We start from the raw sequence: 86,123 nt of genomic DNA, 5'->3' as shown, positions 1-86,123 counted from the left end.
GAAAAATAAACCGTTGTTGACAACAGACCGGTATTTTAAGATTCAAAATACTTTCCAATTCCTTCACCAACAAAATATGCCAACAAAAGACTATACTGCATACTTTTACAAAGCAGATGGGACGTTTATAACAAGCTTAAATACAAAAGAAGTAAACAAACCAGTTGGCTGGGGTTTGATGGATATTCCAAAAAATGCAGCTTATTTCAACGCCGTATTTAATACGCCTTATGTTCCGAATAATGTGTATATTGAATTTTGGATGCAAGGCGTCTCCAAAAATGTAACTGTTAAAAATTCTGAATTTGCGTTTAATCGCCGCCAAGGTATTACTGTTGGAGGAGCAAAAGATACAGCCATCCTTAATAACAAGATTCATGATATGAAAGGTACGGCCCCACAATCCGGAATTGATGTTGAAGCAGGTTACAATTTAAATAATCAAATAGAAATCAAAGGAAATAAATTTTATAACAATCAAGCTTATGACTTAATTTTATATGATGGTAGGAATGCAATAGTGGAAGACAATTCTTTCTATTCCAAATCTATCGGATTGGCTATATCCGAACCTTTCAAATATGCGAAGGTAAAAAACAATACATTTAAAGATGCAAGAATTTACATATACAATGATGCCATATTTAATTCCAATAAAATGGATGGCGGTATGGCTGCCTTCCTTGGAAACAATATTTTGATAAATGACATGGAATTTAAGGATACGTTAGTCAATTTAGCAAGTTCCACTCCATTCGGCATTGAGGCCTCCAATATTACAATTAAAAACACAAAGAACGAACACACTCAATTTGGTGTTAATCGAAATCCGATTCACTTGAAAAATGTAACTATTACTGGTCAAGCTGCTTTAGATAGTTTTGGAGGAAATGCAGCAGATGGGAGTACTTTTGATCACTTAAAAGTCATTGGATATACACGAATTCAATTGCCAAAGGGAACTTACAATAACTGTGAATTTGAGGCAGCAAAAGGCAAAAACGGTGTGGAAGTAAGCAATACCGGTCATTATGAATTCCATAACTGCAAATTCACATCATTTAGAGGCGGATTTGAAACGAATAAAGTCCACGGGTTACCTGATACAGTTGTTATAAAGAATTCGACGATAAAGGTATTAGGTGATAATAGTCCTGGAGTTTCCGTACAAGCAGGTAAAACTGTGATCCTTGAAAATAACATTATTGAAACAGGTTCATTCCCGTACAAAACAAATGCCATTATTCAAGTGGGAGATTATTGGAAAAGGGATAGCCTTTCTACCGTTTCAAACTTAACCATTAAAGGAAATACAATAAGGTCTAGCGAAAAAGGAGCTGTTGGTGTCTCCACGATTTATGCAGGTAAAAATGCTCTTTCCTATTTGATTGAAAATAATAAGATTTTTCATGGGAAATTGGAATTGAAAACAAATGATATTAAACGTAACAACAAGCTCCAGTAATAACTTAGGCCCTTCTCAGTTGAGAAAAGGGCCTAAGTTATTACTTTTAGAAATTTTTCCTTTATAAATGGTCCTTAAAATTGAAATAAATTGAAATTTAGTAAACTTGTCCAATCAGAAAAAAACTCTAAACAATATTATATTTAATGACCCGACAATATTAAGTAATTTTTTCAATAATTTCTATAAACTCTCCTTAACCATAACAAAACTCGGGTTAAAACGAAAGGAAGTGCGATAAGTTGTATCTTATAGATCTTGTTAAATGGAATATCACACAAGGGATACCTAATAAACCTTATACTAATGCGGATTATTTAATGGCAGATACGAATATTCAAGGAATAAACAATGCTATACAATACGCATTTAGCAATGGTTATGATGGTGTATTATTGCCTAAAGGCCAATATTCATTATGTTATCCTAGAGAAATAAAAATGCTTAGTAATATGACATTCAACTTAAATGGTTCTACTTTAAAAGTAATTTATGATTCTGATCGAAAATCACCATTTGACAATCGGACCACCAGAGATTTTTACAATTTTGTTGGTAACAGTATCTTGTTTGAAAATGTACTGAACGCTCACCTAATAAATGGAACTATCATTGGATGCAGAGACGATCGAAGCTTTTCGAATGTAACAGCGGAAAGAAAAGTTGAAAGCAGCTATGGAGTTGTTTTTCGTAAAAGTACAAGATACTGTACAATAAAAAATTGTATTGTAAGAGATTATATGGGGGATAATATAACCTTTTCCAGTTCTGCAATTAGAGAATTAGCGGAATTTAATATGAATCTTACATTAAATTCCTTAGATTATAACACTGGTCAATTAGTTTCTTCCACAAATTCATTAACAACTGGCTTTATAAATATACCTACTGATGCAGAATTTTCTTCGTTTCTTATAGCAGGAGCTGGGTATTCAAGATTAACTACTCTAATAAATAAAGACGTAGATGTTTTTTTCTATAAAGCAGATAACTCCTTTATCGGTGTTCTCAAAAAGAAAAAAATATATACAAATATATCAATACCACTTAATGCAGCGAAAATGAGAATGGTCTTTTCAGGTGAAACAAATCCGTCTAAAAATTTACAAATCACATTAAAGTTCGGATTAATTCCTCATCACAATGTAGTTGAATATAACGAGCTTTACAATGGGCATAGAGGCGGGATATCGCTTGGAGGAAGCTATAATGTCGTACAACACAATGTAATTAGAGACAATGGAAAAGGGAGCAATAGCTTCTTAGATGGAAAGCCTATCTTTAGCGACCCTACAAGATATGCAATTAATCAAGAAGATTCCTATGGCGATAACTGTGTTATTAGAAATAATCTTATTTACGGCTGTAATCACGGAATATTAGCTGGGTGCTATTCGATCCAAATTGAAAATAACCACATTTATAACGTGGATTCAATTGGTATTAATCTTTATAGCTTGTTATATGCAAATGTTAGAGGAAACATTATTTATAATTGTCCTACAAGTATAGGCATAATGAATTCAAACTTTGGAAATGCCTATGTAAATATTTCTGAGAATAGTATCCAAGGTGGAAATATGTCTTTTAATGTCAACGATTCATATCAATTAAACGTTACTGATAATAATTTTATAGACGTTTCCAATATTAATATGGGCACCAGCAATATAAACAATACCTTTAGAAACAATAGAATCAAATATGCTAATATTTCTGGAGCTCCAGCCCTTATAGCTAACAAAATAGAAAGTTGTATATTTGATTCAACAACAGTAAGAGATTTAACTTTAAAGGTTTATCAGCAAATTGGGTGTACTTTTAACAATTTAAAGATTACTATTCAAACCCTAAATGGTACCACTAAGAGCGAAAAGGTTACGATAGAGAATTGTGAATATACTAACAGTACGTTGATTAACCTAATCTTGGGTACTAAAGACAGGGGAGTATTTATATCTAAGTCAAGGTTTACAGACACTGTGATAAAAGTTGGAAATATAAACACTCCAGGTTTTCCTGCAACTATAGTATTAGAGGAATGTCAACTTACAGCTAGTGCAGTAAATTACCTTTTTGCAACAGATTTAAATCAACCAAGCGGCTTAATTAAATTAGAAAAATGTACAATTGAAATTTCTAATTCTACGTTTTCTCATTTAATTCATCATGACAAAACTACTTTAAAAGCTGTCTTTACTTTATTTTTAAAAGATTGTAAGTTTAAATTCACTGGAACTACTCCACTAAATCTGATTTATTATAATAGCATTAATCCTATGATTAAATTTATTTCTGCAGACAATTTATTTACTAACATCAACTTACCAAATGAAGATCCAAATATTTATGTTGGGTATGATACTGTTAACACATACAAAGCAAACGTAATATTGCAGACGGATGGTGATGGATATTCAACAACTATTAACCATAACTTGAATACATTGGAACCTTATGTTTTATCTGTCTCATCCGCATCTAAAATTGTACAATCAATTATATCTATAATAGATAAGAATACTATTTTTATAACAGATAAAGAAAATACCAATTTAAAGGTAACGGTAAAAAAATTGTAATATAATCTTCCAACTAATTCTCAGCTTAATATCAATAATATGCCTAAAGTAAATAGAAGGGATTTAATAACTAAAAAAAAAACGGCTAAATACTAAAACATTTAGCCGTTTTTATTATTTTAAATACCTTTGGACATTTTTGATTAATTCAAAATTAGCCCACATCTCTTATTTTTTTATTATATTTCACTTTCATCTGTAACAAACTTAAAATACTTCTTAAAATCATCAACAGATACTTAAATTCGTCGGTCTTATTAAAAATTACAATATAAATTATATTAGGGACAATTAAACAAACAAATCCCATTAAAACTAAATTAAATACATTGTTAGGCAGAATAAAATTGCAAATAATTCTTGTAATTAAAAAAGCACCTAATCCAACAATTACATAATAAGTGTAATTTAAGAAATATTTTATTAATGGCATACTAAAAACCTTTTTATAGACAAAATAAGGTGTGGTCCAGAAAGGAACAGCTAGTGCACTTATGAGTGTCCCAAAGAAAACACCAGAAATCCCTATATATTTAACTAAAACAATAGAGAAAACTAGATTAATTACAGCTTGAAACAATGGAGCATATCTATCTTCATGAAAAATTCCTGCTGTTGTTTTTACAGTAGTTATCGAATTTCTCATACCACGCTCAAAAAAACAAATCATTAATATTGCCAGAACGCCATGGCTCATTATAAATTTTGAACCTAACCATAGATTTATAAATGGCTCTAGCAATATTGCCAAAAAAATGGTTGCAAATGAATAAAGCCAAAAATTTAGGAATCTATATACTTTGTATAAACTATAGACCTTATCTCTAGTTTCCTCTGCGACTAAATTTCCAACACTATGATAAATATTATTAAAAACCTGATTGATAAATGTTCTGCAAATTTCTATTAACATATAATAATTTGAGTACAATCCTACAGCTGCCACACTTACAAAAGAAGAAATAATAATGTTATCCGTTCCAAATACAAGATAGCTTCCGATATTTTGTAAGACGATGGCTTTTATATTTTTTATTATATTTTTCTTTGTATTATCATCTATTCTTTCTGATGTTTTATTCTTTAAATAAGGATATTTTTTATTAGCAATTCTTGATATAATAACTGAATTTGAGATAGTAATAATACTGTCAATTACTAGATAGAGAATATAATTTCTCGTGACATATAATATGCTAATCTTTATACAAACAGAAATTATAGAAGAAATAGAATATACTCCAGTTACAATATAATTCTTTTGGCAAACATTTAGAAATGAATTTTTGTGAACATATAAGTATGGTGCAACAGTGTTTAATAAAAAAATAAGATATATCAAATTTATATTTTCAACATTAGAATCTTTTATAAAAAAAGATAAAAAGGGCATTACAGATAACCCTAGTAACAATATAACTAGAGCAATCATCATATATGCTTTTTTATACAATTTCATCAGTACGTTTATTTTATTTTGATCATTTTCAGCAACTGGTTTGTATAAACTATACATTATACTTGAGCCAATTCCAACCTCAGCTAGAGACAACATCGCTAGAATATTAGTAAATAGTCCATTTACACCAAGATATTCAATGCCTAAACTATTAATAAATACTGTCCTTGATACAAAACTTAGTAAGGTAATTATAACTTGATTTCCTAAACCAACAGATATATTTATTAAAGAACTTTTTACTCTCATTGATTCCCTCTCTAGAATGTTTTGCTTGTTAAACATCCAATTTATTAAATTATTAAGTTTTTAATAAGTCTTAATATTTTCGAAAAAAAGTCTATTGTTAAATGTAAATAAAAAAGTTTTATTTAGGCAATTACTTAAATGGCGATATAAACTTGAACAGTTCTAATCATATATATATTAATATAACAAAATTAATTAACGTATATCAATAGCGAACTAGCCATCCAAAATAACTAAGATACCTTCTAATAACTTATTCAATAAATCCTATATCTCTAGTTAATTCCTCAAACATTTTATTTTTTTTATCTTTCGTAATATTCCCATTAATTGTATACCTTTTATCATAAAATTTAGCACAATATTTATACTCTTTATTTTTTTCTGAAAAAAACCTGAATACTCGAAATAATTTTTGCAGGATTACCTGCTACAATACTTCCTTCTGGAACAGATTCTGTAACAATACTCCCCGCAGCAACAATTGAATTTTTTCCAACAGTTACTCCAGGCATAATCATTGCTCTTGCACCTATAAAAGCATTATCTTCTATATATAATACTTCCAATTTTTGTGTAATTATTTATTACCTTTGTACTAGCATCATGTGCTAACAAATAGACATAAGGTGATAGTGTAACATTATTTCCTATTTTTATCAACCAACAATGTGAATAGTCAAACACCACAACCGTTTGTATAGAACAATTTTTTCCTATTTCCATCCCAAGCTTTATATAATCCTCTAACCAAATTTCTTCTAGAATAAATTTTCTAATTCTTGACCTAATATAATTAACTACTTTTATTAACATAATTTTTTTTCAACCTTTGATTCTCATACAAATTTATCAATCTAATACAAAATCCTTGTGTAAAAGGTAAAATATTGAATAGTGTAGAGTACACCCCAATATCTTTAGTATCCCCCTGGGAAAAATCTACTTCACCATTTCTTCTAGTTACTTTCATTAAATAATTTAGAGCCTTGTTTGTACCTTCTTGACAATCTTTTGAAATGCTGTTTATTACTGATGCATTTATCATAAACCACCCTAATGTTGCTGTCGTAGAAGAGTCTGCTCTGCATTCACTTCTACCAACTTGCCAGTTCCAACTTCCATTATCCTGTTGAAAGTGCATTATAGATTTCGCAAATTTCACTACACTTTCTTCTAATGATGCTTTATATTTATGAGAGTGTGGTAATTCATTCCATGCATCAATAAGTCCTATTGCAAACCATCCTAGTCCTCTTCCCCAGCCATATAATCCCTGTGGTAAAGTATTTTCGATTTTATATGCATGACTTGGAATCCAATGAATATCTAACATCCCGTATTTTTCATACTCCTTTATTTGCTTCACTGCCAAATCAATACATTCTTTTTTATCAAATTTAAACCCGTATGCAATTAAGAAAGGACAAATAAATCCAATTGTGTCTACGTATCTGTAACTTTCCATAGATTTTCTATATTTTACTGTACCGTCATCTCCAATATGATCTCTAATTATTTCCCAAATAAAGTCGAGCGCCTTTTGATACTTAACATTATCAATAATTTCTATCTTCATAATTGCATACGCCAATATTGCTGCATCAATATTTTTGGGCTTATGTAACCAATTTCCGGTATTATCAAATTTTGAATTTAAGAAATTTAATAGTCCCATTTTAACCGCATTATCCTCTTTGTACTTTAAATATTCTGTAATCCCTAATATAAGTGATGCTTCTTGCCAATGTTGTATGGCGCTTTTGCTGTAATTTCCTTTTAATATATCCAATAGAATTAATCTTGTATTATCGGTTACCTTAATTTTAGGAGTCTTTATTAACCATTTTACTCCCTTTTCTGTTATGAATTTATTCCATAATTGCTTATCTTCAAATCTTCCTAATTTAATCCTTTTTAACCAGTCTTTAAAAACGGGTGTTATATCAAAAAATAATATTAATGCTGCAAAACTAAGCAATCCAATACAAACAATTTTAGTTATCACATTGTTCACCTTTCATAATTACTTATTTATTATTTCATATAATTTTGTAATCTCAGATTCAGTACCTAAACTCTCATTTTCTAAATTACTTTTTAGTCTTTCCTTTAATTCATCATCGTTTATTATTGTTTTAATCCCCTCATAAATTGATTGGGAATCTATATCAACAATTATTCCATTTACCATATTTGTTATTTGATCTTTTGCTGTGTTAAAATTTGTAACCACTATGGGCTTTTGCAGAATTTTTGCTTCATCTATAGCAATAGATTTTCCTTCAAAGCGAGATGATTGAACAAAGATGTCAGCTTCCCTCACGTAAGGGTAGGGATTCTCTTGCATCCCAATTAAGATAAAATTTTTCTTTAACCCTTTATTTTTTATTAATTGTTCTAATTTTTCTCTCTCTTCTCCTTCACCGATAATAAACCATTTAATGTCATAGCCATTTTTAATCAACAATTCACAAGCCCCAATTGCTAAATCGTACCCTTTTGCATAATGAAGCCTTCCTACAGAAATTATTGTAATGGTATTTGACTGTATTTTATTTACACTTTCTAAAGCTAATTTTTTTATAACTCTAGGAGCCACGATATTATGCATAACCTGTATTTTAGAGGATAGATTTAGAAATTTTCGTTTTAGAATATTAGCACTTTCTTCTGATACTGTTACTATTTTACTTAGCTTTTCAAAATAGTATTTATCTATTTTGGGATCCATTCCTAACATGTCGTAATCGGAATGAATGAACCCAATTTTCTTTTCTGCATCCACCTTATCAACACAGAAATAAATCGGATTCTTTTCCAGAAATCCGATAGCAATATCATACCTTTTATCCATTGTGTTTAATGATTTTGATATATATTTCCAAACTCTTTGTTCACATCTCGCCTTGTTTTTTTCATTTTTAAAAATATATCCTGCTAATATCCTTGAAATAGCGATATCGAGTCTTCCCTTTGTAACATTATCAATAATTGCAGTCTTTATCGGCATATCAAAATACTTATAACCAAATGGTTCCTCAAGTAGATTTACTTGTTTAGGTACCTTATTTAAAAATAAACCCTCTTGTTTAAATAACAGCAAATCCACTTCATATTGTGAATAATCAATTGTTTCTAACAATGAAATAAGTGATTTTTCGGCTCCACCACAAATTAGTTTATTCATGACAAATAAGATTGTTTTTTTCATATATCTCACCCACTAAAGATCCCATATAACTTGTTAATTTCTCCCTCAGTACCTAATTTCAGTTGGGACAGATTATTGATTAATTTCTTCCTTAAGACTTCGTCTTGTATTAAATTCTCAATATGCTCTGCGACAGAATTTGAATTCATTTCAGCAACTAATCCATCCATTCCATTTGTAATCTGGTCTTTGGCAGTACTATAGTTTGTAACAATAATCGGTTTATTCAATATCTTTGCCTCATCAATCGCAATGGATTTCCCTTCAAACTTGGATGTTTGTGCGTAAATATCAGCTTGTTTTATATAGGGATATGGATTAGCCTTTAAACCCAATAATTTAAAATGGTCTTCTAATTTATTTAGTTTAATAAGTGATTCGAGTTTTTTCCGTTCTTCTCCTTCTCCTACAATATTCCACTTAATATTGTATCCTTTATCTACCAATTTCTTACAAGCTTCAATCGCTAATTCAAACCCTTTTTGAAAATGCAGCCTGCCAATTGATAGAATAATAATTTCATTATTTTTTCTTTTATATACATCCTGACTCTCTTGAGCTGCCATTTTATAAATCATTGTAGGAGATACTATATTATAGACAATCTCCACTTTATTTTTTTCACTTGGAAATCTGTTTTTAAAAATGTTTTCACATTCCTCAGACACTGTAACTATTTTGTTTAGCTTCTGGAAATATCCAATATCAAACTTAGGGTCCATGCCCAATTTATCGTAATCAATATGAACCCATCCTATTTTCTTTGCAGCATTCACTTTATCAACACAAAAATACGTTGAGGTTTTTTCTAGAAAACCAATCGCCACGTCATAATTTTTCTCCAGCCTTGCAAAGGATTTGGCCAGATGTCTCCATGTATACTGCTCTCTAGTGGAGACATTTTTTGTATATTTATTTTTTAATGTAAAAATAACTCTGTTATAAGCAAGTGATAATTTTCCTTTCATTAATAGTTCCTTTACAGCTTTTGTTATATTCTTTGAAAATAATTGATAGGTTTCAGGTAGGGGCAAAACTCTAACCTCTGTTGGAATGAAATCCATAAATAGGCCATCATGATTAAACATAAATAGATCTACATCATATTGACTAAAATCAATCTGTGATAGTAAATTGACTAAGCTCTTTTCTCCACCGCCAGCTGATAAGCTTGGAATCACAAATAGCAAATTTTTTTTCTTCATAATATACCTCATTTACTTTACAAGATCTTTTAAATAATCTACTGCCTTATAAGACATTTTCTTTATTTTTGGTATAGATTTTTGCAGCTGTTGTTTAATTAATTCCTCATCCCGTACCATTTGGTCAAAGCTATTTTTCAGCTTGTTGCTATTAGAAATTTCTTCAATTCCCAACACCAATTTTTCCTCACCAAATAGGTCTTTTGATATTCCTTTTGATTTTATGCTATAACCTAAAACAATTGTTGGGACACAATTTGAGTAAGCAGCAATTGTTGCATGAGTCCTTGCACCAATAAAAAATCTCATCCTACCAATATAGCCTTTGTATTGAATGGCATTTAAATTATCCGGTAAGATGAGGACTCTTCCTGTGTGTTTATATTCTTCATAATATTTATTTAGGATTTCAAAATCGTTATTTCCGTGGTCTATAACATGAGGGGTAAGGGCAATGGTCATATCTGTACTTGCTAATATATGATTAATAAGTTCTCTTACAGCCTCTTGGGATTTCTTGTTTCTTTTCCATACAAGTGGACTAAAATTTAATCCAACAGTATTTCCTTCTTGCCATCCTATAGGTAATTCTAACTCTTCCTTCTCCATCGTAAAGGCTGGATCGGCAACTAATCTGATATTATTTAGACCTCTACTTTTCAGTAAGTTATAAGTAAGTGTTTCCCGAGCTAAAATTAAATCAAATAATTTTAGGTCTTCGATTTTTCTTTCTGACAAGTCTTCCTCTCCAATCGAACAACCCCACAAAACAAGCTTTTTCCCCTGTGCTTTAACTTTTTTATCAATCTCATACAACCATGGCTGCTCTCCATAACAATAATTATCACCACCAATGGACAGACAAATCTCTGCATCCTTGATACGTTTAATAATGTTTTTGTGAATTTTACTAAATGCATACGATTCATCATTTAAACATTTCACATTTAAAGAAGAAATTAACCAATCATAAGAATACTTTTTTATTTGTGAATCAGAGCCGTCAAAAATCTTATCTAGTTTAGGGATCATTTTATCTGTTTCAGGCCTGCTAGAAACTAAGTATACTTGAGCTTTGTTCACTTTTTCTTTTATGATATTAGTAGATGAGCGAACAATCGCTTCACATCCTCTATTTAAACTGCCCCCATGAGCAAACATCATAACTTTCATCCTAATTCTCCTCCAATTCATCTATTCCGCAATCGACTGTATGCTGTTGCACAGTATAGTCCCAGCATTGACCTTCTGTCGATTAAACTAATCACTAATTTTTCATACCTTCCAAATTTAGGTGACATTTCCATTTTATATTCAGGCAGTGCTTCTCTAACAAACTGATTGTTAATCATATTTTTTATGTATTGATATCTTTTAACAAAGCTCAATTCTTTGGTTGGTTTAAAATAAATATAAAGATAGGCCATAACGCAATCCATTAATTTTATAGATTGCAGTTTCTTAATTGTTTGTAAATCCATATTTGTAACAAATTCTTCTGGCAACATTCTATTGTAAACATCTAAAGCTTGGCTGAAGTAATCTTTTTTAGCTATATTTCTTGTTGCGCTTCCCACAACTTCTCTATAATGATACCCGGCATAATCTATAAATCTTACTGCCTTCGCAAAACTGAAACACTGCATATTAAATAGTCCATCTTCGCCTAACGCTACATTCTGTGGAAAGAAGGCATTCGCATGTGTTATTAGATTTCTTTTATAAATCTTTGTGCAAACTGTATTCAAATCATCTTTTTTAAAAAAATAAGGTATCAGAGTTTGTTGAACATATTCAGCATTCAAATTAATATTTTTTGGAAAATGATAATTGCTAGTGACATGATGTCCTTCCATCTTACTTTGAAAATTAGATATAACTATGTCGCAATTCCCTTGTATCGCCAAATCATACAATACTTTATACATTTCCTTTTCAACAAAATCGTCAGCATCTACAAAACCAATATAATCTCCGACAGCTGCATTAAGCCCCGCATTTCTCGCAGCACTTACCCCTTGATTTTCTTGATTAAATAACTTAATCCGATGATCTGTTTTTTTATATTCGTTGATAATAGCTACACTGTTATCAGAAGAACCATCGTTTATAAATATAAACTCACATACCTCTAGTGTCTGGTTTATGAGTGATTCGATACAATGAGCAATATATTTCTCTGCATTATAAACTGGTACGATAATACTTACATTAATACCCATTACCAAATCACTCCTTTCTTAACCTACAATTTTGTAAAGCTTTTCTAATTCATAATTATTGCTATAATCTATTTCTATAATATTACGAATGAATGAGTTTCTTAGCTCTTCGCTTTGGTGAAACCCTTCAATTCCATTTACTATTCCATCTACACTCAAATCACAAATAATTCCCTCTACACCATTTTCTATTTGGCTGCTTGCCGTTGGATAGCTGGTAATAAGAATGGGTTTTCCTAGTATCTTAGCTTCTGAAACGGTAACCGCCTTTCCTTCATACCTGGATGGCTGCACATATAAATCACAATCTTTTATATATGGATATGGATTTGTCTGTTTTCCTAAAAGTATAAAGCTATCTTCTAAGTTGTTTTTTGTAATTAATTCTTTCAAATCTGTTTCGAAGCCTCCATACCCAATCACATACCATTTAATATTAGTTAGACCTTTATCATGTAACACTCTCAGGGCACTAATTGCTAAATCAAAACCCTTTACATAGGATAATCTGCCGACAGAAACAATGTTAAAGGTTTGATTGCAATTATTAAAAATTTTTATCTCCTCTGCCATTTTCTTGATAAAGGTTGGTGAAGTTAAATTTTCAATAACTTTCACTTTTTCTTTTAAAGAAGGATAGGTTGCTAGGAAAGATGTGGCACATGCATCAGAAACAGATGCAATAGCGTCGAATTTATTCCATACATTTAGGTCCAATCTATTATCAATTTCTAATTTACTGTAGTCCGTATGAATCCATGCAATCTTTTTTTGGGCGTTAACTTTGTTGGCTATAATGTCATGCGGCCATGCATAACTTATCGCCACATCGTATTCTTTTTCTATTCTTGGTATAAAATAAGTAGAATATTTAAGTGAAAGTTGCATTTGAATATAGCCTGCGCCTTCTGTTAATTTCCAAGTCTTCGATTTTATTTCCGCAATATATTTAGCTATTATTCTCATAAGGGCTAAAGAGTAATGTCCCTCTTTCAAACATTGGATAACAGGTTTTCGGAAAACGGTAAATTTTTCAACTTCAGGTAAAATGTTCACACTTTTCGGTATTAATTTCATAAAGTCACCAACATGATGGAAGATTAATAAATCTACATTGTATTTCTCATAATCGAAACTTTCTAACATGTTAATTAGGCTTCTTTCAATTCCACCGATTTCCATATTATAAACTGAAATTAAAATATTTTTTTTCATATCTTCCTCACATTAAGCTTTCATATTTTCTAAGTTATTAATTTTAACTACTTTATTTGTTCGATTTAATGAAAAAGAACCGTTCTCTCTTTTGTTAAAAAATAATGTGTTTGCCGATACAGTTCCTTTTACAACACTCCCAGCTCCAATTACTACATTATCGCCTATATGTGTGTCTCTTAAGATAACTACATTGGAACCGATCCATACATTGTCACCAATGGAAACCTCTCCTCTTAACAGATGGTCACCACCACTTTTTTTATAATTATGGTCATGGTCATTAATACATACATTCGGGGCAATTTTTGTATTTTTTCCAATCGATATTCGTTTGACACAGTTTATATTACAATTATCATTAATGAATACATTCTCACCAATATTTAGCTCTCCATTAAAATCAATTCGGATGCTTGCGTTTTTTCTAATAAACGCAAATTTTCCGATATTTATGATAGAACTTTTATTAAAAATTTCTATTCTACTGTTTGCTTGTAATGAGAAAATGGATGATTTTATATTTCTGAAATAAATTAACTTATAAAAAAATCCCCTTAATACTCCTATTAAATGGGATAAATACATAATAAATGTTAAATAAATTCCTCGTTTTCTACATTCAGAAACAAGAACAGTAAAGATCTTCTTAAGTACCATGGGGAATTCTCCTTAAGGAATAAATTTCAGCGATTAATTCTCCTTAACCTTGCAATATTATTTCCGCCTATTATTTTAGACAGATATAATTTTATTTGACCTTTTATTTTTGCCCTCAGTGGCAGCCAGCTTTTATAAAAGTGGTGCATCGCATAAGTATTATCCGAGATAAAATTCCGGCAATTAATATAATCATATGGAGAAAAATAGGTTTGAGGATAAAAGACACCAAGTCCTTTAATCTCTTGATATTGACCATTTGGTTCCAAACCAACACTTTTTAAAATTTTTGTAATAACTGCTACATTGGTTAAATCATTATGGGTACCATTTTCTAGTATATATTTTTTATTTTTATATGATTCCAAAAATAACCTTATCAAGTTATTTCCTTTTGCAGCCCCAATTGTGCTAGTAGCAATAAAATTCTCTTGTTCAAACCCCCAAAATGAATCATGATGCAATAGATTGTCAAATGGTTTAAAAACCTCGACATCAGTATCTAAGTAAATTCCCCCAAAGTTATATAAAACAAATACTCTTACATAATCACTGACGAAAGCAAACTTTCCAGCTTCATATGCCTCTTTCACATAGGTATTTAAATTTATATCAAAGTTGGTTTCATTCCATTCTAAAATTTGATAATCTATTAAATTATTTTTCCAGCTTTCAATACATTTTCTGACTAATTCCGGTTTTTCTTTTCCTCCAAACCAACAGTAATGAATGATTTTAGGTATTTTATACATATAGTTACCTCAATTTTTGTTTTAGAAACTTTATTTTTTTGTTTCCAAATTTTGATTCTGCCACTTGATAAACTCTATCAAGGTTTTATATTCTTGTTTTTCAATTCCTGATTTTTTTAATTCATTTATAATTTCAATCCATTCTTTATCTTGTTGCTGGTGATATTCGTCAGTTGCTTCTGTTTTAAGTAGTACCTGCAGATCAATATTTAAAACATGCGCAATTTTTTTAATAACCTGGATTGAGGGATTTTGGTTTAGATTTCGCTCAATATTACTAAGGTAGGACTTTGAGATGCTGGCACGTTCTGCTAACTCTGATAATGTAAGACCTTTTTTCATTCGGATTTCATATATATTTCTTCCTATCATTGGCAACTACCCCGTTTTATCTTCTAAGATTTTCTTCTGTATTTATACGTATATTCATTCTAATTTACTTTAGCCAACATATTCTTAATAGAATTAATAATTCTAATTTGGTCTTCTTCAGTCATATTTGATCCAGACGGTAGACATAGTCCATTATAAAAAAGACATTCAGAGATATTCTCATTCTCACTGTGTTGAAAATATTTAACACCTTTGAAAACCGGTTGGAGATGAAGTGGCTTCCATACTGGGCGCGCTTCAATATTCTCTTCTGCAAGGTTTCTTATCAAGTCTCCAACTGAAACTCCTGCTTCTTCCTCGTTTACTGTAATAGCTGTCAGCCAACGATTAGAGAAAGTATTCTCTAATTCAGGCATGAATTGAATACCAGGAAGATGGGCTAATTCATGATAATATTGATTATAAACATTTCTTCTTGCTTCCACTCGTTCAGGTAATACCTCTAATTGAGCTCTTCCTACACCTGCTAAAATGTTACTCATTCGATAATTAAATCCGATATAACTATGCTGGTAATGTGGTGCAGGGTCTCGAGCTTGAGTTGCCAGAAAACGAGCTTTTTTTAATGCTGCTATGTCGTTTGAAACTAACATGCCACCACCTGAAGTAGTAATAATTTTGTTGCCATTAAAAGAATAGATTCCAAATTTCCCAAATGTTCCACTTGCCTTACCTTTATATGTCGAACCAAGGGACTCTGCTGCATCTTCAATGATAGGAACATCGTAATGATTACATATAGAAACAATTTCATCCATTTTTGCACTTTGCCCATATAAGTTCACAACAATGACTGCTTTTGGGAGTTTTCCTTCATATGAAGCATCTATAAATGCCTTTTCTAAAGCAAAAGGAGACATATTCCATGTTTCTGGTTCCGAGTCAATAAAAACTGCTTCTGCACCTTGATAAATAATTGGGTTAGCACTAGCAACAAACGTTAAGCTTGAACAAAATACTTTGTCACCTTTTTGTACGTCCAATAAAGAAAGAGCCAAATGAATGGCTGCAGTTCCTGAACTAACGGCAACAGCTTCATTGGCTCCTACATATTCTGCTATTTCTTTTTCAAAGGCATCAACATTTGGTCCAAGTGGCGCAATCCAGTTAGTATCAAATGCTTCCTTTATATACTTAAACTCATTCCCACTCATATGGGGTGATGAAAGGTAAATTCTCTTTTTAAGTGTTGTATTTAACAATTAGTTCACCTCCGAACTCATTTGATTAACTTTTTTAACCCTTGCAGGTATACCAACAGCTGTAGAATAAGATGGAATATCCGTAATAACTGTTGCACCTGCACCGATAATACTCCAATTTCCAATCTTAATATTTGGGATAATCGTTGATCCGGCACCAACATGTACCCCTTCAGCTATATGGACATTTCCAGTTAAGATGACACCTGGAGAAATGTGTGCAAAATCTCCAACAATACTATCGTGCTCGATAATGGAACTTGTATTTATAATAGTATGATTGCCAATTATAGTATCGGAGTTAAGTACTGAGTTAGGCATGATAACGGTCCCATGACCTATCTTTGCACTAGGACTGATTACAGCAGAACGGTGAATCAAGGTAGGAAAATATTCATCGGAAATATTTAGTCTCTGAGCAATGGATTGGCGAATCTTATTATCTCCGATCGCTATAACGAACTTAACATCAATAAAGTAATCAACTAATCTTTTAGCTGATGAAATAGGACCACAATAAGTATTGTCTATAAGACTTACATTGTCGTATTTGTCATCTAAGAATCCCACTATTTCATTTCCTTGATTAGATAAAATTGTATCGGATACCACATTACTGTGACCTCCACGGCCAACCACTACAATTTTCATCCATGTCCCCTTCCTATTGTCGAATTTGATCCTTTAAAACTTTCCATCGTGACTTGGCCTGGTTGGTTTATTCCTTCGGAAACCGCTACCTTATAGACTGTTAAAAATAAGATTTTCATATCAAGTAGGAAGGATCGATTATTTACATACCAGACATCTAATTCAAATTTTTCTTCCCAAGTTATTGCATTGCGTCCATTTATTTGTGCCCATCCGGTAATACCAGGTTTTACTTGATGACGCTTAGATTGTTCCTTTGTATATAGAGGAAGATACTCCATTAATAAAGGTCTGGGACCTACTAAACTTATGTCACCTTTTATTACATTCAATAGTTGTGGATATTCATCCAAACTATATTTTCTAAGGAATTTCCCAAATGAAGTAATCCTTAGATAATCTGGAAGTACTTTGCCATTACTATCTCTTTGATCTGTCATTGTACGAAGTTTGTAAAGGTAAAAGGGCTTTGCATTCAATCCGGGACGCAGCTGTTTAAATATGATTGGAGATCCTAGCTTTAATTTAACCAAGAATGCAAATATCAAGAATACTGGGAAAAGACAAATAAATATAACCAATGAAACTATTAAATCAAATGATCGCTTCATAACTAGCCATCCCCTGCTATTTTTCTCTAATTAATCATTTATCTTTTTTCTGACACTACTTGCTGTTTTATTTCTTCGATTAATTCTATAAGATTAATATTTTCGGATGTTTGACCCTTTAAGTAGATATTTAATAGTAATTCCTGAAATTTCTGCTGTGTTAACGTTACCGATATTTTCACTGTTCAAACCTCACTTAAAGAGATAAAAATCCTTTTAAATAATAAAGGCCCCTATAAATTTATATAATTACTTTTATAAATGATATTAAGTGATAATACATTCTCATAATAAAAGTAAATTAAGTAACAACCTAAAAGCCCATAATAAATTAATTTCCTATCCCTTTTAGAAAATAATTTAATAATCCATGAGATTAATATAAGGTTATAAAGGCCAAAGTATATATTAAATCTTGCAAATATCCAGTTTTGTGAAGAAATGACCATAAATACTATTCCTAGCGTAGTTAAATTAACAATATAATCACTTTTAGGCCATAATTCTCTTAGTCTCTCTTTTCCAAAATAGGCAATAATCAATGGGGCACCAGTTACAGCTACTCGTATTGAACTTGCTCCACCTTCGGAAAAATTACTATAGTGACCGTACTGGGTATCTGCAAGTGCACTAAATAACAGTGTTGAGAACTGATTAAACCCCGCTGCAAGTAAGACAGCTAAACCTAAAAGGGTAAAAGTTACCTTTGTCCATGCCTCCCTTCTTACAATGAAATAAATTGGAATAAAAATTAATGCTGTTTGGTGTATTGTTGATCCTAATAAAACTACAATCATAAACATCTTCCAATTACCATTTACGATAAATCTTGTAGCCGCAAAAACAATGGCTGCAGCTAAGAATTGTCTAATTCCATTCATTGAAACTGTATACATCCCAGCTGCTATATAAGCAAATAAACTTAATTCAATCATTCTAGAGTATTTAAATAATACTTGTACTATCAATACATTTGTAAATAATGCTACAGTAAAAATTAATAATTGAGGATCATGAGAAATTTTTTGTAAAAGTGCTTGCAAAATATTAAATCCAAAATCACCTTTGTAATTTATATTTTGTAGAGTGTAATCATTAATTTTGTAACTATACATATAAAAAAATGTGTCACCAATATTATTTCTAAGACCTGAAACGAGGACCAAAGAAATAATTGAGATAAAGATAAGTAGTTTATTTGGCTTAATATATGGAACATTAATGGCTAAAGGGCTGGAAAAATATCTTGCAAAAAAAGAAGAAAAATATACGACAATAAGATTAATCCATAAGATCTCCATAGGCTTAATCCTTTCGTTAATAATAATTCATAACTCACTACTTTTTAGAACCGTGGTTTTTCCAGTTTTTAATATATAAAAATATAAAGCAACTCCAAATGGTGACGCGAGAAGTGTGGTAAATTTATTCGGTGACTCAAACAAATATTTTGCATTTCTTAACATCAAATTACTTGATACGTAATGGATGGATTCTCTAAATCTTTCCCTGAATGAAGGAGCATACCTCATTGCTACCATTCTAAAAAAGGAAAAACTTTTTGGATTTTTTTTATACTGATTGATAATATTCATACTTGATCCATCTGGTAAATACTCTACAAAACAAAGGATTTCATTCAAAATAAGCAATGGATATTCTTGATCAATAAGAATGTATTTATAGCTTAACGGACAATATTTCTCACCTGGAAAGATAGGGTATGGCGGTGACTTTCGAGTTAATTCAGACCGGTAGACTAGCTTTTTATCACCCTTTACTTGCTGCTTAGCATATAAATTTGATAAAGTTGATTTGTTTAAATTCTCCGGCATTTTTGTGCCAATTACTCTTCCATCAGGACTGGCATCTAGGCCAACTATTCCTGCAAATCTACCACTTCCAAAATTCTTCCAAAATTCAGTAATTTTTTCAACTGCATCATCAGGCATATAATCATCGGAGTCAATACATACATTAAGTTCTGTATCAATGAGTTCATATGCTGTATTATGTGCACCATGCATACCAAGATTTTCTTGATAGTGGTAACGGATTGGAACTGTATTCTCTGTAATCCATCTTTTAACTAATTCTTTCGTATTGTCTGTAGAACCGTCATCAATAATCAACCATATAAAATCTTTACTTGTTTGCCTTTGTAGACTTTCATAACATAAATGAAGAGTATATGCTCGATTATAGGTAGGAGTAAAGACTGTAAGTATCGGTGTCATTTGATTCACCTCCAAATATCTCAAATTATCTTGCTTCAAATGAATAATAATCCGTATAATAATTTGATAGCCATTTAGCCATCGTTATAGAATCATAACCACTTTCCTTCAACTTTTCTGAAGTATCAGCATGTTCGTATGTAGAGTTTAGAATTTGTTTTGTCCAATATTCCGGGGACTTATCTAGACTGATGTATTCTACTCTTCCTGTAACATCACTTTCAAAAGTAATTGCATCTGATACAACACATTTTAGGCCTGCAGCCTGTGCTTCAACTAAGACTACTGGTAAACCTTCAAATAGAGAAGGAAAAAGAAATAAATCCATTGCTTGCATTAATTTTGAAATATCGCTTCTAACTCCTAACAATTTAACACGGGAGGATAAACCTAGGTTCACAATCTTCTTTTCAATTGATGGTCGTAAATGCCCATCCCCAACCAAAAGCAATATAACATCCTGGCGTTGTTGAAGAATAGCTTTAAAAATTTCTATAAGAAATTCGTGGTTTTTTTGTTTATTGAATCTTCCAATATGACCAATTACCAATTCATTTCCAATACCAAGTTCTTTTCTAATATTGTTTCTGGTCGTTTCGTTAAATTTAAACTCACTGACATTTACTGCATTGTTAAGAACCTTCATTTTTTTTGAAGTCGCAATATTATTGCCAAAGAGCCATTGCCCTGCCTTTTTCGAACAAGCAAAGTAATTGGTTGGGTTATTCTTCATAGTGAACCTAGCATATAAACGGAATGGGAGTTTTACATCAATTCCCAAATCACTTAAATGCGAATGGGCGATTCGACAAGGAATTCCTACCTTCTTAGCTGCTCTTAAAACAAAGCAGCTATTTTCGTTAATATGAGAATGAACCACTTTATATTCCATATGTTCTTTGAAGAAGTCATCAAGAAGCCTAAAATACAATCGATAATTACCTGGTTTAATTTGTGGCATTCGGTAGATCCTACCGCCTAGCTCCAATATCTCTTTATCATAGTGACCTTCTTCAGCGCGATGTACCATAAAATCAAATTGGACTTTTTTTCTATCCATTTGTCGATAGTAATTCATTAACATTGTTTCAAGACCACCACGATTCATAATCGTGACCACCTGAAGAATTCTAATAGGTTTCAAGCATCTTACCCCTATCTAATGATTTTTCTAAGAAATTCAATACAAACCAACATAAAATAAAACCCTGCAGCAAAGCGAACTTTTGCAAAAAAATAAAACACTCTCCAAACAAACGGAAATTTAGATAAATCTAATTGTTTAAATGATTGTCTTATTCGTTTTTCTTTCAAGAACATATTTATCCTTCTAATCTTCATAATGGAGGATGATAAATTGTCCTTACTAATTGTATTTAATCCAAGACCGAGTGTATTGAGACAAATGCGATTATTTAGAGCTAAATAGTAATCCTTGTTCATCTTTTTATCCCTTAAAAAATTTTCAATATACATAAAAAGGTACATCCACTGGTCCATTAATTTTGGTTTGTACCCCGATGTAACTGATGTACTATTCGCACGCCAATAATGATAATAAGGGCAATTTAAAAATAAAAAAGATTTTGCATAGTAAGCTGCTTCAATATTAAATAATGTATCTTCATTGGTACCAATTTTATTAAGGTCCATAAATTCAATGTTATTTTCCATTATTATTTCTGCACGATACAACTTTGACCAAACAGTACCCCATGCATCCAGAAATTCTGGATTTGCTATTTCTTCATTTATTGGACCAATTAATCTCCTCATAAAATTTTTTTTTACTTCTTCATCTTGATAACGAAACCTATTGGGAAGATTAAAATCTTTTATTTTTGAATGATTTTCAAACTCACGAATGTATGAACACATGACAATATCGATATTTTCACTTGTTGCATTTTTGTACATTTCCTCATACATTTCTGGATTCACCCAATCATCAGGGTCAACAAAGCCAATATATTCACCGGTTGCAAACCAAATCCCCTCATTTCTAGCAGAGGAAACACCACCATTTAGCTTTTCAATCACTTTAATTCGCGAATCCCTTATTTCATATTTTCTTAGGATTTTTAAGCTTGAATCATTTGATCCATCATTAACAGCAATAATCTCTATTTCTTGTAAAGTTTGGACTAATAAACTATCTAAACATCTACTCAAATACTTTTCAACATTATATATAGGAACGATTATGCTTACTTTTGGTCTCATTTGTGCCCTCCACCATATAAATTGAGTAGATATCTTTTAACTCCGTAAAAACTTTGGATAGTGAATATGTTTTCATTTTATTCGTTCCTGCTAAACCAAATTTTTTGCATAGTTCTTTAGATTTATAAACATCTAAGATTTTCAAGGAAAAATTTTTAGAATCATCAGTAAATAAAACATATCCATTTTTATCATTTTCAACTAATTCCGAGTGCCCTCTATTAATAGTCGCTATGACTGGCAAGCCACAAGACATTGCCTCCATAATATTTACTGGAAGTCCCTCTCTCAGACTAGATGCAACGGCTATATCACTCATCTTTAGCAGGTTTTCAATATCATTTCTAAATCCAAGAAAATGAATCATGTCATCAACCTTTAATGATTGTGCAATTTCTTTGCAATTATTTAAAAGATGCCCCTCACCTGCTAATAAAAGCCTTGCATTTGGCACTTCGTCTCTTATAAGTGCTAACGATTCAATTAACAATTTCTGGTTTTTGTTTTTATTAAATTCCGCTGCATAAAACATTAAAAAATCATTAGGCTTATAGCCTAATGATTCTCTTAACTCATTTTTATGTGACTCTTCTACTGGTTTAAAAATTTCAGTATTCACACCGACACCATGCACCTGTTTGATTGATTTTGCCTTAAATCGATGATTTTTAGCCAAAAGATAATCTTCTTGATTGATCGTAATGAGGCAATCTGTGAAAGATGACAAAAATTTTTCTAACGGATAATAAAGAAGCCAGTTTAGCAATGGTGCTCCTTTACAGAAATGAAAGCCATGTGCTGTATATATGACCTTTGTACCATGCTTTCTTGTATTCCTTGCAGCTAACCTGGTAAGGACTCCGCCCATAGGGGTATGGCAGTGAATAATACTATATTGGTGATCCTCGATAATTTTTTTCAGCTCATGATAAGCTTCTACATTCATTTTATGAAAAGGTGATCTTTGAACGGGAATAGTAAATTTCTTATCTACATAAGGAAGTTTCAATTCACCAGATGCTGCAACATGTACTTCCCATCCCTGTTCTTTAAACCATTTTAAATATGGTAAATGAAAAGCTTTAAAGTGATAATCCACTGTTGCACAGAACAGAACCCTCTTTTGCATTTTATCTTCCATCCTTTTTTATCGAACTACCTAATAAGCTCTTTTTCAAGAACAGATGAAAGGTAGTCTAATAACTGTGTCCTTAAATCTTCACGCTGTAAAGCTAATTCAATACTTGTTTGAATGAAGCCCATTTTTCCACCTACATCGTAGCGTACTCCCTCAAAATCATAGGCATATACAGCTTCATGTTGATTTAAAGCAGCGATAGCATCTGTTAGTTGTATTTCCCCACCAGCGCCAGGTTGTTGTTCACTTAATATGTCAAAAATTCTAGGACTAAGAATATATCGGCCAAGGATAGCGAGGTTCGATGGAGCCTCATCCTGTTTAGGTTTTTCAACTAAGCTATTTACACTGTAGAATCGATTATTAATATTCTTCCCATCCACAATTCCATACCTAGATACTTCATTGTCAGGAACTGTTTGAACCCCAAGAATGGATGCATTATATCTTTCATACTGGTCAATTAACTGCTTTAAACAAGGTGTTTGAGCTTGAACAATATCATCGCCAAGCAGTACAGCAAATGGTTCATCACCGATAAACTTGCGAGCACACCAAATCGCATGACCTAATCCTTTCGGTTCTTTTTGACGGATATAATGAATATCTACCATTTTCGAAGACTTTTGCACTTCATTTAAGAGCTCTAGCTTTCCTTTTTCCAACAAGTTTTGTTCTAATTCGAAAGAATTATCAAAATGGTCTTCTATCGCTCTTTTCCCTTTACCAGTTACGATAATAATGTCTTCGATCCCTGATTCAACGGCTTCTTCTACGATATATTGAATCGTTGGCTTATCCACAATTGGCAGCATCTCTTTTGGCATTGCTTTTGTTGCTGGAAGAAATCTCGTTCCAAGCCCCGCTGCTGGAATAATGGCTTTTCTAACTTTCATTTTATTAACTCCTTTAAACTGAGACTGATAATTTTGATTTTGGCTTTACTTTATAATTCGCAAGATCAATTAGCCTTTCCCTAATTTCGTCTTTATTTAGGCCTGAGTATGTTAGAATAATTTCCTCTATTTCTTGAATTAATAGGTCAGACGTTTTTCCAATATAAATCTTTGGATAAATTTGTTGCTCATGAACCTCATCTTCTTTTAATAATTCTTCAAATAGCTTTTCTCCAGGTCTAATTCCTGAAAATTCAATGCCAATTTCCTCAATAGTATTGCCTGAGAGTTTGATGAGGTTTTTAGCTAAATCAACAATTTTTACAGGGTCGCCCATGTCTAATACGAAAATTTCTCCTCCACTTGCTAGTGCCCCTGCTTGAAGTACTAACCTTGATGCTTCTGGGATCGTCATAAAGTATCGAACCATTTCAGGGTGGGTAACTGTCACAGGACCGCCTTTTTCAATTTGCTTTTTAAATAGCGGAATCACACTGCCTCTGCTTCCTAATACATTACCAAAACGAACGGCAACAAATTTGGTATTACATTCATTGTCCATATGTTGGATAATCATTTCGGCAAGCTTTTTTGCTGCTCCCATTACACTGGTTGGATTCACAGCTTTATCTGTTGAGATCATCACGAAGGTCTTCACTCCAGTCCAGCTGGCAGCATTTGCAACATTCATTGTCCCAATGATGTTATTCTTGACCGCCTCTTCTGGGTTAGCCTCCATTAAAGGTACATGCTTATGAGCCGCCGCATGATAGACAATATCAGGTTGGTATGTACTCATAACCGACATCAATTTCTTCTCATCTTGTATATCCGCAATCACTGGAATGAATTCAATTTCAGTATGTTTATTCGCTTCCTTTAATTCCATTTCTATCGAATATATACTATTTTCACCATGTCCTAATAAAATAAGTTTCTTTGGATTAAAAATCGATATTTGCCGGCAAATTTCCGATCCAATCGACCCTCCTGCACCAGTAACTAAAACGACCTTATTCGTGATATTATCTGAAATACTATTCATATCTAGTTCAACTGGTTCTCTTCCAAGTAAATCCTCTACTTGTACATCACGAAATTGACTTACTGACACTTTCCCTGTCATTAAGTCTTCCAGCAAAGGTAAAATTTGTGTTTTAGCATTTGTTTTGGCACATTCCAGAAAAATAGTATTCAACTTTTTTTTACAAAGTGATGGAATGGCAATCACTATATTTTCAATATCATTTTTCGAAACTACCGTCTCGATTTTGTTGATGCCTCCAACCACGGGGATTCCTAAAATATCAAGCTTATGCTTTTTTACATCATCATCGATAAATGCCACTGGCAATAAATCCGCCTCATTATTTTTTAATAATTGCCTTGCAACCATGGTTCCTGCAGATCCGGCACCTACGATGAGCGTTCGTTTTTTATTATCGATTTTATTAAGCTGTGAATCCCTTAGCATTCGCCAACAAAAACGTGAACCTCCAATGAAAGACATATTCAGTAACCACGTTACTGCCAAAAGACGGACAAATATTTCCTGAACAATTATTTGTTGGACAACTGCTGCAACAAAGATTGAAATTGACACTATTTTTAAAATACTTAGCAATTCTCCCACACTGGCATATTCCCAAGCTTTTTTATACAAATGAAATTTAAATGACAGCGAATAATGACTTAATAAAATGACAATTGAACTTAACACAATATGAAAGTTAATAACCTGGATAGTTCCATCCACTAAAAAACAACTACCAAAAATAGCCGTTAAAACGATACATGAATCAACAAAGATAAAGAAAGACATTCGTTGTCGATAAGTCATAATTTTTCTCCTTTCCAAATTCAATTGACTCTACGATGTCTTTGCTTGATCGCATTATCTATTAGTCTCTTAATATCTTCTAGTTGATCTTTTGTTGCCTCTTGCTTGATATACCTAACTGCTTTTTTAATTGATTTGGGGAAGCGATCAATATTCATGTCATAACTCCTTCAATTTAAAATGGTTAAGTAAATGTACTTTGTTCAAAAGAACACATACTTAACCATTTTATTTAATGTGGGGCATCTAACCCCTCCTCACATCATACTATCGACGACTAGCGTCTAAGGTTCCCTGACCCACAGTATGACCGAGTGCCTCCATTGATATTGGAAAGGAGACATCTCCAAATTTCACTCAACGATAAAAAATACATTTTTGTTTCTAATAACGAACAAAAATATTAAAAAAATTTCTAATTTAATAGGACTATTGATTTAAAACTGCTCCTACAACCTTTGCTTTGGCATACTTAAGTACTTTTTTTGCTTCGGCCGCTTTTTCTAATTTCGTTTTACCACTTTGAATTACTAGTATGACTCCATCACATTGGTTTGCAAGTAGCTTAGTATCTGTAACCTCTAGCACTGAATTAGAATCTATTATAATAACATCGTAATTTTGTTCTGCCTTTTTAAGGAGATCCTGCATCATCTGTGAACCGATTAATTCAACTGGATTAAATGGAACCACACCGCTTGATAAGAGATCTAGCCTCCAAACTTCAGTATGATAAACAGCCTCAGAAAAGGATAATCTACCTGTCAGAACATCCGTTAACCCCTCCGCATTGGCTGTTTTGAAGAAGGAATGTAAAGCCGGCCGTCTTAAATTAGCATCTATTAAGAGAACTTTTTTCTTCTGCTGAGCCATTGAGACAGCAAGGTTTGTTGCAACCATAGATTTCCCTTCTCCATCACTGGATGAAGTAATTAAAAAAGTGCGACTTTGCAGCTCGGACATCATGAACTTAATATTAGTATGAATCATTCTGAACTGTTCAGATATTATTGATTCGGGATGAGAGTATGTAATGATCGTTTTTTTCTTTATTGATGACTTTCTTCTAAATTTATTAAAGATCAATATTCTCACTCCTAGTTTCAAGTTCAAACTTCATACTTTTTGTTTTCTTCTTTACCATTCTTTTGTTTACTTTTGGGATTCTCCCTAATACAGGAAGACCAAGTAAGGATTCGATATCGTTTTCTTTTCTTATTTTGTCATCTAAAGACTCCAATAAAAATGCTATCCCGATGCCAATTGCTAAACCACCAATAATTAAAAATAGGATTTTATTATTATTTTTAGGATTAATAGATATTGTATTAACTTTAGCTTTTGATAATAAGCGAACATAATCTTTACCAACTATATTCGGTACCTCATCCCTGAAAATTTGAGCAGTCGTATCAGCTATTTTTGCTGCCTGACTTGGATCAGGATCTACCACACTAATACTCACTACCTGAGACGATTCAACGCTCGCAACAGTAATTTGTCCTGCTAGGGCTTCCGCAGATCTCGTTAGCCTTAGTTTTTTTACAACTTTTTCTAAAATAACCGAGTCTTTCACAATAACCTGTAGGGTTTTCCTTGATTCTTCATCTGCCCCGATGATAATTCTTGAAGAGGACATATACATTGGAGTTACGGAGGTATTATTTAATAGCACTCCCACTATTCCAGCTAAAACTGAAACCAATGCAATGATCCAAAAACGCCTTTTTATTACTGCAAATAACTCTTTTAAATTAATTTCCTTTGCTTTTTTTCTGTCACCATTACTTTCATTTAAGCTATTCATTAAACCACCTTTTTTGTAGGACATGTAAACACTACGTATAACTACATCAGCTCTTTTTGTTCTAAATAATGAACAACCAACCAAAAAAAATTACATTTCTATATATTACTCAAATTTGCTGATAAACATAACCTATACTCATTATATTAGTTCTTTATTAAGAACCTGTCAATTGTAAATTAAATTCAATTATAACTTTTTAATATACGAACCTTACAAAATTCTAAGTATTAAACACTAACTCCCATTTGTTTTTCCAGTAAGCTGCTAAACATTCCCTTCTTTTCACTTGCAAGTTGACTAAATTGTCCTTGTTGGATGATTTCTCCTTGTTCCAAAACAATTACTTGATCTGCATTTCGAATTGTAGAAAGTCGGTGGGCGATTACAACGACCGTCATGGTTCCTTTAAGTTTTTCAATTGCTCCTTGAATCTTAGCTTCATTCTCTGAATCTAATGCACTGGTTGCTTCATCTAAAACTAGAATGGATGGCTTACGGATTATGGCTCTTGCAAGAACAAGTCTTTGCCGCTCTCCCCCTGACAGCCTAATACCCCTATCTCCAACAATTGTATCCAGACCATTTGGTAATTTCTTCACAAATTCGGCTGCTGCTGAAAACTTTAATGCCTCCCAGATTTGTTCTTCACTCGTATCGGCCTTTATCATAAGTAAATTATCTCGGATACTAGTATTAAATAAAAATGGATCTTGTGGAACATAACTAATTGAGCGCCTTAAGGATAATAGTTTTTGCTCAGTAAGCAAATTACCATCTATCAGGACATTGCCTTGTTCAGGTTTATTTAATCCCATTAGGATATCTATTAATGTGCTTTTTCCAGCACCAGATGGACCTACTATAGCTGTCATACTATTAATCGGAATGTTTAAATTAATATTTTGAAGAGCATATTTTCCATTACGATTATATCGAAAAAATACTCCACGACATTCTAATCCTTTTTCAATAATCAAAGGTTGAATATTCTTGTAAATGCTTTCATCATTAATCTCGGCTGCTTGCTTACATTTTTTTTGTAACTCTCTTAATGCCTTAAATGCAGGAATGGTCGTTGCTATTTGTTCCGTACTGGATTGAATTTCTGTTATCCTTGGCCATAATCTTGAGAAAATAATTAGTATCAATAAAAATTGCTCAGGTTTTATATCAATGATCATCACATAAATAAAAATAAAAACTGCAATCAAGCTTGCTGATGAAATTTTATAAAATGTCTGGGAAGAGGTTTTTAACTTTATATATTCAATTTGCTCTTCTATCATTCCTTTTGTTAAAGAATTTAACCAATGGAGACGTGATTCTTCTAAAGTGTTACTCTTAATATCCTTAATGCCATTTAACTGGTCAGTTATTCCAGCAAGATATTCCTGTGCTAAGATAGAGGTTTTTGACCCTAATAATTTTGATTGTTTTATGAATTTTCTCGAAAATAGAGCAAGAATGAATCCTGAAAGCAGGACCAACATGGTTAGTTTTATGGATAACCAAAGAGCTATAACAATCTGTATACTAGTGAAAACAAGTGATGTTAATAACAATAAAAATTGGATAATACCGCCTGAGACACGTGCAAGTTCCATTGTCATTACGTTTATGAGATCTGCTTTCCTTTCCTTTGTATAGAATTCCCAATTTGTTTTTAATAGGAGGCTATATGTCTCCAATCTTAATTGACGGATAAACCCTTGAGTGATTTTGACATTTCTAATAGCTAAATTTCGCTGAATTAGATTTTGACATATTACCAATGAAATAAAAAATCCCAAAATAAAAACTAGTGCTTGAAGTTTAGGGAAGTCTTGTAAGAAATTTAGGAATTCTAAAAATTTAAATCCTCCAAAATCAACATTTATAATTCCGCTATAACTTATCATTGGAACCAATAACAAAATCCCGATTCCTTCAAGAAAACTTGCTAATCCCATTCCAAACAGATTTAAATAAAGGATCTTGCCAGAATATGAATATATTCTTTTTATAAAGTAAAAAACGTGATTCACTTGTTATGCCCTCCTAGTTTCTGAACGAATCTTTATTTTTCTTAGTAGGAGAATAATCGGGCGCAATGGAAAATATAAAAAATGAAGAACTTTGGGTAAGGGTAAAAATTCTGCATCTTCTGGATATGGGTATAAAAAACTTAATATAAAGAAAAATTTCTGTTTAGTAGACATTAAAGAAAATAAATGCCGTTTATGATATGCAGATACCTCTTCCGGTACCGGGTCTGTATGAAGATTAACCATCTGCTTTATATAAAAAAAAGCGTCTAGTCCAAGCTGCTTTGTTCGTTTTCTATTTATAATGTTATTCATTTCCTTAGGTACCTTGGCATTAAGCAGATGAAAAGCCAAAAAAAGTGCCTGGCCGCCTACATCGTCATAATGATACCTTTTAAGTAAATTAATAGTTTTAGTCCAATTAATTTTTGATTCCGTAATTTGTTTAATATCATCTAACCAACGAAGTCTGGACCACCCATGACGTGCTCCGTGTGAAACAAGGAATACAAATAAGTCTTCTAGTCCCAAAGTATACATAGGCTGGCTTGTCAATGAACTTACTCTTTTCCTTTTCCATAAATCATCAAATTTCGGTTCTTTAGCGGGTCCTGGATTAAGTCTCCAATGGATTTCCACCTTAATCTTTTTCTGAGTGTGAAAAAATGTTATATGGTGATGCCTCCACTTCCAGTCATTTAATACGGTTAAGATATACTCATCTTTTTTGTAACCTTCATTTATGAGAATTTCTTCAGCCTGGTCCAGGTTTTCGATTGGGATTAAAACATCCAAATCAGCAGATGTACGTAAAGAAATATCACCATATAGATCAGCAGCAAGAACGGGTCCTTTTAAAAAAAGGGTACGGATTTGATTACTAGAAAATAATTTTGATATTTTTTCTGTTTCTCCGCTTAGGTGAAGCATTTGAAAAATGTTTTTTTGATAGATGAGGAATAACTCTTGGAGAACGGAAGTCGGAATAAAATTCCCCTCTAAATCTTTCATTCTTTTATAAATGAGAGGAAAAACTCGATGATGTTTAGATAGTTGGATGAACTTATCCCATTCGATACCCTCAAAATCCTTATTATTAAAATCGATGACATCATCTCCTTTTTTCATAATGGAGAGTAGTAGTTTTAATTCTCTAGGAAATTTCTTTAGTTTTTCATTCATTATTTTTTCCACGGTATTCCCCTCTTATCGATTGTCGCTTAACCGTTTTGCGAATTTTCCAACAATGGTAAATCTCCTCATTTCTTCAGCACCAGTAATATACAATGCCCCACTCCTAAGCCACGCATGCGCAATCATGATTCCTTTTTCATCTTTTGCTGTACCTAAATAGAGTGTACTCTCAATTTTCCTTCTTTGGAGCATCTTCATTCCCGCAATCGCCTTGACTAAACATTTACTTTCCCAAAATGTATAATTGCTCGTTATATAAATTGCATCCGATACATTCCTTAATATCATTTGATCTGAAGCTTTATGTTCAAATGATGTTTCATCCATATGTTTACCTAATAAAGGTGCTATCTTGGAAAACTGCATAGATTTAAGGATACGAGCCCAGGCTAAGAAAACAAATGCCTCTACGAACAAAATTTTTTTTATATTATCTAAAAAAATGAATGTCTTAATCTTTCGGAAAAGTGACATTACTATCCTCCTCCTAGTAATATTCTATTCTCCAAGATTGATAACCTGAATGAGGCCCTCACGACTTAATTGTTCAATATAGGATAAAACATGCTGTTCACATATTTCCTTTTCTACTTCGTACGTTAATAATAAGGTATCAACCAATTTGTTAATTTCTATTGGTGTCCTAATTAAATCCCATATTTCCCCACCTAATTCACCTAAATTATAATAATTACCACTTTCTATGCTTAACATTACTTTTTCTCCATCCATATCACTAACTACATTTCCTTCGGTTTGTACAACCTTAGAATTCAATGAAATTTTTTGAGTACTAATCATACTTTTTCCTCCTCTTTAATGGTTGATAAAACAAGTGAAACTAAGCTATGTGCTGTAAAACCTGAATGAGGCCGCATTAATTGATACATTTCTATTCGATTTAAGATTTTAGCAGATTCTTTAAAGTGCCATTCTTGCATTTCCAGGCGAGGAATTAAAAAATTCCGATATGTATGCTGATAAATTGTTTGAAAGCGCCCTAATCCCTCTATTCTCCTAATTTCAACATGATTACTTTCCGTTTTAACTAATTCATAAACTCCTGCAAGAGGTAGACTTTCACTTGAATAATCAGAATGTACCGGAATAGCATATTTTGTTTCTCTATCAAACAATGGACGGTAACCCGATGAACTTATTCCAAATTCATTTAAACTTTCTTGCCACAATTTTTGATGCGGATAGGATGGTTCAACATATGGAATATTGTCTTTTGATAGATAAACTGGAATTACATCATCACTTAAAAGTTGATACCCTTCCTTTATTAACGCTGCTGCAAGTGTAGATTTACCAGCACCTGAATCGCCTACAAAAGCATACGCCTTCCCATTAATCGCTACTGCACTCCCATGTAATGGTAGTAATTTTCTCTGAATCAATATTGCCCCCATACAAGTGCCAAGGATGTAAAGACGGATTTTATCCTCTTCAACGCCTACCATTGGTGATACAGAAATCTTTTTACCTTCTTGTATAGAAAATATAGCTGTATTTGGTACTTCAAACATTACTTTATTTTCTTTTACTACAAATCTTTTCTGTGCTATCGTATCTATTTCGGACCACTGTTTACTTAAATCATCAATTTCTATAACTATTTCTACCTTATGAATACTTTCACTTATTCTAGGTAATTCAGGTAGGTAAATTTCACTTAAAATGTTTAGCCCAAAACCCTTATACATTAAGGTATTTAGTGTTGTAATCATATTTTTCACTCCAAATGTTGACAAATTAGATTTTTAAAAGCCCTTATACAGTTTTTATTGTATAAGGGCAGTAAAAATCCAAACCTCTTTTAAATTCAGAAATTAGCTATACTTTACCGGATCATCTGGATCTGGTTGTATTGCATCAGGAAGTCTGTGTCCTGGGCCAGCCATTGTCATGTTAACATTAAGTACTTCTAACACTGGAGCGTTCCATTCTTTCTTCATATCTTGTCACCTCCTTTCAAGTAAATCTTTTTATAAATCTGTAAAAAATTAAGCTGCGCATTAAGACTTTAAATTGTGGATCATAAATATTTTCTAGTGATGGTACCTCTCTGAATTTTGCTATTATATCCTTTAATAATGGTATATTTAGATATTTAGAAACTATTGAATCATTTAGCATCTTGTCAAGCTCTGCAATAAAAGTATCCCACTGCGAAGCCATACGGAGGATTCCATCAGCCCCCTGTGCACCGCGGGTTCGTAAATTAAGCCTAACACTATCTGGTAATAAGTTTTTGGTTGACCTTCTAATAAGAGCTCTATCTAAGCCATTTTGGACATATTGTTCCTCTGGAACAGAGAGACAAAAACGAACAACACGAAGATCATTTGTCGGGTCACGATCCCAAACTGAGTAAGGCAAAGAAAATTTAGCCCCATAGGTTCCTGTAATATTCCAATAATAGAGCTTTTCAAATTGTTGTTCCCTGACTTTATACCAATTTGGATTTGCAGTACCGGTAACATCAATTTCATGCTCCTGCAATTTATCAAATACACTCATTTTCTTACCAAAATCAGGGTTTATTAACATTGGAAAAGCGTATGGATTTTCTGAAGAGATTCGTTGATATATATAAGGAAAAGTCTTTTTGGCGACCACCGACATCACTCTTGACTTCTTTACTCCAAGATTTTTACTATAAAGGTTTATTTCTTGGAAACACCGAATTAAATGTAACCTTTTTAAAAGCATAGCCTGGTATTCTAAGGCTGGTCCCCAAGAAACAGTCCAATTTCCTCTTTGTCCGTTTAATAATACCCCAATCCCTTTTTCATGGGCTCTTTCATAAATCCCTTTTAGCCAGAAGCTATTTTCAAAGAATTTATACGGGGTCTCAAGGGTATCAAGCCATTTATCTATTACTGAAAAAGGACTCTCTCCATCAAAATCTAAATACTCCGCCTCTATATTACCTACATAATTAACAGTTGATTCAATAAAAGGCCTTTCATTTGCAACCCTGCTTTTTGGTGTCCAATCCTCAAAACCTTGTAAAGGAACATAACTATAGGTGTATAATTTTTTATTCTTTTTGCCTAGAGAATTAGCTGCAAAGCTTGCAACTGATCCTGAATCTAAACCACCGCTTAGATGGGCTCCTACTTTATGAAAGGTACGAATACGATCATTTACAGCCCTCTGAAAAATGTCTTTAAAAGCCTCTTCATATTCAAAGTTTGACTTTAATTGCAATTTTTCTCCTTCAGGCAACTTACAATATCTTGAAATATTTAATTTTCCCTTTACCATTTTTATAGAATGAGACGGAGGGATTTGCTGGATATCCTGAAAAACTGTTGAAGAAGGATCTACAGATTCGAACATACCTGGATTGGCCAAAAACTCTGCTATCCAATTCTCATTTAGTTTTTTCTCTATATAGGACAATTTCAACAATGGGTGAATAACTGTGCTAAATGCAAACCTTTGATGATTATGATGAAAATAGAGTGTCCTATTTCCTGAAAAATCCCTAGCCCCAAAAAGCTGCTGCTTTCTTTCATCCCAAATCATAAAGGCAAAATCACCAACCAAATACTTAGGTGATTCTTCTCCCCATTTATAATAAGAAAGTAAAATTAATTCGCTATCAGTGATATTTTTTCTCTTTCTATTATCAATTTGTAATTTTTCAAATAATTCGACCCTATTATCTATAATCGCATCGGCGGTTATCGCTAACTTTCGTTCATAATCATAATAAGGAAGTTTTTCACCTACTGACTCAGGTGTAATCCACTGTGCATGGCAACCAAGGAAGACTTTGTCACTATGCCAAGTTTGAATATCATCAGCCGGATATTTTTCTAGTTCTTTCATTATTCGATTTCCGTGCTCTAGATTGATAGGTTCATCGTTTAAATGATAAATTCCGGCTATCGCGCTCATCATTTCCTCCTGCCAGGCTAACAAATTTCATATTATCTATTACTTTAAAGTTTTTTATTAGTTCATTAAAAAGAACACTTAGACCATACTTAAGTTCAGGGAAATTCATTCGAATCAAAAGTCCCTAATTTTTGAATTATTTTTTAAGTTAAATAGTCTAAAATCTAATTAATCTTATAACTTATTACCTATATAATATTCCATATAAGTTCTTTATTACGAACATCCGATAAACTTATAATATAGCCTCATACTATCAGTGTCAACTATTTTTCATAAAGGAAGATTATATTTTAATGATCCGATATTTAACTCTAATTTCAACATTATTATATGGATTTATAAAAAGTAATTGACACTCCCATGGAATTGTAGTAAATTTTATAAATAATCTAAATATTACTTTCTTATCAAGAGAGGTTGAGGGAATGGCCCTGCGACACCTCAGCAACCATCAATGGCTCGCTATTGAAAAGGTGCTAAGTCCTGCAAATTATTCGCTAATTTGCGAGATAAGAAGAATGACAAATGTGTAATCTGACAAAAGTCTTCTTCTTATAGAAGACTTTTTTTATTTATATAAAACGAGGAGTGTGCATAATGTACAAAATTGAAACGAAACTTGCCCAAATTGGAAATCGCAGTGAAACAACAACTGGAACCGTAAATCCTCCTGTATACTTCTCAACAGCCTTCCGGCATGAGGGAATTGGACAATCAACTGGATTTGACTATACACGCACAGGAAATCCAACACGCCAGCTCCTTGAGAAAACAATCGCTGATTTAGAGAGTGCTGATCAGGGATTTGCATGCAGTTCTGGTATGGCTGCTATTCAACTTATCCTTGCTCTATTTGAATCTGGTGACGAATGGATCGTTAGTGAAGATTTGTATGGAGGTACCTACCGTCTATTAGAAAAGGGCTATAAAAAATGGGGCTTAACTACTCAATATGTGAATACCTGTTGTCCGGAAGAGATTGAAAAGAAAATTACCCCGCAAACAAAAGCTATTTTCTTAGAAACACCAACCAATCCGCTTATGCAGGAATCTGATATTGCGGCAGTTTCAAAAATTGCCAAACAGCACGGATTATTATTAATCGTGGATAACACTTTCTATACTCCACTGTTACAGCAGCCGATAACCCTTGGCGCCGATATTGTTATCCACAGTGCAACGAAATACTTAGGAGGTCATAATGATGTCCTTGCTGGTCTAGTAGTCGCAAAAGGAAAAGAACTTTGTGAAGCATTGGCCTTTCATCATAACGGTGCCGGAGCGGTTTTAAGTCCATTCGATTCTTGGCTATTAATGCGCGGAATGAAAACATTGTCCCTTCGAATGGAGAGACATGAAAAAAATGCAAAGAATATCGTTGAATTTCTTTCCAAGCATGGTGCAGTTACAGATGTGCTCTACCCAGGACGTGGTGGAATGGTTTCATTTAGAATAAAGGAAGAAAAATGGGTTAATCCATTTTTACAAGGGTTAGGGCTGATCAGTTTTGCGGAAAGTTTAGGTGGTACAGAAAGTTTTATTACCTATCCGGCAACACAAACTCATGCCGATATTCCAGAAGAAATTCGAATTCAAGCAGGTGTCTGCAATCGTTTATTACGTTTTTCCGTTGGAATTGAGGATTCACAAGATATAATTGAAGATTTGCAAAAAGCTTTTGCCCATGTTCAAGAAGGAGTGATTGCATAATGGCACACGAAGAGTATACCTTTGAAACCAGGCTCCTTCATAATAAGCATAAAATTGATCCCACAACTGGAGCAGTTAGTGTACCCATTCAACATGCATCCACTTTCCATCAATCTGATTTCGATCAGTTTGGCAAATACGATTATGGCCGTAGTTTAAATCCGACAAGGGAAGCACTTGAAGATGTGATTGCGGAACTCGAGGGCGGGATAAAAGGATTTGCCTTTGCATCCGGCATGGCCGCCATTTCGACGGCATTTCTCCTGCTTTCTGCCGGGGATCATATTGTCATTACGGAAGATGTCTATGGTGGTACGTTTCGAATGGTCACAGAGGTTCTTACGCGGCTCGGAATTGAACATACCTTCGTCGATATGACGAATTTAAATGAAGTAAAACAAGCCATTCAGGCAAATACAAAAGCGTTTTATGTGGAAACACCATCGAATCCATTAATGAAAGTGACTGACATTAAGGCAATTAGCAATTTAGCTAAGGAAACGGGCGCGTTAACATTTGTCGATAACACATTCCTTACCCCTTCCCACCAAAGGCCATTGGAGTTAGGTGCCGATGTCGTGCTCCATAGCGCGACGAAATTTTTATCGGGCCATAGTGATGTTGTTGCCGGACTTGCTGTCGTCAAAGACGAAAACTTGGCGAAAAGATTAGGTTTCTTGCAAAATGGGTTTGGGGCGATTTTGGGTGTTCAAGATGCATGGCTCGTTTTAAGAGGGATCAAAACGCTGCACGTCCGACTGGAACAATCACAAAAATCGGCTATTAAACTAGCGGAATTTTTAGATGCTCATCCGCTTGTTGAAAAGGTTCATTACCCAGGGTTGGAAAGTCACCCACAATATCAAATTCAGAAAGCGCAAGCAGCTGGTCCAGGAGCGGTCTTATCGTTTGAATTGGCTAATGAAGATGCACTTCGCACCTTTCTTGCCAATGTAAAAATCCCTGTATTTGCTGTCAGTCTCGGAGCGGTAGAATCGATTCTATCCTATCCAGCAAAAATGTCCCATGCAGCCATGCCTCAAGAAGAGCGAGAGAAGCGCGGGATTACAAATAGTCTGGTTCGATTATCGGTCGGACTTGAAAATCCTGATGATTTAATGAAGGATTTTTCACAGGCACTAGAGCACGTTCGCAAAACACAATTGGTATTACATCAAGGAGAATCATCATGAGTTTTTTAGATAAATTAAAAAATCAAATCTTAATTGCTGATGGAGCAATGGGCACTCTATTGTATTCCTTTGGTAAGGACAGTTGTTTGGAGGAATTGAATCTTTCCCAGCCCGGACACATCCAAACTATCCATAAAGCCTATATTGATGCAGGTGCTGACGTGATTCAGACCAATACTTATGCGGCAAACTATTTAAAGCTGCAGAGGTATGGTTTGGAGGATTCTGTAAAGGAAATTAACAGTGCAGCCGTCTCTATTGCCAAAAAGGCAGCTGCCCAAAACGATACGTACGTCCTTGGAACTATTGGTGGAAATCGAGGAATTAAGCCGGATTCCATTTCTATAGAAGAATTAAAGCGAAGCTTCCGGGAACAATTATATTGCCTCCTTCTTGAAGGAGTGGATGGCTTATTGCTTGAAACCTTTTACGATTTTGAAGAGCTTGAAACCGTTCTAACGATTGCTAGAAAGGAAACAAAGCTGCCGATTATTGCGCAGGTCTCCCATCAAGAGCCCGGGCTTATGCAGGATCGAACTCCTGTCAATGACGCCTTAAAAAGACTTGAAGGCCTGGGAGCCGATGTGGTCGGGCTAAATTGCCGTCTTGGCCCCCATCATATGCTATTAGCGTTAGAACAGATTGAATTACCAGCACATGCTTTTCTATCTGCCTACCCAAATGCCAGTCTCCCTGCCTATACGGACGGAAAGTTTCATTATGAAGGAGATGCCAATTATTTCCAAAATTCAGCAAAAGCTTTCCGTAATCAAGGTGTACGGTTACTTGGCGGATGCTGCGGAACCACTCCTGACCATATTAGAGCATATGCTTCTGAACTAAAAAACAGTGTTCCAGTCACTGAAAAAATAGTAAAATTAAAACCAAAGAAGATAATCGTTGAATCTCTTGCGCCAAAAAGGGAGTTTACTCCCCTGCAGGAACTCGTGAAAGAGAGACCATCAGTTATCGTTGAATTAGATCCACCTAGAAAACTAGATACAACAAAGTTTTTCCAAGGAGCTAAAGCCTTAAAAGAAGCGGGAATCGATTCGATTACCCTTGCTGATAATTCACTAGCAACGGTCCGAATTTCCAACGAATCGCTTGGCTATTTAGTGAAACAGGACTTAGGAATGCGGCCACTCATTCATATTGCGTGCCGTGACCGCAATATTATCGGCTTGCAATCGCATTTAATGGGTCTGCATACACTTGGGATGAATGATGTTCTTGCCATTACCGGTGATCCTGCAAGAGTTGGCGATTTTCCAGGTGCATCATCTGTTTACGATGTGTCCTCCTTTGAACTTATTCAAATGATTAAGCAGTTGAATGAAGGATTGTCTTTTTCAGGGAAAGATCTGGGGCAAAAGACAGACTTTAGCATTGCGGCAGCCTTTAATCCCAATGTCCGCTCACTGGAGAAAGCCGTGAAGAGACTTGAGAAAAAAGTTCATTATGGGGCAGATTACTTTATCTCCCAACCGGTTTTTTCAGAGGAAAAATTACTCGAAGTTTATGAACATACAAAGCATCTTGATGCACCAATCTATATTGGCTTAATGCCACTAATTAGCAGCAAGAACGCTGAGTTCCTCCATAATGAGGTACCTGGTATTAAGATTGCCGATTCAATCCGCCAGCGGATGGCCCAACTGAATGATCAACCGCTTCAAGCTGCCCGAGAAGGAATTGCCATTACAAAGTCACTAATCGATGCAGCCTTAGATCTATTTAACGGTATTTATTTAATTACACCATTTTTACGTTATGAATTAACTGCTGAATTAGCGTTATATACTCGTCAGCGGGCTAGTGAATTGAGGGGGAGCAACTATGCCGAAAACACCATTTTCTGAACAACTCAAAAAACGAATCCTCGTCATGGACGGGGCTATGGGGACAATGATCCAGCAAGCAAATCTTACCGCTGAAGATTTTGGCGGTGAGCAGTATGAAGGCTGTAACGAGCACTTGAATTTAACCGCTCCATCCGTCATTGCTAATATTCATCGTGAATACTTAGAGGCTGGAGCAGATATCATTGAAACCAATACATTTGGGGCGGCAAGCCTGGTTCTCGATGAATATGAACTTGGTTTTAAGGCCTATGAAATTAATAAAATAGCTGCCTTTCTTGCTGTGAAAGAAGCTTACAAAGTTTCAACTGATGAGTGGCCGCGTTATGTGGCAGGCTCAATGGGCCCAACAACAAAAACCTTAAGTGTAACAGGTGGAACTACTTTTGATGCACTTGCAGCCGCATACGAGGAACAAGCCATCGGCCTAATTGATGGCGGTGTCGATTTACTGCTTCTTGAAACGAGTCAGGATATGTTGAATGTGAAAGCGGGCTATGTTGGCATCGAAAGGGCGTTTGAAAAAACCGGCAAAACACTGCCGTTGTTTATTTCGGGGACAATCGAGCCAATGGGGACGACACTCGCTGGACAGTCAATCGAATCGTTTTTTATCTCTGTTGAACATATGAATCCCGTGGCCGTTGGACTTAACTGCGCAACAGGGCCTGAATTCATGCAAGATCATGTCCGCTCATTAGCAAATCTAGCATCAACAGCAGTCAGCTGTTATCCAAACGCAGGTTTGCCTGATGAAGAAGGTCATTATCATGAAACACCTGAGACTTTAGCTAAAAAACTGGCTGATTTTGCCGCCCATGGCTGGCTAAATATTGTTGGTGGCTGTTGTGGAACAACTCCTGACCATATTAGGGCGATTGCCGATGCGATGAAAGCCTACCAACCAAGAGAATTTAAGCCTTCATCAGTTCATATGGTTTCCGGGATTGAACCATTCATCTATGACGATCCAACGTTAAGACCGATTATGGTCGGCGAACGGACGAATGTGATTGGCTCACGTAAATTCAAGCGGTTAATCACCGAAGGAAAATTTGAGGAAGCGTCAGAGATTGCACGAGCCCAAGTCAAAGGCGGCGCGCATGTAATTGATCTTTGCCTCGCCGACCCTGACCGTGAAGAAATGGTTGATATGGAAAACTTCATTAAAGAAGTCGTCAAGAAAGTAAAGGCTCCCCTTGTGATCGATTCAACCGACGAAAAGGTCATCGAGAGAGCCCTTAAATATTCACAAGGAAAAGCAATTATCAATTCGATTAACCTTGAAGATGGTGAAGAACGATTTGAAGCAGTGGTCCCATTAATCCATCGCTATGGTGCTGCTGTCGTTGTAGGCACCATTGATGAGGAAGGCATGGGAGTAACTGCGCAGCAAAAGCTAAAAATTGCCAAACGGTCACATGATTTATTAGTGAACAAATATCATCTGAAGCCGCAGGATCTCATTTTTGATCCGCTCGTGTTTCCAGTTGGTACGGGTGATGAACAATATATTGGTTCCGCCAAGGCTACAGTAGAAGGCATCCGGTTAATCAAGGAGCAACTCCCAGAAGTACAAACGATTCTTGGAATTAGTAATGTTTCCTTCGGCCTCCCTCCAGTCGGTAGAGAAGTTCTAAACTCTGTCTTCCTTTACCACTGCACCCAGGCTGGACTTGATTATGCTATTGTTAATACAGAAAAACTAGAACGGTTTGCATCTATTTCAAAAGAAGAAGTTCAATTAGCGGAGGCTCTCTTGTTTGATACAACAGATGAGTCGCTCGCTACATTCACTGAATTTTACCGTGGCAAAAAGAAAGAACCGAAAACAACCGTTCCAAATATGACCTTAGAAGAGAGACTCGCCTATTATGTAGTTGAAGGTACGAAAGAAGGCTTGCTTCCAGATTTAGACCTAGCCCTTGAAACTTATCCTGCTCCGCTTGATATTATTAATGGACCATTAATGGACGGGATGAAAGAGGTTGGTCGTCTTTTTAACGACAACCAGCTTATCGTTGCTGAGGTGCTCCAGAGTGCTGAAGTAATGAAAGCAGCCGTATCGCATTTAGAACCACATATGGAAAAAGGCGATGTTTCTTCTACCAAGGGGAAAATCATTTTAGCTACCGTAAAAGGTGATGTGCATGATATTGGTAAAAACCTCGTCGATATTATTCTTAGTAATAATGGCTATGAAGTAATCGACCTTGGGATTAAGGTGAATCCAACTGACTTGGTTCAAGCCATTCTTAGAGAAAAACCAGACATGGTTGGTTTATCAGGTTTGCTGGTGAAATCTGCGCAGCAAATGGTGTTAACAGCACAGGATATGAAGGAATCCGGTATTGCAGTACCTATCCTCGTTGGCGGTGCGGCGCTGTCTCGGAAATTCACAGATACGAAGATTGCCAAGGAATATGACGGCCTGGTCCTTTATGCAAAGGATGCAATGAATGGTTTAGCCATTGCGAATCAATTGAATTCGGAAGAGGAAGTTCAGAAATTAATGCTTGAGAAAAATGAAAAGCTAGCCTCTTTAAATGTGCCGAGGGAGTATGAACGTCCATCCACTGTTTCCGTTGCCGTAAAACCGAAGCCAGCGGTATCGACAAAGGCTCCTGTATTTACGCCAATGGATACAAAGCGACATATCCTTAAATCGTATTCACTTTCTCATATCGAACCATATATCAATATGCAAATGTTGATTGGCCACCATCTCGGTGTAAAAGGGAAAATTGCGAAGTTATTAGCCGAGAAGAATGAAAAGGCAGTTAAGGTAAAAGAAGTGGTGGATCAATTACTAGCAAATGCTAGTGCAAACAATTGGATTAAGCCTGCCGCTGTTTATCAATTTTTCCCAGCACAATCCGATGGGAATAAGGTCATTATTTATCATCCGGAAAATCCTGATCAAATTTTGGAAACCTTCGACTTCCCACGTCAGGAATCAGCACCAGGTCTTTGCTTAGCTGATTTTCTAAAGTCAGTTGATAGCGGAGAAAAGGACTATGTCGGCTTCTTCACCGTCACGGCTGGTAGAGGAATTCGTGAAAAGGCAGATCAATTTAAAGCAGAAGGACGCTTTTTGGAGTGCCATGCACTTCAATCATTGGCACTTGAAACGGCGGAAGGCTTTGCGGAATTAATTCACCGGCAAATGCGCGATCGCTGGGGATTCCCGGATCCGCTCGATTTTACCATGCAGGACCGTTTTGCCGCACATTATCAGGGACAGCGTTTTTCGTTTGGATATCCAGCATGTCCAGAGTTAGAAGATCAGAGAAAGCTGTTTAAGTTGATTCAACCGGAAGAAATCGGAATTCAACTAACAGAAGGCTGTATGATGGAACCGGAAGCGTCTGTTTCGGCGATGGTATTTGCCCATCCAGAAGCTAGGTATTTTAATGTGTTAAGATAAGGATTTTATATGAGATTCCGCGGAATAAGTTCGTCATTCCGCGGAATTTTTCTTTTTCCGTGAGCACCTCTTGTCGTTATTCCGACAAAAGTGGATTGAATTCCGCCAAACTAGTTTGGGATTCCGCCAATGTTGTGTGGAATTCCGCCAAACCAAAACATGATTCCGCGAACCGGATTTACAGCCTTAAATCTGTGAGCCTTTCTTGACATATTCCAACAAATCCACTATAGTTACCTAGGTAACTAATTAGCAATTTTTGAGGTGACCTACATAAATGAATAGCCACGAATTATTCCATACGCTGCATCAGCTATCACGCCATCTTACCAATACACTCAATGAAGCATTAAAACCATTAGGGTTATACGGGTCACAATGGTCTGTCATTTTTGTTTTAAAAACCAAAGGCTCTTTAAGCCAAAAAGAACTTTGTGATTACTTATTTGTTGAAGCACCTCCAATGACCCGTACCATTCAACGGCTTGTTAAGCAAGGATACGTACGTCAGGTCCCCGGTAAAGACAAACGTGAGAAACTGATTCAATTAACAGATGTGGCGTTAAAGATGTTCCCCGAATGGGAAAGAAGAGTCTTTGAAACGAATCAGTCAATATTGAAGCATTTCCCAGAAACATCACAGGAAGAGCTTTTAAATTTGCAAAAAAGCTGGTTGCAACAGCTGTTATAAAAGGAGCGGATCATATGAATAAACCTAAATTATGGACGAAAAGTTTTATAAGTATTTCTTTAAGTAACTTCTTTCTATTTTTAACCTTTTATGTTTTACTTGTCACACTTCCTATATATGCGATACAGGAGTTCCATAGCAATGCATCAGAAGCGGGATTGATGACAACGGTCTTTTTATTTTCAGCGATTATCTCCCGTCCTCTGGCTGGTCAATGGCTTGAAAAAGCTGGTCACAAAAAGGTGCTGCTTACCGCACTGATAATTTTCTCAGGCGCCTCCCTGTTATACTTTTTTCCAAAAACAATCATTGGTTTTCTTTTCATTCGGTTATTACATGGAATTGGTTTTGGCATGGCAACAACCGCTGCAGGGGCAATCGTGGCGGATCTCATTCCGACTTCACGCCGTGGTGAAGGCATGGGCTATTTTATTATGTCGACGAATATGGCGATGGTGCTTGGGCCATTTATCGGCTTAACGGCCATTCAGCAATGGGGAGCAAAAACCCTGTTTATCGTCAGTGTCATTGTCGCGATTGGGGCCCTGATTACAGGTTTAAGCGTAAAGGTTAAAGAAATGGGGCAAGCAGACCACATGGTCGTCCATTCTGCGTTTTCATTTCGAAACTTTTTCGAAGTTTCCGCCATTCCTATCGCAATTGTCGGCTGCTTTCTTGCCATCGTTTATTCAGCGCTTCTTTCTTTCGTATCTATATTTGCCACTGAAATACACCTTACCGAGATTTCTAGTCTTTTCTTTGTCGTCTATGCGATTGTTTTATTGATTTCAAGACCTTTTACTGGAAAATGGTTAGACCAGCATGGTCCCAATGTGATTGTCTATCCATCCATCGTATTGTTTGCCATTGGGATGTTTATTTTAAGTCAAAGCGGCAGCGCACTCAGCTTTCTCCTTTCAGCAGGAATGATTGGTTTAGGCTGGGGAACACTTTTTCCAACCTTTCAAACCATTGCTATTCAAGATGCTGCGCCTAGAAAACGAGGGTTAGCTACAGCTACTTTCCTATCAATCTATGATATTGGGATTGCATTAGGCTCGTTTCTTTTAGGCTTAGCGGCCGCAAAAATGGATTATAGCTCGCTCTACTTCTTATGTTCATTCTATATTCTTTTGGGTATTGTTCTTTATTACTTTCTTCATACGCGGAAACAAGCAGCGTTTAAGGAACATAAAACAGAGTTAAATAACATTAACTCTTAATACTTGCTATACCCTTTTAAAAATGGATAATTTAACTACAAGAACCATCAATCCGAAGCAGGAAATGATGGTTCTTTTTATTTTGCTGCCAGCACTAATCGTTCTTTAATGGGCTGCCATTAAGAAAAAGTTTCTCGGATGGGCAGTTCATTTTACATAAGTTTCTAATTACGCTAAGCTTATTTTGAAATTAAATTTTCAATATAATGGAGGTAATTCACATGTTTGACGTATTAATTGTTGGTGCTGGGCCTACAGGAGCAAGTGCAGCCCTATTTACAGCCAAAGCTGGTAAGAAAACATTGGTTATTGATAATGATAAAAGTGTGACCAAGCGTGCTTGGATTGAGAACCATTATGGTGTTGCAGAAATTACTGGACCTGACCTAGTTGAAACTGGTAAGAAACAAGCCAGCAAATTCGGTGCAGAAATTGTCCAAGCTACGGTTTCAAATATCAGTAAAACTGAAAGCGGTTTTAAAGTTGAAACCGATCAAGGGGAATATGAGGCTAAACATGTTATCCTTGCCACTGGTATGTCTGTTGATCTAGCTGAAACAGCGGGATTACAAACAAAGCCAGGTACAGAGCCAAGAATCAAGACTATTTTTGACGTGGATTCTACTGGAAAAACAAATATTGACGGCATTTGGGCAGCAGGAACAGTTGCCGGTGTGAGTATGCATACCATTATTACTGCTGGCGACGGTGCCAAGGTGGCGATTAATGTTATTAGTGAAATAAACGGTGAACGTTATGTTGACCATGATGTTTTAAAAGCTTAAAAAAGGGTATATAAAGGGGGAAGCCAGATGACAGTAAAGAAAATGGACCATGTCGGCGTAATGGTAAATGACCTTAATGCCTCACTTCTTTTTTATCAAAAAGTAGTTGGGATGGAGTTAAAAGACCAATTTACGATTGCAAACGGTACGATAAATTTAGCCTTCCTTGGGTTCAATGGGTCAGACGAAACAGAATTAGAATTAGTGTATGGTGGAAATCCCGACCTTCCAACTGAAGGGAAAGTTAATCACATCGCCTTTTTAGTGGACAATATAGAAGAGGAATTCAACCGTTTAAAGGGCGTCAACGTTGTTTTCATTAGTGATGAGATCGTGACACTTCCGAATGGATATCGTAATTTCTTTGTGCAAGGACCCGATGGTGAAAAAGTCGAGTTTTTCCAACGTTAAGTTTAAATAAAAGAGAGGGACTCAGCAGCTGAGTCCCTTTTCTTCATTGTGAGTACAAGATGGTTTTTACATAAAAATTGACAGTCTAAACCCTTCCTTTTAAAATTGGTTTAACTTGATTATCATTAGCTTTGGTAATCTTACTAAATATTTTAAAATACTTACAAGGAGCGGTTTCATTACTTATCATTTTCTAGAGTAAGGGGAAATTTTATGATTAAAAAAGATACGAATCTAAAACCAGTCGTTGCTGGTTTACTGTTAGCAATTTTAATGGCAGCTATGGACAATACGATCGTAGCTACGGCGATGGCTACCATTGTAGCAGACCTCGGCGGCTTTGATAAATTTATTTGGGTCACCTCTGCCTATATGGTAGCGGTAATGGCAGGAATGCCTATTTTCGGTAAGCTTTCCGATATGTACGGACGGAAACGCTTTTTTATTTTTGGACTCATCGTCTTTCTGATTGGCTCGGCATTATGCGGTATTGCCCAGAGCATCGTTCAATTAAGTATTTTCCGTGCCATTCAGGGGATCGGCGGCGGAGCCCTGATGCCGATTGCTTTTACGATTGTTTTTGATATTTTCCCACCTGAAAACCGCGGAAAAATGACCGGTTTGTTGGGGGCAATTTTTGGCGCATCCAGCGTCTTAGGGCCGTTACTTGGAGCCTACATAACTGATTATATTAGTTGGCACTGGGTTTTCTATGTGAATGTGCCAATTGGAATTGTATCGATTTACTTAATCGTTCGTTATTATCATGAATCATTACAGCATTCCAAGCAAAGGGTTGATTGGCTTGGGGCGATAACACTGGTCATTTCGGTGGTGAGCTTAATGTTTGCCCTTGAGCTAGGCGGGAAAGAATATGCTTGGGATTCTACTCCAATCATCGCATTGTTTGCAAGCTTCTTCGTCTTTTTTGTGGCCTTTTTCATTGCTGAAATAAAGGCTGCTGAACCGATTCTACCACTCTGGCTCTTCAAAAGGCGCTTGTTTGCCACCTCGCAAATCTTGTCCTTTTTATACGGCGGTACGTTTATTATTTTAACCGTGTTTATACCAATCTTCGTTCAGGCGGTATATGGTGGGTCGGCTAAGAATGCTGGATTGATTTTAACACCAATGATGCTCGGGTCTGTTGCAGGGAGTTCAGTGGGCGGGATTTTCTTGACGAAAACCTCCTACCGCAATTTGATGATTGTTTCGATTATTTCATACGTTCTTGGCATGTACTTCCTCGGTACCTTAACTGTCGATACAGCACGTTCCTTGCTGACGATTTATATGATTTTGGTTGGCTTCGGGGTTGGTTTTTCCTTTTCTTTATTACCAACTGCTTCCATGCACAATTTGGAGCCGCAATACCGCGGAACAGCCAACTCAACAAACTCATTTTTACGGTCATTTGGAATGACACTTGGGGTAACAATCTTTGGAAGCCTGCAAAACAATTTGTTTACGGATAAATTGAAAGATGCGTTTAAAGGCATGCAGGGTGCAGGAGATTTTAAAATGGGCGATCCACGCCAAATTTTCCAAGCGAGTGAACGCTCAAAAATTCCAGATTTAATTTTAGATAAAATTGTTCATGCGATGTCGGATTCAATCACACATACCTTTTTACTAACATTGATTCCTATTGCGATTGCGGCGTTTACAATCTTTTTTATGGGCAATGCCCGGGTAGAAGTCAGTAAAAAACAGATAAAAGGATAATAGATAAGCACTTGGGCGTTTTTATCCCAAGTGCTTATTTTTGTTATCTTATTCTGCAAACTTCCCGTCCATATAATCGCGATAGGCTTGGCGGATTTCTTCTTCGGTGTTCATGACAAAAGGTCCCCTCGCAACGATTGGCTCATTAAGTGGTTTTCCTGCATATAACAACACGCGTAGAGATTCCCTGGCGGTAATAGTAACTTCACTGATTTGTCCCGGCTCGCCTTTTCCTAGCAGAAGCACATTGCCTTTTTCGGCCTCTGTCTTACTTTTTCCAAACTGACCTTTCCCTTCTAAAACGTACATGAAGCCATTGTAGTCTCCCGGAAGATCCTGGGTAACGGTTGCTCCTGGTTGTAAGTTGATTTCAACCATTGTCACCGGAACATAATTTTTCGTTGTCGATTGAATGCCGCCTGATGAACCGGAAAAAATTCTGATTAATACCCCATCCTCTTCGCGCACTGGCATGTCTTTGGCACGGAGATTTTGATAACGCGGTTCTGCCATTTTGTGCTCACGCGGCAGGTTCACCCATAGCTGCAAGGAATGAACGGTCTCTCCTTCAGCCGGGTCTTCGATATGGATCACGCCTTTTCCGGCTGTCATCCACTGGACATCACCAGGCTCAAGCTCCCCCCGTCCCGCTTTATTATCCTGATGCTCAAGTTTTCCCTCAATCACATAAGTCACTGTTTCAATCCCACGATGCGGGTGGAAATCAAAGGTACCTTTTTTAAAAAAATCTTCTGCTAGAAATAGAAATGGATCTGACTCTTTCATTTGATTTGGATCCAAAACCATTCCCGCTATATGTATCGGACTATTCTGGTGATGCTGTACCGTCCAAACACGGTCAATACCCCTTTGGAAAATTTCACTCATGTTTGTATCCTCCCTTTGTAAATCATGATAATGGTATCGTTATCGAGATGTTTTATCAAATTTAAGGATTGTTATGTGCAAAAAAGGGATTCGCTCATTGAAACTATAAATTCGCCCATTAAACGCCGAAATTCGCTCATTAAATCTGTAGATTCGCCCATTAAATACGTGGATTCGCTCATTGAATTCCGAAAAGCGCTCATTGAAATATATTCGGAAAAATATTTTACAAAAATCGATAAAATTCGGCAGGAATTTCTATACTACTACTAGAATTCATTCATAAATTGAGAGGAGTGTTTATTTTGCTAATAAAAGAACGGACAAAACCATTAATTATGCTTATATTAGAAGCTTTACTGCGGCGACTCCCCAACAGTCACCAAAAGTACCAACAAATTTTAGAAGAGCTTGGAAGGAGGCAGGCCGGCTACCTTGGTGAGAAATCGCTCGAGTACTATTATCGTGACCTTCCACAGCAGAAATATATGATCCTCCACGATTTAAACCTACCTGATGGTGACTACAACTGCCAAATTGATACCCTACTTCTAACACCTGAATTTGCCCTAGCAATCGATGTAAAAAACATGGCCGGAAAGTTAATATTTGATACTGAAAATGAACAGTTTATTCAAATCAACAATGGTATTGAAAAAGGATACGGTTATCCGATTGCTCAGGGAGAAAGACATCAAAAATACTTACAGAAACTTCTTGCTGCAAATCATATCCCTCCAGTTTCAGTTGAATATTTAGTTGTGATTAGTAATAGCTATAACATATGCTGTTCCAGGAAAAAATGCCTACAAAGTTAAACCTCGAGTATGTAAGGCCGACGTCTTCTTAAACAAAATTACCCTTTTAGAGAAACAATATCCGAAACCGCTATTGACCGCTAAAGACCTCCGTAAGCTTTGCCGCCTCTTAATGAAAATGAATACCCTTCCGACAAGCTATGTATTGAATAAATACGGTATTCAGAAATGTGACCTGTTAACGGGTGTCCACTGTCCTACCCACTCTAATCATTCCCTTGTCAGTAAGAACCAAAAATGGTACTGTCCTGCCTGCGATACTTTTCCAAAAGATGCACATATTAACGCACTGAACGATTATTTTCTGCTGTTTGGTCAGACGATAACAAATAAGCAGTTTCGGGAATTTGCTCATATAAAATCACGGGATGTAGCAAAAAGAATACTGCTATCTTGTAATCTGCAATGCCTTGGAAAGTACAGATCCTGGTCCTATGCTCCAAAGAGCTTCCCATGGTGAGTTTTAATTTCAAATTTATTAACAGGATAAAAATGATTCGCTCATAAAGCTGCGAAATTCGCCCATTAAACTCCTAAATTCGCTCATTAATTCTGTAGATTCGCCCATTGAACGCAGAAATTCGCCCATAAATCAAAAATGCACCACTTGAATTACCCCATTTAAGAAAAATATCGATCAAAACCAATAGAGGACACCTAAATTAGGTGTCCTCTATCATAATATTAAGGAAAGCTAGCATCTTTTTCAAAAAATGCCCCCTCGTTATACCTCGAGATCCTTTCCTTCTTCGACTACATGGAACAGAAGATGGGCTAGATGATGAATCGGGCCATATTCTTCCTCGTCCTCATCGTCTGGTTCCTCATTAAACTCCATGTCATTTAAGAATAGCGCCATAAATTCGTAAAAGTCCTTCAATTGGAAGGAATAGCAGCCAACTGGGTCTTCATTGTCTTCCTCATAATGCAATACCATATAAGAGAGGTCTCCGTCCTCATCTTCTGCATCAAAAAACACAAATAGACCAATGTTTGTGTCGAGCTCAAATAAATGCCTTGTTCCACCTTCCGAGGCTTTCGTAAAATCTTCTTGACTAAGCTTTTGAATCTGCATGCTATCTACATTATCTTCTTGATGGAATCCGACAACAAATGATTTCATGTTTTCCTCCTTCATTCTTTCCGTAATAAAAAACACATGTCAATAGCATGCCCTAATTCAAGCACGTTTCATTCCTAATCAGCTAAAAATAGATAAAAAGGTGACATCATTAATCACACTGTTTCTCTTCCCCTTCAAAATGTTCATTTAAGAGTGTATTTTCACTTGGAGCGAAATTAACTGACTGTAAACTCATTTTCGGTTCCAGTCCGTAAAGTTCGTCGACTGATTTCCCCTCATTTTTCTCACTTGGAGATTTTTCTTTTTTCATTTTTATCACCTCTTTCATAATAATATTTTCCTAGTATTGTCTGCCTTAATTTTAATTAACATTCCAATCCTCAAAAAAAACCCCTGATCAGTTCAGGGATTTTTAATAACGATCAGCCAATTGGCGGTTGAATGGGATGATATGCAGGTCCACCAGTTGAATAGGCCATGTCACTGCTTGACGTTGACACTTTCACATCCTTAGTTGAAGTAAAAAGTGCAATCAGTGAGATTGAAAACATTATGACAACAAACTTTTTCATATAAATTGCCTCCTTTGATTTAAGTTATTTTATTTAAATAAGTAACGGCATCAATAACCAGACCCTTTTGATTGTAATAATCTGCAAGCATTTTATAAAAACAGGTTAGGTCATCACTATGTTCATTTTCCTCTTCAAAGTAGGGAATTACCTTAGATTCCAAATATTTAAACGCTTTTGCTGGCGAGGTCATGTGGAGGAGATAAAATTCCGCCAAGAGTCTATATTTTTTAACCCCCAGCTCTTTTGACAATAAGTTAACTTCTTGGAAGCAATCTTTTGCTTTTTCGATGGAGTTAAGTGAATGGTACAGCTCCCCAATCGCATGTAATGTGACTAGATAGTGCTGATTTTTGTTTGGCTGCAAGGCCAAACTTTTTTGATAATAGTACAGAGCTTCCTTTGCATTCTTCATTTTAAATTGCAAATGGCCCATATTATGATAGATCTGGGGAAGTAATTTATCTTTCTTTAATAATTCTGCGTTGCGGATTAAGTGCTGAAAATACTCCTGTGCTTCCTCATATATATTGGAGTGGGTATAATTAATCCCGAGCAGCATAAGTGTATGGAGAATTCGGATGAAGTTATGCTGATTCATGAATATTTGCAGGGCCATCTTACCAAAATGGATAGCATGTCCTGATTGCTCAAGTGAGCTTTTTACAAGTGATCGATGATAGAGAAATTCCCCACTTGATACTTCATTATTATTTTCTGTATGTAAAACATCGAGGATATCATCCGCATTTTGATATTGACCCTTCCACATTAAGAATATCGCATGATAGTATCGAAATAAATAATCTTCATGTTGGGAAAAATTTTTCTTTTGCTTATATAAAAGAGCTCTTTGATGCTCTGCATCTTCAACAAGTCCCTTAAATATAAGATATCTAAATTTATATAGCTCGTAAATATACATATATTTGGAGAATGGGATGAGGTGTTCTATTTTCACTAGTTTCTGATAATTTTCTTCTATTTCATCCCTTAGATAAAAATTAATCTTACCGTCTAGACTCCTAAGTAAGATTTTGATTTTTTCTTCTTTTTCCTCCATCTCTTCTAGGCTTATATTTAGCCGCTTGAGTAACAGGGAAATTGTTTCTTCGTTTGCTTCTTTAGAATTGTTTTCAATTTTACTTAAATGCGGGACTGAGCAAATCCCTTTGGAAAGCTCTGCTTGGGTAATTCCTCTTTGCGTTCGATAGAATTTTATTAAGGCTCCAAATTCCATATTGCCACCAGATGCACCTTTCTTTTATACCTATTTTACAACAAATGGCTCCCTACTGATAGTTATTTCTAATTATTTGGAAATTTTAGAGTTAAATCTCAAAGGGTCATCAGGCTCCCTAACCTGATAACCCTTATATGATTTATTTTATCCTTGGAAAACCGAATCCTGATGTGTAATCATCACCCGCCGCTGATCCAGTACCTCCTTTAATATCATAAACTTTCGCACGGTTTTGAAGTTCTATTCGTAGTTGGACATTCGACATGGATGGACTGGCTGCCCAAATCTTGGCTGCAAGCCCTGATACATGTGGTGTCGCCATCGACGTTCCACTAATGGTGTTATAGCTGCCATCATTCCAAGTCGACTCAATTGCTCTTCCTGGTGCAGATACCTCTACATCACGTTCTTGAATCACATAGTCTCCATCCGAATTTGGGTTCCCTCGCGATGAAAAGTCTGCGACACGATAGGTGCCATTTTCCTGGACATTTTCTAATGCCGCAACCGCTACAACATTCACCAATGCCCCAGGATATCCAATACTATTGCTGGTAGGACCATCATTTCCGGCAGCTGCAACAACTAGTACACCCTTTCCATAGGCATAATCCACTGCACTGGATATAAGTGAATCCTTAGTACTAGACCCAAGCGACATAGAAATGATCACGTGCGCTCCTGTGCTTTTGGCTTCGTCAGCTACCCTGCGAATCGCTGCTGCAATATCATCAGAATAACCGCTGCCACGGTTGTTTAATACTTTATAGGACCAAAGCTTTGCATCTGGTGCGACTCCGTAAATTCCTTGACCATTACTCCCGCCGTTCGCAAGCACGGTTCCGGAGACGTGTGTTCCATGGCCATTGCCATCGGCGCAGCTTCCCTCAACCAATGAAGTCTTGTTTTGCGAAAAATCCTTACATTGTTCTATATTTCTAGTTAAATCAGCATGATTTACATTAACACCGGTATCAAGGACCGCTACCTTTATTCCGCTTCCACCTGATGTTTTAGCGACAGTTGCATCGTTATACATCGCTTGAATCCCCCATGGTGTTTGATCACTAGGAATTGATCCTGCAGTACCACCAGGCTTCGCTGCTAATTCTGTGTTAGATATAAATTGTAATTCTGGTAATCTTTCAATTGTTAAATTCTTATTGTTTAATAGTGCTTGATATTGCTTTGCATTAACAGTTGTTGAAAATCCTTGGCTTGCAAAATCCCAGCGGACACCGAAATTCGCTTTGACTCTTGCCTTTTCAGAGGCTGGGCCTTGAATTAGCACCCGATAAGATTCCTGTCCGTTTGTTCGCTCCCCGAATGCTGCGGTTGCAGACATTGAAATAACCATCATAAAACTAAGTAGTGCAGATCCTATAATTTTTCTTTTCTTCAACCAGAAACTCCTCCTTTTACTATTGATATTTAAGCCTATTCAAAAAATCAATAGTAAATATCAAATAATCAGCACTATATAATTGGGAAAACTTTTAATTTTCTATTACGATAAAATAGAGGAAAATGTAAAAAACCAGCCCTATGCAGGACTGGTTATCTAAAAATATTTCTTTTTCCAAAAAACGAAGGCTGTTAAACTTGTTAAAAAAGCAGAGATTACTAGTGGTATAGCATAGGAATGAGTAGCATGCTGGAATGGTATATCAACGTTCATCCCATAAAAGCTCGCTACCATCGTTGGGAAGGATAAAATAATTGTAATGGAAGTTAAGAATTTCATTACAATGTTTAAGTTATTAGAAATAATCGATGCAAAGGCATTCATCATACCTGTTAAGATCGAGCGATAGGTTTCGGCCATTTCAATCGCCTGTGTTTTTTCAATAATAACATCTTCTAATAAGTCCTTGTCTTCTTCATACATTTTTAAATAGTTAAAGCGTAAAATTTTATCGAGGACAACCTTATTTGACTTTAACGAGGTCGTAAAATAAACCAAACTTTTCTCTAAAGCCAGAAAGGCGAATAGCTCTTTATTTTTCAACGATTGATGAACAACGCGTTCAATTTCATTTGTTTTCTTGTTAATTTGCTTTAAGTACCGAAGATAATAAGAAGAGATGACAAACAGAATTTGCAACGCAAAGCGTGTCTTTTTAAACGTAAAAAACTCTTTCACTCTGTTTTTCCGAAATTCTTCTAAAATCGGTGTATCTTTTAAGGAAACGGTAATGATACATTCGTCCGTAAGAATTATACCGATTGGAATGGTTTCATAACCAGCAAAACCATCTTCATCATGAACAATGTAGGGAAAATCGACAATGATATAGACCCGGCCATCATCACGTTCAATCCTCGGGCGTTCTTCATCATCCAGGGCATCTTTGATGATATCAACATCCACTTGAGCATCCATTGATACCTTATTAATTTCTTCTTGTGTTGGGGCATACATATTGACCCAGCAGCCTTTTGAGATTACATCTACTTGTTCTAAAACTTTTGTCTCCGTGCTTTTAAATATTTCCAGCATGACTTAACCTCCTCACTCAATTTGTTTGAGGAAGCCAACAACCTTTTCTAGAGTTGATATTCTTGATATTCAATTCAATCCATTCAAAGATAACATTGACTTCCCCTCGCCTACTTGGGTCCGGGTCTACGGAATAACTCAAAAATATCAACTCCCTCTAACCTTTTATATATCCTTTCCTATCATAAACCCAAATCATCGAAAGTACAAAGGAGTTTTTTTGGAATTATTCATCTTCCTCAAAATAGGGATTTAAATGAATTAAAACTTCTTGAATGTTATCAAATTTATCCATAAGATTTTGTTTAATTAATTTTGCGAGGTCATGCCCTTGCTTGATCGTTTTAAAGTGATCGATTGCTATACGTAAATCCACCAATACATAATGACCCAGTTCTCTTGCTCTAATCCGGTCAATTCGTTTTACCTCTTGGAACTCGTTTACAACCGCGATGTATTCTTGAAGTGTCTCTGTATTAATATTACGTTCAAGTAAAATATCAAATGCCTCTGTTAACATTTCCCTCGCTATTTTAAAAATTAAATAGGCGACAAAAATACTTGCTGCCTTATCCCCGTATAGTAAAAAATGGATATCGAATCGATTACCGGCTATTGAAAGGAGAACCCCGATTGCAGCAGCAATTGATGCGACAATATCTGCTTTATGGTCTAGGGCAATCGCTTCAATGGCTTTACTCTTATTCTGTTTCGCAACCTTTAATGAACTGCGGTATAAAATAACTTTGGTTACATACGAAAATAGAGCGACCCACATCGCCAGCATGCTTGGTGATTCCACTTCATGAAAGAAACCGCTAATGCCTTCGTAAACCACATAAATGGCGACGAGAAAAAGCAATATACCAATAATGCCTGAAACAATGACTTCGGCCTTCCCATGTCCATAAGGATGTTCATCATCGGCAGGCTTATTAGCAATTTTAATCACTAACAGCACAATGACTGAAGCAAAGACATCTGCTGCTGAATGGATCCCATCCGCAAAGACCGCGTCACTATGTCCATACCAACCAATGACTATTTTTCCTAATGTAAGAATAATGTTACTGATTACACTGATCCAGGCTACTTTTTTAGCCAGAGTTTCTCTCATCTCCATAAGTAAACCACCTTTAAAATTACCTCTAGAAATCATAGCAAACGTAACCTAGATGGGTCTAGAGAAAAAGTCTTGCCTGCTTCAAGATATGTTGGGCATATACAAAATCATAATCCTTCTTCACCTTGACTTTCCTCTTTTACCATTTCGATCTCTTCAACAACAGAAATTTTATTGATTTGGTCATGCAGAAAATGAAAAGCTTCGTCTAATTCTTCCCGAGATGGGAATTCATTTTTTTCATTCATAATGTAACCTCCATTTGAGATTTATTTTTTATGGGGAGTAATCCTGTTAAAAAAAGAAAAAAATACCCTTGTATCAAACATAAAAGGGAGGAATTAAGATGGACAATAAGAATCAGAAAGCTAATCCAAAAAAAGAATTGGCAGGTAGTTTCTATCATCCAAGTTATTATCAAGAATCGGATGACCTTTCTGCCGGGCTTGCCACTACACATGAGCAAGCTAGTGACACGTATACTGAAGGTGAAATTGGTGCCGTTATTGATGATGTAAATGGTAAGGATATCCCCATTCCACAAAAAGGCTACGATAAACAATAAAATTGGAGAAAACAGCTCTCACTTGAAAGCTGTTTTCTTTTTTTAATCCATCATTTTTCATCATGATCAACGTAAGGGTCGTGTTCAAATGCAGGTAAATCCCCAAAGCTTGTCATGATTCCTTCCTCATCAAGGGCATCTTCGTATTTTTCATGCTGAGGGTTTGGATAAACCTTGATTTCCTTTCCATACATGTCATTTCCAACAAAATTTTCATAGTCCTCAACATAGCCAATATTTTCGTCTGCTTCAGAATAGATATCACTATAACTATCCTGTGGGAAGGCTAAATCGGATGGAGTTTCGGATGTTCCCCATGCTGCAACCGTCTGCCAAGAATCTTCGGCATCATATGCTACATTCTCATCTTTTTCATCCATATCAAACTTACCAAATGGCGGCATCCAAACGCCTTCTTCAACTGGTCGTTTGTGAGAAGTAACCTGATCGGGGCTGTGCTCAATACAATAGGTTGTATTTGGCAAGGCCTCTAAACGTTCTAACGGTATTTCCTTTCCGCATACCTCACAGTTTCCATAGGTTCCATTTTCCATCGCTTCTAATGCATGATTTATATTTCTTAGTTCAAATTGATAATGTTCATTTAAAGCAATATCTTTCTCCCGTTCATATAATTCTGTTCCTTCATCAGCTGGATGGTTATCAATGCTGGATAACTCCCCCATTGACTCATGAAAATGACCTCTTTCTAATCCAAAATGATCATTTTGTTCTAAATGCCCTTCCACTTCACTCTTTTCCTGTAACAACTGTAACCGTAACTCAGCTAGCTGCTGTGTCGATAACATGTGATAAACCCCTTTCAATGAAAAGCGCAATTATTTATTACTCGATCTATTTCAGCATTTATTGTTTTTATTTTTTTCGTTCTCTTATATTTTCATTTTTTTCGTGGTTGATTATGTAATGAAAATTTAATTCCATCAAAAACCTAACTAATGCATCAATTTTTAACTGAATAAGAATTGAACAGACGAGTATCTTAATAAATATCATTTAGGAGAAAAGAGGAGATAATGTGGTTAATGAAAACTTTGATAAATTCAGACAAGAGCAAAAGGAACATCAAGCAGTATATTTAGGTGGTAACAAAACGCAAAAGCCAGGCCTTAATGATCCAGAATATAATAATCAAGATAATACCGACAAATCACCAGGAGCAACCGGACGGGATATTTAGTTAAAGGAGAATTTCAATGAGTAAATCTAAAGCCGGTGCGGGCGAAAAAAACGACATGAAATGGTGGCAGCTTTCCTTATTTGGAGTCGGTTGCACAATTGGGACAGGTTTTTTCCTTGGCTCTGGTTTAGCAATTAAGATGACTGGCCCATCTATTTTAGTTGCGTTTATGATCGCTGCCCTTGGTACCTATTTTGTCTATGATGCTCTGTCAAAGATGACTTCCCAAGAGCCTCTTAAGGGCGGTTTTAGGTCGTATGCCAAGAAAGCCTATGGAAGATGGGCAGGATTTAGCAGCGGCTGGGTTTACTGGTCCTCAGAGGTGCTAATCATGGGAAGCCAAATGACGGCCCTCTCCATTTTTTCTCGTTTCTGGCTTCCAAAAGTACCTTTATGGATTTTCGCCACAATATACGCTGTTTTAGGATTAGCCGTTATTTTAATTGGAGTAAAAGTTTTAAACAAGCTCGAAAATATTCTTGCCATCTTAAAAATCTCAGCGATACTAATGTTTATCGTTATTGCTTTGCTAGCCATTTTTGGGGTCATTAATGGGGATCACCCGATTCATTACCCGAATAGTAGAAGCGAAATCCTTCCACATGGCTTTAAAGGTTTGTGGTCGGCTGTAATATTTGCTTTCTATGCCTTCGGGGGAATAGAAATCTTAGGTTTAATGGCAACAAATTTAAAAGATCCAAAGGAGGCTCCAAAAGCAGGAAAAGTGATGTTGTTTACGCTGATGGTTATTTATGTTATTTCCATCGGCCTAGCGGTCATCATCGTTTCATGGAATCAATTTAATACAAAGGAAAGTACATTTGTGGTTGCCTTAGATGCTTACCATCTAACTTTTGTTCCGCATTTATTTAATGCAGCATTAATTATAGCAGGATTTTCGACAATGACAGCATCTCTTTATGGCGTTACAAGCGTTCTTGTTACCCTTGGAGAAGAAGGCGATGCACCTGAAAGTTTTTCAAAACAGGGAAAATTAAAGGTTCCACTCCCTGCACTGCTAGTTACAATGCTTGGAATTACTGCGTCGATTGTATCCGCACTGGTACTGCCAGATCAAATTTATGAGTGGGTGACAACAGGAGCAGCATTAATGCTACTTTATAATTGGCTCTTTATCCTTGCATCCTCAAGAAAAATCTTAGAGTTAAAGCTAAAGGAAAAAATAATGTATTCAATTGGTGCCCTCTTTATTTTAATTGCTGTCAGTGGAACACTTTTTCACAAAACAAGCAGACCCGGCTTTTTTATAAGCTTAGCCTTTCTTGTGATTATTGGAGCAATTACCTTAATCATGTCGTTCAAATGGAAAAAGACTAAGAAAAAAGTACTGAACCCTTGGCCAACGGCATAAAAAATCCAGCGAGTTTTTTCGCTGGATTTATTTTGTTATCCAAGTAAAATATTAAAGGCTTGCATGCCAAAATAAATCCCAAAGCCAATCAATGAAAGACCAGATAGGCAGGAAATGACTACAAGTAAATGGGCTGTTAAAAATTGTCTGAAGCTGCTAGCGACACTTGCCATCGCAATATCCCAGATTAAAAGTCCAATAAAAATTGCACTGCTATAAATCACTAATTGACCAGTATTATAGGTTGTAGCTGTTTTGGCAAGTACAGACCCATAAATACCTAACCAAAAAAGAATGGTTAACGGATTGGATATCGACATTAGGAACCCAGAAAAAAAGGATTTGATCAGCGGTTCCTTCCCTCTGGAATGCTCTAAATTAATCTTCCCTGCATTCATAAAGGTTTCTATGCCTGTATACATCAGTACAAAACAACCAAAAAACCAGAGAAAGGTTTGCATAAATGCAGTCTCAAGAAATTGGACAACTCCTATGTAAACAACAAACATATATATGCCATCTGCGACAACTGCACCTACTCCAATAAGCCACGAGTTCATAAAACCGTTTCTTATGCCTCTGTCTATTTGCGCGGCATTAATCGGTCCAATAGGAGCCGCTAGTGACAATCCTAAAAGTATGTAGCTCAAAAATACATTCATCCATATCTCTCCCCTAATAAATGAGTAGAAGCTTGTCTATCCATTTTTATTCAGAGAAATAGGTTTGTACGACAAAAAAATAAAATGAGCTTACTACTACTTCAGGAAAACTAACACGCTGTTTTTAGATTTTTGAAGACAAAATACTTTTGTCCAAGATAATTGGCTATTGTATACAAAGTACTCCCTAATAGAACGGAAGCATTTTCCTTAATAGACGTGCTAAGAAGAACAAATTGACTTGCCAGCCCGACCAATTTCTCACTACAGAAATAGGCGGAAAAATAACAAATAAAAAGAAGCGCGAAAAACCTGGGCAGACCTCTATGGAAGGAAACATTACTTTTAAACGTAAACGTCCGATTTAATAAAAAGCTTACACATGCCCCGATCGCATTTCCTGCAAACGTGGATGTCCAGTAGGATAAGCCCACAACGTTAAGAAGAAAGAACATAAAAGTCAAACCAATAATTGTATTTACAATGCCTACAAGGAGAAATCGAACAAGTGAGTTAGTTGTTGGTTTCAGATATTTGTCTAAGGTCAAGATTATAAAACTCATCCTCTACTGTTTGATTAAGCAAATGGTGTCTTGGTTTTGGCAGATTAAAGGAATCGATATCAACAATATACTTTGGACGCTGTTTTGATTCTTTATAAATTTTCCCAACATACTCGCCAATCAATCCGATTGCAATTAACTGCAGGCCGCCAATAAGCCAAATCGAAGTAATCAGTGACGTCCAGCCCGTCTCGGTATTCCCAAAAAACTTTAGCGTTAAAAAATAGATTCCAAAGAATAGACTCAAGAAAAAAGAAACCAATCCGATGATTAACACAAAGCGAATCGGCGAAACAGAGAAGGAGGTAATTCCGTCAAAAGCAAAGGCGAGCATCTTTTTTAACGGATATTTCGTTTCACCCGCTTGCCTCTCAAGCCTGTCATAATAAACTACATCCGAGCGAAAGCCGAGGAGAGGAACAATCCCTCGTAAAAATAAATTGACTTCGCTAAATCGTTCTAACTCTTGCACTGCTCTTTTACTCATTAATCGGAAATCGGCATGATTATAAACGAGGTCAACTCCCATCTTTTCCATGACCTTATAAAAGCCTTGGGCAGTACTTCGTTTGAAGAGAGTATCCGTGTTACGCCCCTTCCTTACACCGTAAACAATTTCACACCCTTCATGAAACTTCAGGACAAACTCACGGATTACATTGATATCATCCTGTAAATCTGCATCAATGGATACAACGCAATCAGAAAGATCCTTTGCTGTAAATAAACCAGCAAGTAATGCATTTTGGTGACCTACATTTCTGGATAATTTTAAGCCTCGTACAAATTCATTTCTTAATCCCTCTTTATAAATCAATTCCCATGTTCGATCCTGACTTCCATCATCGACGAACAATATTTTGCTTTGTTTAGAAACAAGCCTATCGTTAATCAGCTCTTTCACCAATTGCTGAAGCTCAGCAATGGTCAAAGGTAAAACCTCCTCCTCGTTATAGCAAGGCACAACAATTGTAAGAACTGGTTCCATCATCTGTTTAAAACCCCCGCTGTCTACAAAGTCTTGTATAAATAAATTTTCCATGCTGATGTTTTCGATTCGAATACTTTCATTAGCAATAATTGATTTTCTTTCGCGTTATCGATAGGCAGCGCCGAAAAAATAAAGCGGCCTCCCATTTTTTTAAAGACACCCGTATTCAGTTCTAAATGTTTCAAATGACGTTTAGAATCTTTTTTGATCATATAATGTTTTCCAAGCTGTGCGGTAAAAATATAACAACGGCCGCCCCATTTATCAAAATATCTGCGAACCTTTTTATTTTTAGCCAATTCCCTTTCAATTATTTTCCTAAACTGATGTTTATAGGTTAATGGATAAAAATTATTATAGGTATCCAGTGTGTAAAACCCGTTATATTGTGAGATAGCTGGGTGTATTCCTATACTGGCAACACGATATTCTTCCTTTGGAAGTGCGATATATTCCTCTATTTCATGGAACATTTCCTCAGCAAAAAATGCTTTGACAGTAGGCTTTTCCCGATAAATGATTTCATCATTAAATAGTCCCAAAAAGAGAAGTTGCAAGACGGCATACCACTTAGCTGTTCTAGCCCAGCTCTCTCCTTGAAGCGAAAGGACTTTTAATGCAAGGGCAAAGCCTGCATAAATCACCATCGGCCGTAAAAAATGATAACGGGCGAAATTAAAGGTAGCCAAAAAATGGAATCGCTTGACTATAGGTGCCCATCCCTCATAAAACCAAAAAGCATACCAGATCGATAGCACAATATTTAGTGAGAATAAAAAGACAAATAGACTTTCCTGCTTCCAAAGCTTTTTTCTGAAGACAATCCATATGGCGGTAATGGTTGCAGGTAAAATAAATAGCGTATGAACCGTCATCACATGGGTGTGTCCGAGCAGATAATTTTTTATGGTAAGCCTGATCGCTCTCCAAAAAGGCAAGGTGGCATGAAGATACTCGTCCCGACTATTCGGTTCATCAATTAATAGAAATGAAAAAATGAGCCGATATTCAACGAACATAAAAATGACGGTCATATAAATAATCGCTGCCAAAAAACGAAGGTTCCATCCCTTCCCTCTTAAACCATCAGTTAACCATAAGAACCCGATCGCAGTTATAAAAAAGAAAAATCCTAAAACAATGCTTGCATAAAAAGGTATGAGGGTGAGAACCAAAAAATCCGACCAAGCTCCCTCACCTTTGCGAATGTTAAGAAGTGCCCAAAGCGCAAGCGGCATCCCCAACGTACTCAACATCCCAGACGGCCAAAAAGGCGTTAAGGCAAAGGCAAGAGCCGTTCCAATTTGTAAAAACAGCCACTTCTCCCCAGGTAAAAAGTGTTTTTTTAAGAGCCAATACATGCCAAAAAAAGCTACGATTCTTGTCAGGGCTTGGCTTAAACCATAGGCGATCATTGTTGGGAAAAGTGCGTAAAGCCAGACAATGATACTGTATTCAGTCCCAAAGGCATTTCTCGATAATTGTCCATTGATGATTTGGGGTATCGTCGCATTAACAGGACCGAACATTTCTCCACTTCTCGCTAAAACCTTATACCAAGCCAGGTTCGAATCAAGATTATCATGAACACGTATATGCGCATTTTCCTGGAGAATAAATAGTGGAGAAAGATAGACCGCTATAACAAGCAGAGCAATGATGATAAATCTTTGCTCTTTTTTGGTTTCAATAAGCACTCTTCTTCACCTCATAGGTCAAAACTTAAAAAGGACAATTCCGTTTTAACGTTTGCCTATTGGGAAAATAATATTCCCATTTGACAAAAATAAACCTTCCGGGTTTGCCGGAAGGTTTTATGTTTTGGACATGAATTATTGTTTTCGAAAATTATAATAGACATTTAATAGAGAATCGAGTTTCTGGCTGCATTGTACTACATTTGGATTAGAATAACCGTAAAGATGCGCTAATTCAACCATTTCTAACCTTGTTTTTTCAATTTTTGATAGTAGCGTATTTAAACCAATCCCCATGAAACCAACCCTCTTTCTATGTTGTAACTATATTAATGTAATAACCATAATTTATAAGTTTTAAGCATTAAATACAAGTAGGTTAGAGAAAAATATTCGTATCTTTTGTGAACATTGACCTATTTTTAAAATTATCAAGTAGTCCTATTAGATCGATTCTTTTTCGTCAATAATAGGAATAACTGTTTCAGCAACAAATCTAAGTGATGGAGCTAGATCACGAGAAAAGAGGTGACATTCGTGCCGAACAGAGTATATATCAGTTTCTTGCGTTTACCGCTCCTCGTTCGAATTCTATTAATTGCGTTGCTAGTGTTTCTCTCATTTGGAATATCCATTCATTTATTAGAACCTGATACGTTTCCCACCATTTTTGATGGCATTTGGTGGGCCATTATTACTGCATCAACAGTCGGATATGGCGATTATGTACCACATTCCTTCTTAGGCAGACTAACAGCGTTAATTTTAATACTGTTAGGTGTTGGTTTTGTTTCCTCCTATTTTGGAACATTGGCAGCCGCTGCCGTTACAAAACAAGATGCCTTATCTGAAGGAAGAATTCCTTTTAAAGGCGAGGGCCATATCATCATTATCGGTTGGAATGAACGATCAAAAGAGTTAATAAGTAAACTTACCAACACGAAATACTCTCAGATGATTGTTTTAATAGATGAAACACTTGAAGCAAACCCAGTAAAATCAAGGTTTGTCCACTTTATCCAAGGGAAAGGCCATGTCGATGAAACGATCATTAAAAGTGATATCAATCGAGCCGAGAAGGTGCTGATTACTGCTGACAGAGGAAACGAGGAGCTCCAAGCAGATATGAATAGTATTCTAACCTTACTCACGATAAAGGGAATTTGTGCGCAAGTAAAATGCATCGTTGAAATACTAACGGCTGAGCAAGTAATCAATGCCTTAAGGGCTGGTGCCGACGAGGTCATTCAATCGAATAAACTGACATGTGTTTTTATGGTTAACAGCCTACACTCAAATGGGAATGGACTCTTATCAAACATTGTTCATGAGTTACAGGAAAGCAGATTGTCCTCCTATCGAGCCGAGGAACAGGAGATTGGAAAGCCCTTCAGCGATGTTTGCCATATCCTTTTAAAAAAGGGCTTCCTTCTGATTGGGATTCAAAGAGGGGATGAAACCTTGCTGAATCCATCCCACTCCTTGCCTATCGAAGAAAATGATCAACTGTTAATTTTTAAATAGCCTAATCAGCTAGGAGCAGCATTTCCAATTCCTGTACCAATGCTTTCCCTTCATCGATATATGCTTGTGGAAAGCTAGCATCCTTATCGACAGGCTCCTGAAACTGATTGATGGTTCCAGAAAAGGTGCCTGTTCCTGCTTCGTCATCTAGTTCTGCCTCAAATAGGTGCGACAAAAGAAACGGTCGTCCTAGCTTAACGGTACAATTATTAGCATCAAGCTGCCCGTCGACTGCTTGAAAGGGCAAGCGCAAGAACTGATAGCCTTCTTCTTCACCACCATTAATTTTGTAATCAAATGCACCATGATCATAATCCCAGTTCCCGCCAATCGTATAGCCGATTGGTTTTAGTTTTTTTTCAAGCTTATACAAATCAAACTGCTTACCTTCCACCTTTGATGGTACCTCAATCATAAAAATTTACCCCCTAATTATCGATACAATTAGTTTCTCCAAATCAGGTAAATTTCAATAAAAAAAAGAGAACTGATTTATTCACTATCAGTTCTCTTTCTGGTTTATTATAATCGTTTTTCTAATTCTGCCTTTTTCTCTTCATATCCCGGTTTTCCTAAGAGAGCAAACATATTTACTTTATAGGCTTCTACCCCTGGCTGATCGAAAGGATTTACACCCAGTAAGTAGCCGCTCATCGCGCAGGCCTTTTCAAAGAAATAAACAAGATAGCCTAATGTATATTCATCCATTGCTGGAATATTAACAATTAAGTTCGGCACGCCGCCATCTGTGTGGGCAAGCATTGTTCCTTGAAATGCCTTATTATTAACAAAGTCAACCGTTTGACCAGCGAGGTAATTCAGCCCATCTAAATCATTCTCGACAGCTTCAATTTTCAACTCGTGGCGCGGCTTGTCGACCTTAATAATGGTTTCAAATAAATCACGACGACCTTCTTGAACATATTGTCCAAGCGAGTGAAGATCCGTTGAAAAATTTGCTGAAGATGGATAAATACCTTTTTGGTCTTTCCCTTCACTTTCTCCAAATAACTGCTTCCACCACTCTGAAAAATACTGTAATCCTGGCTCATAATTAATCAGCATTTCAATCGTCTTGCCTTTATTATAAAGCACATTTCTAACGACAGCGTATTGGTAAGCGGCATTATCTTCGAGTTCAGAATGACCAAAGTCGGTTTGCGCTTGCGCGGCGCCCTCCATTATTTTTTCAAGGTTTGCTCCACTTACTGCTATCGGAAGCAGCCCTACTGCTGTTAGGACAGAATAACGGCCGCCAATATCATCGGCGATCACAAATGTCTCGTAGCCCTCTTCTGTTGCTAAAGTTTTAAGAGCACCTCTTGCTTTGTCCGTTGTTGCATAGATTCGTTTGCGCGCCTCATCCTGACCATATTTTTCTTCAAGAAGCTTACGGAAAATGCGGAAAGCAATTGCTGGTTCGGTTGTCGTTCCCGATTTGGAAATAACATTAATAGAGAAGTCCTTTCCGTCAAGGACGTCGATTAGATCTCTCATGTAAGTAGAACTGATATTATTACCAACAAATATTACTTGAGGTGTCTTTCGTTTTTCTTTTGACAATGCATTGTAAAAACTATGCTGGAGCATTTCGATCGCAGCTCTTGCTCCAAGGTAAGAACCACCGATTCCAATGACAAGAAGTACATCAGAATCAGCTTTGATTTTTTCAGCTGATTTTTGTATGCGTGAAAACTCTTCCTTGTCATAGTTGGTTGGGAGTTCAATCCACCCTAAAAAGTCACTGCCTGCACCTGTTTGCTCATGTAGAGAATGATGAGCAACTTTTACAGCATCTCGTAAATATGTAAGTTCATGTTCTCCGAAAAAGCTTAATGCTTTTGAGTAATCAAAACGAACGTGTGTCATGCATGATCCTCCAAAAATTTATTTTTCACTAACCACTTTATCGAATGATGAGATGATTATCAAGGAAGGTCACTTCGTGTAAGCGCATCCAATTTCGACAAATTTCTTCACAATCGATATATTATAGTGATGCACGATAAATGGCCAATACATCCTCACGGTTTAACTTAGAAAAGTTTCCAAATTCTCCGTTTTCCATCGCTCTGTCCGCCATTAACTCAAGCTTCGAATCGTCAATGTCATAATCGGCTAACCGTGAAGGTGCTTCGATGCTATTCCAGAATTCACGTAACTTTTGAATGCCTTCAAGCCCTGCCTCTTCGGCACTCCTGCCTTCAGGATTAACCCCAAACACCCGAACAGCAAGCTGCTTAAAACGTTCCGGCTTCACCGCTAAATTATGACGCATCCAGTGCGGGAATAGGATGGCAAGACCGCCGCCATGTGGTATATCATAGACTGCTGATACAGCGTGTTCAAGATTGTGAGTAGCCCAATCGCCGCGATATCCCATATTCAAGATGCCATTGAGAGCCATTGTACCGCAATAAAGGATTGTTGCCCGGTGTTGATAATTTTCTAGGTCTGAGAGCAATTTTGGCGCGGTTTCCATTACAGTAATAAGCAGTGATTCACACATGCGATCTTGAAAGTCTGTATTTTCTTCTAAGTGAAAATAGTGTTCAAGGACATGTGACATCATATCGACCATTCCATATATCGTTTGATTTCTAGGAACCGTAAACGTATTAACTGGGTCTAATATCGAGAATTTAGGGTATGTTACTGGACTTCCCCAGCCATATTTTTCATTTGTTTCCCAATTAGTAATGACGGAACCTGGATTCATTTCTGAGCCTGTTGCCGCAAGTGTCAAGACGGTTCCAAAAGGAAGTGCATCTTCTGCAAACTCCTTTTTAATGACTAAATCCCAGGCATCCCCATCATACTTCGCTCCCGCTGCAATTAGCTTTGTACAATCAATGACACTGCCGCCGCCAACTGCCAACAAGAATTCAATCCCCTCTTGTTTACAAATTTCTACCCCTTTTCGTGCGGTAGTTATCCGTGGATTCGGTTCCACTCCCGGGAGTTCAAAAACCTTAGCACCGATTTCAGATAATAGGCTCATAACATTTTCATACAAGCCACTTCGTTTGATACTGCCGCCGCCATAGACCAGCAAAACCTTTTTACCATAACGAGGTATTTCTGTTTTTAATTGCTCCAACTCACCTTTTCCAAAAATTAATTTGGTTGGATTCGAAAATGTAAAATTTTCCAAAATAAAACACCATCCTTTACCTTTTTCATTATTAGTTATTATGGTTAAATTTGCAAAAACTAGCTAAGTTCTATACAAAAAAATTCCTGCATCTTGAATGATAAAGGGTTCCGTTTTCGGGTGCATTCTTAATAAATGGCATAGGAAATGACGTGTGAATTGGCACACGTCATTTTCTTTATTTATCAAGGTTTATTTAACATTTAAGAAAAACTGCCAAATTAACTGTCAATGTTACTGCCGATTAAGCTGTCAATTTTAATGTTTTTTAATTGCTAAGCGGTTCGGGTTGATGGAACAAATGGCATTTGCTATAAAGACTATTTCCACTATTTTTTCGAAGAGATTTGGCCTTCTTCGCTTTATGAAGACCACTTTCTCTGTTTTTCCAAAGGGATTTAGTCTTCATCGCCTTTATGAAGACCACTTTCTCTGTTTTTCCAAAGGGATTTAGTCTTCATCGCCTTTATGAAGACCACTTTCTCTGTTTTTCCAAAGGGATTTAGTCCTCATCGCCTTTATGAAGACCGCTTTCTTTGATTTTCCGAAGGGATTTGGTCTTCATCGCCTTTATGAAGACCTATTTCTCTGTTTTTCCCAAGGGATTTGGTCTTCATCGGCCTTATAAAGAAAACTCACCAATATGCGGAGAGTTTTTACGTTTTAATATACCAATTGCTATGTCTAAACTTTTGTCATTTCGGCTTTATATTTCAGAAAAGCACCTCAAAACGGAACCCTGCATCTTGAATAATGCAAGGATTTTTTTTATACCCATCCTCTAAACAGGGAGGCCTCCGCCATTTTTCTTACACCAACCATATATGCGGCTAATCGCATATTGACGTTGCTAGTTTGCGAAAGATGATAAATGTCATGAAACGATTTGATAAGCTTGGTACGTAATTTAACTTCCACCTCATCTTCACTCCAATATAACCCCTGCTTATTTTGAACCCATTCAAAATAGGAGACTGTAACTCCTCCAGCACCGGCCAAAACATCTGGAACGAGCAGAATCCCCCGGTCTGTAAGAATATTCGTTGCCTCCAGCGTCGTCGGTCCATTTGCCGCTTCTACGACAATTCCTGCTTTGATGTTAGAGGCATTTTCAGCTGTAATCTGATTTGAAATCGCTGCAGGGACCAACACATCACATTCCTGCTCTAGTAATTCTTTGTTAGTGATTGTCCCCTCAAAAAGCGAAGTCACCGTACCAAAGCTGTCTCGGCGGTCCAAGAGATAATTAATATTTAGACCATCAGGGTTATAGAGGGCACCATAAACATCGGATATTCCCACCACGATTGCTCCCGCATCATGCATAAATTTAGCGATATAGCTGCCAGCATTCCCAAATCCTTGGACAATCACACGGGCTCCTTTTACCTTCATTCCGCGTTTTTTGGCCGCTTCTTCAATACAAATGGTTACTCCCTTTGCCCCAGCCTTTTCCCGCCCTTCAGAACCTCCAAGTACAAGTGGCTTGCCTGTAATAAAACCGGAAGAGCCAAATTGGCGAAGACGGCTGTATTCATCCATCATCCAGGCCATAATCTGAGAATTTGTATACATATCGGGTGCCGGAATATCCTTTGTAGGTCCGACAATTTGACTGATCGCACGCACATAACCTCTGCTTAATCGCTCAAGCTCACCGAATGACATCGTTCGGGGGTTACAAAGAATCGCTCCTTTTCCCCCGCCAAAAGGCAAGTCAGCAATTCCGCATTTTAAACTCATCCACATCGATAATGCCTTTACTTCATTAGCAGTCACTTGAGGATGAAAGCGGACACCACCCATGGTCGGTCCAACCGCATCATTATGCTGTGCCCTAAACCCGCTAAAAATTTTTGTAGAACCATCATCCATCCGAACAGGAATTCTAACATCGGACATTCTTAACGGTTCTTTTAATAATTCGTACATTTCTTGGTTATAGCCTATTTTTTTTAATGCATCATGTATAACAATCTGTGTTGATGTGAGTAGGTTCAATTTCTCTATATCCTTTTCATCTTCACTACTCGTTACATCATAAATCCCCATTTTGGCACCCCTAGTTAGTAGTCCATTATCCTAGAACGTTTTTTATCCTTTCTATCGCCCAATCCAATTCTTCTTTACTGATCACCAGCGGCGGCGCAAAACGAATCACCGTGTCATGTGTCTCCTTACACAGTAGACCTTTGTCCTTTAATTGTTCACAATATTTGCGGGCCGGTGCCGTTAGTTCAACACCAATAAATAAGCCGCGGCCGCGAACATCTTTGATTAACGGATTATTAATTTCTTTTAATATACTGAGAAAATAATCACCAAGTTCAAGGGATTTTTCAGCAAGTTTTTCATCCATTAGCACTTCAAGTGCAGCAATCGAAACCGCACATGCTATCGGATTTCCACCAAAGGTAGAACCGTGCGATCCTGGATTAAAAACACCCAAAATATCTTTATTTGCAACAACACACGAAATGGGGAACACACCGCCGCCAAGTGCTTTACCGAGGATATACATGTCAGGTTCGATCCCTTCCCACTCGCAGGCGAACATTTTACCTGTTCGGGCCAAACCTGCTTGAATTTCGTCAGCAATAAACAGAATATTATTTTCCTTACATAAATCAAAGGCCGCCTTCATAAAGCCTTCAGGCGGAATGACAATCCCAGCTTCACCTTGAATGGGTTCAATTAAAAACGCTGCAGTATTAGGCGTAATCGCAGCTTTTAATGCCTCCAAATCACCATAAGGAATAAGTTTGATTCCTGGCAGCATTGGTCCAAATCCGCGTTTATATTCATCATCAGATGATAAGGAGACTGCCGTCATGGTCCTGCCGTGAAAGTTTCCAATACATGCAATAATTTCTGCTTGGTTCTCTGCCACACCTTTAACATCATAGCTCCAACGTCGCGCCGTTTTCACAGCCGTTTCCACTGCTTCCGCCCCTGTGTTCATTGGCAGCACCATTTCTTTATTCGTTAATTGACAAACTTTTTCATACCATGGGCCCAGCTGGTCATTATGAAAAGCACGCGAAGTTAACGTAACCTTATCTGCTTGATCCTTTAAGGCTTGAATAATTTTTGGGTGACGATGCCCTTGGTTTACCGCAGAATAAGCACTAAGCATGTCCATATATTTATTGCCTTCAGGATCTTCTACCCAAACACCCTCTGCACGAGTGATGACAATTGGCAATGGATGATAGTTATTCGCACCGTATTTCTCCGTTTTTGCGATTAATTCATTCGAATTAACGTTTCTTGTCATAATGAAATTTCCTCCATTTCAAAGCTGGGATATGTATATATAGTTCTATTGTAGCCGAGCTTGAAAAAAGAATGAACACTTCATCAAAACTTTTATTTATGAAAAACTTTATGTATAATTTGTGGCTTAAAAAAAAGCCTGGTCCGCTGCTAAATCATAGCATTTGGACTAGGCTTTTTTTAATATCTATTTTTTAATTAAATCTTCACGTTGTGACTGGTCAATCCATTCTTGGAGCTTATCTTTTAATGTGTTAAAGCCTTGTTGACCTTCCACATCTGGAATAATCGCAGCTGCTTGGCGTTTACGAGGCTTCTTTGCTTTTGGAGCAGCCTGTTGTTGAACAGGTGCTTCTTCAGTAGCACGGATGGACAGACCAATCTTGCCTGCACCTTCATCTACAGATAATACTTTAACCTTAACTTCATCGCCTACTTTAAGGTGGTCATTAATATCTTTCACGTAACCATGTGTAATTTCAGAAATATGCACAAGGCCTTGGGTATTATCGTCAAGCGCAACAAACGCTCCATATGGTTGAATTCCTGTAACTTTACCTGTTAATATACTTCCAGTTTCGATCTTTTCTGACATGAAAACACTCCTAAGTGATTAATTATTTTATCCATTATATATGCATTATAATATTATATCACAAAGAATGCCTTTAATCAAAAAATATTAAATATAAAAGGGCTCATTCGAAAATCTTAACATAATGTTCAAGTTGTGCAGGAGAAAGATATACCAAACGTGATACACTAATAGTGAGGAAATCTATTTTTAAAGGAGAGGTGAACCAAATGAATACAATCGGCCAAACCATTAAAAATGCCCGCGAAATGCTCAACATGTCTCAAGAGGAGCTGGCACAAAAAATCAGAGTTGGATCACAGACAATTGAGAAATACGAATCTGGCGAACAAATTCCAAGTACGCAGACACTGTTAAAGTTATCTACTGTTTTAGATCTCCCAGCTGCAGAGTTATTAAAACAATAACATATTCAACTTATTTTTTTGATGCAACGATCCTTATGGTAAAATAATCTGTTTTTTCTTTTCACGACTGTATAAAAAAAGGGAATACTGGAAAACCTCTATATCATAAGGCTTTCTAGTATTCCCCCCTTTTTTGAAGTGGACATCCAATAATGGTATGTCCCTTTTTTTTTCCTAAATTGCTAAATGGAACAAGAATCATTTGCTTTAATAGCTAGTAATACTTTTGCTACTTTCAGACATTTTTCCATTGGTATTACCTTTTCAAATGAAAATTCATAAATGCTTTGTATTTTTTTGGCCAACTCATCCGAGGCATCAAGTTCATGAATCGCTTGGATCGTATCAGCGATTTCTGTTTCATATCCTCCGTTGTTCAATTGGAATGGGTCCCACTCATTTAATACGTCAACATATTGCAAATTTATTTGAAGCTCTTTTCTCATATGCTTTTACTCCTAATTTTTGCTTTTAAATAGTATACCATAATACACCGTTTCACTTACTTAAGAACATACTCAGCTAGAACACTTTGAAGCTCGTAGATGTTCAAGTTCTTGTTAAATTGTTTTTGTAATGGCAGGGCATTTCCAGAAATCCATATTTTCAGTTCCGCATCTAAATCAAAGTTACCCGCAGTTTCAATGCTGAAATGTGTAATGCTTTTATAGGGAATGGAATGGTATTCAACCTTTTTACCCGTTAGACCCTGTTTATCCACTAAAATCAAACGTTTATTGGTAAAAATAAACATGTCACGAATTAACTTGTACGCTTTATCAATACGCTCATTCGGTGAAAGCACTTTTCCAAATTCCCGCTGTACATCAGCGGCATTTACCTCGGATGCGTTACCCATCAATCCATCTAAAAACCCCACTAACTTCACCCTTTCAAACTAATAATTTACTTCAAGTCCATCCTTACCTTTGGTTAAATAGGCACTTTTATATTGCCCTGGGGTCAAGCCTGTATACTTTTTAAATAGGGAGGTGTAATAGCTTTGATTGCATTGGGCCTCCTTGGAATGGAGGCCTATGTTTTGTTGTGGGACTATTGTGCTGTTTCCAATATATGCTGCAGCATTTGCTCCCCTGACATCAGGGCTTCACCGCCACCCTGGGTAAAGGAATCATTTCCACCGCCCTTTCCGTTTATAAGGGGAAGCGCCTTGGCGATTACTTTCTTCATACTTTCCGTTCCGGATGCCCCCCGCGCACAAACTAGCTGCAGCCGATTTTCAGTTTGTGAAACAAAGTAAACGATTGCTGTTTCATCTTCCGCAGTGATGATTCGGGCAAGCTTTTGCAGATCTTGAAGCGATCTGTTTTGAAATACTTCACTGACGAGTTTCTGCTCATGCGGATTACTTTTTCCAAGTAAGTCTTGCGCCTCATAATGGAGAAGGTTTTCCTGAGTTTGTTCCAGGGCTTTTTCTAACGTTTTATTATTTTCAAGGAGACGAAGGGCAGCTTGTTCCATTTCTTTTTCTGGTGCATTAAGAATCTTTGTTAATTCTAGCAGCACCTTTTGTTTTTGACCAAGCTGCTTAAGCACTCGGTTTCCACAAACAAATTGGACTCGCACTTTTTTCTTTTGCCTTTCCCAATCCAATACTTTTATTGCGCTAACCTCACCAGTTGCCTTTGGATGCGTGCCACCGCAGCCGTTATAATCAAAATCTGGAATAATAACAAGGCGAATATCCTCTTTGACCTTGGTTTCTTTTCGTAGTGTAAATTGAGACAACTCTTCTTCAGACACCCATTTAATCTCGATCGGCCTGTTTTCAAGGATGATCTGATTCGCAAGTTCTTCTGCTTTTTGAACTTGGTGCTGGGTTAGATTTTCTGTCTCTAAATCAATCGTGAGCAATTCCGCACCCAAATGGAAGCCGACGGTCTTGAACTCGAATAACTGGTCAAAGGCCGCAGATAAAATATGCTGTCCAGCGTGCTGCTGCATATGATCATAGCGTCTTTCCCAAGAAATGATACCAGATACTTCCTGCCCTATCCCTTGTAATGGCCCCACAAGATAATGACGAATTTCCCCATCGATTTCTTCAACATTTATTACGTTTTGATCAGCAAGGGTTCCTAAGTCGTATGGCTGTCCGCCACCAGTTGGATAAAAAGCGGTCTGATTCAAAACCACGTACCAATTTCCAGTTGAGTCTTGCTCTTGTTTTAACACCAACGCTGTAAAGGCTTTTATATATGCGTCCTGATAATACAATTTATTCTCCATTTTTGTTGTGCACTCCTATGTATTAAACATTTATTTATAAACACATTGTCATGAAAAAAGGAAAATAAATCAAGTTATAAGAAAACTGTTCCCTCGGTTATGAAGGAACAGTTTTCTCTAACCATATTATTTCTTATTTGTTATTTCTTTTCTTTACGCTGCGTGGGTTTAGTTGGTGGTTTTTGTCCACTTTGCTGGGAGCCGCCCATGCCTTGAGAGAAACCAGTATGCTGTTGTCCGCCCATCAGTTGCGGTAATCCGCCCATGCCTTGAGGGGATCCTGTTTGTTGTCCTCCCATCATTTGCGGAAACCCTCCCATGCCTTGAGGGGATCCTGTTTGTTGTCCTCCCATCATTTGCGGGAACCCTCCCATGCCTTGAGGGGATCCTGTTTGTTGTCCTCCCATCAGTTGCGGGAAACCGCCCATGCCTTGAGGGAATCCTGTTTGTTGTCCTCCCTTCATTTGCGGGAACCCTTGATGTGGGAATCCGTGATGGTATCCACCCATCATATGTGGATAGCCCGGTTGTTGGTATCCTCCCATTTGTGGATAGCCTGATTGTTGATATCCTCCCATTTGTGGATAGCCTGATTGTTGATATCCTCCCATTTGTGGATAGCCTGATTGTTGATATCCTCCCATTTGTTGGTAACCAGGTTGTCCCGGAAATCCTCCAGAGAATTGCCTTTTTTCCATTACTTTCGCCTCCTAAACTGTCTCCATGCTAGTGTATGTCCACTTTTAGGATAAGTTTAGATTACTACCTATATAGAAGAAAATTTCTCAAAATAAAAACCATGATGTTGAAAAAAAAAGACTATCACATTTCGGTGATAGCCATTAAAATTTTATTATTTCTCATCCTGAGCATTCTTTTGACCTGCTTTTTTATTTTTAGTAATTTCACCGCAAGCAATCCGTTTACCAGAATCTCCTGCAGGTGGTGTCATGCCATCATCTTTTCCTTCATCAACCACAATCGTGGTTCCTTCTTTTGTAAACAATGAAGTTTTTCCATCTTTTAAGGTGACATTGGGTGCCATTAAGTCTGCCTTAACTGACCCATCATCCTCGACGATTAAATTAGGCAGATCCCCTGCATGGGCACCTTTAGGATGGAGTAGCCCATGTTCCTTATTCTCAGGGTTAAAATGGTTCCCTGCAGATTTAAAATCTGGAGCCTCACATTTCCCACTGTCATGAATATGAATTGCATGTTCCCCAGCTGGAAGGCCCTTTAAATCCACTGATAATTTCACACCACTAGCTTGCTCAGCTAACTTAACTTTACCTAGCGAATCTCCCACCGCATTATACATTTCTACATCAATCTTTCTAATTTCCTTTTCAGTACAACCTGTAAGAATGAGCAGCGGAATGATCAACCAGCTTTTTTTCATATGTATACCCCCACACTAGCCAATTTGCCCTTAGTATGGACAATCTTACCCTCCTTTATCCAATGAAGGGATAAAGGAAAAAGGAACAGCTATTTGTTAACTGTTCCTTTGTGGAGGATGCTGATTTTTTAATTGTTCTTCTAATTCTTTTGCTTTTTGGGCCTCCCGTTTCGAGACTGAAATAATTATTTTCATCGTAAGAAAGGCTCCAATTAAAAAAATCACAAATGTAATGGCAGCAGGAATATATTCTGATTTATCTTCTGGAAAGTATAAAAATAAGGAAAGTACCAATGGTTGAAACATTTTCTTCTTCCTTTCTATCAAGGAACTGCTCTAAAAATTAATTATAGCAACAAAAAACGTTTCAATCCACTTTTCAATCCGATGACCTTTCTTTATTGTAAAACCTTAATCTCTTTAATAATAACATCTTTTTTGGGTTTATCTTGGGCACCAACTGAGATGTTGGCAATTTTATCAACGATATCCATGCCATCAATCACCTGGCCAAAAACCGTATGACGATGATCCAGCCATGGTGTACCGCCGTTTTTATTATAAGCTTCAATAATTTCTTTTGGATAACCAGCCTTTTCCATTTGTTCTTTCATTGCTGGATCAAGTGAAGAGCTTTGTACAATAAAAAACTGACTCCCATTTGTGTTGCTGCCCGAATTAGCCATGGATAAGGCACCGCGGAGATTATATAGATTCTTTGAAAACTCATCTTCAAAAGGCTTCCCATAAATGCTCGCTCCGCCTGTTCCGTTCCCGTTCGGATCCCCGCCCTGAATCATGAAATCCTTTATGACCCTGTGAAAAATTAGTCCATCATAATAACCTTCTTCACTATGTTTTACAAAGTTTTCAACCGCTTTTGGTGCATGCTCAGGGAATAATTTGATTTTAATGGTTCCCATCGACGTTTCCATTTCAACGAGCTTTTCATCATCGGAAACCTCGGTTGAAAGTTGAGGAAAGCCTTCATTTGTCACTTGTTGGTCCCCTTCCTTCTGTTCCGTTTTTGGTGTCGTCGTTTTCGGTGTGGATTCTTCTTTCTTTGTGCTTGTCCCACATGCGGCCAATACTAAAACAATCGTCAATAATGTAAACAAGATTTGCAAATTCTTTCTCATATATCATTCCTCCATTTTTTTCACTTTAACCGAAATAATTTCCTCACAATGTTTTTAATTTACTATGTTTCATATTAAAATGAAAGAGGAAAAGCGAAAGGGGTGTTTGTTGTGTCAGAATTCCAAATCGGTGAAATCGTAACAGCCATTTATAAAACAGGAAAATATATCGGAGAAATAACAGAAGTACGCCCACAGCATTATTTAGTAAGAATCCTCGCAGTACTTAAACATCCGATGCAAGGAGATTTACATAATCCGAAAGAAGCTGATGTACTTATTTTTCATGAGAGAAAAGCGCTCAGCTATCGTGAGCAAGCGAATATTCCATACAAAATGGTTAAGGCCTTCGAAAATGAAGTTCCAGACTATTTGGAGTCCTTAAAAGAGGCAGTAGCCATTATGAAAAAGGAACTAGCAGAGACATCTTCAGAATGGGCTGCGATGAGCTTAAAGGCATTAGAATCGCTAGAAAAAGATTATAAATTATAAAAATGCTAAAGGCCAAATCAGTTTGAATGATTTGGCCTTTTATGCGAATTCGCTTAATAACTTTGAGAAATCAATCCGATCACCAATTGTCGTTGGTTCTGGTTTCTCTAAATAACGTTTATCCTTTTCAACGAGCTTGAATATATTAAAGGTAGTCAACGCATCATCAAGTGCTCGGTGATGCCTGCCTGTCCCTTCTTTCCCATATTCCTGTACAGCTTTCCAGAGGCCAGTTTGATTTTGGTCACCAAAAAAGCGTTTATATTCCATGGAAAGATCTAATTCAGCAGCCTTGAGCGGAAAAGCAACCCCTGCCTTTAAGCAATTATGCCGAAGGACCTTCATATCCATATTTCCCCATGTAACAATGGTTGTTTCATAATTATGCTTATTGAACTCCTCCAATTTTTTTACAAGTTCAAAAATAGATAAACCCTTGTCTACCTGCTGCTGGGAAATATGTAAAAAGGATTTACATCGTTCCGTAAGTTTTGGGAATTTAAGTGGAGTCACAAAGGAAGAAAACTGTTCCGTCACTTGGTCATCAACGACTGCAACTATTCCAACCTCGATAATTTCTGCATAAAAGTCCTTCATTCGTACATTTCGTTCAGGCATTGTAAACTCAAAATCGATAAACAAATATTGCCGCCTTGCTCTCATCAATTTCACCACCTTTACGTTTCTTCTTAATACATTATATAAAGAAACCTGTACAAAAAATTGTGCTTTTTTTCTATTTTTTTATTTCTTACATTATAACATGAAATTAAAGTTAATTTTTTAAATTTTTCATCAATATAAAAAAGAATGGGAATGACTCCATCCTTATTTAGAAACCTGGCATACATGTTTTTATCTTTTTAACTTAATGACTGCCATTGTACATCTAGACACGCAAACAAGGCGATCTTTCTCATCGGTAATTTTAATATCCCATACCTGAGTTGATTTCCCTTGATGAAGTACAGTACCTACTGCAGTTACAACCCCTTCCGTTTTGGGACGGACATGATTGGCATTAATCTCTTGCCCCGCAACAGCCTCTACTTCTTTATCAACCAGCTCATATGCCCCTACACTGGCAACCGTTTCTGCTAAAGCAACAGATGCTCCTCCGTGCAGTAATCCAAATGGCTGGCGGGTCCGTTCATCCACGGGCATTGTCGCAATGACCTTCCCTTTTTCGATTTTGGTAATCTCAATCCCAAGAGATTTTAATAATGTGTTTTCAATCATTTCTATTCCTCCAATATGTAAAATGTTGTCTATTTAATCTATTCGCTTTATTTTCTTATTTTCCTTTTAATTATAGTTCTCTACATAAAAAAACAGCCCAAGAGCTGTTTTTTCTCATTTAATAATAATACGGGGCACCATAGCCTGGATAAAAAGCTCCTGGGTAGCCTACTGGCGGTGGGGGTGGTGGATAAAAGCCAGGATATCCATAACCTCCATAAAATGGCCGGCTAATTAACGCGCCTCCTAATAGTCCACCTAGAAAGCCCCCAATCAATGGCAAACCAAAACCAAAGCCAATAAATCTATGATCCTGTCCCTGCTGTGGGTTCCGATAATAAGGGTACATGCAGCAAACCTCCTTTCCTCTATACTTGCCTACACTATTTCATATGCGAAGTGAAGGGGTTTGGAGTGGGCAAAAGAGCCCCCGAGATTCATATTGGATTTCCTTAGTAAGGCGTTCATGAGGACAAATATCTGTATCCGAAAGCAGTCCTCATGAGGTGTTCATGAGGACAAATATCTCCATCTGAAAGCTAAAACTGGCCTCATGAGGTGTTCATGAGGACAAATATCTCCATCCGAAAGCTAAAACTGTCCTCATGAGGTGGTCACGCGGACAAATATCTGCATCCGAAAGCTAAAACTGTCCTCATGAGGTGGTCATGAGGACAGTACCAGTAATTATTTCTCAATTGGTTTAAACCGTTCTACAAATAAGGCAAGTGTCCGGGTCATGACTCCTGTTGCCCCGGCTGGACCTAAATCATATGCCTTGGAAGAGGTTGCCGTCCCTGCGATATCTAAGTGTACCCACGGTGTTCCTTCGGCAAATTCACCGATAAACGCCCCAGCAACAAGCGCATGGCCTTCACTGCCTGGGGAATTATTTAAATCGGCGACTTTACTGTTTCTTACCCGCTCGATCTCCGTTTCAAATAATGGCAGCTGCCACATCTGCTCACCAGCTTCCACCGAAGCTTCTAACACCTGTTGATATAATTGGTCATGGTTAGTCATTGCTCCAGTAGTATGGAGGCCAAGAGCTGTTATCACTCCACCGGTTAAAGTTGCCACATCTACCAGGTAATCTGCGCCGTGATGCTTGGCATAGGTAACTGCATCAGCTAACACAAGGCGGCCTTCTGCATCTGTATTTAAAACCTCAATGGTTTTACCGCTCATCGAGGTAATGACGTCATCAGGTTTAAAGGCATGACCGTTAATCATATTATCTGTGGATGGAATGACAGCGACCACGTTTTGCTCTGGCTGGGTCTCGCCGATGATTTCCATTGCCCCTAGCACTGCTGCTGCTCCGCCCATGTCCGTTTTCATCCCAACAATTCCAGCTTTTGTTTTAATAGAGTAACCGCCTGTATCAAAGGTAATCCCTTTTCCGACGAGGCCGATGACATCTTTCCATTCGTCTTTTCCTTGATATTTCAGGACAATCATTTTTGGCGGCTCTGTGGACCCTTGGTTAACTGCAAGGAAGGCTCCCATACCGAGCTTTTCGATCTCTGCTTTATCTAAGATTTCCACTTCGAAATCATACCTTACAGCAAGGTCTTTGGCATAATTAGCCATAACTGTTGCTGTCAACATATTGCCTGGGAGGTTAACAAGTGTTCTCGCCGAATTCGTTGCTTTTCCAAACGCAAACCCTACAGTTAGTGATGCTTCCACTTCATCTTCCTCATATTTATCACAATAAATCGTCACATGCCCGAGTTTTTTCTCAGGCTCGTTCGATTTTTGTTTGTAGCCTTCAAATTGGTAAGTGGAAAGAGAAAGTGCTTCACTCAACGCATGTGAGGCATCTAAACCATTTACTTCCACTGCTGTAAAGGAATCTAAATAAACAGCGGTTTCCTCAAGTTTACTCTTTTGTATTTCCTTAAAAAGCCTACCAAACGCTTCTTTTAGTTTATCGAAGGTTAAATCCTTTTCTTTCCCTAAACCAACAAACCAAATTCTTTTTGCGCCGATTTTACCAAAGCTATGTACTTTACTGATACTTTTTAACTTGGCCGATAAATCACCCGATTTTACTAGGTTTGTAAGCTGGCCTTCGAACCGATGATCAAGACTTGTCAATAATCCTGAAAATTTTTCTGGTTTATCAAAAAGACCAATGATTAAACCCTCATGCTCAGTAGATAGGTCTATTTCCTTTTTAACATCAAACAAACTACTTCACCTCCATAATATTGTATTTTTATTATAACGAGTAACCGCATTTATTTCGACTAACTAATTATCTTACAATTATATTAAAATAAAAAACAGGCCAGCAGCCTGCTTCTATCGTTTCTCCGAGCTAATGTACTGCCCGCGAAAAACTTGCATCGATTTATCTTCATTTAATGATTTAAGTGTTTGCTCTGTCAGTTTCCCATTGCCTTTTTCGACGACATAAATATCTAACTTCTTTTTCCCCCATTTATTATAAACATCATCTACCGTTTCATAATAAAGGTCTAGTTCATTCCCTTTAATAGCCCCGCCTTTATCAGCTACAACCCCATACCCGTATCCAGGGATAAAGAGAATCGTTCCAATCGGAAAAACAGATAAATCTGCTGCGATCGTTGAAAATAAATCACGTTTAACCTTTACTCCTGAGTAGGTAATCCCGTATTCCGGATGACCTTTACTCTTTCCTGTTGATTCTACTCCCGCAGTATAACCAGTGGCTGTAACAGTTAGCTTAGGATATTTTGACCAATCAATTTCGTCTTCTAAGGAACGTGAGGTTCCAGCAACGGTTTCAGTGGTTGAGATAACCGATGCAAATTGCTTAATGAGCAACTCGGCATTTACTCCGGAAATAGATTGGAAGGTCGCTAATATTGCCATCAAGAAAAGACACACCATCGCAAAACGCCTAGTCCAATTTTTCATTTTATTCATAAAATTTTTCACTCCTCCCAAAATATTCATTCCCAAGCTAGAGGAAATTATTCAAAAAAGGAGGGGGAAAATTTTTAGAACTGATTTTTCTATTCCTTAAATCCTTGTTCCCAAAAAAAGACCCTTACCTAGAGGTAAAAGTCTAATATCATCTGGTATTCATTTATTAAAAGTCTTAAAACATTTGGTATCCATTTTTTCGTAAAAGCTTGATTGTAAAACCAGCTGCGACTGCACCAGCAAGTCCACTTATTAAGATAAGAATATCTGCAGTTGCTAGCGAAGTAAACCTGTGGCCCAACTCGTTAAAGGCCATTTTACTATTTGTAAAATATTCACTAAACCTTACTTTATCTACAATAAAAATTGCCACAATCGGATAAACTACTGCCATAACCCATGACATTCTTAGAAGCATATTTAAGATAAATCCAATTCCAAAAAATAAAACAAAGAATAATAAAATCGAAATGATTAAGACCACAATGCTCATTTGCATCCGAGATTCCCCCTTATACATCAACATTTAGTGTACTTAATGTCGAAAAGGGAGTCAATATAAACGAATTATTTTTGCAAGGCAATACTTTCCTTAAGAAAAAAAAGCCCCTCGAAAGTCTCGAAGAAGCAGTTATGGCTCGTTATCCAACTGATACAGAAAAGGTAAAAAGCCTTATTCTTTTTTCTTGCCTGTTCCATTACAGCACGTACAGGTTTCTGATCCGCCTAGTACTAGTTGAAAATAGCCTTTCCCAGAGCAATAATCACAGGTTTTTGAATCCAAACTCTTAACTGTCATTGTCCATCATCTCCTTAAAAATTAACTTAATTTTCTGATAATATATCAAGGATTGGCTAAAATAGAAAGGTCTGAATTTGTGCGAATCGCCCAAAGAAAACGGATACACATTAAGTATTCTTTCATTTACTAAGTTTTCCTTAAATTTTCTAAAAATTATAAAAATAATTTATAGGCTGTATACCCGAATTGATCACCAGGGTTCAGGTCACTAGTACCTGGCTTCGAAAAGGAAATATCATTTTTTATCAGGTATTGGAGAATAATCGATGCGTCTTTCTCGAGCAGCAGTTCTTCTGGAGACATAAATCTCGCTTCAAAGAGTTCGTTTTCCTGATGGATAACCTCACCCACTTCTATCGGTTCAAGCAGGAAATGGAGTAAATTATCACTGATTTCGCCTTTAATAACACCGGTTCTCAATCCGATGAACCCCTTGACCTGACATTGAATACCGGTTTCTTCCTTGACTTCCCGAATGACTGCTTCATCCGCAGTTTCCCCCATCTCAACAAAGCCTGCTGGCAATGACCATTTTCCTTTTAAACCGCCATATCTTTTCTTCACGACAAGCCATTGTCCATCTTTAGACTTTACCACCCCAGCAACAGCCAACCAAACCTTCCCGCGTTTTTCACGATTGCTCACCCAAACTCCCCCTAACAAAGAATTCATTTGTTCAATCATATCAAAAAGGGACAGATTTCTCTGTCCCTTTCGCATTAAAATATTTTTAAAAAACATTAAACTTCCCTTTTTTCAATACAAGACCTGCGCCGCCAATCATGTATAAAGAGCGATTATCGACTACTTTTTTCATGAAGGATGCCTTGGCACCAGTTATTTTTTTACCAAAAACAACACCGATCGCATCATCTTCACCAAGGGAGCAAACAGTCCCTTTATTGTCAAACGTAAAAGTTTCTAACTCAGCTTTATTGCGAACTAGGGCCGCTATATTACGGGCACAAACTTCGCCTTGCTGCATAGCAATTTGAGCGGTCGGAGGATAAGGACGATTAATCTCCTCATTAATCATGAGTGAGCTGTCACCAATCATGAAGACATCCTCAAAGCCAGGAACACGAAGGTCCGGCTGAACTTTTACCCTGCCTCGCATTGCTTCGAAACCTGATTTTTCAACAATCGAGTTCCCGCGAATTCCAGCGGCCCAAACGACGGTACCAGCCTTAATCTCACGCGGTTCCTCATCACCTTTTGCTACAAAAATTCCTTCTTCCGTGCATTCCTTAATCGCTGTTCCAATTAAGAATTCGACACCTTTTCGTTCCAATTGTGAAACGGCGTAATTCACTAATTCTGGGTCAAAACCAGGGAGTACGGTTGGTGCAGCTTCAACACAAATAATTTTTACTTTATGGGAATCGACATCATATTCATGGCATAGTTCTGGTATTCTGTTTGTTAATTCACCTAAGAACTCGATTCCTGTAAATCCAGCACCACCAACAACAATAGACAAGCGATTGTCGTTCTTCACTTCTTCCATATTGTAGGTGGCAAATTGGTATTCAATATGTTCGCGCAATTGACGTGAAGAATTCACATTAGAGATTCCAAATGCAAATTCTTTTAATCCTTTAATACCAAACGTTTCTGGCTCACCGCCAAGAGCAATAACAAGGTAGTCATAGTTGACTTCACCTTTTTCTAAAATAACCTTTTTTTCTTCTTTGTTTATTTCTACTACTGTATCTTGAACAAAATCCACTTTACTGCGATCAATCACATCACGTATATCATAACGAACACGATCATGATGTAACGTACCTGCAGAAGCTTCATGGAGCCATGTGGTTTCATAATGGTAGTCATTTTTATTCACTAATACAATATCCGCTTCATTAACGCCGATTAATTTTTGTAAGCGAACTGTTGTCATTAGTCCACCATAACCAGCACCGAGAATAACAATTTTAGGCTTTCTCAAAGTGATCACTTCCACCTTTTATTTTTTTTGAATAAACTCTCTTTTTCTTAGCTTCCACTGCTTTAACCGTTTTTATTTTGAATAATAGAAAAATGTATGTGATATAATTCACGTATGAGTCTAAAAAAAACGAACTACTTGGTTTGGATATCGATTTTCGCAGAGGTTTATTATGCTAAGAAAGTAAATATTTTCCTATGATCGTCATAAAAATGTGCTTTTTATGTCACAAAAATTTAACAATCTATCCTCAATACATCTTATGCTACTTTCACAGGATTATCAAGCAATTTTTATAAATTAATTAACTTTAATAGATAAGGAATTGCATCTCCTGTTATCTTTTAGTCCTTGTTTTAAATATTGTTTCTATTGCGAATATTACCTTTATAATGATGTGAGAATTTTTTATTTTATGATATTATAGTGAGTGGAGTTTCTAACTACAAGTTGGGGGGATACGGAGTGCAGGAGAATCAAAAAATTTATGACATTACAATCATCGGTGGCGGCCCTACCGGTTTATTTACCGCCTTTTACGGAGGAATGAGACAAGCATCCGTGAAAATCATTGAGAGCTTACCACAGCTAGGCGGTCAATTATCAGCGCTTTACCCGGAAAAATATATTTATGATGTGGCAGGTTTTCCAAAAATCCGTGCACAAGAATTGATAAATAACTTAAAAGAACAAATGCGCAAATTCGAACCTACAGTTGCACTTGAGCAATCTGTTGAAAAGTTAGAAAAGCAAGAAGATGGTACGTTCAAATTAACAACAAATAAGGAAGTTCACTATTCAAAAACAATTATAATTACCGCTGGAAATGGTGCTTTTCAACCGCGTCGTTTAGAGCTAGAAAGCGCTGCCCAATATGAACGGAAAAATCTCTACTACTTTATTGAGGATCTAAATCAGTTTGCTGGTCAAAAAGTTGTGGTTTTTGGTGGCGGAGATTCTGCCGTTGACTGGGCACTAATGCTTGAGCCTATTGCTGAGAAAGTATCCATTGTTCACCGCAGAGATAAATTCCGTGCTCACGAACATAGTGTCGAAAACTTGTTTAACTCAAAAGTAGATGTGAAGACACCTTATGTTCCTGCCGAACTTATTGGTGATGACGGTGGAATTAAGCAGGTAGTCCTTGAAACGGTTAATGGTGAAGAGAAAGTAGCACTCGATGTGGATGCTGTTATTTGTAACTATGGTTTTGTCTCATCCCTTGGACCAATTAAGGAATGGGGTCTAGAAATCGAAAAGAATTCCATTGTCGTAAATTCGAAAATGGAAACCAACATACCTGGCATTTATGCTGCGGGCGATATTTGCACCTATGACGGAAAAGTAAAATTAATTGCTTGTGGCTTTGGTGAAGCACCAACTGCCGTTAATAATGCAAAAGCTTTCATTGATCCTAAAGCAAAAATCCAGCCATTGCATAGTTCATCGATGTTTAATAAATAAGAAAAAAGCGTCCCTCAGCGGGACGCTTCAGACTGTCGACAAATCC

The 86,123-nt window shown here is 36.5% G+C and carries 86 protein-coding genes, 1 pseudogene and 1 riboswitch; of the genes and pseudogenes, 19 read left to right on the top strand and 68 right to left on the bottom strand.

Annotated elements, in window-relative coordinates; all coding sequences use genetic code 11:
* Together J7E77_RS13655 and J7E77_RS13650 are read left to right on the top strand one after the other, a co-directional pair.
* Positions 1-1,465: right-handed parallel beta-helix repeat-containing protein (locus J7E77_RS13655; RefSeq protein WP_214715035.1), on the top strand; the 1,465-nt coding region annotated here is incomplete at its 5' end.
* A 242-nt stretch (positions 1,466-1,707) separates the two neighbouring features.
* Positions 1,708-4,047 (top strand): right-handed parallel beta-helix repeat-containing protein, encoded by a 2,340-nt coding sequence (locus J7E77_RS13650; protein WP_251026744.1) that lies wholly within the window; start codon positions 1,708-1,710, stop codon positions 4,045-4,047.
* Between the two features lie 154 nt (positions 4,048-4,201).
* Here the strand turns inward: J7E77_RS13650 and J7E77_RS13645 are convergent, their stop codons facing one another.
* The 31 genes from J7E77_RS13645 to J7E77_RS13495 form a co-directional block, all read right to left on the bottom strand.
* Positions 4,202-5,755: a lipopolysaccharide biosynthesis protein gene (locus J7E77_RS13645; protein ID WP_214715034.1), complete on the bottom strand. Its 1,554-nt coding sequence runs from the start codon at positions 5,753-5,755 to the stop codon at positions 4,202-4,204.
* Between the two features lie 374 nt (positions 5,756-6,129).
* Positions 6,130-6,276, bottom strand: coding sequence for an LbetaH domain-containing protein (locus tag J7E77_RS30575; protein WP_251026745.1), 147 nt, complete (start codon positions 6,274-6,276; stop codon positions 6,130-6,132).
* A 275-nt stretch (positions 6,277-6,551) separates the two neighbouring features.
* Positions 6,552-7,763, bottom strand: a complete 1,212-nt coding sequence (locus tag J7E77_RS13635; RefSeq protein ID WP_214715033.1) for a glycoside hydrolase family 88 protein — start codon at positions 7,761-7,763, stop codon at positions 6,552-6,554.
* Between the two features lie 18 nt (positions 7,764-7,781).
* Positions 7,782-8,969 carry a glycosyltransferase gene (locus tag J7E77_RS13630; RefSeq protein WP_214715032.1) on the bottom strand — a complete coding sequence of 396 codons (1,188 nt, stop codon included), beginning with the start codon at positions 8,967-8,969 and terminating at the stop codon, positions 7,782-7,784.
* A gap of 5 nt (positions 8,970-8,974) precedes the next feature.
* Entirely contained in the window at positions 8,975-10,174 is a 1,200-nt protein-coding gene (locus tag J7E77_RS13625) for a glycosyltransferase (RefSeq protein ID WP_251026746.1), read from the bottom strand.
* Between the two features lie 12 nt (positions 10,175-10,186).
* Positions 10,187-11,347 carry a polysaccharide pyruvyl transferase family protein gene (locus tag J7E77_RS13620; protein WP_214715030.1) on the bottom strand — a complete coding sequence of 387 codons (1,161 nt, stop codon included), beginning with the start codon at positions 11,345-11,347 and terminating at the stop codon, positions 10,187-10,189.
* A gap of 17 nt (positions 11,348-11,364) precedes the next feature.
* Positions 11,365-12,396: a glycosyltransferase gene (locus J7E77_RS13615; RefSeq protein WP_214715029.1), complete on the bottom strand. Its 1,032-nt coding sequence runs from the start codon at positions 12,394-12,396 to the stop codon at positions 11,365-11,367.
* Between the two features lie 18 nt (positions 12,397-12,414).
* Positions 12,415-13,611 carry a glycosyltransferase gene (locus J7E77_RS13610; RefSeq protein ID WP_214715027.1) on the bottom strand — a complete coding sequence of 399 codons (1,197 nt, stop codon included), beginning with the start codon at positions 13,609-13,611 and terminating at the stop codon, positions 12,415-12,417.
* A gap of 12 nt (positions 13,612-13,623) precedes the next feature.
* On the bottom strand, positions 13,624-14,271 hold the full coding sequence (locus J7E77_RS13605; protein WP_251026747.1) for an acyltransferase: 648 nt from the start codon (positions 14,269-14,271) through the stop codon (positions 13,624-13,626).
* Between the two features lie 26 nt (positions 14,272-14,297).
* Entirely contained in the window at positions 14,298-15,023 is a 726-nt protein-coding gene (locus J7E77_RS13600; protein ID WP_214715026.1) for a glycosyltransferase family 32 protein, read from the bottom strand.
* 30 nt (positions 15,024-15,053) lie between these two features.
* Positions 15,054-15,395, bottom strand: coding sequence for a helix-turn-helix domain-containing protein (locus J7E77_RS13595; protein ID WP_214715025.1), 342 nt, complete (start codon positions 15,393-15,395; stop codon positions 15,054-15,056).
* A gap of 59 nt (positions 15,396-15,454) precedes the next feature.
* Positions 15,455-16,570 (bottom strand): DegT/DnrJ/EryC1/StrS family aminotransferase, encoded by a 1,116-nt coding sequence (locus J7E77_RS13590; RefSeq protein WP_214715042.1) that lies wholly within the window; start codon positions 16,568-16,570, stop codon positions 15,455-15,457.
* A 48-nt stretch (positions 16,571-16,618) separates the two neighbouring features.
* Positions 16,619-17,269 (bottom strand): acetyltransferase, encoded by a 651-nt coding sequence (locus J7E77_RS13585; RefSeq protein WP_214715024.1) that lies wholly within the window; start codon positions 17,267-17,269, stop codon positions 16,619-16,621.
* On the bottom strand, positions 17,266-17,880 hold the full coding sequence (locus J7E77_RS13580; RefSeq protein WP_214715023.1) for a sugar transferase: 615 nt from the start codon (positions 17,878-17,880) through the stop codon (positions 17,266-17,268). The genes J7E77_RS13585 and J7E77_RS13580 overlap by 4 nt, the downstream gene beginning before the upstream one ends.
* Positions 17,881-17,918: 38 nt before the next feature.
* Positions 17,919-18,062: a YwzD family small protein gene (locus tag J7E77_RS13575; RefSeq protein WP_214715022.1), complete on the bottom strand. Its 144-nt coding sequence runs from the start codon at positions 18,060-18,062 to the stop codon at positions 17,919-17,921.
* 51 nt (positions 18,063-18,113) lie between these two features.
* Positions 18,114-19,181 carry an EpsG family protein gene (locus J7E77_RS13570; protein ID WP_214715020.1) on the bottom strand — a complete coding sequence of 356 codons (1,068 nt, stop codon included), beginning with the start codon at positions 19,179-19,181 and terminating at the stop codon, positions 18,114-18,116.
* 27 nt (positions 19,182-19,208) lie between these two features.
* On the bottom strand, positions 19,209-20,117 hold the full coding sequence (locus J7E77_RS13565) for a glycosyltransferase family 2 protein (RefSeq protein ID WP_214715018.1): 909 nt from the start codon (positions 20,115-20,117) through the stop codon (positions 19,209-19,211).
* A gap of 25 nt (positions 20,118-20,142) precedes the next feature.
* Entirely contained in the window at positions 20,143-21,261 is a 1,119-nt protein-coding gene (locus J7E77_RS13560) for a glycosyltransferase family 1 protein (protein ID WP_214715016.1), read from the bottom strand.
* Between the two features lie 11 nt (positions 21,262-21,272).
* Positions 21,273-22,340 carry a glycosyltransferase gene (locus J7E77_RS13555; RefSeq protein WP_214715013.1) on the bottom strand — a complete coding sequence of 356 codons (1,068 nt, stop codon included), beginning with the start codon at positions 22,338-22,340 and terminating at the stop codon, positions 21,273-21,275.
* Positions 22,303-23,469 carry a glycosyltransferase family 4 protein gene (locus J7E77_RS13550; RefSeq protein WP_214715040.1) on the bottom strand — a complete coding sequence of 389 codons (1,167 nt, stop codon included), beginning with the start codon at positions 23,467-23,469 and terminating at the stop codon, positions 22,303-22,305. The genes J7E77_RS13555 and J7E77_RS13550 overlap by 38 nt, the downstream gene beginning before the upstream one ends.
* Positions 23,470-23,495: 26 nt before the next feature.
* The gene (gene galU / locus J7E77_RS13545; protein WP_214715011.1) at positions 23,496-24,374 is read right to left on the bottom strand and encodes a UTP--glucose-1-phosphate uridylyltransferase GalU; all 879 of its coding nucleotides are present in this window, start codon (positions 24,372-24,374) and stop codon (positions 23,496-23,498) included.
* A 13-nt stretch (positions 24,375-24,387) separates the two neighbouring features.
* Complete coding sequence (locus tag J7E77_RS13540; protein WP_214715009.1) at positions 24,388-26,214, bottom strand: polysaccharide biosynthesis protein; 1,827 nt, start codon at positions 26,212-26,214, stop codon at positions 24,388-24,390.
* 429 nt (positions 26,215-26,643) lie between these two features.
* Entirely contained in the window at positions 26,644-27,300 is a 657-nt protein-coding gene (locus J7E77_RS13535) for a CpsD/CapB family tyrosine-protein kinase (protein ID WP_251028072.1), read from the bottom strand.
* Positions 27,290-28,021, bottom strand: coding sequence for a YveK family protein (locus J7E77_RS13530; RefSeq protein WP_214715007.1), 732 nt, complete (start codon positions 28,019-28,021; stop codon positions 27,290-27,292). The genes J7E77_RS13535 and J7E77_RS13530 overlap by 11 nt, the downstream gene beginning before the upstream one ends.
* Before the next feature lie 230 nt (positions 28,022-28,251).
* Positions 28,252-30,048 carry an ABC transporter ATP-binding protein gene (locus J7E77_RS13525; protein WP_214715005.1) on the bottom strand — a complete coding sequence of 599 codons (1,797 nt, stop codon included), beginning with the start codon at positions 30,046-30,048 and terminating at the stop codon, positions 28,252-28,254.
* 3 nt (positions 30,049-30,051) lie between these two features.
* Positions 30,052-31,242, bottom strand: coding sequence for a nucleotidyltransferase domain-containing protein (locus J7E77_RS13520; protein ID WP_374102971.1), 1,191 nt, complete (start codon positions 31,240-31,242; stop codon positions 30,052-30,054).
* Positions 31,243-31,254: 12 nt separating this feature from the next.
* Positions 31,255-31,716, bottom strand: a complete 462-nt coding sequence (locus J7E77_RS13515; RefSeq protein WP_214715004.1) for a lasso peptide biosynthesis B2 protein — start codon at positions 31,714-31,716, stop codon at positions 31,255-31,257.
* Between the two features lie 24 nt (positions 31,717-31,740).
* The gene (locus tag J7E77_RS13510; protein WP_214715003.1) at positions 31,741-32,043 is read right to left on the bottom strand and encodes a lasso peptide biosynthesis PqqD family chaperone; all 303 of its coding nucleotides are present in this window, start codon (positions 32,041-32,043) and stop codon (positions 31,741-31,743) included.
* Positions 32,040-32,975, bottom strand: a complete 936-nt coding sequence (locus tag J7E77_RS13505) for a phosphoenolpyruvate carboxykinase (ATP) (RefSeq protein WP_214715002.1) — start codon at positions 32,973-32,975, stop codon at positions 32,040-32,042. The genes J7E77_RS13510 and J7E77_RS13505 overlap by 4 nt, the downstream gene beginning before the upstream one ends.
* A gap of 102 nt (positions 32,976-33,077) precedes the next feature.
* Positions 33,078-33,203, bottom strand: a complete 126-nt coding sequence (locus tag J7E77_RS13500; RefSeq protein WP_214715001.1) for a paeninodin family lasso peptide — start codon at positions 33,201-33,203, stop codon at positions 33,078-33,080.
* A gap of 16 nt (positions 33,204-33,219) precedes the next feature.
* Complete coding sequence (locus J7E77_RS13495) at positions 33,220-35,157, bottom strand: asparagine synthase-related protein (RefSeq protein WP_214715000.1); 1,938 nt, start codon at positions 35,155-35,157, stop codon at positions 33,220-33,222.
* Between the two features lie 404 nt (positions 35,158-35,561).
* Positions 35,562-35,676: riboswitch (SAM riboswitch) on the top strand.
* 81 nt (positions 35,677-35,757) lie between these two features.
* On the opposite strand from J7E77_RS13495, the gene J7E77_RS13490 reads away from it, so the two are divergent.
* From J7E77_RS13490 to J7E77_RS13450, 9 genes are all read left to right on the top strand, one after another.
* Positions 35,758-36,870 (top strand): methionine biosynthesis PLP-dependent protein, encoded by a 1,113-nt coding sequence (locus J7E77_RS13490; RefSeq protein WP_214714999.1) that lies wholly within the window; start codon positions 35,758-35,760, stop codon positions 36,868-36,870.
* A complete protein-coding gene (gene metC, locus J7E77_RS13485; protein WP_214714997.1) occupies positions 36,870-38,063 on the top strand; it encodes a cystathionine beta-lyase in 1,194 nt (397 codons plus the stop codon). Before J7E77_RS13490 ends, metC begins: the two co-directional genes overlap by 1 nt.
* On the top strand, positions 38,060-39,925 hold the full coding sequence (locus J7E77_RS13480; RefSeq protein ID WP_214714995.1) for a bifunctional homocysteine S-methyltransferase/methylenetetrahydrofolate reductase: 1,866 nt from the start codon (positions 38,060-38,062) through the stop codon (positions 39,923-39,925). Before metC ends, J7E77_RS13480 begins: the two co-directional genes overlap by 4 nt.
* Positions 39,903-43,352 carry a methionine synthase gene (metH, locus tag J7E77_RS13475; RefSeq protein ID WP_214714993.1) on the top strand — a complete coding sequence of 1,150 codons (3,450 nt, stop codon included), beginning with the start codon at positions 39,903-39,905 and terminating at the stop codon, positions 43,350-43,352. Before J7E77_RS13480 ends, metH begins: the two co-directional genes overlap by 23 nt.
* Before the next feature lie 277 nt (positions 43,353-43,629).
* A complete protein-coding gene (locus tag J7E77_RS13470; RefSeq protein ID WP_088089423.1) occupies positions 43,630-44,043 on the top strand; it encodes a MarR family winged helix-turn-helix transcriptional regulator in 414 nt (137 codons plus the stop codon).
* 14 nt (positions 44,044-44,057) lie between these two features.
* Positions 44,058-45,266, top strand: coding sequence for an MFS transporter (locus J7E77_RS13465; protein ID WP_214714991.1), 1,209 nt, complete (start codon positions 44,058-44,060; stop codon positions 45,264-45,266).
* Between the two features lie 221 nt (positions 45,267-45,487).
* Positions 45,488-46,051: an NAD(P)/FAD-dependent oxidoreductase gene (locus tag J7E77_RS13460; RefSeq protein WP_214714989.1), complete on the top strand. Its 564-nt coding sequence runs from the start codon at positions 45,488-45,490 to the stop codon at positions 46,049-46,051.
* A gap of 27 nt (positions 46,052-46,078) precedes the next feature.
* On the top strand, positions 46,079-46,462 hold the full coding sequence (locus J7E77_RS13455) for a VOC family protein (protein WP_214714987.1): 384 nt from the start codon (positions 46,079-46,081) through the stop codon (positions 46,460-46,462).
* 213 nt (positions 46,463-46,675) lie between these two features.
* Positions 46,676-48,187 carry an MDR family MFS transporter gene (locus J7E77_RS13450; protein WP_214714986.1) on the top strand — a complete coding sequence of 504 codons (1,512 nt, stop codon included), beginning with the start codon at positions 46,676-46,678 and terminating at the stop codon, positions 48,185-48,187.
* 48 nt (positions 48,188-48,235) lie between these two features.
* On the opposite strand, the gene J7E77_RS13445 is transcribed toward J7E77_RS13450, so the two are convergent.
* Positions 48,236-49,075, bottom strand: a complete 840-nt coding sequence (locus tag J7E77_RS13445) for a pirin family protein (RefSeq protein WP_214714985.1) — start codon at positions 49,073-49,075, stop codon at positions 48,236-48,238.
* Positions 49,076-49,380: 305 nt separating this feature from the next.
* Here J7E77_RS13445 and J7E77_RS13440 point away from each other — a divergent pair, with 305 nt between their 5' ends.
* On the top strand, positions 49,381-49,893 hold the full coding sequence (locus J7E77_RS13440) for a nuclease-related domain-containing protein (RefSeq protein WP_214714984.1): 513 nt from the start codon (positions 49,381-49,383) through the stop codon (positions 49,891-49,893).
* A gap of 724 nt (positions 49,894-50,617) precedes the next feature.
* Here the strand turns inward: J7E77_RS13440 and J7E77_RS13435 are convergent.
* The 8 genes from J7E77_RS13435 to J7E77_RS13400 form a co-directional block, all read right to left on the bottom strand.
* Positions 50,618-51,016 carry a cytosolic protein gene (locus J7E77_RS13435; protein ID WP_214714983.1) on the bottom strand — a complete coding sequence of 133 codons (399 nt, stop codon included), beginning with the start codon at positions 51,014-51,016 and terminating at the stop codon, positions 50,618-50,620.
* A 109-nt stretch (positions 51,017-51,125) separates the two neighbouring features.
* A complete protein-coding gene (locus J7E77_RS13430; RefSeq protein ID WP_179195941.1) occupies positions 51,126-51,287 on the bottom strand; it encodes a hypothetical protein in 162 nt (53 codons plus the stop codon).
* Positions 51,288-51,399: 112 nt separating this feature from the next.
* Positions 51,400-51,549 (bottom strand): hypothetical protein, encoded by a 150-nt coding sequence (locus tag J7E77_RS13425; RefSeq protein WP_214714982.1) that lies wholly within the window; start codon positions 51,547-51,549, stop codon positions 51,400-51,402.
* 19 nt (positions 51,550-51,568) lie between these two features.
* Positions 51,569-52,789: a helix-turn-helix domain-containing protein gene (locus J7E77_RS13420; RefSeq protein ID WP_214714981.1), complete on the bottom strand. Its 1,221-nt coding sequence runs from the start codon at positions 52,787-52,789 to the stop codon at positions 51,569-51,571.
* Positions 52,790-52,931: 142 nt separating this feature from the next.
* Entirely contained in the window at positions 52,932-54,194 is a 1,263-nt protein-coding gene (locus tag J7E77_RS13415) for a S8 family peptidase (RefSeq protein ID WP_214714979.1), read from the bottom strand.
* Between the two features lie 159 nt (positions 54,195-54,353).
* A complete protein-coding gene (locus J7E77_RS13410; RefSeq protein WP_088089439.1) occupies positions 54,354-55,292 on the bottom strand; it encodes a magnesium transporter CorA family protein in 939 nt (312 codons plus the stop codon).
* 226 nt (positions 55,293-55,518) lie between these two features.
* Entirely contained in the window at positions 55,519-56,415 is an 897-nt protein-coding gene (locus tag J7E77_RS13405; RefSeq protein ID WP_214714977.1) for a cation diffusion facilitator family transporter, read from the bottom strand.
* A 107-nt stretch (positions 56,416-56,522) separates the two neighbouring features.
* Entirely contained in the window at positions 56,523-56,663 is a 141-nt protein-coding gene (locus J7E77_RS13400) for a hypothetical protein (RefSeq protein ID WP_214714976.1), read from the bottom strand.
* A 98-nt stretch (positions 56,664-56,761) separates the two neighbouring features.
* On the opposite strand from J7E77_RS13400, the gene J7E77_RS13395 reads away from it, so the two are divergent.
* A complete protein-coding gene (locus tag J7E77_RS13395; RefSeq protein WP_098930799.1) occupies positions 56,762-56,980 on the top strand; it encodes a YozQ family protein in 219 nt (72 codons plus the stop codon).
* A gap of 50 nt (positions 56,981-57,030) precedes the next feature.
* Here the strand turns inward: J7E77_RS13395 and J7E77_RS13390 are convergent, their stop codons facing one another.
* Complete coding sequence (locus tag J7E77_RS13390) at positions 57,031-57,789, bottom strand: yteA family sporulation protein (RefSeq protein ID WP_214714975.1); 759 nt, start codon at positions 57,787-57,789, stop codon at positions 57,031-57,033.
* A gap of 230 nt (positions 57,790-58,019) precedes the next feature.
* On the opposite strand from J7E77_RS13390, the gene J7E77_RS13385 reads away from it, so the two are divergent.
* Entirely contained in the window at positions 58,020-58,181 is a 162-nt protein-coding gene (locus J7E77_RS13385; protein ID WP_179195943.1) for a hypothetical protein, read from the top strand.
* A 16-nt stretch (positions 58,182-58,197) separates the two neighbouring features.
* A complete protein-coding gene (locus tag J7E77_RS13380; RefSeq protein WP_214714974.1) occupies positions 58,198-59,553 on the top strand; it encodes an amino acid permease in 1,356 nt (451 codons plus the stop codon).
* 35 nt (positions 59,554-59,588) lie between these two features.
* Here J7E77_RS13380 and J7E77_RS13375 read toward each other — a convergent pair whose 3' ends face one another.
* The 5 genes from J7E77_RS13375 to J7E77_RS13355 all read right to left on the bottom strand — a co-directional run bounded on the left by J7E77_RS13375 (position 59,589) and on the right by J7E77_RS13355 (position 63,763).
* The gene (locus J7E77_RS13375; RefSeq protein WP_214714973.1) at positions 59,589-60,215 is read right to left on the bottom strand and encodes a LysE family transporter; all 627 of its coding nucleotides are present in this window, start codon (positions 60,213-60,215) and stop codon (positions 59,589-59,591) included.
* 110 nt (positions 60,216-60,325) lie between these two features.
* Positions 60,326-60,763 (bottom strand): GtrA family protein, encoded by a 438-nt coding sequence (locus J7E77_RS13370; RefSeq protein WP_251026748.1) that lies wholly within the window; start codon positions 60,761-60,763, stop codon positions 60,326-60,328.
* The gene (locus tag J7E77_RS13365; protein ID WP_214714970.1) at positions 60,729-61,769 is read right to left on the bottom strand and encodes a glycosyltransferase family 2 protein; all 1,041 of its coding nucleotides are present in this window, start codon (positions 61,767-61,769) and stop codon (positions 60,729-60,731) included. The genes J7E77_RS13370 and J7E77_RS13365 overlap by 35 nt, the downstream gene beginning before the upstream one ends.
* Before the next feature lie 20 nt (positions 61,770-61,789).
* Positions 61,790-63,466: a DUF6044 family protein gene (locus J7E77_RS13360; RefSeq protein WP_374102970.1), complete on the bottom strand. Its 1,677-nt coding sequence runs from the start codon at positions 63,464-63,466 to the stop codon at positions 61,790-61,792.
* A gap of 135 nt (positions 63,467-63,601) precedes the next feature.
* The gene (locus tag J7E77_RS13355; RefSeq protein WP_214714968.1) at positions 63,602-63,763 is read right to left on the bottom strand and encodes an aspartyl-phosphate phosphatase Spo0E family protein; all 162 of its coding nucleotides are present in this window, start codon (positions 63,761-63,763) and stop codon (positions 63,602-63,604) included.
* Positions 63,764-64,003: 240 nt separating this feature from the next.
* On the opposite strand from J7E77_RS13355, the gene J7E77_RS13350 reads away from it, so the two are divergent.
* On the top strand, positions 64,004-64,990 hold the full coding sequence (locus J7E77_RS13350) for a potassium channel family protein (protein ID WP_214714967.1): 987 nt from the start codon (positions 64,004-64,006) through the stop codon (positions 64,988-64,990).
* A gap of 1 nt (position 64,991) precedes the next feature.
* Here the strand turns inward: J7E77_RS13350 and J7E77_RS13345 are convergent, their stop codons facing one another.
* The 6 genes from J7E77_RS13345 to yugI all read right to left on the bottom strand — a co-directional run bounded on the left by J7E77_RS13345 (position 64,992) and on the right by yugI (position 72,015).
* Positions 64,992-65,405 carry a YugN-like family protein gene (locus J7E77_RS13345; protein ID WP_088089450.1) on the bottom strand — a complete coding sequence of 138 codons (414 nt, stop codon included), beginning with the start codon at positions 65,403-65,405 and terminating at the stop codon, positions 64,992-64,994.
* Between the two features lie 107 nt (positions 65,406-65,512).
* Positions 65,513-66,859: a glucose-6-phosphate isomerase gene (locus tag J7E77_RS13340; RefSeq protein ID WP_214714966.1), complete on the bottom strand. Its 1,347-nt coding sequence runs from the start codon at positions 66,857-66,859 to the stop codon at positions 65,513-65,515.
* 121 nt (positions 66,860-66,980) lie between these two features.
* Positions 66,981-68,144 carry an iron-containing alcohol dehydrogenase gene (locus J7E77_RS13335; protein WP_214714965.1) on the bottom strand — a complete coding sequence of 388 codons (1,164 nt, stop codon included), beginning with the start codon at positions 68,142-68,144 and terminating at the stop codon, positions 66,981-66,983.
* Between the two features lie 768 nt (positions 68,145-68,912).
* Positions 68,913-70,196 carry a Glu/Leu/Phe/Val family dehydrogenase gene (locus tag J7E77_RS13330; protein ID WP_214714964.1) on the bottom strand — a complete coding sequence of 428 codons (1,284 nt, stop codon included), beginning with the start codon at positions 70,194-70,196 and terminating at the stop codon, positions 68,913-68,915.
* A gap of 25 nt (positions 70,197-70,221) precedes the next feature.
* The gene (locus J7E77_RS13325) at positions 70,222-71,421 is read right to left on the bottom strand and encodes an ornithine--oxo-acid transaminase (protein ID WP_214714963.1); all 1,200 of its coding nucleotides are present in this window, start codon (positions 71,419-71,421) and stop codon (positions 70,222-70,224) included.
* A 186-nt stretch (positions 71,422-71,607) separates the two neighbouring features.
* Entirely contained in the window at positions 71,608-72,015 is a 408-nt protein-coding gene (gene yugI, locus J7E77_RS13320) for a S1 domain-containing post-transcriptional regulator GSP13 (protein ID WP_214714961.1), read from the bottom strand.
* A 137-nt stretch (positions 72,016-72,152) separates the two neighbouring features.
* Here yugI and J7E77_RS13315 point away from each other — a divergent pair.
* Positions 72,153-72,419: pseudogene (locus tag J7E77_RS13315) on the top strand (helix-turn-helix domain-containing protein); the annotation flags it as partial.
* A 185-nt stretch (positions 72,420-72,604) separates the two neighbouring features.
* On the opposite strand, the gene J7E77_RS13310 reads toward J7E77_RS13315, so the two are convergent.
* The 7 genes from J7E77_RS13310 to J7E77_RS13280 form a co-directional block, all read right to left on the bottom strand.
* The gene (locus J7E77_RS13310) at positions 72,605-72,868 is read right to left on the bottom strand and encodes a DUF1871 family protein (RefSeq protein WP_214714959.1); all 264 of its coding nucleotides are present in this window, start codon (positions 72,866-72,868) and stop codon (positions 72,605-72,607) included.
* A 56-nt stretch (positions 72,869-72,924) separates the two neighbouring features.
* Entirely contained in the window at positions 72,925-73,302 is a 378-nt protein-coding gene (locus J7E77_RS13305) for a PH domain-containing protein (protein WP_088089458.1), read from the bottom strand.
* Between the two features lie 173 nt (positions 73,303-73,475).
* Positions 73,476-74,672 (bottom strand): alanyl-tRNA editing protein, encoded by a 1,197-nt coding sequence (locus J7E77_RS13300; RefSeq protein ID WP_214714958.1) that lies wholly within the window; start codon positions 74,670-74,672, stop codon positions 73,476-73,478.
* Between the two features lie 140 nt (positions 74,673-74,812).
* A complete protein-coding gene (locus tag J7E77_RS13295) occupies positions 74,813-75,370 on the bottom strand; it encodes a hypothetical protein (protein WP_214714957.1) in 558 nt (185 codons plus the stop codon).
* Positions 75,371-75,525: 155 nt separating this feature from the next.
* A complete protein-coding gene (locus tag J7E77_RS13290) occupies positions 75,526-76,074 on the bottom strand; it encodes a superoxide dismutase family protein (RefSeq protein ID WP_214714956.1) in 549 nt (182 codons plus the stop codon).
* A gap of 96 nt (positions 76,075-76,170) precedes the next feature.
* A complete protein-coding gene (locus J7E77_RS13285; protein WP_214714955.1) occupies positions 76,171-76,380 on the bottom strand; it encodes a hypothetical protein in 210 nt (69 codons plus the stop codon).
* A 92-nt stretch (positions 76,381-76,472) separates the two neighbouring features.
* Positions 76,473-77,213 (bottom strand): peptidylprolyl isomerase, encoded by a 741-nt coding sequence (locus tag J7E77_RS13280; RefSeq protein WP_214714954.1) that lies wholly within the window; start codon positions 77,211-77,213, stop codon positions 76,473-76,475.
* 111 nt (positions 77,214-77,324) lie between these two features.
* On the opposite strand from J7E77_RS13280, the gene kapB reads away from it, so the two are divergent.
* Complete coding sequence (gene kapB / locus J7E77_RS13275) at positions 77,325-77,705, top strand: kinase-associated lipoprotein KapB (protein ID WP_214714952.1); 381 nt, start codon at positions 77,325-77,327, stop codon at positions 77,703-77,705.
* A 39-nt stretch (positions 77,706-77,744) separates the two neighbouring features.
* Here the strand turns inward: kapB and kapD are convergent, their stop codons facing one another.
* The 9 genes from kapD to J7E77_RS13230 form a co-directional block, all read right to left on the bottom strand.
* Positions 77,745-78,368: a 3'-5' exonuclease KapD gene (gene kapD, locus J7E77_RS13270; protein WP_088089465.1), complete on the bottom strand. Its 624-nt coding sequence runs from the start codon at positions 78,366-78,368 to the stop codon at positions 77,745-77,747.
* Between the two features lie 192 nt (positions 78,369-78,560).
* Positions 78,561-78,944 (bottom strand): hotdog fold thioesterase, encoded by a 384-nt coding sequence (locus tag J7E77_RS13265; RefSeq protein WP_214714950.1) that lies wholly within the window; start codon positions 78,942-78,944, stop codon positions 78,561-78,563.
* A 118-nt stretch (positions 78,945-79,062) separates the two neighbouring features.
* The gene (locus J7E77_RS13260) at positions 79,063-79,293 is read right to left on the bottom strand and encodes a hypothetical protein (RefSeq protein WP_214714948.1); all 231 of its coding nucleotides are present in this window, start codon (positions 79,291-79,293) and stop codon (positions 79,063-79,065) included.
* A 338-nt stretch (positions 79,294-79,631) separates the two neighbouring features.
* Entirely contained in the window at positions 79,632-81,140 is a 1,509-nt protein-coding gene (locus J7E77_RS13255; RefSeq protein WP_214714947.1) for a leucyl aminopeptidase, read from the bottom strand.
* Between the two features lie 114 nt (positions 81,141-81,254).
* Entirely contained in the window at positions 81,255-81,863 is a 609-nt protein-coding gene (locus J7E77_RS13250) for a 3D domain-containing protein (protein ID WP_214714946.1), read from the bottom strand.
* A gap of 175 nt (positions 81,864-82,038) precedes the next feature.
* Complete coding sequence (locus J7E77_RS13245; RefSeq protein ID WP_214714945.1) at positions 82,039-82,362, bottom strand: YuiB family protein; 324 nt, start codon at positions 82,360-82,362, stop codon at positions 82,039-82,041.
* A 174-nt stretch (positions 82,363-82,536) separates the two neighbouring features.
* Entirely contained in the window at positions 82,537-82,662 is a 126-nt protein-coding gene (locus J7E77_RS13240) for a YuiA family protein (protein WP_168245575.1), read from the bottom strand.
* A 156-nt stretch (positions 82,663-82,818) separates the two neighbouring features.
* The gene (locus tag J7E77_RS13235) at positions 82,819-83,337 is read right to left on the bottom strand and encodes an NUDIX domain-containing protein (RefSeq protein ID WP_214715036.1); all 519 of its coding nucleotides are present in this window, start codon (positions 83,335-83,337) and stop codon (positions 82,819-82,821) included.
* Between the two features lie 58 nt (positions 83,338-83,395).
* Entirely contained in the window at positions 83,396-84,613 is a 1,218-nt protein-coding gene (locus tag J7E77_RS13230; protein WP_168245577.1) for an NAD(P)/FAD-dependent oxidoreductase, read from the bottom strand.
* A gap of 465 nt (positions 84,614-85,078) precedes the next feature.
* Between J7E77_RS13230 and J7E77_RS13225 the strand changes: the two genes are divergently transcribed.
* On the top strand, positions 85,079-86,077 hold the full coding sequence (locus J7E77_RS13225; RefSeq protein WP_214714944.1) for an NAD(P)/FAD-dependent oxidoreductase: 999 nt from the start codon (positions 85,079-85,081) through the stop codon (positions 86,075-86,077).
* The last annotated feature ends 46 nt before the right edge of the window (positions 86,078-86,123 follow it).

This window comes from Bacillus sp. ISL-77 (assembly GCF_018613105.1).
This window is presented reverse-complemented; position numbering and strand designations above follow the sequence as displayed.

What these genes read in the sequence shown, in the direction of transcription:
- J7E77_RS13645 (WP_214715034.1), bottom strand. Translation starts at nt 5,755, where the DNA reads ATGAGAGTAAAAAGTTCTTTAATAAATATATCTGTTGGTTTAGGAAAT.
- J7E77_RS30575 (WP_251026745.1), bottom strand. Translation starts at nt 6,276, where the DNA reads ATGATTATGCCTGGAGTAACTGTTGGAAAAAATTCAATTGTTGCTGCG.
- J7E77_RS13630 (WP_214715032.1), bottom strand. Translation starts at nt 8,969, where the DNA reads ATGAAAAAAACAATCTTATTTGTCATGAATAAACTAATTTGTGGTGGA.
- J7E77_RS13625 (WP_251026746.1), bottom strand. Translation starts at nt 10,174, where the DNA reads ATGAAGAAAAAAAATTTGCTATTTGTGATTCCAAGCTTATCAGCTGGC.
- J7E77_RS13620 (WP_214715030.1), bottom strand. Translation starts at nt 11,347, where the DNA reads ATGAAAGTTATGATGTTTGCTCATGGGGGCAGTTTAAATAGAGGATGT.
- J7E77_RS13615 (WP_214715029.1), bottom strand. Translation starts at nt 12,396, where the DNA reads ATGGGTATTAATGTAAGTATTATCGTACCAGTTTATAATGCAGAGAAA.
- J7E77_RS13610 (WP_214715027.1), bottom strand. Translation starts at nt 13,611, where the DNA reads ATGAAAAAAAATATTTTAATTTCAGTTTATAATATGGAAATCGGTGGA.
- J7E77_RS13605 (WP_251026747.1), bottom strand. Translation starts at nt 14,271, where the DNA reads ATGGTACTTAAGAAGATCTTTACTGTTCTTGTTTCTGAATGTAGAAAA.
- J7E77_RS13600 (WP_214715026.1), bottom strand. Translation starts at nt 15,023, where the DNA reads ATGTATAAAATACCTAAAATCATTCATTACTGTTGGTTTGGAGGAAAA.
- J7E77_RS13595 (WP_214715025.1), bottom strand. Translation starts at nt 15,395, where the DNA reads ATGATAGGAAGAAATATATATGAAATCCGAATGAAAAAAGGTCTTACA.
- J7E77_RS13590 (WP_214715042.1), bottom strand. Translation starts at nt 16,570, where the DNA reads ATGAGTGGGAATGAGTTTAAGTATATAAAGGAAGCATTTGATACTAAC.
- J7E77_RS13585 (WP_214715024.1), bottom strand. Translation starts at nt 17,269, where the DNA reads ATGAAAATTGTAGTGGTTGGCCGTGGAGGTCACAGTAATGTGGTATCC.
- J7E77_RS13580 (WP_214715023.1), bottom strand. Translation starts at nt 17,880, where the DNA reads ATGAAGCGATCATTTGATTTAATAGTTTCATTGGTTATATTTATTTGT.
- J7E77_RS13570 (WP_214715020.1), bottom strand. Translation starts at nt 19,181, where the DNA reads ATGGAGATCTTATGGATTAATCTTATTGTCGTATATTTTTCTTCTTTT.
- J7E77_RS13565 (WP_214715018.1), bottom strand. Translation starts at nt 20,117, where the DNA reads ATGACACCGATACTTACAGTCTTTACTCCTACCTATAATCGAGCATAT.
- J7E77_RS13555 (WP_214715013.1), bottom strand. Translation starts at nt 22,340, where the DNA reads ATGAGACCAAAAGTAAGCATAATCGTTCCTATATATAATGTTGAAAAG.
- J7E77_RS13550 (WP_214715040.1), bottom strand. Translation starts at nt 23,469, where the DNA reads ATGCAAAAGAGGGTTCTGTTCTGTGCAACAGTGGATTATCACTTTAAA.
- galU (WP_214715011.1), bottom strand. Translation starts at nt 24,374, where the DNA reads ATGAAAGTTAGAAAAGCCATTATTCCAGCAGCGGGGCTTGGAACGAGA.
- J7E77_RS13540 (WP_214715009.1), bottom strand. Translation starts at nt 26,214, where the DNA reads ATGACTTATCGACAACGAATGTCTTTCTTTATCTTTGTTGATTCATGT.
- J7E77_RS13530 (WP_214715007.1), bottom strand. Translation starts at nt 28,021, where the DNA reads ATGAATAGCTTAAATGAAAGTAATGGTGACAGAAAAAAAGCAAAGGAA.
- J7E77_RS13515 (WP_214715004.1), bottom strand. Translation starts at nt 31,716, where the DNA reads ATGTCACTTTTCCGAAAGATTAAGACATTCATTTTTTTAGATAATATA.
- J7E77_RS13510 (WP_214715003.1), bottom strand. Translation starts at nt 32,043, where the DNA reads ATGATTAGTACTCAAAAAATTTCATTGAATTCTAAGGTTGTACAAACC.
- J7E77_RS13505 (WP_214715002.1), bottom strand. Translation starts at nt 32,975, where the DNA reads ATGATTACAACACTAAATACCTTAATGTATAAGGGTTTTGGGCTAAAC.
- J7E77_RS13500 (WP_214715001.1), bottom strand. Translation starts at nt 33,203, where the DNA reads ATGAAGAAAGAATGGAACGCTCCAGTGTTAGAAGTACTTAATGTTAAC.
- J7E77_RS13495 (WP_214715000.1), bottom strand. Translation starts at nt 35,157, where the DNA reads ATGAGCGCGATAGCCGGAATTTATCATTTAAACGATGAACCTATCAAT.
- J7E77_RS13490 (WP_214714999.1), top strand. Translation starts at nt 35,758, where the DNA reads ATGTACAAAATTGAAACGAAACTTGCCCAAATTGGAAATCGCAGTGAA.
- metC (WP_214714997.1), top strand. Translation starts at nt 36,870, where the DNA reads ATGGCACACGAAGAGTATACCTTTGAAACCAGGCTCCTTCATAATAAG.
- J7E77_RS13480 (WP_214714995.1), top strand. Translation starts at nt 38,060, where the DNA reads ATGAGTTTTTTAGATAAATTAAAAAATCAAATCTTAATTGCTGATGGA.
- metH (WP_214714993.1), top strand. Translation starts at nt 39,903, where the DNA reads ATGCCGAAAACACCATTTTCTGAACAACTCAAAAAACGAATCCTCGTC.
- J7E77_RS13470 (WP_088089423.1), top strand. Translation starts at nt 43,630, where the DNA reads ATGAATAGCCACGAATTATTCCATACGCTGCATCAGCTATCACGCCAT.
- J7E77_RS13465 (WP_214714991.1), top strand. Translation starts at nt 44,058, where the DNA reads ATGAATAAACCTAAATTATGGACGAAAAGTTTTATAAGTATTTCTTTA.
- J7E77_RS13460 (WP_214714989.1), top strand. Translation starts at nt 45,488, where the DNA reads ATGTTTGACGTATTAATTGTTGGTGCTGGGCCTACAGGAGCAAGTGCA.
- J7E77_RS13455 (WP_214714987.1), top strand. Translation starts at nt 46,079, where the DNA reads ATGACAGTAAAGAAAATGGACCATGTCGGCGTAATGGTAAATGACCTT.
- J7E77_RS13450 (WP_214714986.1), top strand. Translation starts at nt 46,676, where the DNA reads ATGATTAAAAAAGATACGAATCTAAAACCAGTCGTTGCTGGTTTACTG.
- J7E77_RS13445 (WP_214714985.1), bottom strand. Translation starts at nt 49,075, where the DNA reads ATGAGTGAAATTTTCCAAAGGGGTATTGACCGTGTTTGGACGGTACAG.
- J7E77_RS13435 (WP_214714983.1), bottom strand. Translation starts at nt 51,016, where the DNA reads ATGAAATCATTTGTTGTCGGATTCCATCAAGAAGATAATGTAGATAGC.
- J7E77_RS13430 (WP_179195941.1), bottom strand. Translation starts at nt 51,287, where the DNA reads ATGAAAAAAGAAAAATCTCCAAGTGAGAAAAATGAGGGGAAATCAGTC.
- J7E77_RS13425 (WP_214714982.1), bottom strand. Translation starts at nt 51,549, where the DNA reads ATGAAAAAGTTTGTTGTCATAATGTTTTCAATCTCACTGATTGCACTT.
- J7E77_RS13420 (WP_214714981.1), bottom strand. Translation starts at nt 52,789, where the DNA reads ATGGAATTTGGAGCCTTAATAAAATTCTATCGAACGCAAAGAGGAATT.
- J7E77_RS13410 (WP_088089439.1), bottom strand. Translation starts at nt 55,292, where the DNA reads ATGCTGGAAATATTTAAAAGCACGGAGACAAAAGTTTTAGAACAAGTA.
- J7E77_RS13405 (WP_214714977.1), bottom strand. Translation starts at nt 56,415, where the DNA reads ATGGAGATGAGAGAAACTCTGGCTAAAAAAGTAGCCTGGATCAGTGTA.
- J7E77_RS13400 (WP_214714976.1), bottom strand. Translation starts at nt 56,663, where the DNA reads ATGAATGAAAAAAATGAATTCCCATCTCGGGAAGAATTAGACGAAGCT.
- J7E77_RS13395 (WP_098930799.1), top strand. Translation starts at nt 56,762, where the DNA reads ATGGACAATAAGAATCAGAAAGCTAATCCAAAAAAAGAATTGGCAGGT.
- J7E77_RS13390 (WP_214714975.1), bottom strand. Translation starts at nt 57,789, where the DNA reads ATGTTATCGACACAGCAGCTAGCTGAGTTACGGTTACAGTTGTTACAG.
- J7E77_RS13380 (WP_214714974.1), top strand. Translation starts at nt 58,198, where the DNA reads ATGAGTAAATCTAAAGCCGGTGCGGGCGAAAAAAACGACATGAAATGG.
- J7E77_RS13375 (WP_214714973.1), bottom strand. Translation starts at nt 60,215, where the DNA reads ATGAATGTATTTTTGAGCTACATACTTTTAGGATTGTCACTAGCGGCT.
- J7E77_RS13365 (WP_214714970.1), bottom strand. Translation starts at nt 61,769, where the DNA reads ATGATGGAACCAGTTCTTACAATTGTTGTGCCTTGCTATAACGAGGAG.
- J7E77_RS13355 (WP_214714968.1), bottom strand. Translation starts at nt 63,763, where the DNA reads ATGGGGATTGGTTTAAATACGCTACTATCAAAAATTGAAAAAACAAGG.
- J7E77_RS13345 (WP_088089450.1), bottom strand. Translation starts at nt 65,405, where the DNA reads ATGATTGAGGTACCATCAAAGGTGGAAGGTAAGCAGTTTGATTTGTAT.
- J7E77_RS13340 (WP_214714966.1), bottom strand. Translation starts at nt 66,859, where the DNA reads ATGACACACGTTCGTTTTGATTACTCAAAAGCATTAAGCTTTTTCGGA.
- J7E77_RS13330 (WP_214714964.1), bottom strand. Translation starts at nt 70,196, where the DNA reads ATGGGGATTTATGATGTAACGAGTAGTGAAGATGAAAAGGATATAGAG.
- J7E77_RS13325 (WP_214714963.1), bottom strand. Translation starts at nt 71,421, where the DNA reads ATGACAAGAAACGTTAATTCGAATGAATTAATCGCAAAAACGGAGAAA.
- yugI (WP_214714961.1), bottom strand. Translation starts at nt 72,015, where the DNA reads ATGTCAGAAAAGATCGAAACTGGAAGTATATTAACAGGTAAAGTTACA.
- J7E77_RS13310 (WP_214714959.1), bottom strand. Translation starts at nt 72,868, where the DNA reads ATGAGAAAAGAGCTTCAAATAAATTTGCAATATGTTGACGTATTAAAT.
- J7E77_RS13300 (WP_214714958.1), bottom strand. Translation starts at nt 74,672, where the DNA reads ATGGAGAATAAATTGTATTATCAGGACGCATATATAAAAGCCTTTACA.
- J7E77_RS13295 (WP_214714957.1), bottom strand. Translation starts at nt 75,370, where the DNA reads ATGGAAAAAAGGCAATTCTCTGGAGGATTTCCGGGACAACCTGGTTAC.
- J7E77_RS13290 (WP_214714956.1), bottom strand. Translation starts at nt 76,074, where the DNA reads ATGAAAAAAAGCTGGTTGATCATTCCGCTGCTCATTCTTACAGGTTGT.
- J7E77_RS13285 (WP_214714955.1), bottom strand. Translation starts at nt 76,380, where the DNA reads ATGTTTCAACCATTGGTACTTTCCTTATTTTTATACTTTCCAGAAGAT.
- J7E77_RS13280 (WP_214714954.1), bottom strand. Translation starts at nt 77,213, where the DNA reads ATGAGAAAGAATTTGCAAATCTTGTTTACATTATTGACGATTGTTTTA.
- kapD (WP_088089465.1), bottom strand. Translation starts at nt 78,368, where the DNA reads ATGAGAGCAAGGCGGCAATATTTGTTTATCGATTTTGAGTTTACAATG.
- J7E77_RS13265 (WP_214714950.1), bottom strand. Translation starts at nt 78,944, where the DNA reads ATGATTGAAAACACATTATTAAAATCTCTTGGGATTGAGATTACCAAA.
- J7E77_RS13260 (WP_214714948.1), bottom strand. Translation starts at nt 79,293, where the DNA reads ATGTACCCTTATTATCGGAACCCACAGCAGGGACAGGATCATAGATTT.
- J7E77_RS13250 (WP_214714946.1), bottom strand. Translation starts at nt 81,863, where the DNA reads ATGAATAAAATGAAAAATTGGACTAGGCGTTTTGCGATGGTGTGTCTT.
- J7E77_RS13245 (WP_214714945.1), bottom strand. Translation starts at nt 82,362, where the DNA reads ATGCAAATGAGCATTGTGGTCTTAATCATTTCGATTTTATTATTCTTT.
- J7E77_RS13240 (WP_168245575.1), bottom strand. Translation starts at nt 82,662, where the DNA reads ATGACAGTTAAGAGTTTGGATTCAAAAACCTGTGATTATTGCTCTGGG.
- J7E77_RS13235 (WP_214715036.1), bottom strand. Translation starts at nt 83,337, where the DNA reads ATGAATTCTTTGTTAGGGGGAGTTTGGGTGAGCAATCGTGAAAAACGC.